Origin of the sequence: Phenylobacterium hankyongense (assembly GCF_003254505.1) — a bacterium.
GTDB lineage: Bacteria > Pseudomonadota > Alphaproteobacteria > Caulobacterales > Caulobacteraceae > Phenylobacterium > Phenylobacterium hankyongense.
Genome location: NZ_QFYP01000001.1, coordinates 2,151,632 through 2,266,722 on the forward strand (window position 1 = coordinate 2,151,632; position 115,091 = coordinate 2,266,722).

The 115,091-nt window shown below is 70.3% G+C and carries 95 protein-coding genes and 1 tRNA gene (2 of these 96 running past the window's edge); 63 read left to right on the forward strand and 33 right to left on the reverse strand.

The features are described 5' to 3' along the window. Nucleotides 1–190, forward strand: the 3' portion of a protein-coding gene (locus tag DJ021_RS10510; protein ID WP_111457495.1) for a heavy-metal-associated domain-containing protein. The gene continues 35 nt to the left of window position 1, outside the view; only the last 190 of its 225 coding nucleotides appear in the window; the start codon falls outside the window, past its left edge; the stop codon is at nt 188–190. A 16-nt stretch (nt 191–206) separates the two neighbouring features. Here the strand turns inward: DJ021_RS10510 and copD are convergent, their stop codons facing one another. Beyond that, nucleotides 207–1,127, reverse strand: a complete 921-nt coding sequence (gene copD, locus DJ021_RS10515; protein ID WP_111457496.1) for a copper homeostasis membrane protein CopD — start codon at nt 1,125–1,127, stop codon at nt 207–209. A 7-nt stretch (nt 1,128–1,134) separates the two neighbouring features. Further along, the gene (gene copC, locus DJ021_RS10520; RefSeq protein WP_243625952.1) at nt 1,135–1,491 is read right to left on the reverse strand and encodes a copper homeostasis periplasmic binding protein CopC; all 357 of its coding nucleotides are present in this window, start codon (nt 1,489–1,491) and stop codon (nt 1,135–1,137) included. A 182-nt stretch (nt 1,492–1,673) separates the two neighbouring features. Between copC and DJ021_RS10525 the strand changes: the two genes are divergently transcribed. Then, a complete protein-coding gene (locus DJ021_RS10525) occupies nt 1,674–3,521 on the forward strand; it encodes a copper resistance system multicopper oxidase (protein ID WP_111457497.1) in 1,848 nt (615 codons plus the stop codon). On the opposite strand, the gene DJ021_RS19305 is transcribed toward DJ021_RS10525, so the two are convergent. Continuing rightward, entirely contained in the window at nt 3,487–3,813 is a 327-nt protein-coding gene (locus DJ021_RS19305; RefSeq protein ID WP_341538136.1) for a hypothetical protein, read from the reverse strand. The genes DJ021_RS10525 and DJ021_RS19305 overlap by 35 nt on opposite strands. On the opposite strand from DJ021_RS19305, the gene DJ021_RS10530 reads away from it, so the two are divergent. The 3 genes from DJ021_RS10530 (at nt 3,812) to DJ021_RS10540 (ending at nt 5,981) form a co-directional block, all read left to right on the forward strand. Continuing rightward, nucleotides 3,812–4,639, forward strand: coding sequence for a copper resistance protein B (locus tag DJ021_RS10530; RefSeq protein WP_341538137.1), 828 nt, complete (start codon nt 3,812–3,814; stop codon nt 4,637–4,639). The two genes, DJ021_RS19305 and DJ021_RS10530, sit on opposite strands and share 2 nt — an antisense overlap. A 110-nt stretch (nt 4,640–4,749) precedes the next feature. Then, nucleotides 4,750–5,367, forward strand: coding sequence for a PepSY-associated TM helix domain-containing protein (locus DJ021_RS10535; protein WP_111457498.1), 618 nt, complete (start codon nt 4,750–4,752; stop codon nt 5,365–5,367). After that, a complete protein-coding gene (locus DJ021_RS10540) occupies nt 5,364–5,981 on the forward strand; it encodes a PepSY-associated TM helix domain-containing protein (protein ID WP_165837178.1) in 618 nt (205 codons plus the stop codon). The genes DJ021_RS10535 and DJ021_RS10540 overlap by 4 nt, the downstream gene beginning before the upstream one ends. Nucleotides 5,982–6,221: 240 nt before the next feature. Here DJ021_RS10540 and DJ021_RS10545 read toward each other — a convergent pair whose 3' ends face one another. From DJ021_RS10545 to DJ021_RS10560, 4 genes are read right to left on the reverse strand one after another with little or no spacing between them, the layout of a single operon-like run. Continuing rightward, nucleotides 6,222–6,638: a copper-binding protein gene (locus tag DJ021_RS10545; RefSeq protein WP_111457500.1), complete on the reverse strand. Its 417-nt coding sequence runs from the start codon at nt 6,636–6,638 to the stop codon at nt 6,222–6,224. Then, the gene (locus DJ021_RS10550) at nt 6,635–9,793 is read right to left on the reverse strand and encodes an efflux RND transporter permease subunit (RefSeq protein ID WP_111457501.1); all 3,159 of its coding nucleotides are present in this window, start codon (nt 9,791–9,793) and stop codon (nt 6,635–6,637) included. The genes DJ021_RS10545 and DJ021_RS10550 overlap by 4 nt, the downstream gene beginning before the upstream one ends. After that, nucleotides 9,790–11,247: an efflux RND transporter periplasmic adaptor subunit gene (locus DJ021_RS10555; RefSeq protein ID WP_111457502.1), complete on the reverse strand. Its 1,458-nt coding sequence runs from the start codon at nt 11,245–11,247 to the stop codon at nt 9,790–9,792. Before DJ021_RS10555 ends, DJ021_RS10550 begins: the two co-directional genes overlap by 4 nt. Beyond that, nucleotides 11,244–12,479 carry a TolC family protein gene (locus DJ021_RS10560; RefSeq protein ID WP_111457503.1) on the reverse strand — a complete coding sequence of 412 codons (1,236 nt, stop codon included), beginning with the start codon at nt 12,477–12,479 and terminating at the stop codon, nt 11,244–11,246. Before DJ021_RS10560 ends, DJ021_RS10555 begins: the two co-directional genes overlap by 4 nt. Before the next feature lie 293 nt (nt 12,480–12,772). On the opposite strand from DJ021_RS10560, the gene DJ021_RS19085 reads away from it, so the two are divergent. Together DJ021_RS19085 and DJ021_RS18895 are read left to right on the forward strand one after the other, a co-directional pair. After that, nucleotides 12,773–13,024 (forward strand): hypothetical protein, encoded by a 252-nt coding sequence (locus DJ021_RS19085; RefSeq protein WP_133254985.1) that lies wholly within the window; start codon nt 12,773–12,775, stop codon nt 13,022–13,024. Further along, nucleotides 13,009–13,167 (forward strand) — tRNA-Leu (locus tag DJ021_RS18895). The genes DJ021_RS19085 and DJ021_RS18895 overlap by 16 nt, the downstream gene beginning before the upstream one ends. Nucleotides 13,168–13,211: 44 nt before the next feature. On the opposite strand, the gene proC is transcribed toward DJ021_RS18895, so the two are convergent. Beyond that, nucleotides 13,212–14,024, reverse strand: a complete 813-nt coding sequence (gene proC / locus DJ021_RS10565; protein WP_111457504.1) for a pyrroline-5-carboxylate reductase — start codon at nt 14,022–14,024, stop codon at nt 13,212–13,214. 3 nt (nt 14,025–14,027) lie between these two features. Then, on the reverse strand, nt 14,028–15,005 hold the full coding sequence (locus DJ021_RS10570; RefSeq protein ID WP_111457505.1) for an alpha/beta hydrolase fold domain-containing protein: 978 nt from the start codon (nt 15,003–15,005) through the stop codon (nt 14,028–14,030). Between the two features lie 153 nt (nt 15,006–15,158). Here DJ021_RS10570 and DJ021_RS10575 point away from each other — a divergent pair, with 153 nt between their 5' ends. From DJ021_RS10575 to DJ021_RS10615, 9 genes are all read left to right on the forward strand, one after another. Continuing rightward, nucleotides 15,159–15,941, forward strand: a complete 783-nt coding sequence (locus DJ021_RS10575) for an AraC family transcriptional regulator (protein ID WP_207801810.1) — start codon at nt 15,159–15,161, stop codon at nt 15,939–15,941. Between the two features lie 115 nt (nt 15,942–16,056). Continuing rightward, nucleotides 16,057–17,178, forward strand: a complete 1,122-nt coding sequence (locus tag DJ021_RS10580; RefSeq protein ID WP_207801811.1) for a PepSY-associated TM helix domain-containing protein — start codon at nt 16,057–16,059, stop codon at nt 17,176–17,178. Beyond that, the gene (locus DJ021_RS10585) at nt 17,175–17,594 is read left to right on the forward strand and encodes a hypothetical protein (RefSeq protein WP_111457508.1); all 420 of its coding nucleotides are present in this window, start codon (nt 17,175–17,177) and stop codon (nt 17,592–17,594) included. Before DJ021_RS10580 ends, DJ021_RS10585 begins: the two co-directional genes overlap by 4 nt. Before the next feature lie 15 nt (nt 17,595–17,609). Then, nucleotides 17,610–19,166: an amino acid permease gene (locus tag DJ021_RS10590; protein ID WP_111457509.1), complete on the forward strand. Its 1,557-nt coding sequence runs from the start codon at nt 17,610–17,612 to the stop codon at nt 19,164–19,166. Continuing rightward, a complete protein-coding gene (locus DJ021_RS10595; RefSeq protein WP_111457510.1) occupies nt 19,163–19,795 on the forward strand; it encodes an FMN-binding negative transcriptional regulator in 633 nt (210 codons plus the stop codon). The genes DJ021_RS10590 and DJ021_RS10595 overlap by 4 nt, the downstream gene beginning before the upstream one ends. 169 nt (nt 19,796–19,964) lie before the next feature. Further along, the gene (locus tag DJ021_RS10600; protein ID WP_111457511.1) at nt 19,965–22,064 is read left to right on the forward strand and encodes a TonB-dependent siderophore receptor; all 2,100 of its coding nucleotides are present in this window, start codon (nt 19,965–19,967) and stop codon (nt 22,062–22,064) included. 74 nt (nt 22,065–22,138) lie between these two features. Beyond that, complete coding sequence (locus tag DJ021_RS10605) at nt 22,139–23,554, forward strand: amidohydrolase (protein WP_243625953.1); 1,416 nt, start codon at nt 22,139–22,141, stop codon at nt 23,552–23,554. Then, complete coding sequence (locus DJ021_RS10610) at nt 23,551–24,852, forward strand: amidohydrolase family protein (RefSeq protein ID WP_111457513.1); 1,302 nt, start codon at nt 23,551–23,553, stop codon at nt 24,850–24,852. The genes DJ021_RS10605 and DJ021_RS10610 overlap by 4 nt, the downstream gene beginning before the upstream one ends. 5 nt (nt 24,853–24,857) lie before the next feature. Next, entirely contained in the window at nt 24,858–28,166 is a 3,309-nt protein-coding gene (locus DJ021_RS10615) for an amidohydrolase family protein (protein ID WP_133254986.1), read from the forward strand. Nucleotides 28,167–28,210: 44 nt separating this feature from the next. Here the strand turns inward: DJ021_RS10615 and ilvD are convergent, their stop codons facing one another. Continuing rightward, nucleotides 28,211–30,073 carry a dihydroxy-acid dehydratase gene (ilvD, locus tag DJ021_RS10620; protein ID WP_111457515.1) on the reverse strand — a complete coding sequence of 621 codons (1,863 nt, stop codon included), beginning with the start codon at nt 30,071–30,073 and terminating at the stop codon, nt 28,211–28,213. A 96-nt stretch (nt 30,074–30,169) separates the two neighbouring features. Here ilvD and DJ021_RS10625 point away from each other — a divergent pair, with 96 nt between their 5' ends. Further along, complete coding sequence (locus DJ021_RS10625) at nt 30,170–31,081, forward strand: LysR family transcriptional regulator (RefSeq protein ID WP_111457516.1); 912 nt, start codon at nt 30,170–30,172, stop codon at nt 31,079–31,081. Here the strand turns inward: DJ021_RS10625 and DJ021_RS10630 are convergent. Both DJ021_RS10630 and mobA read right to left on the reverse strand, forming a co-directional pair. Then, nucleotides 31,046–33,382 (reverse strand): FdhF/YdeP family oxidoreductase, encoded by a 2,337-nt coding sequence (locus DJ021_RS10630; protein WP_111457517.1) that lies wholly within the window; start codon nt 33,380–33,382, stop codon nt 31,046–31,048. The two genes, DJ021_RS10625 and DJ021_RS10630, sit on opposite strands and share 36 nt — an antisense overlap. A gap of 4 nt (nt 33,383–33,386) precedes the next feature. Further along, nucleotides 33,387–34,043: a molybdenum cofactor guanylyltransferase gene (mobA, locus tag DJ021_RS10635; RefSeq protein WP_111457518.1), complete on the reverse strand. Its 657-nt coding sequence runs from the start codon at nt 34,041–34,043 to the stop codon at nt 33,387–33,389. Between the two features lie 338 nt (nt 34,044–34,381). Between mobA and fdhD the strand changes: the two genes are divergently transcribed. The 7 genes from fdhD to DJ021_RS10670 all read left to right on the forward strand — a co-directional run bounded on the left by fdhD (nt 34,382) and on the right by DJ021_RS10670 (nt 43,396). After that, nucleotides 34,382–35,203 (forward strand): formate dehydrogenase accessory sulfurtransferase FdhD, encoded by an 822-nt coding sequence (gene fdhD / locus DJ021_RS10640; RefSeq protein WP_111457519.1) that lies wholly within the window; start codon nt 34,382–34,384, stop codon nt 35,201–35,203. Nucleotides 35,204–35,421: 218 nt separating this feature from the next. Continuing rightward, a complete protein-coding gene (locus DJ021_RS19325) occupies nt 35,422–35,508 on the forward strand; it encodes a potassium-transporting ATPase subunit F (protein WP_111457520.1) in 87 nt (28 codons plus the stop codon). Continuing rightward, the gene (gene kdpA, locus DJ021_RS10650; protein WP_111457521.1) at nt 35,508–37,220 is read left to right on the forward strand and encodes a potassium-transporting ATPase subunit KdpA; all 1,713 of its coding nucleotides are present in this window, start codon (nt 35,508–35,510) and stop codon (nt 37,218–37,220) included. The genes DJ021_RS19325 and kdpA overlap by 1 nt, the downstream gene beginning before the upstream one ends. A gap of 31 nt (nt 37,221–37,251) precedes the next feature. Next, a complete protein-coding gene (kdpB, locus tag DJ021_RS10655; protein ID WP_111457522.1) occupies nt 37,252–39,315 on the forward strand; it encodes a potassium-transporting ATPase subunit KdpB in 2,064 nt (687 codons plus the stop codon). Nucleotides 39,316–39,377: 62 nt separating this feature from the next. Beyond that, entirely contained in the window at nt 39,378–39,968 is a 591-nt protein-coding gene (gene kdpC / locus DJ021_RS10660) for a potassium-transporting ATPase subunit KdpC (RefSeq protein WP_111457523.1), read from the forward strand. A gap of 21 nt (nt 39,969–39,989) precedes the next feature. After that, nucleotides 39,990–42,677, forward strand: a complete 2,688-nt coding sequence (locus tag DJ021_RS10665) for a sensor histidine kinase (protein ID WP_111457524.1) — start codon at nt 39,990–39,992, stop codon at nt 42,675–42,677. Further along, the gene (locus DJ021_RS10670; protein WP_111457525.1) at nt 42,674–43,396 is read left to right on the forward strand and encodes a response regulator; all 723 of its coding nucleotides are present in this window, start codon (nt 42,674–42,676) and stop codon (nt 43,394–43,396) included. The genes DJ021_RS10665 and DJ021_RS10670 overlap by 4 nt, the downstream gene beginning before the upstream one ends. A gap of 29 nt (nt 43,397–43,425) precedes the next feature. On the opposite strand, the gene DJ021_RS10675 is transcribed toward DJ021_RS10670, so the two are convergent. Beyond that, entirely contained in the window at nt 43,426–44,277 is an 852-nt protein-coding gene (locus DJ021_RS10675; protein WP_165837180.1) for a DUF4118 domain-containing protein, read from the reverse strand. Nucleotides 44,278–44,697: 420 nt separating this feature from the next. On the opposite strand from DJ021_RS10675, the gene DJ021_RS10685 reads away from it, so the two are divergent. The 6 genes from DJ021_RS10685 (at nt 44,698) to DJ021_RS10710 (ending at nt 53,371) form a co-directional block, all read left to right on the forward strand. Beyond that, nucleotides 44,698–44,973: a metal-sensing transcriptional repressor gene (locus tag DJ021_RS10685; RefSeq protein WP_111457528.1), complete on the forward strand. Its 276-nt coding sequence runs from the start codon at nt 44,698–44,700 to the stop codon at nt 44,971–44,973. Nucleotides 44,974–45,213: 240 nt separating this feature from the next. Further along, entirely contained in the window at nt 45,214–46,971 is a 1,758-nt protein-coding gene (locus DJ021_RS10690) for an ABC transporter permease (RefSeq protein WP_111457529.1), read from the forward strand. Between the two features lie 11 nt (nt 46,972–46,982). Then, nucleotides 46,983–48,290, forward strand: a complete 1,308-nt coding sequence (locus DJ021_RS10695; RefSeq protein ID WP_111457530.1) for an ABC transporter ATP-binding protein — start codon at nt 46,983–46,985, stop codon at nt 48,288–48,290. A 140-nt stretch (nt 48,291–48,430) separates the two neighbouring features. Next, on the forward strand, nt 48,431–49,459 hold the full coding sequence (locus tag DJ021_RS10700; protein WP_111457531.1) for a fumarylacetoacetate hydrolase family protein: 1,029 nt from the start codon (nt 48,431–48,433) through the stop codon (nt 49,457–49,459). After that, a complete protein-coding gene (maiA, locus tag DJ021_RS10705) occupies nt 49,440–50,084 on the forward strand; it encodes a maleylacetoacetate isomerase (protein ID WP_111457532.1) in 645 nt (214 codons plus the stop codon). The genes DJ021_RS10700 and maiA overlap by 20 nt, the downstream gene beginning before the upstream one ends. A 407-nt stretch (nt 50,085–50,491) precedes the next feature. Beyond that, on the forward strand, nt 50,492–53,371 hold the full coding sequence (locus DJ021_RS10710) for a TonB-dependent receptor domain-containing protein (protein ID WP_165837181.1): 2,880 nt from the start codon (nt 50,492–50,494) through the stop codon (nt 53,369–53,371). A 142-nt stretch (nt 53,372–53,513) separates the two neighbouring features. Here the strand turns inward: DJ021_RS10710 and DJ021_RS10715 are convergent, their stop codons facing one another. The 5 genes from DJ021_RS10715 to DJ021_RS10735 form a co-directional block, all read right to left on the reverse strand. Beyond that, nucleotides 53,514–54,380 carry a fumarylacetoacetate hydrolase family protein gene (locus tag DJ021_RS10715; RefSeq protein WP_111457534.1) on the reverse strand — a complete coding sequence of 289 codons (867 nt, stop codon included), beginning with the start codon at nt 54,378–54,380 and terminating at the stop codon, nt 53,514–53,516. A 62-nt stretch (nt 54,381–54,442) separates the two neighbouring features. Beyond that, the gene (locus tag DJ021_RS10720) at nt 54,443–54,883 is read right to left on the reverse strand and encodes a GlcG/HbpS family heme-binding protein (protein ID WP_111457535.1); all 441 of its coding nucleotides are present in this window, start codon (nt 54,881–54,883) and stop codon (nt 54,443–54,445) included. After that, nucleotides 54,880–55,443: an SgcJ/EcaC family oxidoreductase gene (locus DJ021_RS10725; protein WP_111457536.1), complete on the reverse strand. Its 564-nt coding sequence runs from the start codon at nt 55,441–55,443 to the stop codon at nt 54,880–54,882. Before DJ021_RS10725 ends, DJ021_RS10720 begins: the two co-directional genes overlap by 4 nt. A 127-nt stretch (nt 55,444–55,570) precedes the next feature. After that, a complete protein-coding gene (locus DJ021_RS10730) occupies nt 55,571–57,010 on the reverse strand; it encodes an ATP-binding protein (protein WP_111457537.1) in 1,440 nt (479 codons plus the stop codon). Further along, nucleotides 57,007–57,780 (reverse strand): response regulator, encoded by a 774-nt coding sequence (locus DJ021_RS10735; RefSeq protein WP_111457538.1) that lies wholly within the window; start codon nt 57,778–57,780, stop codon nt 57,007–57,009. Before DJ021_RS10735 ends, DJ021_RS10730 begins: the two co-directional genes overlap by 4 nt. A gap of 248 nt (nt 57,781–58,028) precedes the next feature. Between DJ021_RS10735 and DJ021_RS10740 the strand changes: the two genes are divergently transcribed. From DJ021_RS10740 to DJ021_RS10785, 10 genes are all read left to right on the forward strand, one after another. Continuing rightward, on the forward strand, nt 58,029–58,454 hold the full coding sequence (locus DJ021_RS10740; protein WP_133254988.1) for a DUF6152 family protein: 426 nt from the start codon (nt 58,029–58,031) through the stop codon (nt 58,452–58,454). A gap of 49 nt (nt 58,455–58,503) precedes the next feature. Further along, on the forward strand, nt 58,504–59,286 hold the full coding sequence (locus DJ021_RS10745; protein WP_111457540.1) for a hypothetical protein: 783 nt from the start codon (nt 58,504–58,506) through the stop codon (nt 59,284–59,286). Between the two features lie 23 nt (nt 59,287–59,309). Then, nucleotides 59,310–61,586 (forward strand): PHB depolymerase family esterase, encoded by a 2,277-nt coding sequence (locus tag DJ021_RS10750; RefSeq protein ID WP_111457541.1) that lies wholly within the window; start codon nt 59,310–59,312, stop codon nt 61,584–61,586. Nucleotides 61,587–61,728: 142 nt separating this feature from the next. Beyond that, nucleotides 61,729–63,093: an MFS transporter gene (locus DJ021_RS10755; protein WP_111457542.1), complete on the forward strand. Its 1,365-nt coding sequence runs from the start codon at nt 61,729–61,731 to the stop codon at nt 63,091–63,093. 47 nt (nt 63,094–63,140) lie between these two features. After that, nucleotides 63,141–63,905: an MBL fold metallo-hydrolase gene (locus DJ021_RS10760; protein WP_111457543.1), complete on the forward strand. Its 765-nt coding sequence runs from the start codon at nt 63,141–63,143 to the stop codon at nt 63,903–63,905. A gap of 58 nt (nt 63,906–63,963) precedes the next feature. Next, entirely contained in the window at nt 63,964–64,452 is a 489-nt protein-coding gene (locus tag DJ021_RS10765) for a DUF6644 family protein (protein WP_111457544.1), read from the forward strand. A 40-nt stretch (nt 64,453–64,492) separates the two neighbouring features. After that, on the forward strand, nt 64,493–64,987 hold the full coding sequence (locus DJ021_RS10770) for a DUF6644 family protein (protein ID WP_111457545.1): 495 nt from the start codon (nt 64,493–64,495) through the stop codon (nt 64,985–64,987). A 3-nt stretch (nt 64,988–64,990) separates the two neighbouring features. Next, nucleotides 64,991–65,794, forward strand: coding sequence for a c-type cytochrome (locus DJ021_RS10775; protein ID WP_207801812.1), 804 nt, complete (start codon nt 64,991–64,993; stop codon nt 65,792–65,794). Between the two features lie 3 nt (nt 65,795–65,797). Then, entirely contained in the window at nt 65,798–66,730 is a 933-nt protein-coding gene (locus DJ021_RS10780) for a peptidylprolyl isomerase (RefSeq protein WP_111457547.1), read from the forward strand. Further along, complete coding sequence (locus DJ021_RS10785) at nt 66,727–67,950, forward strand: HupE/UreJ family protein (protein WP_111457548.1); 1,224 nt, start codon at nt 66,727–66,729, stop codon at nt 67,948–67,950. The genes DJ021_RS10780 and DJ021_RS10785 overlap by 4 nt, the downstream gene beginning before the upstream one ends. Here the strand turns inward: DJ021_RS10785 and DJ021_RS10790 are convergent. Beyond that, entirely contained in the window at nt 67,941–68,600 is a 660-nt protein-coding gene (locus DJ021_RS10790) for a TetR/AcrR family transcriptional regulator (protein ID WP_165837182.1), read from the reverse strand. The genes DJ021_RS10785 and DJ021_RS10790 overlap by 10 nt on opposite strands. 200 nt (nt 68,601–68,800) lie before the next feature. On the opposite strand from DJ021_RS10790, the gene DJ021_RS10795 reads away from it, so the two are divergent. From DJ021_RS10795 to dmeF, 9 genes are all read left to right on the forward strand, one after another. Then, nucleotides 68,801–71,035 carry a TonB-dependent receptor gene (locus DJ021_RS10795; RefSeq protein ID WP_165837183.1) on the forward strand — a complete coding sequence of 745 codons (2,235 nt, stop codon included), beginning with the start codon at nt 68,801–68,803 and terminating at the stop codon, nt 71,033–71,035. A 12-nt stretch (nt 71,036–71,047) separates the two neighbouring features. Beyond that, nucleotides 71,048–71,563 (forward strand): VOC family protein, encoded by a 516-nt coding sequence (locus DJ021_RS10800; protein ID WP_111457551.1) that lies wholly within the window; start codon nt 71,048–71,050, stop codon nt 71,561–71,563. Next, entirely contained in the window at nt 71,560–72,507 is a 948-nt protein-coding gene (locus tag DJ021_RS10805) for a cyclase family protein (RefSeq protein WP_111457552.1), read from the forward strand. Before DJ021_RS10800 ends, DJ021_RS10805 begins: the two co-directional genes overlap by 4 nt. Nucleotides 72,508–72,592: 85 nt before the next feature. Continuing rightward, nucleotides 72,593–73,837, forward strand: a complete 1,245-nt coding sequence (locus DJ021_RS10810; protein ID WP_111457553.1) for an LLM class flavin-dependent oxidoreductase — start codon at nt 72,593–72,595, stop codon at nt 73,835–73,837. Nucleotides 73,838–74,025: 188 nt separating this feature from the next. Continuing rightward, complete coding sequence (locus DJ021_RS10815) at nt 74,026–74,922, forward strand: Tim44 domain-containing protein (protein ID WP_207801813.1); 897 nt, start codon at nt 74,026–74,028, stop codon at nt 74,920–74,922. Between the two features lie 99 nt (nt 74,923–75,021). Then, nucleotides 75,022–75,507 (forward strand): universal stress protein, encoded by a 486-nt coding sequence (locus DJ021_RS10820; protein ID WP_111457555.1) that lies wholly within the window; start codon nt 75,022–75,024, stop codon nt 75,505–75,507. A 101-nt stretch (nt 75,508–75,608) separates the two neighbouring features. Then, the gene (locus tag DJ021_RS10825; protein WP_111459065.1) at nt 75,609–76,949 is read left to right on the forward strand and encodes a formimidoylglutamate deiminase; all 1,341 of its coding nucleotides are present in this window, start codon (nt 75,609–75,611) and stop codon (nt 76,947–76,949) included. 56 nt (nt 76,950–77,005) lie between these two features. Further along, the gene (locus DJ021_RS10830) at nt 77,006–77,281 is read left to right on the forward strand and encodes a metal/formaldehyde-sensitive transcriptional repressor (RefSeq protein WP_111457556.1); all 276 of its coding nucleotides are present in this window, start codon (nt 77,006–77,008) and stop codon (nt 77,279–77,281) included. A gap of 10 nt (nt 77,282–77,291) precedes the next feature. Then, the gene (gene dmeF / locus DJ021_RS10835) at nt 77,292–78,539 is read left to right on the forward strand and encodes a CDF family Co(II)/Ni(II) efflux transporter DmeF (protein WP_111457557.1); all 1,248 of its coding nucleotides are present in this window, start codon (nt 77,292–77,294) and stop codon (nt 78,537–78,539) included. A gap of 24 nt (nt 78,540–78,563) precedes the next feature. Here dmeF and DJ021_RS10840 read toward each other — a convergent pair whose 3' ends face one another. The 4 genes from DJ021_RS10840 to DJ021_RS18900 form a co-directional block, all read right to left on the reverse strand. Then, nucleotides 78,564–81,608, reverse strand: a complete 3,045-nt coding sequence (locus DJ021_RS10840; protein WP_111457558.1) for an efflux RND transporter permease subunit — start codon at nt 81,606–81,608, stop codon at nt 78,564–78,566. Further along, a complete protein-coding gene (locus tag DJ021_RS10845; protein ID WP_111457559.1) occupies nt 81,605–82,651 on the reverse strand; it encodes an efflux RND transporter periplasmic adaptor subunit in 1,047 nt (348 codons plus the stop codon). Before DJ021_RS10845 ends, DJ021_RS10840 begins: the two co-directional genes overlap by 4 nt. Next, the gene (locus DJ021_RS10850; RefSeq protein ID WP_207801814.1) at nt 82,648–83,958 is read right to left on the reverse strand and encodes a TolC family protein; all 1,311 of its coding nucleotides are present in this window, start codon (nt 83,956–83,958) and stop codon (nt 82,648–82,650) included. The genes DJ021_RS10845 and DJ021_RS10850 overlap by 4 nt, the downstream gene beginning before the upstream one ends. Nucleotides 83,959–84,053: 95 nt before the next feature. Next, nucleotides 84,054–84,200, reverse strand: a complete 147-nt coding sequence (locus DJ021_RS18900) for a hypothetical protein (RefSeq protein WP_165837184.1) — start codon at nt 84,198–84,200, stop codon at nt 84,054–84,056. Between the two features lie 198 nt (nt 84,201–84,398). Between DJ021_RS18900 and DJ021_RS10855 the strand changes: the two genes are divergently transcribed. After that, the gene (locus DJ021_RS10855; RefSeq protein ID WP_165837185.1) at nt 84,399–85,751 is read left to right on the forward strand and encodes a sensor histidine kinase; all 1,353 of its coding nucleotides are present in this window, start codon (nt 84,399–84,401) and stop codon (nt 85,749–85,751) included. A gap of 10 nt (nt 85,752–85,761) precedes the next feature. Here the strand turns inward: DJ021_RS10855 and DJ021_RS10860 are convergent, their stop codons facing one another. Together DJ021_RS10860 and DJ021_RS19090 are read right to left on the reverse strand one after the other, a co-directional pair. Then, nucleotides 85,762–86,463 carry a response regulator transcription factor gene (locus tag DJ021_RS10860; protein WP_207801815.1) on the reverse strand — a complete coding sequence of 234 codons (702 nt, stop codon included), beginning with the start codon at nt 86,461–86,463 and terminating at the stop codon, nt 85,762–85,764. Then, nucleotides 86,451–87,101 carry a sensor histidine kinase gene (locus tag DJ021_RS19090; protein ID WP_111457563.1) on the reverse strand — a complete coding sequence of 217 codons (651 nt, stop codon included), beginning with the start codon at nt 87,099–87,101 and terminating at the stop codon, nt 86,451–86,453. Before DJ021_RS19090 ends, DJ021_RS10860 begins: the two co-directional genes overlap by 13 nt. Nucleotides 87,102–87,353: 252 nt before the next feature. On the opposite strand from DJ021_RS19090, the gene DJ021_RS10870 reads away from it, so the two are divergent. Then, entirely contained in the window at nt 87,354–88,037 is a 684-nt protein-coding gene (locus DJ021_RS10870) for a response regulator transcription factor (RefSeq protein WP_111457564.1), read from the forward strand. Nucleotides 88,038–88,042: 5 nt separating this feature from the next. Here the strand turns inward: DJ021_RS10870 and DJ021_RS10875 are convergent, their stop codons facing one another. The 3 genes from DJ021_RS10875 to DJ021_RS10885 all read right to left on the reverse strand — a co-directional run bounded on the left by DJ021_RS10875 (nt 88,043) and on the right by DJ021_RS10885 (nt 91,964). Beyond that, nucleotides 88,043–89,464: an amidohydrolase family protein gene (locus tag DJ021_RS10875; RefSeq protein WP_111457565.1), complete on the reverse strand. Its 1,422-nt coding sequence runs from the start codon at nt 89,462–89,464 to the stop codon at nt 88,043–88,045. Between the two features lie 13 nt (nt 89,465–89,477). Further along, on the reverse strand, nt 89,478–90,836 hold the full coding sequence (locus tag DJ021_RS10880) for an amidohydrolase family protein (protein WP_111457566.1): 1,359 nt from the start codon (nt 90,834–90,836) through the stop codon (nt 89,478–89,480). Nucleotides 90,837–90,944: 108 nt separating this feature from the next. Beyond that, nucleotides 90,945–91,964: a LacI family DNA-binding transcriptional regulator gene (locus DJ021_RS10885; protein ID WP_207801816.1), complete on the reverse strand. Its 1,020-nt coding sequence runs from the start codon at nt 91,962–91,964 to the stop codon at nt 90,945–90,947. A 147-nt stretch (nt 91,965–92,111) separates the two neighbouring features. Between DJ021_RS10885 and DJ021_RS10890 the strand changes: the two genes are divergently transcribed. The 10 genes from DJ021_RS10890 to DJ021_RS10935 all read left to right on the forward strand — a co-directional run bounded on the left by DJ021_RS10890 (nt 92,112) and on the right by DJ021_RS10935 (nt 102,116). Next, the gene (locus DJ021_RS10890; protein ID WP_111457568.1) at nt 92,112–93,002 is read left to right on the forward strand and encodes a dioxygenase family protein; all 891 of its coding nucleotides are present in this window, start codon (nt 92,112–92,114) and stop codon (nt 93,000–93,002) included. 20 nt (nt 93,003–93,022) lie between these two features. Next, nucleotides 93,023–93,775, forward strand: a complete 753-nt coding sequence (locus tag DJ021_RS10895; protein ID WP_111457569.1) for an SDR family NAD(P)-dependent oxidoreductase — start codon at nt 93,023–93,025, stop codon at nt 93,773–93,775. A gap of 10 nt (nt 93,776–93,785) precedes the next feature. Next, a complete protein-coding gene (locus DJ021_RS10900) occupies nt 93,786–94,661 on the forward strand; it encodes a beta-keto acid cleavage family enzyme (RefSeq protein WP_111457570.1) in 876 nt (291 codons plus the stop codon). Nucleotides 94,662–94,697: 36 nt separating this feature from the next. After that, the gene (locus DJ021_RS10905) at nt 94,698–95,675 is read left to right on the forward strand and encodes a quinone oxidoreductase family protein (protein WP_111457571.1); all 978 of its coding nucleotides are present in this window, start codon (nt 94,698–94,700) and stop codon (nt 95,673–95,675) included. Beyond that, nucleotides 95,672–96,007, forward strand: a complete 336-nt coding sequence (locus DJ021_RS10910) for a cupin domain-containing protein (RefSeq protein ID WP_111457572.1) — start codon at nt 95,672–95,674, stop codon at nt 96,005–96,007. Before DJ021_RS10905 ends, DJ021_RS10910 begins: the two co-directional genes overlap by 4 nt. 4 nt (nt 96,008–96,011) lie before the next feature. After that, nucleotides 96,012–96,533: a gamma carbonic anhydrase family protein gene (locus tag DJ021_RS10915; RefSeq protein ID WP_111457573.1), complete on the forward strand. Its 522-nt coding sequence runs from the start codon at nt 96,012–96,014 to the stop codon at nt 96,531–96,533. A gap of 233 nt (nt 96,534–96,766) precedes the next feature. Beyond that, nucleotides 96,767–98,425 (forward strand): ArnT family glycosyltransferase, encoded by a 1,659-nt coding sequence (locus tag DJ021_RS10920; RefSeq protein ID WP_111457574.1) that lies wholly within the window; start codon nt 96,767–96,769, stop codon nt 98,423–98,425. 182 nt (nt 98,426–98,607) lie between these two features. After that, the gene (locus DJ021_RS10925) at nt 98,608–99,732 is read left to right on the forward strand and encodes an alkene reductase (protein ID WP_111457575.1); all 1,125 of its coding nucleotides are present in this window, start codon (nt 98,608–98,610) and stop codon (nt 99,730–99,732) included. 213 nt (nt 99,733–99,945) lie between these two features. Further along, a complete protein-coding gene (locus DJ021_RS10930) occupies nt 99,946–100,602 on the forward strand; it encodes a response regulator (RefSeq protein WP_243625964.1) in 657 nt (218 codons plus the stop codon). Beyond that, entirely contained in the window at nt 100,599–102,116 is a 1,518-nt protein-coding gene (locus DJ021_RS10935; protein WP_133254989.1) for a sensor histidine kinase, read from the forward strand. Before DJ021_RS10930 ends, DJ021_RS10935 begins: the two co-directional genes overlap by 4 nt. A gap of 4 nt (nt 102,117–102,120) precedes the next feature. On the opposite strand, the gene DJ021_RS10940 is transcribed toward DJ021_RS10935, so the two are convergent. From DJ021_RS10940 to DJ021_RS10950, 3 genes are read right to left on the reverse strand one after another with little or no spacing between them, the layout of a single operon-like run. Then, nucleotides 102,121–102,531 (reverse strand): c-type cytochrome, encoded by a 411-nt coding sequence (locus DJ021_RS10940; RefSeq protein WP_111457578.1) that lies wholly within the window; start codon nt 102,529–102,531, stop codon nt 102,121–102,123. Further along, a complete protein-coding gene (locus DJ021_RS10945; protein ID WP_111457579.1) occupies nt 102,528–104,504 on the reverse strand; it encodes an outer membrane protein assembly factor BamB family protein in 1,977 nt (658 codons plus the stop codon). Before DJ021_RS10945 ends, DJ021_RS10940 begins: the two co-directional genes overlap by 4 nt. Further along, nucleotides 104,501–105,721 (reverse strand): amidohydrolase family protein, encoded by a 1,221-nt coding sequence (locus DJ021_RS10950; protein ID WP_165837186.1) that lies wholly within the window; start codon nt 105,719–105,721, stop codon nt 104,501–104,503. Before DJ021_RS10950 ends, DJ021_RS10945 begins: the two co-directional genes overlap by 4 nt. A 304-nt stretch (nt 105,722–106,025) precedes the next feature. On the opposite strand from DJ021_RS10950, the gene DJ021_RS10955 reads away from it, so the two are divergent. Together DJ021_RS10955 and DJ021_RS10960 are read left to right on the forward strand one after the other, a co-directional pair. Continuing rightward, nucleotides 106,026–108,890, forward strand: coding sequence for a TonB-dependent receptor plug domain-containing protein (locus DJ021_RS10955; protein ID WP_111457581.1), 2,865 nt, complete (start codon nt 106,026–106,028; stop codon nt 108,888–108,890). An 83-nt stretch (nt 108,891–108,973) separates the two neighbouring features. Further along, nucleotides 108,974–110,278 (forward strand): M20/M25/M40 family metallo-hydrolase, encoded by a 1,305-nt coding sequence (locus DJ021_RS10960; RefSeq protein ID WP_243625965.1) that lies wholly within the window; start codon nt 108,974–108,976, stop codon nt 110,276–110,278. 117 nt (nt 110,279–110,395) lie between these two features. Here DJ021_RS10960 and DJ021_RS10965 read toward each other — a convergent pair whose 3' ends face one another. Beyond that, a complete protein-coding gene (locus tag DJ021_RS10965) occupies nt 110,396–113,164 on the reverse strand; it encodes a M14 family metallopeptidase (RefSeq protein ID WP_111457582.1) in 2,769 nt (922 codons plus the stop codon). A 38-nt stretch (nt 113,165–113,202) separates the two neighbouring features. Next, on the reverse strand, nt 113,203–115,091 hold the 3' portion of the coding sequence (locus DJ021_RS10970; protein ID WP_111457583.1) for an outer membrane protein assembly factor BamB family protein. 70 nt of this gene lie beyond the right edge of the window; only the last 1,889 of its 1,959 coding nucleotides appear in the window; its start codon lies beyond the right edge, outside the window — the gene reads right to left on this strand; the stop codon is at nt 113,203–113,205.

Sequence of the window (115,091 nt, forward strand, 5' to 3'; positions counted from 1 at the left end):
CCACTGCGTCCAGGCGGTGACCCGCGCCATCAACGCCCTCGATCCCCAGGCGGAGGTCCACGTCGACCTGGCCGGCAAGTCGGTCGAGGCGAAGACGAGCGCCGCAGCATCGGCGGTGTCAAAGGCGGTGGAAGAGGCGGGATACACGGTGAACTCCGCCGCGTGCTCAGGAGCGGGGTGGGTCCCTTGATCGCCCGGGGTCGCGCTTACTGCGCGGCGACGGGAGCCAGCGTCCCCAGCACGCTCACCAGGATCAGGATGGCCACGCCGGCGCTGGTCTCCAGAAGGACGCTGCGGCGCAGCGCGGCGATGGCGTGGCGCGGGTCCTTCGCGGTCATGCCCCGCTCGAGGTCCGGCGTGTGACGGAACCGGTTCGCGGCGGCCAAGGCCAGCATGCCGACGAACAGAGCGACCTTGACCATCAGCAGCAGCCCATAGGGCGAGGACGCCAGGCTGCCGATGCGGGAGGGCCCTACCAGGAACCAGCTGTTGACCAAACCTGTCACCAGGATGACGGCGACGACGGCGGAGCCGATGCCTGAGAATCCGGCCAGGGCGCGGTGCAACGGCCGAAACGCATCGACGTCATCGCTGGGGCGCGAGGTGGCGAGCAGCAGGGCGAGCGCCGCCAAGGCCCCCAGCCAGACGCCGGCTGCGAGCAGGTGCAGGACATCAGCTGCGGCGTGCGCTTCGCCCGCCAGGCCCTCCTCGGCAGCGCCGTGCCCCGTCCAGGCGAAGGTGGCCAGGATGGTCGCACCGAGCGCCGCGAGCACGAGCCACAGGCGCGAGCCCTTGGGCAGCGCCAGTGCTGCGATGAGCGCCGCCGCGCCCGCGGCGAGGCGCACCAGGATCGCGGCGCCGAAGGCGCTGTCGCTCAAGACCGACGCCAGGGTCTCGCGGTCGAAAGCTGCGGCGGGGTCGCCCGCCATCGTCGCAGTCTGCGCGAGCAGCGAGACCCCGGCGCCCAGCAGGACGACGCCGGCGCACGCCGCCAGCAGGGGCCGCGCCCACGGCAGCTTCGCGGCGGCCGATCCCCGCAATCCATAGAGGAAGAACAGCGGCGTGCCGAACAGGACCACCGACGTTATGAACTGGGCGATCCGCGCGCCGACGACAGCTGCCTCCATGGCGCGATCAGCGGACGGTGAAGGTGTAGAGGCCTTCCATCCGGTGGGTGTCGGGGGTCACCGCGTGCCACTTGATCTGATAGGCGCCGGCCTTGAGCGGCTTGGCAGGCGTGCCGACCATCGTGTCCTTGGCGATCTTGGCCTTCACCGGCACCGGCGCGCCGTCCAGGGAGAGGTCGAATCCCGAGAACTTCGGGTGAAGCGTCTCGCTGAAGTGCAGCGTGATCTGCTTCGGCGCCGCGACGGTCGCGTTCTGGGCCGGGTCGGAGGCGACGAGATGGGCGTGGGCGGCCGCCTGCGAGGCGGCCAGCACAAGGGCGGCGCCCATCGCACCAGCGCTGAAACGGACCAAGGACATCGACATGTTGGAGCTCCCCTGTTCGGCCGAGGCCGGGATGATGCCGGGAATACGCGCGCGATCGTAGCTTTCCCTCAAACGTCCTGGTGGCGATTTCTCCGATCGCCGGTGAGGGCGTTGGGCGGACCCGTGCGTATTGGTGATGCGAGCGTCGGCTTCGGCCGATCTGCCATTCCTGGGACGAACACATGAGAAATCTCGACCGGCGGCGATTGCTGCGCGGGGCCGCCCTTGCCGGTGGCGGCCTGGCCCTCAGCAACCTGCTGCCCGGATGGGCGCAGGCCGCGGGTGCGGACCAGGCCATGCCCTCGGTGTCCGGCGACAACATCGCGCTGACGATCGACCATGCCGCCTGGACGGTCGATGGCCGCAGGGGCCACGCCGTGACCGTCAACGGCTCCCAGCCGGCGCCGCTGATCCGCTTGAAGGAAGGCCAGGACGTGCGCCTCTCGGTCACCAACCGCCTGTCCGAGACCGCCTCGATTCACTGGCACGGGATGCTGGTCCCGTTCCAGATGGACGGCGTGCCGGGCGTGACCTTCCCCGGCATCCCCGCGGGCCAGACCTTCGTCTACGAATTCCCGGTCAGGCAGAGCGGGACCTACTGGTACCACAGCCATTCGGGGCTGCAGGAGCAGGAGGGGCTTTACGGGCCGATCATCATCGAGCCGAAAGACGCCGATCCGGTGCAGTTCGACCGCGAGTACGTGGTCATGCTGTCCGATTTCAGCTTCCTGCATGCGCACGGGATCTTCGAGAAGCTCAAGCAGCAGGGCGGGATCTTCAACTACCGCCAGGAGACGGTGGCGGGTCTGCTGGCCGGCAAGGGCCAGAACCTGAAGGAGCGGACCCAGTGGGCCAAGATGCTCATGGATCCCACCGACATCTCCGACGTCACCGGCGCGGTCTACACCTTCCTGATCAACGCCCAGGGGCCGAAGGACAACTGGACGGCGCTCTTCAGGCCCGGTGAGCGGGTCCGGCTGCGGTTCATCAACGCCGGGGCGCAGACCGTCTTCGACGTGCGCATCCCGGGGCTGAAGATGACCGTGGTCGCGGCCGACGGTCAGAACGTGCGGCCCGTCGAGGTCGACGAGTTCCAGATCGGCAACGCCGAGACCTATGACGTCATCGTCCAGCCGACCGAGGACAAGGCCTTCACGCTCGTGGCCGAGGCGGTCGACCGCTCCGGCATGGGCCGGGCGACGCTGGCGCCCCGCGCCGGCATGACGGCCCCCGTGCCCCCGCTGCGCGCGCGCCCGATAGCCACCATGCGGGACATGGGGATGGATATGAGCGCCATGCACATGGGCGGTGGCGCGATGCCGGGCATGGACATGTCCGGCACGGCGGCGTCCGGCGGCGCGATGGCCGGCATGGGCCACGACATGTCGGCCATGAGCGCCGCTCCGCCGCCCGGCATGGCGCCGCCGAAGCCGCGCGGCTCCGACGCGATGGGCGACATGGGCGGCATGAAGATGTCGATGATGGACCCCCTGAACGCCCCCCAGGTGAAGCTCGGCCCGGGCGTGCAGATGATCGCGCCCATGCCGGTCGATCGCACCGGCGACCCGGGGCAGGGACTGGAGAGCGTCGGCCATCGGGTGCTGGTCTATCGCGACCTCGTCGCGCTCGAGCCCAACACCGACCCGCGCCCCCCGTCACGGTCGCTCGACATCCACCTGACCGGCAACATGGAGCGGTTCATGTGGGGCTTCGACGGCGAGAAGTTCAGCGAGACGACGAAACCCTACGCCTTCCGCGAGGGCGAGCGGGTGCGGGTGACGCTGATCAACGACACCATGATGGCCCACCCCATCCACCTGCATGGGCACCTCTTCGAGGTGGTCCAGGGGGCGCCCGCCGAGCATCGGCCGCGCAAGCATACAGTGACGGTGCTGCCGGGCGGCAAGGTGTCCTGGGATTTCACGCCCGTGCCCGGCGACTGGGCCTTCCACTGCCACATGCTCTACCACATGCACGCAGGCATGTTTCAGGTGTTCAGCGTCCGGCCGCTGGAAGGAGCGGGTGCGTGACCCGCTTGGCCGTGATCGCCGCGCTTCCGCTGTTGTGGGCCGCACCGGCCGCCGCGCAGCCGATGGACCCCAACATGCCCGGCATGGACATGTCGCCGGCCAAGCCCAAGCCGGCGGTGAAGGCGGCGCCCAAGACGCCGGGTGCGAAGGCCAGGAAGCCGCCCGCGAAAGCCGCGACGACGGCTCCGCCGACTGGAGCGCACGACACGTTCTCGATGCCGGGTATGGCGATGCCCGGAATGGCGATGCCTGCGAAACCGCCGGCCGGCCCCGCTGGGGCGATGCCAGGCATGGCCCAAGCTCCCGGCGCCGCGCCGTCAGCGGCGCCGAGCATGCCCGGGATGGACATGTCGAAGGGTGCGACGCCCGAAGCTGAGGCCCCGATACCGCAAACGCCGCCGCCCCCCGCTCCGACTGATCACGCCGCCGATCGCTACTACGACCCGGCCAGCATGGCCGCCGCACGGCAGGTGCTCCGGATGGAGCATGGCGGAATGGCGGTGTCGCAGGTGATGGCCGACATTGCCGAGTTCCAGGCGGGGTCCGGCGGCGGCTACCGCTGGGAGGGCCAGGCCTGGTACGGCGGAGACATCAATCGGCTGGTCGCGAAGAGCGAAGGCGAGGGGACCCGCCGGGACGGTCTGGACAGCGCCGAGCTGCAGCTCCTCTACGCCCGCGCCGTCAGCCCCTATGTGGACCTGCAGGCCGGGGTGCGGCAGGATTTTGCGCCGCATGCCCGGACCTACCTGGCTGTCGGCGCCCAGTCGCTCTTGCCCTACTGGTTCGACGTGGAAGGGGCCGTGTTCCTGTCCGACAAGGGCGAGGTCCTCGGGCGGGTCGATGGCTATTACGACCTGCGGCTCACCCAGCGCCTGGTCCTGCAACCCCGTGCGGAGTTCAACCTGGCGGTCCAGGACACCCCGGAGACCCGGACCGGATCGGGGCTCTCCGACGCAGCGCTCGACCTGCGCCTTCGCTACGAGATCCGACACGACTTCGCGCCCTACGTCGGGGTTTCGTACCAGCGCCGGTTCGGCAAGACCGCCGACTATGCGCGGCTGGCGGGCCAGGGCGCTGAGAGCACCAGCTTCGTGGTCGGTCTGCGGGCTTGGTTCTGAGGTCGGGAGCGGTCCGGGCCTCAGGGCGCTCGACCCGCGATGATCGCGATTAGAGGTCGAGCGCACGACCGGCCTAGAAATCCCGCACGAGTTGCGTGAGGGGGTGCGTGATGGCCGGACGGTCCCTGCGCGGATGGATGCGCGACCTGCACCTTTACGTCGGCATCGCCGCCAGTCCCCTGGTCATCGTCTACGCGCTGAGCACCTTCGTGCTGAACCATCCGGGCTGGGCCTGGGGCGCGCCCCGGCCCGCTGCGGATCGTAGCGTCGCTATCTCCCTCGGCGACACAACCCAGGCCAGCAGCCTGGCTCTCGGACGTGAGGTCCTGCGCCAGACGGGGGTCTCGGGCGAGATCATGTTCGTCCGCCGTGAGCCCGAGAAGAACCGGCTGGAAATCCCGGTGCAGCGTCCGGGCGACAAGATCACGATCAAGGTCGACCTCGCTGCGGGGCGGGCGATCGTCAGTCACGAGCGGACGAGCTTCTGGAGTCGGCTCGTCTTCCTGCACAAGATGCCCGGACCGCACGTGGTCGATCTGCGCGGCAACTGGTTGCCCGTGGCGCTGTGGCGCTGGTTCGCCGACGCCACGGCGCTCGGCGTGCTCTTCCTCACCGCCACCGGCCTCTACCTCTGGGCGGCGCTCGGGGCCGAGCGAAGAACCGGTGTCCTGTGCCTGGTCGCCGGGTTGGGCGTGTTCGGGCTGCTGGTCGCGGGGATCGTGCTGTGAGCCCCAAGGTCCGCATCCTCAACCGCAAGGTCCACATCTACCTCGGGCTGGCGCTGCTGCTGTTCGTGATCCTGTTCTCCGGGACCGGGCTGCTGCTGAACCACCACTGGGCCTTCGAGGACTTCTGGCCGCACCGCCGGACCACCGACTTCGAGCGCACGTTCAAGCGCCCGAAGGCAACCGGCGATATGGCCATGGCCCGGGACCTGATGGCGCAACTCGGGTTGAGGGGTGAGCTCAACCAGACAGACACGACGCCCGACGGGCGGTTCACGATCCATGCCGGCCGGCCGGGCGAGAGCGTCAAGGTTGACGCCGACCTGACGACCGGCCGCGCCACGGTGCGGCGCGTCACGGTCAACGGCTGGGGGGTGGTCCGGACGCTGCACACCTTCGTCGGCGTGTCGGCCGATGATCCGACCCAGGCTCGCGACTGGTGGATCACCCGGGTCTGGAGCCTGGCGCTCGACCTGACCGCGATTGGCCTGATCCTGCTGGTGACGGGCGGTCTCATCGAGGCCTGGGCGGCGAACCCCCGGCGCACCCTGGGCGTGCTGACGTTCGGGGTCGCAGCGGTCGCCTGCATGGCATTCGTGATCGGGCTCTTTCCCTAGGTCAGCGCCGGTTGCCGCACCGTGGCGCTCTTGCGGAATCCGTGAACGCCTAGGCGGCCCCCGGAACGCCTGGCGTTGGCGGCTGCGATCGGAGGGGCGGAGAAGCCTGGCTCCGATGGGTCATGCGGACCGGCGGCCCGGCCATGCTGCGCCAGGTGGAGCAGGCGCCCGAGGCCAGCACGCGCACCATCATCCCTGATGAGGGCGCGGCCGGCTGCGCCGCGCACAACGTGCTCGGGACTACTGCTTCTGAACGGCGGTCACTTCGCCCGCGCCGCCTTGCAGCTTCACATCGAAGGCAACCGTGTCGCCGACCTTGACGGCGCTGGTCACCGGGGGTCCGGCCTTGAAAACCATGGTCATGGCGGGCCAGCCGGCCTCGGGGATCGGACCGTGGTCGAGGGTGATAGTTCCGGCCTCGGCGTCGACCGCGGTCACCTTGCCGGTTCCTTTCGCCATCTTGGCGTCGCCGGCCATGCCCATGGCGGCCATGTCGCCGCCCTTGGAAGCCGCCGGCGCCGCCGGCGCGGGTGTAGCGACCGCTGCAGTGGCGGGCTCTGCGCCGGGCTCGGTCGCGGCGACGGGCTCCTTCTTCCCGCAGGCGGCGAGGCCGCCCGCAAGGGTGAGTGCGGCGAGGGTCAGGACGAGGCGCTTCATGGGGTTTCTCCTTGGGCTGAAGCGGTGGCTGAAACGGGGGCGGGGCGCCTGCGGCGGAGCAGCAAGTAACCCGCGGGGATGACCAGCATGGAGAGCAGCGGGGCGGTGAGCATGCCGCCGATCATCGGGGCGGCGATCCGGCTCATCACCTCGGAGCCGGCGCCGTGGCCGACCAGGATCGGGGCGAGACCGGCAAGGATCACCGCGACGGTCATGGCCTTGGGTCGAACCCGCAGCAGGGCGCCTTCGCGGACGGCTTCCGCGACGTCCTCGCGGCTCGGGTTCGGGCCGCGCTCGGCGAGTGCGTGCTTCAGGTAGATCAGCATGACCACCCCGAACTCGGCCGAGACACCAGCGAGCGCGATGAAGCCGACCCCGGTGGCGACCGACTGGTGGTAGCCCAGCAGGTAGAGCGCCCAGATGCCGCCGGTCAGGGCGAAGGGAAGGGCGCCCATGATCAGCGCCGCTTCGTCCCAGCGCCGGAAGGTGGCGTAGAGCAGCAGGAAGATGATCGCCAGCGTGGCCGGGACCACCAGCTTCAGCCGCTCGGCCGCGCGTTGCAGATATTCGAACTGGCCGGAGTAGGCGAGGGAGACGCCGGCCGGCAGCTTCACCTCCTTGGCGACGGACCGCTGCAGGTCGGTGACGACCGAGTTCAGGTCGCGGCCGCGCACGTCCACATAGACCCAGGTCGATGGCCGGGCGTTCTCGGTCTTCAGCATCGGCGGGCCGTCGACGATCTGGAGGTTGGCGACTGTCCCCAAGGTGATCTGCTGGCCGGCGGGCGTGAGGATCGGCAGCGCGCGCAGGCCCTCCAGGCTGTCGCGCAGCTCGCGGGGGTAACGAACGTTGATCGGGTAGCGGGCGACGCCCTCGACCGTTTCGCCGACGTTCTCGCCGCCCACGGCGCCGGAGACGATCTGCTGCACGTCGGCGATGTTCAGGCCGAAGCGGGCGGCGGCGGTGCGGTCGATGTCCACGTCGACGTAGCGCCCGCCGGTGAGCCGTTCGGCCAGCGCGGAGCTGACGCCCCGGGTCCTCTTCGCCGCCGCCTCGACCTGTGCGGCGACCCGGTCGAGCTGGGCGAGGTCGCTCCCCGAGACCTTGACGCCGATCGGGCTCTTGATGCCGGTGGCCAGCATGTCGATGCGGTTGCGGATCGGCGGGACCCAGACGTTGGCGAGGCCCGGGACCCTGACGACGCGGTCCAGCTCCTCGGTCAGCTTCTCGGGCGTCATGCCGGGCCGCCACTCGCTGCGCGGCCTGAGCTGGATGGTGGTTTCGAACATCTCCAGCGGGGCGGGGTCGGTGGCGGTTTCGGCGCGGCCGGCCTTGCCGAACACGCTCTTCACCTCCGGCACGGTCTTGATCAGCCGGTCGGTCTGCTGCAGCAGTTCCGAGGCCTTCGCCGCCGAGATCCCCGGGAGGGCGGAGGGCATGTAGAGGAGGTCGCCCTCGTCCATCGGCGGGATGAACTCCCCGCCCAGCCGGCTGAGCGGCCAGGCGGTGGTGGCGAAGGCGATCAGCGCCAGCAGCAGGACGGTCCTGGGCCTGCGCAGCGTCCAGTCGATGGCGGGACGGTAGATGCTGGTCAGCCAGCGATTGAGGGGGTTGGCGTCCTCCGCCGGGATGCGTCCGCGGATCAGGAATCCCATCAGCACCGGCACCAGCGTCACCGAGAGGATCGCCGCGCCGGCCATGGCGTAGCTCTTGGTGAAGGCGAGCGGCGAGAACAGCCGGCCCTCCTGCGCCTGAAGCGCGAACACCGGGACGAATGAGAGGGTGATGATTACCAAGCTAAGGAACAGCGCCGGGCCCACCTCGGCCGCGGCCTCGGTGACCACGCGCCAGCGGGTGTCCTGGTCCAGGAGTTCGTCGGCATGTTCGCGCGCCCAGCGCTCGAGGCGCTTGTGGGCGTTCTCGATCATCACCACGGCGGCGTCGACCATGGCGCCTATGGCGATGGCGATGCCGCCCAGCGACATGATGTTGGCGTTCACGCCCTGCAGCCGCATGACCATGAAGGCGAACAGCACGCCGAGTGGCAGGGTGAGGATCGCCACCAGCGCCGAGCGGCCGTGCCAGAGGAACAGGCCACAGACCAAGGCCACGATGACGAACTCTTCGACGAGCTTCTGGCTGAGGTTGGAGATCGCGCGGTCGATGAGCCGCGAACGGTCGTAGGTGGTGACGATCTCGACGCCTGGCGGCAGGCTGCGCTTCAGCTCCTCGACCTTGGCCTTCACGGCCGTGAGCGTCGTGCGCGCGTTCTTGCCGGAGCGCAGCAGCACCACGCCGCCGGCGACTTCGCCCTGGCCGTTCAGCTCGGCGATCCCCCGGCGCATCTCCGGCCCGAGCTGGATGGTCGCCACGTCGCCGAGGCGCACAGGGACGCCGCCGGCGGCGGTGCGCAGCGGAATGGCGCGGAAGTCGTCCAGCGTCGTCAGGTAGCCGGAGGCGCGGACCATGTATTCGGCCTCGCCCATCTCCAGCACCGAGCCGCCGGTCTCCTGGTTGGCCCGCTGGATGGCCTCGACGGTCTGCTGGTGGGTGACGCCGTAGCCAGCCAGCTTCACCGGATCGAGCACCACCTGGTACTGGCGCACCATGCCGCCGATGCTGGCCACCTCGGCCACACCGGGGAGGGTCTTCAGCTCGTAGCGCAGGAACCAGTCCTGCAAGCTGCGCAGCTGGGAGAGGTCGTGGCGGCCGGTGCGGTCGACCAGCGCGTATTCGTAGATCCAGCCGACGCCGGTGGCGTCGGGACCGAGCGAGGGCTTGGCGGCCGCCGGCAGGCGGCTCTGCACCTGGTTGAGATACTCCAGCACCCGCGAGCGGGCCCAGTAGAGGTCGGTTCCGTCCTCGAAGATCACGTAGACGAAGCTGTCGCCGAAGAACGAATAGCCGCGCACGGTCTTGGCGCCCGGCACCGAGAGCATGGTGGTGGTCAGCGGGTAGGTGACCTGGTTCTCGACGATCTGCGGCGCCTGGCCGGGGTAGCTGGTGCGGATCACCACCTGCACGTCGGAGAGGTCCGGCAGGGCGTCGACGGGTGTGGAGCGCACGGCGATGACGCCCGCGACCAGAAGCGCGAGCGCGGCCATCAGCACGAAGACCCGGCCGCGCACCGAGGCGCGGATGATGGCGGCGATCATCGCGCCGCCGCCTTGTCCATGCGGCGCACGGTTGGGCCGGCGGGCGGCTGGTCGAAGCTGAAGGCGACCTGGTCGCCGGCCTTCAGGCCGCGGGCCAAGGCCGGGTCGGCGAGATGGAACTGCATGGTCATGGCGGGCCAGCCGATGGCGGGAACCGGCTCGTGGGAGAGCGTCACGCTGGCCGGCGAGATTTGTTCGATCCGCCCGACGCTGTCGTAGAGCGCCGGCGCTTTCGATGCCGGCGCCGCGGCCGCCGCGATGGGTCGCGCCTGGACGCCGGACAGGCTGGCTTCGCTGTCGAGCAGGAACTGGCCCGACGCGACCACCTTCTCGCCCTCCGACAGACCGGCCAGCACTTCGGTCTGGCCGTCCGCCTCGCCCCCCACGCGGACCTCTGCGGGCTCAAAGCGACCGCCGGGGCGGGCCAGCATGACCAGCGTGCGCTTGCCGGTGCGGATCACGGCCTCGGACGGGACCAGCAGTGCGGCTTGCGATTGGCCGCCGAACTGCAAGCTGGCGAACATGCCGGGCCTTAGGCGGCCGCCCGGGTTCGGCAACTCGACACGGGCGGTGAGCGTCCGGCTCTCGGCCTGCGCCTGCGGCAGGATCGCGGCGACGCGCCCGGCGAAGGTCTGCCCCGGATAGGCGGCGAGCGTCGCCGTGACGGTCTCGCCGACGCGGACCTGACCCGCCAGGGCCTCGGGCACGGCCGCGTTGAGCCAGACGCGCCCCAGGCCATTGATCTCCGCCAGCGTCTGGCCCGCCGAGAGGGTCATGCCGTTGCGGACCATGAGCGTCTTGATCACCCCGCCGGTCGGGGCGGCGACGGTGACCGTATTGCGCACCTGCCCGCTGCGCTCCACCGCGCCGACCAGCGCCGGCGGCATGCCCAGTAGCTGGAGTCGCTGGCGGGCGGCCCGGATCAGCGCCGTGTCGCCCGTGCGACGCATCGCCAGATATTCGCCTTGGGCGCCGGCCCACTCCGGGATCAACACGTCCGCGAGGGGCGCGCCGGCGGCCACGATGTCGCCGGGCGCGCGGCCGTAGACCCGCTGCACGAAGCCTGCGGCCCTGGCCTGGACCACGGCCACGTCGCGCCCGTCGAAGTCGATGACGCCGGCGGCGGTCGCCCCGCTCGGCAAGCGGCCGCGCTCGGCGCTTGCGACCCGCACGCCCAGGTTCTGCACCCGGGCCGGATCGACCTGCACGCCGGCTTGGCCGGGCGCATCGCCGGCGTATTTGGGGACCAGTTGCATGTCCATGAACGGCGACTTACCCGGCTTGTCGAAGTGCTGCGCCGGCGTCATCGGGTCGTACCAGTAGAGCACCGGGCGGCCGGCGGCCTGGGTGGGCGCGGGGGCGGTTGCGGTCGGATGCATCCGCCCGACCCCGAAGCCGAGCGCCGCGGCGACGGCGAAGCCCGCCGCCGCCACCAGGAGGGTTTGGCGGGTCATTGGTCGCTCCCGTAGGTCAGGACGATGCGCGCCCCGTCGCGGGCGACCATCGCCTCACGCTCAAGCGCCGTGAGCTTGGCGTCGGCAAGGTCCGTGAGGGCCGCGCGGACGTCGTCGAACCCGGCGCGGGCCGCCGCATAGCTGGCGAGCTCCAGGTGCGCACGCTGCTCGGCGGTGGGCGCGAGCACCTCGACGGCGCGGCGCCACTGGTCGTGGTGCATGACATGCTCGGCGATGTCGCCGTCGAGGGCTGCAACCAGCGTCCGGCGGCGATCCTCGCGCTCGATCAGCATGCGGTTGCGGTCGGCGAGGCGCGCCGCGATCAGCGGCGCCTGACGTGTGCTCTTGAAGAGCGGCAAGCTCATGGTGACGCCGGCCGAGACCATGTCGCCGAACATCGGGTCGCGTCGGCCGTAGGAGACCTCGAAGCCCCAATCCGGCTGCGTCGCCGCGCGCGCGGCGTCGACGTCGGCCCCGGCCCGGCGTTCGGCGGCGTCCGCCGTGAGCAGGCTGGGGTGCCGGTCAAGTGCTGCGTGCAGCGCGGCCGGATCGATGTCGTAGTGCGGGGCGTCGCCGGAGGCGGTCGGCGCGGGGTCACCCGTCCAGCGGGAAAGCTCGGCTCGCGCCTTGGCCGCTGCGGCCGCCAGTTCGCTGCGCCGGTCCGCGAACACCGCCTGCAGCCGCTTTGGCTCCAGTCCGACGGCCGGACGCGAGGCGCCGGAGGCGATAGTGGCTGGCTGCGCCGCCCACAGGTCATTCAGCCCGTCCACCAGCTGGTCCAGCGCCGCCAGGCGCCGCTCGGCGTAAGCGAGGTCGATCCAGGCGAGCGCCGTCGCCACCCGGACGTTGCGCTGCTGAAGGGTGGCCTCGGCTTCGGCAACGCCGATTTCCGCAGACCCGGCGGCGACCTCCGCGCGACGCCGCGCGGCGTTCGGCACGTCCTGCACGACCCCGATCCGGGCCATGGTCATGCCGTCGGCGTTGAACCGGCCGGCCGGCGGACCGGAGACCGGGAAGTTGTCGACGCCCACGCTGAGCTTGGGATCGGGCAGGCGGCCGGCAGCGCGGCTGGCGGCGCGTGCGGCGTCCACCTTCAGGGCGCCCGCCTGCAGGCTGGGCGCGGACCGCGCGGCGAGGTCGAGCGCGCCAGCGTAGGTCAGGGGCGCGGCGGCGGCCGGGCTCGCGAGGGCGGCGGCGACCACGAGAGTCGGCAGCCATTGAACGGGAGACATGCTCCGGAACTCCAGATGACGGCGCACACGCGCCAGGGCCGGCGGCTCGACGCCGCCGGGTCAATCGGGTTCAGGGCTTTATGGGGGGTCTTAGATTTCGGTCCGGGGGCCGCGATGGCGCGGCGAGCGCGTCGGCCAAACTGTGATCGACTGTGTTGGCGCTTAGCTCGAAGGCGACCAGCGTCGCCGACGGCGCCGCCACCGCCGTCGTGGCGGCTTGGCAGACGACGCCCTGCTTGCAGGGGTTCTCGGCTTTGCCGCCCTTGGCCGGCGCTTGGCCATGATTGTCCGCCATGGCCGCCGTCGTCGGCCGCATCATCGGGCAATCCGGGGGACACGGATCGCAGGGTTGGGAAGCCGCAACAGCCGGAGCGCCCCCGATCACGAGCATGATCGCGGCGAGCAGAGCGAGAAGGCGGCTCAGCTTCAGCATCATCGCCAAGATGACGATGGCGGATGGCGAAGGCAAGACGCCGGCAGGGGCACTGTTGGACGTCGTCGCGGCGCGGACGTTCGCTAAGCGCGTTGGGCGGGAGGCGACTTGATCGGTCGAGACTTACACAGTCTCTTACACACTTTGCCTGACGTCGAAAAATAATGATGTAAATTCAATGAATTAGACAAGTCATGTGGGACTCAAAATCCGGTTCCGCAAGGAGTGTCGGTTCGAGCCCGACCGCCCGCACCATCCTATGCACGGCGGACGCCTCGGCAGGCGGCGCTCCGACCGGCCTATTGGACCTTTGGCGTCATCTCGGCGGCGCGTCGAGCGGCGGCGGTCGTGGCGCGGGCGATGAGCTCGCCGAGGCCGCCAGGACCATCGAGAACGGCCAATGCGGCGGCGGTGGTGCCGGACGGGCTCGTCACCTGCGCCCGTAACTCGGCCAGGCTGGCTTCGCCGCGGGCGGCCAGGGCGCCCGCGCCGCTCAGGGTCACCCGGGCCAGACGTGCGGCGACGTCATCCGCAAGCCCGAGGGCGACCCCGGCCTGCGCCAGCTGCTCTCCCAGGCTGAAGACATAGGCCAGGCCGCTCCCCGAGATCGCGGTCGCGGCATCGAGCAGCGGCTCGTCGGCCAGCCACACGAACTCGCCGACGCAGGTGAACAGGCTCTCGCAGAGCCCGCGACGCCCCGCGTCGAGGCCGGGTTCGGCGACGGCCGCCGTCATGGCGGCGCCCGCGGACGCGGCGATATTGGGCATGGCCCGCACGACGCCGGGCTGCGCGGCGCCCAGGGCCCGGCGCAGGGCCGCGATCGGGACGCCGGCCGCGACGGAGACCACCAGGTCGCCCGGGCCCAGCCAAGGCGCGAGCCCGGCGATCGCGGCCTGCGCGTCCGCAGGCTTCACGGCGACGAGCACACAGAGCGGCTTCGGAACGGCCGCCAGGTCGTCCAGCCGATCGATGACGACGGCGCCCAGGGCCGCCAGCGCCGCGCGATCGGCGGACGGATCGATCACGAAGGCGGTCTCGCCGCGCGCCGTCCAGCCCGCCAGGAGCGCCTGGCCCATGCGCCCGCAGCCAATCAGGACACGGGAGCCGGGCATCGGTCAGCCGGCGTTCAGCGTCTGCCGCAGCCACTCCGAGCCGTCCTGCAGGGCGCGATCGGCGAGCTCCGAGATCGATACCGCCTCGAGGAAGCTGTGCGATGCGCCGCGATAGACCTCGGCCCGCACGGGCACGCCGGCGGCGCGCAGTCGGTCCGACATCGCGTAGCTCTGGCTGGAGAGCACGTCGCATTCAGGGATGGTCAGGAAGGCGGGCGGCAAGCCGCGCACATCGGCGGTGATGCTGCGCGCCAAGGGGCTGTTCCGATCGTCCGCCGAGGCCACGTAGTTGTTCCAGAAGTACTCGACCTCGTCGCTGGTCAGCATGTACTCCGGCCCGCCGAACCGCGCGTGGTCCGCCTCGCTGCAGACGTCGTCGAAGGCGGTGTAGTTCAGCAGCATGCCCTTCAGGAGATCGCCATCTCCCTCGTCGCGCAGCACCAGGGCGACGCCGACCGACAGGTTGCCGCCGGCGGAGTCGCCCCCAATGGCGATGCGGCCCGGGTCGACTCCGAGCTCGCGGCCCGCCTTGGCCAGCCAGCGCACGGCGTCGATCGACTGCTCCAGGGCCACGGGAAATTTGGCTTCCGGAGACAGGGCGTAGTCGACGCCCACCACCACCACGTCGGCGCGGGCCGCATATTCCCGCATCAGCCGGTCGTGGGTGTCGAGGCTGAACATGGTCCAGCCGCCGCCGTGCAGGTAGACCAGGGCCGGCTTGCCGGCCGTCTCCGACGGATCGTAGACGCGCAGCCGCACCTCTCCGTGGCGGGTCGGGGCGAACACCTCGGTCGTCCGGCGCATCGCCGGACCGCCCTGGCGCCAGGGCGCGCGGACCAGTTCGCAGATCCGGCGGATCTCGACCGGGGAGGGCGCGCCGTCGCCGGCGTGGCGGCGGAATTCGGCGCCGGTGGTCTGGATGAAGCGGCGGATCGCGGGGTCCAGGTCTTCCCCATGAAGGCTGGTGACGGAATCGGACATGGTCTCTCTGACACGCTGCGGAGATGCGGATCCGCTCAGGAATTGCGCAGGCCGGGCATGCATCCGAGGCGCCCGGCCGGTTGACGGCAACCTTAGTGGGAGGCTCGTGACGCGCTATCGATCACGGATCGTCGATCGTCTAGAATGGGCCACGTGAAGCGAAGCACGCATGGCAGCGACTATCAGCACGTGCCCCGTCCGGTGGCCGTGCTGGCCGACGAATATCCGCCGAACTTCATCGACCCGCCGCACAGTCACGAGCGGGCCCAGTTGCTGTATGCGAGCGCCGGCGTGGTCTCGGTCATCACCGACGAGGTCAGCTACACCGTCCCGCCCCAACGCGCCGTGTGGATGCCCAGCGGCGTCCGCCACGAAGTCCTGTGCCGCGGCCACGTGTCGGTCCGCACGCTCTACGTGGAGCCGGACGCGGCCCCGCACCTCCCCAGCCGCTGCCAGGTGCTGGAGGTCTCCAGCCTGCTGCGCGAGCTGATCCTCGAGGCCTCGACGCTGCCCGTCGAGTACGAGGAGGTCGGTCGCGAGGGCCGGATCATGCGCCTGATCCTGGACGAGATCGTCGCCTCGGCCACCCACACCACCATGGCCCTGCAGGTTCCCATGCCGCAGACCGCGCGCCTGGTGCAGATCTGCCGCTCGGTCATGCAGGAGCCGGGGGAAGACCAGGACATCGACACCTGGGCCAACGTCGCCGGCATGGGCCGACGGACCTTCACCCGCGCCTTCCGCCGTGAGACCGGCATGAGCTTCTCGGCCTGGCGCCAGCAGGCCCGGCTGGCGGAGGCGCTGTCCCGGCTGTCGCTGGGCCAGTCGGTGACGGTGGTGGCCTTCGACGTGGGCTACAACAGCGCCAGCGCGTTCACCGCCATGTTCCAGCGGGCGTTCGGCGTCGCGCCCAGCCGGTACTTCACCGACTCCTAGACACCCGAGGCGGCGAGGTCCGATCGGCCGCGGCTTGGCCCGTGCGCGAAGGATTCGGACCCGCCTTAAGCGGCGGGCCAAGTTCAGCCTGCCTTAGCATCCTCGAATGATCCCGTTGTCGCGACAGGCCGTCCTGGCGGCTCTCCGATCGACCCACAGGCGCCTCGGCCTCCTGCTGGCGGGGCTCTGGGCGCTGCAGGCGATCACCGGCGTGATGCTGGTCTTCCACTGGGAGATCGACGACTGGACGGTTGCGGGCCCCGCCCGCGCCCTGCAGCCCGCCGCATTCGAGCGCAGCCTGGTCGCGATCGAGGCGGCTCATCCGGGACGCAGCGTCTCCGCCGTCTACGGCAGCGCCGGCCGGCCGGACCGCTATGACGTCATCCTGGACGGAGCGGGGGGCCACAACGACGTGCTGCGGCTCGATGGAGGCGGCGAGGTCCTGCGGATGCGGCCGTCCAACTACGATCCGGTCCACATGGGCGTCTTCCAGGTCGCCACCTACCTGCATCAGACCCTGTTCGCTCATCAGCGCGGGACCTGGTTCATCGGCCTGAGCGGGCTGGTGCTGCTGATCGACGTGCTGATCGGCGTGAAGCTCGCCTGGCCGGTCGGCGGGCGGTGGGCGGCCGCGCTGCTGCCACGCCCGCGCGCCGACGCGCGGGCCATCGCCTTCGCCTGGCACCGCGCCGCCGGCCTGTGGCTGGCGCTGCCCGCCACCCTGCTGTTCGCGGCCGGCGTCCTGCTGGCCTTCGAAGATCCGCTGGCCGGCTGGTTCGACGACGCGCGGCCGCCGCCGACCGCGGCTTCGGCCGCGTCCGAGCCCGCCCTCGGGCCGGTCACCTTCGCCACCGCGGCGCACGTCGCATCGGCCCGCTATCCCGGCGCCGCGCTCTGGGCCGTGGAATGGCCCAAGGCCGACGCCCCCTGGTACAAGGTCGAGCTGCGGCAGGCCGGGGAGCCCCGCCGCGCGGCCGGCGTGACCTCGGTCTACGTGTCGAGCCGCAGCGGCCGCGTCCTGGCCGACTACGACGCCTTCAGGACGCCGCTGAAGACCCGCGTCTGGGACGCCCTCTACGCGGTGCACACCGGGGAGATCGCCGGCGTCGCCGGTCGCGTCCTGGCCCTCGTGGTCGGCGCCTCGCTGTTCTGCCTGACCCTGCTCGGCGTGACCCTTTGGTGGGTGCGCCGCCGGGGCCGCCCGAAACCTAGACTCGCAATGGAGCAAGCCCGATGAAGATGAAGCTGTCGGTCATGGCCCTTGGCCTGGCGCTGTTCGCCACCGGCGCTGTGGCCGCGCCGCCGCCCGAGCCCGGCGAGGTCGCCATCGAGATCTATCGGATCGCGCCGGGCCAGCAGGAGGCTTTCCTGAAGCTCACCGCCCTCTATGACGAGGCCAACCGCCAGGCCGGCCTGCCGCCGCGCCAACTGTACGTGCACGAGGACGGCGCCTCATGGGACTTCATCTTCATCCAGCCGCAACACAATCCGCCGGGCAAGTCGAAGCTGGTCGGCGAGGCCCTGGACCGCCTCAAGGCGCCGCGCGGGGCGAACTTCTTCCTTGAGACCCGCAAGTACATCGCCGAGCACACCGACACCGCGGCGATCGGGCCGACCACAGCGGCGGACTATCTCGCCACCGTCACCCACTGATCTGGGGCCGCAACCATGACCCCGGCTCCACGCGCACGAGGCCTTACCGCCCGCAAGACCGTCGCCGGCCTGCAGGCCGATGCGATGTCCCACGGCCTGAAGCGCACGCTCGGGCCCATCCAGCTGATGCTGCTGGGAGTGGGCTGCATCCTGGGCGCCGGGATCTACGTGATGACCGGGACGGCGGCGGCCAACTTCGCCGGCCCGGCGGTGGTGCTGTCGTTCATCATCGCCGGGGTCACCTGCGGCCTGACCGCGCTCTGCTACGCCGAGCTCGCCTCGGCCATGCCGGTGGCGGGCTCCTCCTATAGCTACTGCTACGCGGCCCTGGGCGAGGTGTTCGCCTGGATCCTCGGCTGGCTGCTGATGCTGGAGTACGGCCTGGCGGCCTCGACCCTGGCGGTGGGCTTTTCCGGCTACTTCGCCAGCCTCGCCCACGGCTTCGGCGTGGCGATCCCGGCCGCGCTGATCACGCCCACCATCCACGCCGCCGCCCAGGGCGCCGCCCATGCCGGCGCTACAGCCAATGTGGTGGCGGTGGGCGCGATCCTGGCGGTGACGGTGGTCCTCGTCCTCGGCGTCTCGGAGTCGGCGAGGGTCAACGCCGTGCTGGTGGCGGTGAAGCTGCTGGTGCTGGCGGCCTTTGTGGCGATGGGTGTCGGCGCGATCCAGCCGCACAACTGGACGCCCTTCATCCCGCCCAACGAGGGCGGCTTCGTCTACGGCTGGGCGGGCGTCTTCCGCGGCGCCTCGATCCTGTTCTTCGCCTATCTCGGGTTCGAGACCGTCTCGACGGCCGGATCGGAGACCCGCGACCCGCAGAAGGCCATGCCGATCGGCATCCTCGGCGCGCTGATCATCTGCACGATCGTCTATATCGTCGTGGCGGTGGTGCTGACCGGGGTGGTGCCGTTCCGCGAGCTCGGGGTGTCCGATCCCATCGCTATCGCCGCCGACCGGATGGGCCGGCCGCAGATGGCCATGCTGATCAAGCTCGGCGCCCTGGTGGGACTGGCCTCCGTCCTGCTGGTCAACGGCTACGGCCAGTCGCGCGTGGCTTTCGCCATGGCCCGCGACGGGCTGTTGCCGGGCCTGTTCGCCCGGCTGCACCGCCGGTTCAGGACCCCGCACCTGGCCATCGTGATCCTCGGCCTGGTCTCGGCGGTGTTGGCGGCGATGTTCCCGCTCGCCCTGCTGGCCGATCTGGTCAGCCTGGGCACCGCCCTGGCGTTTTCGATCGTCTGCATCAGCCTGATGTGGCTGCGCGCCACGCAGCCGGATCTGCCCCGACCGTTCCGCGTGCCGTTCGGCGGCATGAAGGTGGGACCGATCTGGATCGGCGTGATCCCGGTCGGGGCTCTGGTGATGTGCTGGGTGATGATCGTGCCGGTCAGCGTCGATCTGATCAGCAAGGCGGGCGCCGGCAACCCCGCGCCGATGATCTTCCTGGTCGTCTATGCTGCGGCCGGCGCGGCGGTCTATCTGCTCTACGGCCGGCGCAAGTCGCGGGTGCAGGGCGATCCGCTGGCGGCGACGCACGACCTGCTGAAGGAAGCCGGAGGCGCCTCGTGACCGCCGCAAGTTTCGCCGCGCGGTCCGACGAGGACGTCCGGCGGCTGTTGCTGGACCACCCGCTCGCCTGGGTGGTCACCGCCGACGCCACGACGCCGAGCGCCACCCTGCTGCCCATACGCCCGGTCTTCGGGCCGCAGGGCGAGGTGCGCGAACTGGTCGGCCACTTCGCCCGCTCGAACCCGCAGGTCGAAAGCCTGCGGCGCACCGGGCGCGCGCTCATCCTCTTCCTTGGCCCGCATGGCTATGTCTCACCGTCCTGGATGGCCGACCGCACCCAGGCGCCCACCTGGAACTACGCCGCCGCCCAGTACCTGACGGATCTCGTCTTCAACGAGACTCCCGAGGCGATCGAAGGCCTGCTTCGCGACCTGGTCGGGGCGATGGAGGCCGGTCGGCCCGCGGCCTGGAGCCTGGAGGACATGGGACCGCGCTACAAGTCGCTGTCGCGCGGCGTCATCGGCTTCCGGGCCAACGTGCTTTCGGCCAACGCCAGGTTCAAGCTGGGGCAGGACGAGCGGCCCGACGTCTTCGACGACATCCTGGCCGGTCTCGACCGGGCCGGCGGCGAGGACCTCACCCGCTGGATGCGGGACTTCGCTGCGCCGGGCGACCGGGATCCGGGCTGAGCCAGCGCCGGCCCAGGCGCCAAACAGCGTCGGCTCGATGACAGAAGCGGGGCGTGGCCTGATTGCGATGATTTCCGACCCTTGCGCTTATGCGGGTGCACGGACGTAGGCGCACTCTCCTGATGCCGACAACACCATCGCGGTCGGCCATCTTGGACGGGGGAATGTGATGCTTACGGTTGGACAACGGGTGCTCAAGCGCAGACATCTGCTGGTGGCCACCGCCGGCGCACTGGCGATTGCGGCCCCGGCCATGGCCCAGGAGACCCGCTCGAGCGTGGTCGAGGAGCTGGTGGTCACCGCGCCGAACTACGTCGCCACCACCAACGTCGCGGCCACCAAGGTGGCGATCCCGCTGATCGAGACGCCGCAGTCGATCTCCGTGGTGACCCGCGACCAGATCGACCTGTTGAACCTGCAGAACCTGCAGCAGGTGGTCCGCTACACCTCCGGCGTGGTCGGCGAGAACTTCGGCTCCGACGAGCGCTACGACTGGCTGACGCTGCGCGGCTTCAACCCGGTGGAGTACATCGACGGCCTGCAGGCGCCGGTCGGCTCGGTCTCCAACGTCGGCCTGGACCTGTGGGGCGCCCAGTCGGTGGAGATCCTCAAGGGACCCTCCGGCGTCCTCTACGGCCAGACCCCGCCCGGCGGGCTGGTGAACATCACCATGCGGCGGCCCCAGGCGGACTTCAGCGCCGAAGCCCAGGCCCAGTACGGCAGCTACGAGGACAAGCAGGTCGCCGGCGACATCACCGGTACGCTGATGAACGGCGTCGAGGGGCGGCTGACCGGCCTGTGGCGCGACCGCCAGACCCAGACCGATTTCGTCAAGTCGAAGCGGACCTTCATCGCCCCGGCCGTCACCTTTCACATGGCGCCGGACACCGACATGACCCTGCTGGCCTACTACCAGAAGGACCGGGTGAGCGGCGACGGCGGCGGGTTCCTGCCGACGCAGGGCACCCTGCTGCCCAACCCCAACGTCCACCTGGGCTCCAGCTTCAACGCCGGCGAGCCGACCTACAACGTGTTCCGCCGCGAACAGTACGGGATCGGCTACGAGTTCAACCACACCTTCAACAGCGCCCTCAGCTTCCACCAGAACGCCAAGTACTCGACCAGCCAGAGCTACAGCCAGTCGGTCTATGGCGCGGGCATCGAGACGGACCTGCGGACGCTTGACCGCTACAACTTCGTCTTCCCGGAAAACATCAAGCAGTTCGCGGTGGACTCCCGCCTCGAAGCCCACGGCTCCACGGGCGCGATCGAGCACGTCGCCCTGCTGGGGGTGGACTACCGCAACCTCACCAACCGGTCCGACTTCGGGTTCGCCTTCGGCCCGACCCTCGACCTCGTCAACCCGGTCTATGGCGTGCCGGTGACGAGGCCGGCGCTCTTCCCCTACCTGCGCCAGCGCCAGCAGCAGACCGGCATCTACGCTCAGGACGAGATGAAGCTCGATCACTGGCGCCTGACGCTCAGCGCGCGCCAGGACTGGCTCGACACCAGGAACAGCGGCGTCAGCGTCTCCGACCAGGCGACGACCTACCGGGTCGGCGTCAACTACGTCTTCGACTCCGGCCTGGCGCCCTACGCGTCCTACTCGACCTCGTTCCTTCCGGTCTCCGGCGCCGATTTCAACGGCAACCCCTTCGTGCCCAGCACCGGCAAGCAGGTCGAGGTCGGGGTGAAGTTCGAGCCGCGCAACCTGCCGCGGGACGTGAAGATCTTCACCTCGGCGGCGGTCTACGACCTGACCCAGCAGCATGTGATCACCCAGGATCCGAACCCCAGCCACGCCTTCTTCTCGATCCAGACCGGCGAGGTGCAGGTGAAGGGGGTCGAGCTGGAGGGCATCGCCCGCATCCACGAGCGGCTCAGCCTGAACGGCGACTACAGCTACACGGACTCCGAGGTCACCAAGTCCAACGGCCCCGACCTGCACAAGCAGCTGCCCATCGTGCCCCGGCACAAGGCGTCGCTGTTCGCCGACTACACCCAGCAGACCGGCCCCCTGGCGGGCCTGGGCGGCGGCGTGGGCGTGCGCTATCAGAGCGCGTTCTATGGCGACCCCGCCAACACCCTGCAAAGCCGCTCCCAGGTGTTGGTGGACGCGCTCCTGCACTACAACATCCAGGAGTGGAAGGTTTCACTCAACGCGAGCAATCTCCTGGACAAGAACTACGTCCAGCACTGCGCCGCGGTGAGCCAATGCTTCTACGGCGCGCGGCGCATCCTGTTCGTGACCATTGGCCGGAAGTGGTGAGGATCGACCTTCGGCGGTGACGGACTAGTCGGGTCCAAGGATAGAGGCGGGGCGACCGGATGAGAGGTGCAGGCTTGGGGAGGCGCGCGCTCGTCCTGCTGGCCGCCGCCTGCCTTGCCGGCTGCGCCGCCGGGCCGCGGCCCGGCCAGGCGAAGGCCGCGCCTGCGCCCAGGCCGCCGCTGGCCTTCGCCCAGGACCCCTATCCGTCCACCTATCGGCCGTTGCCGAGGACCGACACCCTGATCCGCCACGTCACCGTGCTGGATGGAGCGGGGCGGCGGTTTGAGGACGCCGATGTCCTGCTGACGGACGGCAAGGTCGCCGCGGTGGGAGCCAACGTCACGGCGTCCGCCGGCGCGGTGGTGCTGGACGGGCATGGCCGCTGGGTGACGCCGGGCGTGATCGACATCCACACGCACAACGGCGACTTTCCGGCGCCGTTCACCTCGCTGCAGCTCGAACATTCCGACGTCAGCGAGATCAGCGATCCGAACACCGCCAACGTCTGGGCCGAGCACTCCATCCTGACCCAGGACCCGGCCTTCTCCCGCGCCCTGGCCGGCGGGGTGACCACCTTGCAGGTGCTGCCCGGGTCGGACCCCCTGTTCGGCGGCCGCAGCGTGGTGCTGAAGAACGTCCCCGCCGCCACCGTCCAGGCGATGAAGTTCCCGGGCGCCCAGCAGGGCCTGAAGATGGCCTGCGGCGAGAACCCCGAATACTATTTCGGCGACAAGGGGCGGTTCCCGTCGAGCCGGATGGGCAATTTCGCCGGCTATCGCGAGGCCTGGATCAAGGCTGCCGCCTACAAGCGCAAATGGGAGGCCTGGCAGCGGGGCGAGGCCAAGGACCCGCCGGACCGCGACCTGAAGCTCGACACCCTGGCGGCGGTGCTCAACGGCGACATCCGGGTGCAGATGCACTGCTACCGGGCCGAGGAGATGGCCTACGTCATCGATCTGTCCAAGGAGTTCGGCTACCACGTGGCGGCCTTCCACCACGCCGCCGAGGCCTACAAGATCCCCGACCTGCTGGCTAAGGAAGGCATCTGCGCCGTCGTCTGGTCGGACTGGTGGGGCTACAAGGTGGAGGCCTTCGACGGCATCCGCGAGAATGCGGCCTTCGTCGACGCGGCCGGCGCGTGCGTGACCATGCACTCGGACTCCAACATCGTCGGGCAGCGGCTGACGGTGGAAGCCGGCAAGGCGGCGGCGGCGGGCCGGCGGGCCGGGCTGACGATCACCCCGGAGCACGCCATCCAGTGGGTGACGCTCAATCCCGCCAAGGCCATGGGCCTGGACCGCCAGATCGGCTCGCTGGAGACCGGCAAGAACGCCGACCTGGTGATCTGGTCCGGAGACCCCTTCTCGATCTACAGCCACGCCGACCAGGTGTTCATCGACGGCGCCCTGGTGTTCGACCGCTTCGACCCGCGCCGCCAGCCGGTGTCCGACTTCGAGCTCGGCCGGCCCAGCTCCGGACGGCGGCCATGAGGCGGATCGCAGCGCTTTGCGCGATGGCGGCGGGCCTGCTGGCGGCGAGCGCGTCGCAGGCTCAGACGCCCGACCCCACGACCATCGCCGTGGTCGGGGCGAAGCTCTACGCCATGGACGGCCGCGGCGCGGTCGACAACGCCACCATCGTCGTCCGCGACGGCAAGATCGCCGCCGTCGGACCCGGGCTGGCCGCGCCGGCCGGCGCCCGGGTGATCGACGCCAAGGGGCGGATCGTCACGCCCGGCTTGATGAACGCCGGCACGCAGCTTGGCCTGGTGGAGATCAACTCCGTCCCCGACACCGCCGACCAGAGCGTCAGCTCCGGGCCGCTGGGGGCGGCCTTCGACGTGGAATACGCCCTCAATCCGAATTCGGTGCTGCTGCCGCGCGCCCGCGCCGACGGCCTGACGCGGGTGGGGAGCTATCCCGGCGGCTCGGCCAGCGCGCCCTTCGCAGGCGCCGCGGCGGCGCTGCGGCTCTCGGAGGGCGCGGACATCCTCGACCGCCCCAGGGCCGCCATGATGATCAACATCGGCGGCATGGCGGCGGTCCGGACCGGCGGCTCGCGCAGCGCGGCCTGGATCCTGCTGCGCAACGCCCTGACCGAGGCCCGGCGGTTTCCCCGGCTCTCCGCCCACCCGGGCCCGCGCGACCAGTTGCTCAACCATCTGGACGCCGAGGCGCTGCAGCCGGTGCTGGCCGGGCGGATGCCGCTCGGCATCGTCACCGCCCGCGAATCCGACCTGCGCCAGGCGATCCGGCTGGCTGAGGACTATCATGTGAAGGTGGTGATCTTTGGCGGGGCCGAGGCCTGGCGGGTCGCGGACCTGCTGGCGTCCCATCGCATCCCCGTGGTCATCAATCCATTCGACGACCTGCCCTGGACCTTCGACGAGATCGGGGCGCGGCTGGACAACGCCGCGATCCTGCAGCGGGCCGGGGTCACCGTGGCCTTCTCGGTGCCCGGGATCGAATTCAACCACAACGCCGGCACCGGCGTGCGCGAAGCCGCAGGCCTGGCGGTGGCCAACGGCCTGCCCTGGATCGAGGCGCTGAAGGCGCTGACGGTCAATCCCGCGGCCATCTGGGGCGTCGGCGACCACTACGGCGCACTGACTGCGGGTAAGGACGCCGACCTGGTGATCTGGGACGGCGATCCGCTGGAGCCGTCCAGCGCGCCCACGACGGTCCTCGTGCGCGGCCGACCGGTGTCGCTGATCACCCGGCAGGACGAGCTCGCCCGCCGCTATGCCCCCGCCCGGCGCGCCGACCCGTGGCCCGCCGGCTACCGCTGACGCAGATGAGGCCGGGCAAGCCTCCGAAGGCGTCACCTGCGGCGCGCGGCCTCGCCGCCGCGGTGAGCTGCGTCGCGATCTGGGGGGCCGCGGGCGTCCACGCGCAGACGCCGCCGCCGGCCCCGGTCGCCGCAGCCGCCGGCCTGCCCCTGCAGCCCGCCCGCCACATCGCCTTCGACACCGACGAGGGCGCCTGGCTCTCGCTCACGGTCTCGCCGGATGGCCACACCATCGTCTTCGACCTGTTGGGCGATCTCTACGCCCTGGATGGCCAGGGCGGGACGGCGCGGCCGCTGACCCGGGGCATGGCCTTCGACTCGCAGCCGGCCTTCTCGCCGGATGGCGCGAAGATCGCCTTCGTCAGCGACCGCTCGGGGGCCGAGAACCTGTGGGTCGCCAACGCCGACGGTTCGGACGCGCGGCAGGTGACCCGCAACGACAGCGTCCACGAATATGTCTCGCCGGCGTGGTCCGCCGACGGTCGCAGCCTGTTCGCGTCGCTCTACCGGTCCGACCTGAACGCCATCGAGCTGTGGCGCTATCCGGTTGAGGACGGCGGTCCGGGGCAGGAGTTGACCGGCGGCAAGTTCAGCGCCCTGGGCGCGGCGCCGTCCCGCGACGGTCGGTTCGTCTACTATGCGGCCCACGTCGGCAAGGTGTTCGAGGACGACGTCACCCTGCCGCTGTGGTCGATCGATCGCCTGGACCTGAGCACCGGGCAGGAGGAGACGATCGTCACCAACCAGGGCAGCGCCATGCGCCCGGTGCTGTCGCCGGACGGCCGTGCGCTGGTCTACGCCGTGCGCGCGCAGGGCCAGACGGCGCTCCGCATCCGCACCCTCGACGGCGGCGCGGACCGCGCCCTGGTCCAGCCGATCCAGCGCGACGTCCAGGAGGCGCTGCCCACCCGCGACCTCGTGCCGGGCTACGCCTTCACGCCCGACGGACAGGCGCTGTTGGCCAACATCGGCGGCCGCATCCAGCGGATCGAGGTCGCGACCGGGGCGACCTCAACGACGCCGTTCAACGCCCACGTGGCGCTCGATCTCGGCCCGCTGCTGCGGCAGGCGCTGAAGGCGGAGACCGGTCCGGTGCGGGCGCGGTTGATCCAGGGCCCCGTCCAGTCGCCGGACGGCGGCCGCATCGCCTTCTCGGCCCTCGGCCGGATCTACGTCATGGACCTGAAGGGCGGCGCGCCGCGGCCGGTGACGGGCGCGGCCGAGCGCGCCTTCCAGCCGGCCTGGTCGCCGGACGGCCGGACCCTGGCCTACGTGACCTGGGCCTCGCCGCAAGGCGGCCAGCTGTGGGTCGCGCCCGCCGACGGCCGCGGACCGGCGCGGCGGATGGACGCCGTGGACGCCTACTACACGGACCCGGCCTTCACACCAGATGGGCGCAGCCTGATGGCGCTGCGGTCCAGCGCCTATGAGCGCATGCACACCCTGCAGGAGCCGCTGTGGACGGGCCGCGCGTTCGGGCCGCTCCGGCAGGCGGACCTGATCGCCGTACCGCTCCAGGGCGGCGCGGCGAAAGTCGTCGCCACCGGCCAGATGAGCGGGACGCCGCAGTTCACCCGGGACCCCGCGCGCGTGTTCATCGTCTCCGACCAGGGCCTCGACTCCATCGGCCTGGACGGGGCGGACCGACAGACGGTGCTCTCCGCCACCGGGCCGGGATTCTATTTCCAGTCCACCGACGTTCCGGCCGACGACATCATGATCAGTCCGGACGGCCGGTGGGCGCTGATCCAGATCGCCCAGCAGCTGCAGCTGGTCGGCGTTCCCGCCCCGGGCGACGCCGCGACGCCGATCGACCTCAACCGGCCCCGCACGCCGCACCGCAAGCTGACCAGCGTCGGCGCGGACTTCTTCGGCTGGGCGGACGGCGGGCGGACGATCACCTGGGCGGTGGGCTCGACCTTCTACCGTCGGCCGCTGTCCGGCGTCGTGCTCGACCCGCCGGATACGCCGGTCGACCAGGGCGACCGGCCGATGCCGGGGAAGGGGAGCGTGGAAGCCTTCCGGGCGAGCGTCGAGGTCCCGCGGGATCGGGGTCCGGCCCCGGTCGTGCTGAGAGGCGCCACCGCCGTCACCATGAAGGGCGACGAGGTGATCGCCGACGCCGACATCGTGGTGCGCGACGGCCGCATCGCCGCCATCGGGCCGCGCGGGCAGGTGAGCCTGCCGGCGGGCGCGGCCATCGAGGATCTCGGCGGCCGCTTCGTCACGCCCGGCTTCATCGACGTGCACGACCACTTCGGCGAGATCCGGCGCGGCGTCCTGGATTTCGACGACTGGGGCTTCAAGGCGACGCTCGCCTACGGCGTCACCACCGCCCTGGACCCCTCCACCCTGTCGATCGACATGCTGGCCTACCAAGACCTGATCGAGGCGGGCCAGGTCGTGGCGCCGCGGCTCTACTCCACCGCCACGGCGGTCTTCTCCTACAACCGCTTCACCTCGCTGCAGCAGGTCGAGGACGTGGTCTCGCGCTATGTCGAGCACTACCGGACGCGCAACCTCAAGGAGTACCGGACTGGCCCGCGGCGGGTGCGCCAGTGGGTCGCCATGGCGGCGCGCGACCAGGGATCGATGCCCACCACCGAGGGCGCCCTGGACATGAAGCTCGACCTGACCCAGATCCTCGACGGCTTCTCCGGCAACGAGCACACGCTGGCCGCCGTGCCCCTCTATCGCGACGTGGTCGAGCTCCTGGCGCGCTCGGGAACGAGCTACGACGTGACGATGGAGATCTCGCACGGCGGGCCGCCGGCGGGAGAGGGCTTCATCGCCGCGACGCGGCCCTATGACGATCCCAAGGTGGCCGCCTTCTACCCTCGCTTCGTGCGGGACAAGCTGTTCACCCGCGTCCACTGGGTCGACCCGCGGGAGGAGATCTATCCGCAGGTCGCCGCCTCGGCCGGCGCGGTCCAGCGGGCGGGCGGGGTCGTGGGGATCGGCAGCCACGGCAACTACCCGGGCATCGGCTATCACTGGGAGCTGTTCGCCATGGCCTCGGGCGGCCTGACCCCTCGCGAGGTCCTGCGCGCGGCCACCGTCGGATCGGCGCAGACCATCGGACGGGCGGGCGAGCTCGGCAGCCTCGAGCCGGGAAAGTTCGCCGACCTCCTTGTCTTCGCCCGCGACCCGCTGGCCGACATCAAGAACGTCGGCTCGCTCCAGCAGGTGATGAAGAACGGTCGCCTCTACGATGCCGCCGACCTGAAGGTGATCTCGCCGGTCGCGCCGCGGCGCGCAGATGTGAGCGTCCGCGTTGGGCGGGCGAGCCATGAGCGGGAGAAGCCGACCCGCTGAAGGTCGGGCCCGGTTCCGAATGCCTAGAGGTAAAGAGCCGAAGCTTACCGGCTGGTCGGCGCCGACGGTGATTGGAGGTCCCGGACCGCGCCGCGTGCGGCGCTGGTGGTGAAGGCCGCGTAGGCGCGCAAGGCTGACGACACCTTCCTGTCGCGCCCGACCGGCTTCCAGGCTTCGGAACCTCGCGCCGACATGGCCGCGCGCCGTTCCGCCAGATCCGCCGCCGGGACCTTCAGTTCGATCGAACGGCCGGGGATATCGATCTCGATCCGATCGCCGTCTTCGATCAACCCGATCACGCCGCCCTCCGCCGCCTCGGGCGAAACGTGGCCGATCGACAGGCCGGAGGTGCCGCCGGAGAACCGGCCGTCGGTGATCAGGGCGCAGGCCTTCCCGAGGCCCTTCGATTTCAGGTAGCTGGTCGGATACAGCATCTCCTGCATGCCCGGGCCGCCGCGCGGTCCCTCGTAGCGGATCACGACGACGTCGCCCGCCGCGATCTTGCCGGTCAGGATGGCGCTGACGGCGGCGTCCTGGCTTTCGAACACCCGCGCCGGGCCGGAGAAGACGAGGATGCTGTCGTCCACGCCCGCCGTCTTCACGATGCAGCCCTCCTCGGCGAGATTGCCCTTCAGAACCGCCAGGCCGCCGTCCTTCGAGAAGGCGTGCTCGGCGCTGCGGATGACCCCGGATTCGCGGTCCAGATCGAGGTCCGCCCAGCGGCGGCTCTGGCTGAAGGCGACCTGGGTCGGCACGCCGCCGGGCGCCGCCTTGTAGAAGGTGTGGACGGTCTCGCTGGCGGTGCGGACGATATCCCAGCGGTCGAGGGCCTCTGCGAGGCTCGGGCTGTGCACCGTGGGCGTGTCGGTGTTGAGAAGGCCCGCGCGGTCCAGCTCGCCGAGGATCGCCATCACCCCGCCGGCGCGGTGGACGTCCTCCATGTGCACGTCCGACTTGGCCGGCGCGACTTTCGACAGGCACGGCACCCGACGCGACAGGCGGTCGATGTCTTCCATGGTGAAATCGACTTCCGCCTCATGCGCCGCCGCCAGGAGGTGCAGGACGGTGTTGGTGGAGCCGCCCATGGCGATGTCGAGGCTCATGGCGTTCTCGAACGCCGCGAAGTTCGCCACCGACCGCGGCAGGAGGCTCGTATCCTCCTGCTCGTAATACCTGCGGGTGATGTCGACGATCAGGTGTCCGGCTTCGAGGAACAGGCGCTCGCGGTCGGCGTGGGTCGCGAGGACCGAGCCGTTGCCGGGAAGCGACAGGCCGAGCGCTTCGGTCAGGCAGTTCATCGAATTGGCGGTGAACATGCCCGAGCACGAGCCGCAGGTCGGGCAGGCGGACCGCTCGATGGCGGCCACCTCGGCGTCGCTGACGGATTCGTCGGCCGCGGCGACCATGGCGTCCACGAGGTCGAGGGCGACCTCCTTGCCCCGGAGGACGACCTTGCCGGCTTCCATCGGGCCGCCGGAGACGAACACCGTCGGGATGTTCAGCCGCAGCGACGCCATCAGCATGCCGGGCGTGATCTTGTCGCAGTTGGAGATGCAGACCAGGGCGTCAACGCAGTGCGCATTGGCCATGTACTCGACGCTGTCGGCGATCAGTTCGCGCGACGGCAGGCTGTAGAGCATGCCGTCGTGGCCCATGGCGATGCCGTCGTCGACGGCGATCGTGTTGAACTCCTTGGCCACGCCGCCGGCGCGCTCGATCTCCCGCGCCACCAGTTGCCCGAGGTCCTTCAGATGCACGTGCCCCGGGACGAACTGGGTGAAGGAGTTCACGACCGCGATGATCGGCTTGCCGAAATCCGCGTCCTTCATCCCCGTCGCGCGCCAAAGGCCGCGGGCGCCCGCCATGTTGCGGCCGTGGGTCGAGGTGCGGGAGCGATAGGCGGGCATGACGGCGTCCTTGATGATCCGCCCCCGAATAGCTTCACCGCTCCTACGGCAGAAATATACTTTTCGAGTGGTTTTAGGTCGCTGTACATATGAGCGATGGATGTACGCCAGCTTCGACAGTTCGCCGCGGTGGCGGAGACGCTGCATTTCGGACGCGCGGCGGCGCGGCTGAACATGACCCAGCCGCCGCTCAGCCAGTCGATCATGGCGCTGGAGCGTGAGCTTGGCGCGCCGCTCTTCGTCCGCACCAAGCGCAGCGTCGCGCTGACCCCCTTCGGCGGACAGTGGCTGGTCCACGTTCGCGCGGTGCTCGGCGACGTGGCTGCGTTGCCTGACATCGCCAAACGGCTGCGTGATGGCGAGGCGGGGCAGCTGGAGCTGTCGTTCGTCAGCACCGCGGACTACAGCGTCCTGCCGAGGCTCGTACGGCGGTACGCCTCCCTCTACCCCGCCGTCCAGATCGCCCTGAGGGAGGCCACCAGCGAGGTGCAGATCGCGGCCTTGCTGGAGGGCGCGGGGCATGCCGGCATCATCATCCCGCCGGCCAGCGGCGCCCTGCCGGCGGCGCTCAGCTATCGCTGTCTCCTGTCGGAGCAGCTCGTCGCCGCCGTGCCGGAAAGCTGGCTTGAAGACGGACGCCTGCCCCTCCATTCCGGACGCCTGAACCCAGCCGCCGTGGTCCAGGCGCCGCTGATCATCTTCCCGAGGCGTGCGGCCCCCGCCTTCCACGATCTGATCACGGGCTACTTCACGACCCACGGCGGAACGGCGCGTATCGTTCAGGAGGCCCTCCAGATGCAGACGATCATCAGCCTGGTCTCCGCCGAGATGGGCGTCGCGCTTGTGCCCGCCTCGTTGCGCAACCTCGCGCGCACGGGCGTCCGATACGTTGATCTGGCCGGGGAGGTCCCGTCGCTGGAGACGGGCGTCGTCTGGCGCCAGGATGACCTGACCCCGACGTTGAACCGCTTTCTACAGGTCGCGTTCGAAGGACTCGGCGGCGTCTGATCCCATCGACCCGGCCCGACGAAGCAGGACGGCGATCGACTTGTAGGACGGCGTGCCGCTCCGCGCGTCATAGTCGGCGAGCGAGACGAGGACGTTGGCCTCCGGATAGTAGGCCGCCAGCGATCCGCGGGCGATGTCGTGGGCGACCACGATGAGCCCGCCGTAGATCCGGCTGGGCGCCGGCCGGCCGTCGTCGAAGACCGCTTCCAGCTCGACCGGATCGCCGTGCTTCAGGCCGCGCTCGGCGAGGTCCTGCGCATTGGCGAACACCACGTCGCGGCGGCCGGAGATTCCGCGATAGCGATCGTCGAGTCCGTAGATCGTGGTGTTGAACTGGTCGTGGCTGCGGATGGTGGTGAGCGTCAGGACGCCGTCGCCGGCCACCGCGGGATCCTCGTTCAGGCCTGGCGCGATCAGGAAATTCGCCTTGCCGGTCGATGTGCGCCACTCGCGCTCCGAAGCCGCGACGTGCAGGCGGAAGCCGCCGGGCGTCCTGATCCGCTCGTTGAAGTCGGCGAAATCCGGAAACACCGCCTCGATCTTGTCGCGGATGCGGGAATAGTCGGCGACCAGCCAGGCCCAGTCGACCTTGCTGTCGGGCAGCGCCGCCTGCGCGAGGCCGGCGACGATCGCGGGCTCCGAAAGCAGGTGTTCGGAGGCCGGCTTGAGGCCGCCGCGGGAGGCGTGGACCACGGACATCGAGTCCTCCACCGTCACCGACTGCCGGCCCTCCGCCTGCATGTCCATTTCGGTTCGCCCGAGGCAGGGCAGGATGAACGACTGCTTCGCCAGCAGAAGGTGGGAGCGGTTGAGCTTGGTGGCGACGTGGACCGCCAGGTCCAGCCGTCGCAGGCCGGCGAACACCACCGCCGGGTCGGACATGGCCACGGCCAGATTGCCGCCCAGGCAGACCAGCGCCTTGGCGCGGCCTTCGCAGATCGCCTGCACGGCCTCCACCGCGTTGTGTCCCTTGGCCCTGGGCGGCTCGAAGCCGAACACCGCCTGCAGGCGGTCGAGGAACGCGGGCGTGGGGATCTCGGTGATGCCGACCGTGCGGTCGCCCTGCACGTTGGAGTGGCCGCGCAAGGGGCAGATCCCGGCGCCCTCGCGACCGATGTTGCCGCGCAGGAGCAGCAGGTTGGCGATCTGCTGCACGTTGGAGACGCCGTGCCGGTGCTGGGTGACGCCCATGCCGTAGCAGACGATCACCCGGTCCGCCTTCGCATAGACGTCCGCCGCGGCCTCGATGTCCGCGCGGGATAGTCCCGACCTGGCCTCGATGGCCGGCCAGGACGTGGCGTCGAGGTCGGCGAGCAGTGGCTCGAGGCCCAGGGTGTGCTCGGCGATGAAGGCGTGGTCGAGGACCCCTTCGCGGCCGGCGGCGAGAGCGGCGGCGTCGGCCGCCGCCAGCGCCTTCATCATGCCCTTCAGGACGGCGACGTCGCCGCCGACCTTCAGCTGATAGTAGGCCGAGGCGATCGGGGTCGAGCCCAGCGTCGCCATCTCGATCGGATCCTGCGGGGCGGCGAAACGCTCGAGCCCGCGCTCCCGCAGCGGATTGAAGACGACGATCGGAACGCCCCGCTTCGAGGCGGCGCGAAGCGTGGTCAGCATCCGGGGATGGTTCGTTCCCGGGTTGTGGCCGATGCAGAAAATGGCGTCGCAGCGGTCGAAGTCCTCAAGGGTGACCGTGCCCTTGCCGACGCCGATCGACTCCGGCAGCCCGACGCTGCTCGCCTCGTGGCACATGTTGGAGCAATCGGGGAAGTTGTTGGTGCCGAACTCGCGCGCCAGCAACTGGTAGAGAAAGGCCGCCTCGTTCGAGGTGCGGCCGGAGGTGTAGAATTCCGCCAGGTTCGGGTCGGGAAGGCTGCGCAGGGCCTCGCCGATGCGGCGGAAGGCCTCGTCCCAGGCGATCGGCGCAAAGCGGTCGGTCTGTGCGTCGTAGGCCAGGGGATGGGTCAGCCGGCCCTCGCTCTCGAGCGCGAAGTCCGACCAGGTCCACAGGTCGGAGACCGGGTGCTCGGCGAAGAACTCCGGGGTGGCGCGCTTGGAGGTCGCCTCCCATGAAACGGCCTTCGCGCCGTTCTCGCAGAACTCGAACGACGAGGTGTGCTTCGGGTCCGGCCAGGCGCAGCCAGGGCAGTCGAAGCCTTGCGGCTGGTTCACCCGCAGCAGGGCGCGGGCGTCCGACGCGACGGCCATCTGGCCCCTCAGCGCCTTTGCGACGGCGTGCAAGGCGCCCCAGCCACCGGCCGGCCCGCCATAGGGACCTACGCCTGGAACATCATCTTTCGCCATCTGGTCACCCGTGATGCTGGGGTCGGATCGATCCGGCGCGCGGCTCGTGGAGACCGCCGTCCCGAGGGGATGGCGATCGGGTTCCGGAGCTTGAGGGCGCGGCGGCCTGCAATTCGCTGAGCAGATGCCGCCGCTCCTCCGGTGTGTTGGCGCCCCGCAGCCTGGGTCGCGCCTGGTCGCTGCAATGGAGCGTACTGAGCCCGGCCGCCTGCACGAGGCGTTTCAGCGCCCAGTTCGCCCGGGCCTCCGCCGGGATGGCGGCGAGCTCGATCACCATCGGCAGCGGGAGGCCGTCATAGGCGGCTCCGGGCCCGCCGGCGTCCATCAGCGGCCGGATGTCGTCGGCGGTCACGGTGGGGGCGTCGACCGCCAGGATCAGCGCGCGGCCGTAGCCTGCGGCGCTCAGCCAGGCGGCCGCCGCCAGGATGCCTCCGCAAGGGCCCTCGCCGGGCCTGGCGTCGAACACCGCCGGAAGGCCATGGTCGGCGCCCGCGGTGAGCACCATCCGAAGTCCCAGGCGTTCGGAAAGCGCCGCCAGCCGGTCGATCGCCGCCGCCCCGTTCCAATCGAGCACCGCCTTGTCGGTCCCCATGCGCGAGGACGCGCCGCCGCAAAGGATCACCGCGGCGACCCGATGGGCTCTCGGCTGACTTGGTCGCATCCCAGACGGACGTGTCGACACCGGTCAAACTCCGCAGCGAGCAGGGGCGCGCTGATAAATTGCGCCCGGCGGCCGTTGGCGTCTACGCCCGCCGGAGCGGGAAGCCCCAGTGCCGCCCCGCCGTCATTCGACGACGGGGCGGCGGCGAGGGACGTGGGAGGCCGCCTCGCCAGGGACCGCGGGGGGCGTGCGGTCAGGAGCGCAGCATCGACCCGCGATCCCCACGGCGGCCCCGCCCGCGCCATACAGTCCTGTAAGTTGCGCGCCCAAAGGACGAACCCGACCATCCTCTGTACGGTGCGTTCAGCGCCACGACCGACAGCGGGGCTGAGCCAGACATGACCACCCGACACCCTCCAAAGCCGGCCGTCCCGGCCAGCCGCTCGGTCGCCATGACCCGCTTTGGCCTGCATGGCGCGACGCAGGACCACCGACGGGTGCCGGAAGAGGTGGCGGTGGCGCTGGTGCATGACGGGTCGACCACGGCGGTGATGATGGCCACGCCGGCCGACATCGAAGACCTCGCCCTCGGCTTCAGCCTTACCGAGGGGATCGTCGCAGAGGCCTCAGAAATCGAGGGCCTCGAGGTGGTCGAAACCGGGATCGGGATCGAAGCCCGGATGTGGCTTGCAAAGCCTCGCGCCACGGCGCTCGCCGCGCGGCGGCGTTACCTGGCGGGACCGACCGGGTGCGGGCTCTGCGGCGTCGACAGCCTGGGGGAGGCCATGCGCCCGATCCCGGCCGTGCCGGACGGCCTCCGCATCTCGCCCGCCGAGATCCACGCGGCGCTCGCGGCTCTGCCGGCGGCCCAGGCGCTCGGCGCGGCCACGCGCGCGGTGCATGCGGCCGCGTGGTGGGGACGCGGCGGCGGGTTCGCCGGCGTGCGCGAGGACGTGGGCCGGCACAATGCGCTGGACAAGCTGGTGGGCGCCCTGGCCGCGGCCGGCCAGGATCGCACCGACGGCGCAGTCTTCCTGACCAGCCGGGTTTCGGTGGAGATGATCCAGAAGGCCGCGGTCATCGGGGCTCAGGTGCTTGTGGCGGTGTCGGCGCCGACGGCCTTGGCGATCCGGACCGCGGAGCAGGCGCGGATGACGCTGGTGGGAGTCGCCCGGCGCGACGGCTTCGAGGTGTTTACGCGCCCCGATCGCGTTTGCTGACTGATCGGCCTGGCGTCGAGCTTGGGACCGGCCGCCGACCCTTATGTTTCCTTGATGCGCGGGGCGGGGTTCCGAATGGAGCCCTTACGTTGAAGCTCGGTAGCTTGCGTCCCTAGCTTGAGGACGGAGCGTCGAATGCTCGACATCATCTACATTCTTGGCGGCGTGGCGATCTTCGGCGTGCTCGCCGGCTACGTCCATGGCCTGAGGCGCATCTGATGCTCGCGGACATCATCTGGGGCGTCGGCGCCCTCGTCATCGGCGGCTACATGATCGTGGCGCTGCTTCGTCCGGAGAAATTCTGATGGATCCGCGTGGCTGGGGCGAGATCGCCCTGACGCTTGCGGTCACGGTCGCCCTGGCCTGGCCGCTCGGCATCTACATGGCGCGCGTCTGGCAAGGCGAGCGGACGTGGCTGGACCCGGTGCTGAAACCGGTGGAGCGGCTGGTCTATGGCGCCTGCGGCGTGAAGCCGGACAAGGGCCAGAACTGGATCGCCTACGCCATGAGCTTCCTGGCGTTCAGCGTCGCCAGCTTCATCGTGCTCTACCTGATCCTGCGGTTCCAGAACCTGCTGCCGCTCAACCCGCAAGGCTTCCCGGGCCTGTCGCCCGACCTGTCGTTCAACACCGCGATCAGCTTCGTCACCAACACCAACTGGCAGTCCTATGTGCCGGAACAGGTGGTCTCGACCTTCTCGCAGATGGCCGGGCTGACCTCGCACAACTTCCTGTCGGCCGCGGCAGGCATCGCGGTGGCCGCCGCCCTGGCGCGGGCCTTCGCCGCCAACCGGGCGGAGAACCTCGGCGACTTCTGGGTCGATCTGACCCGCATCAGCCTCTACGTGCTGCTGCCGTTCTCGCTGGTGCTCGCCGTCGCGTTCGTGGCGCTGGGCGAGCCGCAGACCCTGCTGGCCCATGTCGCCGCCCACACGGTGGAAGGCGGCAAGCAGACCATCGCGCTCTTCCCCGTGGCCTCCCAGGAGGCGATCAAGCAGTTCGGCACCAACGGCGGCGGTCTGTTCAACGCCAACTCGGCGCACCCGTTCGAGAACCCCAACGCGATCACCAACTTGCTGGAGATCGTCGCGATGAACGTGCTGGGCTACGCCTGCGTCGTCGCCTTCGGACGCATCGTGCTCGCCAGGCGTGACGCGCGCGCCCTGGTGGTCGTCATGGCGCTGTTCGTGTTCGGCGCGGCCGCCGTGGTCTACGCCACGGAAACCCAGCCGGCGCCCGCCCTGGTCGCGGCCCACGCCGACGCCTCGGTCAACATGGAAGGCAAGGAGGTCCGCTTCGGCGCCCCCTCGACCGCCATCTGGACGGCGGCCACGACCGGCGCCTCCGACGGCGGGGTCAACGCCATGCATGACAGCCTGATGCCGCTGGGCGGCGGGGTGGCGATGTTCATGATCCAGCTGGGCGAGATCGTCCCCGGCGGCGTCGGCTCCGGCCTCTACGGCATGGTCGTCCTGGCGCTGATCGCGGTCTTCGTGGCGGGCCTGATGGTCGGTCGCACGCCGGAGTACCTCGGCAAGAAGGTCGAGGCCCGCGAGATCAAGTACGCCATGCTGGCGGTGCTGATCCTGCCGCTGTGCATCCTCGGGTTCTCCGGCGTCGCCGCCGTGCTGCCCGTGGCCCTGAAGGGCCTGGCCAACCCCGGCGCCCACGGCCTCTCCGAGATCCTCTACGCCTACTCCTCGGCGACCGGGAACAACGGCTCGGCCTTCGCCGGCCTCAGCGCCAACACCCCCTGGTGGAACACGACGCTGGGCATCTCCATGCTGCTCGGGCGCTTCGCCTACGCCATCCCGGTGCTGGCGATCGCCGGCTCCATGGCGGCCAAGCCGAAGCTCGGCGCTACGGCCGGCACCTTCCCGACCGACGGGCCGCTGTTCATCGGCCTGCTGATCGGGGTGATCCTGATCATGGGCGGCCTGCAGTTCTTCCCCGCCCTCGCCCTCGGCCCGATCGTGGAGCACTTCCAAGCGCTGCACGCCGTGGCTGCGGCTCGCTGAAATCCCCGTTGAAAGCTTTGGGGCTCATCACATGACCATCGCAACCGCACCCCTGGGCGAGCAGCGCCGCAAGGCCGCTACGCTCGTCGCCAGCTTCTCCAGCCCGATCGTGGCGCGCGCCGCCCGCGACTCCTTCGTCAAGCTCGATCCGCGCAAGCTGACCGGCAACCCGGTGATCTTCGCCACCTGGATCGTCGCGGTCCTGGCGACGGTCTCCACGGTGCTGGCCATCAAGGACGGCGCCAGCTGGGGCTTCGCCCTGCAGATCGCGCTGTGGCTCTGGGCCACCGTGCTGTTCGCCAACTTCGCGGAGAGCGTCGCCGAGGGCCGCGGCAAGGCCGCCGCCGACAGCCTGCGCGCCACCCGGGTGACCACCAAGGCCAAGCTGCTCAACGCCGCTGGCGTCGTGGTCCCCACGCCCGCCAACGAGCTGAAGGTCGGGCAGGTGGTGCTCGTCGAGGCCGGCGACGTGGTGCCCTCGGACGGCGAGATCGTCGAGGGCATCGCCTCGGTCAACGAGGCGGCGATCACCGGCGAGAGCGCCCCGGTGATCCGCGAGAGCGGCGGCGACCGCTCCGCCGTCACCGGCGGCACCACCGTGGTCTCCGACTGGCTGAAGGTGCGCATCACCTCCGAGGCCGGCTCGACCTTCCTCGACCGGATGATCGCCATGGTCGAAGGCGCCGACCGCCGCAAGACCCCCAACGAGATCGCGCTCGCCGTCCTGCTGGCCGGCCTCACCCTGATCTTCCTGATCGCGGTGGTGACCCTGCTGGGCCTGGGGACCTACTCGGGGGTGAAGATCGATCCCATGGTGCTGGGCGCGCTGTTCATCTGCCTGATCCCGACGACCATCGGGGGCTTGCTCTCCGCGGTCGGCATCGCCGGCATGGACCGGCTGCTGAAGTTCAACGTGCTCGCCACCTCCGGCCGTGCGGTCGAGGCGGCCGGCGACGTCGACACCCTGCTGCTCGACAAGACCGGCACCATCACCTTCGGCAACCGCATGGCCACCGAACTGATCCCGGCCCCGGGCGTGCGGCCCGAGATGATGCTGCGCGCGACGCTGCTGGCCTCGCTGGGCGACGAGACGCCGGAAGGCCGCTCCATCGTCGAACTGGCCCGCAACCACGGCCTGGTCCTGGAGGCTCCCAAGGGCGCGACGGTGATCCCGTTCAGCGCCACCACGCGGCAGTCCGGTCTCGACGCCGACGGCAGCAAGTGGCGCAAGGGCGCCGTCGACGCCGTGCTCAAGGACGCCGGGCTTGCCGCCAGCCAGGCGCCGGCCGAGTTCACCGCCGCGGTGGACCGGATCGCGCGGTCGGGCGGCACGCCGCTGGCGGTATCCGAGAACGGCATCCTGTTCGGGGTCATTCACCTCAAGGACGTGGTGAAGCCCGGGGTGAAGGAACGCTTCGCGGACCTGCGCCGCATGGGACTGCGCACGGTGATGATCACCGGCGACAACCCGGTGACCGCCGCGGCCATCGCCTCGGAGGCCGGCGTCGACGACTTCCTCGCCGAGGCGACGCCGGAGGACAAGCTGCGGCTGATGCGCGACGAGCAGGGCCGCGGCCGCCTGGTGGCGATGTGCGGCGACGGCGCCAACGATGCGCCGGCCCTCGCCCAGGCCGACGTCGGGGTGGCCATGCAGACCGGCGCCCAGGCCGCCCGCGAGGCCGGCAACATGGTCGATCTCGACTCCGACCCCACCAAGGTCATCGAGATCGTCGAGGTGGGGAAGCAGATGCTGATCACCCGCGGCGCGCTGACCACCTTCTCCATCGCCAACGACGTGGCCAAGTACTTCGCGATCATCCCGGCGCTGTTCGTGCTCACCCTGCCGGCGCTGGGCGCGCTCAACATCATGGGCCTGTCGAGCCCCAAGAGCGCGATCCTGTCGGCGGTGATCTTCAACGCCCTGGTGATCGTGGCCCTGATCCCGCTGGCGCTCCGCGGCGTGAAGTACCGCGCCATCGGGGCCGGCAAGCTGCTGCAGCGCAACCTGCTGATCTACGGGCTCGGCGGCATCGTCGCCCCGTTCGTGGGCATCAAGCTCATCGACATCATCGTCTCCAGCGTGGGGCTGGTGTGATCATCCCGATGCGCCTGCTCGAGCCCGCCCTTTCCCTTACGGCGACCCTTTAGGAGCCCGCCATGTTCGCCCAAATCCGTCCCGCCATCGTCGCCACGCTCTTCTTCACCCTGCTGCTGGGGGTGGGGTATCCGCTGGTCGTCACCGGCATCGCCCACCTGGCCTTTCCCAGGCAGGCCGAAGGCAGCCTGATCCGCGACGCCAAGGGCCAGGTGATCGGCTCGGCGCTGATCGTCCAGAACTTCGCCAAGCCCCAGTACCTGCATCCCCGGCCGTCGGCGGCGGGGACCGACGGCTATGACGCCTCGGGCTCCTCCGGCTCCAACCTCGGTCCGCTGAACCCGGATCTCGCCAAGCGGATCGCCAAGGACACGGCCGGTCTGCAGGGGGAGGGCGCCGGCCCCGTGCCGGCCGATGCGGTGACCACCTCGGGCTCGGGCCTCGACCCCGACATCTCGCCGGCCAACGCCCATCGCCAGGCGGCCCGCGTCGCCGCGGCGCGCGGAGTGCCGGTCGATCAGGTCGAGAAGGTGATCGCCGACTCCACCACCGGGCCGTGGCTGGGCCTCTTCGGCCAGCCGGCCGTCAACGTGCTAAAGGCCAACCTTGCGCTGGACGCGGCGTCCACCCGGCCGACGCCTCCAGCCAGCTGAGCCCGAGAGGCGGGAGCCGCGATGAACGCCGAGGAACCCCGCAGGCCCGATCCGGACGCGCTCCTCGTCGCGGCCAACAAGGCCCGGCGGGGGCGCCTCAAGGTCTTCCTCGGCATGGCGCCGGGCGTCGGCAAGACCTACGAGATGCTGCGCACGGCCCGCCGCCGCAAGGCGGACGGCGAGGACGTGGTGATCGGCGTGGTGGAGAGCCACGGTCGGCGCGAGACCGAGGCCCTACTGCGCGGCCTCGAGGTGCTGCCGCGCGAGCCCATCGAATACAAGGGTCGGGCTCTCATGGAGTTCGACCTCGACGGCGCCCTGGCCCGACGGCCGAAGCTGCTGGTGGTGGACGAGTACGCCCACTCCAACGCGCCCGGCTCGCGCCATCCCAAGCGCTGGCAGGACGTCGAGGAGCTGCTCGGCGCCGGGATCGACGTCTGGACGACGCTCAACGTCCAGCACCTGGAGAGCCTGGTCGACGTCGTGCTGCGGATCACCGGCGTGCGGCAGCGCGAAACGGTGCCGGACTCGGCGCTGTCCCGCGCCGACGACATCGAGCTCGTCGACATCACCCCGGACGAGCTTCGCGAGCGGCTGGCCGACGGCAAGGTCTATGTGCCGGAGACGGCGCGGCTGGCGGCCGACAACTTCTTCAAGCCCGAGAACCTGACGGCGCTGCGCGAACTGGCGCTGCGGCGCATGGCCCAGACGGTCGACGACCAGCTGATCGCCACCATGCGCGAGAAGGGCGTCGAGGGCCCCTGGGCGGCGGGGGAACGCATCGTCGTCCTGGTCGGCGGGGACGCCATGGCCAGCGCCCTGGTGCGCACCGGGCGCCGGCTGTCGGACATGATGATGGACGCGCCCTGGACCGTGGCGCACGTGGAGCGGCCCAACCAGAAACCCCCGTCGTCGGCCGCCCGGGCGCGCCTGCGCGAGGCGCTGAAGCTCGCCGAGCAGCTGGGCGGGTCCACCGTCGTGCTCACCGGCGACGACGTGGTGGCCTCGGTGATGGCCTATGCGCGCCGCAACAACGTCACCCAGATCGTCATCGGCAAGTCGCGCGACAGCCGCCTGCGGGAGCTGATGGGCCGCGCCCTGGCCACCGCCCTCCTGCGGCAGGCCCGCGGCGCCGCCGTTCATGTGGTCACCGAGCGGGGTGACGACGACAAGGACGCGCCGCCGGCGGCCCGGTCGGCCATGAGCGCCGCCGGATGGCGTGGCCACCTCGGCGCGCTCGCCTTCGTGGGCATAGCCGGCGCCCTGGCCGGCCTGCTCGACCGGTTGGCCAACGGGGCCGACCTGGCGATGATCTTCCTGCTCAGCGTCCTGGCGGCCGGCCTGGCCTTCGGCCTGTGGCCGGCGATCACCGCGGCGGCGGTGGCGGCGCTGGTCTACAACTTCTTCTTCCTCAGTCCGCGCCTGTCGTTCGTCATCGGTCATCCCACCGACGTGCTGACCTTCGGGGTCTTCTTCGTCGTCGCCATGACCTCCGGCTGGCTGATCGGCCGGATCCGCGACCAGGCCCGACAGACCTCGAACCGGGCGGCGGCGATCGCCTCCCTGCTGGTCTCCAGCCGCCGGCTTTCGGGATCGGCCACCCGTAAGGACACCGCCCACGCGCTCGCCGAGCAGATCTCCGCGGCGGCCCGCGCCAAGGCGATCGTGCTGGCGCCGCGCGGCGACGAGATCGAGGCGGTGGCGGGCGCCCCCGAGCTCGAAGACCTCGGCGCGGCCGCCATGGCCGCCGCCCGTTGGGCCTGGGAGAAGGGCGAGGCGGCCGGTCACGGGACGGGGACCCTGCCGCAGACCAGCTGGACGTTCTGGCCGCTCCAGGGGGTCCGCGAACGGGTTGGCGTGGCCGGCGTGGAGGCCGACGCCCTGCGGCCCGGCTCCGACGAGGAGAAGCTGGTGCTGGCCCTGCTCGACCAGGGCGCGGTCGCCCTGGAGCGCGCCGACCTGGCCCTCGCCGCCGTGGAGGCCGAGACCCTGCGGCGCTCGGACCGTTTCCGCGCCGCCCTGCTGAACTCCATCAGCCACGACCTGCGCACGCCGCTGTCGACCGTGCTCGGCTCGACCACCACCATGATCGACTACGGGGAGGGGATGCCGGCCGCGACCCGGGCCGACTTGCTGGAGAGCGTTCGCGAGGAGGCCGAGCGGCTCAACCGCTATGTCGGCAACCTGCTGGACATGACGCGGCTGGAAGGCGGGGCGCTGAACATCCGCGAGGACTGGATCGACGTGCGGGATGTCCTGATGGGCGCCGCCGAACGCGTCGCGCGCCGCCTGGGCAAGCGCCATATAGAACGCGACTTCCCCTCGGACCTGCCCCCCGTCAGGCTGGACCCGAACCTGCTTGAGCAGGCGGTGGTCAACATCCTCGAGAACGCCATCGCCTACAGCCCCGACGACACCGCGATCGAGCTCGCCGCCTACGAGGACCGCAACAATGTGGTGATCAGCATCGAAGACGAGGGCAAGGGCATCCCGACCGCGGAGCTCGAGCGGGTGTTCGAGAAGTTCCGGCGCATGGAAGAGCCCACCGACCGCACCAAGGGCGCGGGCCTGGGCCTGTCCATTTCCAAGGGCTTCATCGAGGCCATGGGAGGACGCATCGCCGCCGCCAGCCCGATCCATGGCGACCACGGCACGCGCGTGCTGATCAGCCTGCCTAAACCGCCGCCAAGGACCGAAGTCACCCCATGAGTGCGCATCACCCCCGCGTCCTGGTCATCGACGACGAGGCCCAGATCCACCGCTTCCTGCGCGCCGCGCTGGAAGCCGCCGGGTTCGAGCCGCTGCGCGCCGACACCGGCGCCGAGGGCCTGCGCGAGATCGCGCGCGCCGCGCCCGACGCCGTGGTGCTCGACCTCGGCCTGCCGGACATGGACGGACGGCAGGTGCTGATCAAGGCGCGGGAATTCTACCACGAGCCGATCATCATCCTCTCGGCGCGCGACCGGGAGACCGAGAAGATCGAGGCGCTGGACGCCGGCGCCAACGACTACGTCGAAAAGCCGTTCGGCGTCGGGGAGCTGCTCGCCCGGCTGCGCGCGGCCCTGCGCCAGCGGTCGCACGCCAGCGAGCCGCCGCCGCCGATCGTGAAATCGGGGCCGCTGACCATCGACTTCCCCAGGCGCCTGGTCACCCGCGGCGAGGAGCTCGTGCACCTGTCGCCCAAGGAGTACGACCTGCTGGCCAAGCTGGCGCAGAACGCCGGCAAGGTGGTTCAGCACCGCGACCTGCTGATCTCGATCTGGGGGCCGGCGCATGCCGAGGACACCCAGTACCTGCGGGTGTTCATCGGCCAGCTGCGCCAGAAGATCGAAGGCGACCCCGCCGAGCCGCAGATCATCATGACCGAGCCGGGCGTCGGCTACCGGTTCGTGACCGACGACATGCTGCGGATCGCGCCACAGGCGTGAGGCGCCCGCGTTGAAGACCGCGGCTCGACCTAGGGCCGCTTGCGCCCGCCGGGCTCACTGGCGGCGGCGGCCAGATAGGCGGCCACCAGCTCGACATGTCGGTCGGGGACGTCGGGCCGGCCCTCCGCGCGGCCGGTGAGCTTCACGCCCAGCACCAGGCGATGGTTCGCCGGCACCTGCACGGGCCAGAAGTCGAAGTCGGCCTGATCGAAGGGATAGGTCTCGGCGCGCGTCGGCTTGTCGTTGGCAAGCGCCCACTGGGCGGCCTCCTGGTCCGCGGCGGAGAGGTTGGCGTCGCCGCTGGCGGCGGCGGGCGCGAGCTTGCCGTCCCGCTCGGCCAGGACGACCGCCGGGGCGTCGAAGATCCGGCCCAGCGCATCGGCGGCGGTCTTGATCAGCGCCGCGTGCGGCTGGGAGTCGATGATTCCATGCGCCAGGGCGTGCAGGGCTTCGGCCTGTTGCGCGGCGCGACGCGCGGCCAGCGCCCGTCCGCGCGATTGCGCCCCGACGGTGCTCGCAATGGCGGCGACTAGGAGCAGCAGGAATAGCGCCCAGATATCCGTCGGGCTGGCGACCGCGAAGGTCATCCGCGGTTCGACGAAGAGGAAGTCGAACACGGCGACGCCGACCAGCGCCGCGACCAGCGCCGGCCCCCAGCCGAAGCTCAGGGCGGCGACGATCACCGGCAGCACGAAGACCAGCGAGAGGTTGGGCGTGGCGACGATGTGGTCGACCACGAAGGCCACGACGCTGGCGGCGGCGACCAGCAGCAGGCTCAGGGCGTAGCCGAGCGCCGGCGTGCGTCGCGCCGGGCGTCCGAGGGTCGCGTCGCGACCTTCCAGTTCGGGCGGTGAGGAAGGGAACGCAATGTCGCTGGCCATGGGACGCTCCGGTGTGGCCGAGGGGAGCCGCCCTGATACGCCCCTGCGCATAAAGGATCGATGTGGATTGCGGGCTGGCCGGCCCGGTCCTGCCGGTGGCCCTATCGCCGCCGTCTCCGCATTTCGGCCGCCCAAATGCGTCGCGCCCTGTGCCCCAGCGCTTCGGTGGTGCGGAACATGCTCCAGGCCAGCCAGCTACGGCGCCGGCCGAGCAGTCGCCTGGCGGTTTCGTTCAGGGTCTGGGCGAGTTGGAGGAGCAACGTCGCCTTCTGCGCCGCGGCCCGGCGCTGAGCCTCATCGACGCCAGCGGCGATCCTCCTCAGCATCGATGATCGTCCGCGACAGATGGGTGGCGACGTATCCCCCCAGGGGGGATGTGCGGTGCTTGACCTATCCTCCCCGGGGGATATGTCAATCGTCATGGCTCATGTCGTCCATCGGACCCACCCAGACATCGTCAAACGCCTGAAGCGCGCCGAAGGCCACCTGCGCAACGTCATCGGCATGATGGAATCCGGCCGTCCGTGCCCGGACGTGGCTCAGCAGCTGCACGCCGTCGAACGCGCCGTCGCCGCGGCCAAACGGACCCTGGTCCACGACCACATCGACCACTGCCTCGCCCATGCGATCGAGGACGAGCCGCGCGACGCGCAGCGCACGATCGACGAGTTCAAAGAGATCACCAAATACCTCTAGCTTGACCAGATCGGGCGGTTGCGCCGCCTGAGGCGACGAACGCCTTGACAGGCGGCGCCGGGAGGATCATTCCGCCGCCTGCCGCCCATCCTCCCCTGGGGGATGGTTGGCCCCACCGGAACCCCAGCCCATGCCAAGCGACAGTAGCAGTCGATCTAACGCGCCGCTGAGGGCGTCCCGCTAGGGCCTGGCTCCAGGCTCGACCCGTGACGGCCTTCGCGGCGTCTCACGAGGTGAGCCATGGTATTTCTCTCCGGCGACCGCCCTGGGGCGCGTCCGCTCGCGCGCTTCCTGCACGCCGGCGTCGCCCCGTCCTGGGCCGATCTCGTCGCCTTCCTGCTGCTGGCCGCGACCGCCGTGCTGATCGTGCACGGGGCCGGCGAGATGAGCGAGCCCCTGGCGCAGCTGCGCACCACGCCGGTCACGCTCGATCCAAGGCGCCTGCCGGAATACGCCCTGCTCACGACGCTGCGGATGTTCGCCGCGCTCGGAGCGTCGCTGCTGTTCACCTTCACGGTCGCCACCCTGGCCGCCAAGAACCGCAAGGCCGAGCTCGTGGTCGTGCCGGCGCTCGACATCCTGCAGTCGGTGCCGATCCTCGGGTTCCTGACCTTCACGGTCACCTTCTTCATGGGCCTGTTTCCCGGCCGCCAGCTGGGCGTCGAATGCGCGGCGATCTTCGCGATCTTCACCAGCCAGGCCTGGAACATGGCCTTCAGCTTCTACCAGTCGCTGCGGACCATCCCGAGCGACCTGGACGAGGTGAGCCGCCAGTTCGGGTTCTCCCCCTGGCGCCGGTTCGTGCGGCTGGAGCTGCCGTTCGCGACCCCCGGCCTGGTTTGGAACGTCATGATGTCGATGTCGGGCGGCTGGTTCTTCGTCGTGGCGTCCGAAGCCATCACGGTGGGCAAGACCACCATCGCCCTGCCGGGGATCGGATCGTGGCTGGCGCTGGCGATTGCGCGCCAGGACATGCGGGCGGTGGCGGTCGGCGTCGGGGCCATGGCGGTGGTGATCCTGCTCTACGACCAGCTGGTGTTCCGCCCGATCGTCGCCTGGGCGGACAAGTTCCGGTTCGAGCAGACCGCCTCGCAGGACCGCCCGGGCTCCTGGGTCTACGACCTCGTCCGCCGCGTGCGCTGGCTGCGGATCGCGGTGGCGCCGCTCAGCTGGCCGGCGAAGGTCCTGGCGGCCGTCGACTGGCGGCCCCCCGGATTTCGGTTGCAGCCGATCCGGCTGGGCCCGGCCGCCACGCGGGCCATCGACCGCCTGTGGCTGGGCGTCGCCGGCGCCGCAGCCCTCGCCGCGATCTGGTTCCTGTGGACCTTCGTCAGTCGGACGCTGAACTGGCATGACGTGCTCGTCGCCTTCGGCCTCGGCCTGGCGACGCTCACGCGCGTCGTGGTGCTGATCGCGCTGACCAGCCTCGTGTGGACGCCGATCGGGGTCTGGATCGGCCTGCGGCCCGCCTGGGCGCAGCGCCTGCAACCCGTCGCCCAGTTCCTCGCGGCCTTCCCGGCCAACGTGCTCTTTCCCTTCGTGGTGGTGGCGATCGTCGCCCTGCGCGCCGATCCCAACATCTGGCTGTCGCCGCTGATGGTGCTGGGGACCCAGTGGTACATCCTGTTCAACGTCATCGCCGGGGCCAGCGCCATTCCGAGCGACCTGAAGGAGGCCGCCGGCATCTTCGGCATGCGCGGCTGGCAGTGGTGGCGGCAGGTCGCCCTGCCGGGGATCTTCCCCTACTACGTGACCGGCGCCGTCACCGCCTCGGGCGGGTCCTGGAACGCCAGCATCGTCGCCGAGGCCGTGACCTGGGGCGACAAGCACCTCGAGGCCGCCGGGCTCGGCGCCTACATCGCCAAGGCCACCGCCGCCGGCGACTATGGCCGCGTGGCGCTGGGCGTCGCGGTCATGTCGATCTTCGTCATCGCCTTCAACCGCGTCCTCTGGCGACCGATGTACCGGTTCGCCGAGCGCCGCCTGCGTCTCGACTAGGGGAGGCTCCCATGGCCGCCATCGACGATCGCCACCTGCTGGACGTGAGGAACGTCCGCCACCTCTACGGCAAGCCCGGCGGCGGCGGGCAGCTGGTGCTCGACGACGTGGACCTGACGCTGTTCGACAACGAGATCGTCGGCCTGCTGGGCCGCTCGGGCTCGGGCAAGTCGACCCTGCTGCGCTCCATCGCCGGCCTGATCCAGCCGACGTCCGGGGAGATCACCTTCCCGCGCGCGAACGCGGCGTCGCCGACGCGGGTGAGCATGGTCTTCCAGAGCTTCGCCCTGTTCCCGTGGCTGACGGTGCAGCAGAACGTGGAGGTAGGCCTGGAGGCCAGGCGTGTGGCGCCGGACGTTCGCCGCCGCCGGGGGCTGGCGGCCATCGACCTGATCGGCCTCGACGGCTTCGAGAACGCCTACCCGAAAGAGCTGTCGGGCGGCATGCGCCAGCGGGTCGGCCTGGCCCGGGCGCTGGTGGTCGACCCGACCATCCTGTTGATGGACGAGCCGTTCTCCGCCCTCGACGTGCTCACCGCCGAGACCCTGCGCACCGATCTCCTCGACCTCTGGGGCGAGGGCCGCATGGGGATCCAGTCGATCCTGATGGTCACCCACAACATCGAGGAGGCGGTGCTGATGTGCGACCGCATCCTGGTGTTCTCCTCCAACCCCGGCCGCATCGTCGCCGAGATCAAGGTCGACCTGCCGCAACCGCGCAACCGCCAGAACCCGGCCTTCCGCGCGCTGGTGGACGACATCTACGCGCGGATGACGCAGCGTGGCTCGGCCGGCGAGCGGCGCGGCGACGGGGTTTTCCCCGGCATGGGCATCGGCATGGTGCTGCCGCGGGTCTCCACCAACATCCTGGCCGGGCTGATGGAGACGGTCAGCGCGCCGCCCTTCGACGGCGAGGCGCATCTGCCGGACCTGGCCGAGGCGCTTCACTACGAGGCTGACGAGCTGTTCCCGATCGCCGAGACCCTGCAGCTCCTGCGGTTCGCTGAGCTGGGAGGCGGCGACCTGAAGCTGACCGCCGAGGCGCGGCGCTACGCCGAGGCCGACGTCGACGCCCGCAAGCAGCTCTTCGCCCAACACCTGATCGCCTACGTGCCGCTGGCCCGGCACATCCGCCGCGTGCTCGACGAACGTGCGTCGCACCAGGCGCCCGCCCGCCGCTTCCGCGACGAGCTGGAGGACCTGATGTCGCCGGAAGACGCCGAACAGACCCTCAAGGGCGTCACCAACTGGGCGCGGTATGCCGAGGCCTTCGCCTACGACGAGGGCGCGGACCTGTTCACGCTCGACGATCCGAGCTGAGGCACGGTCGAGGTCCGGGGTTTCGCAAACAAGTATCTATTGACACTAGTTTGGCCCGCCAGATAGTCTCAATTGAAACTAGATAGGCGCATCAACCGTGCGGGCTGGCCAAGGCCGAGCCGCCGGGAGTGGGACGGACAATGAAGCTGGCTTCGCTGAAATCGGGTCGCGATGGCCGCCTGGTGGTGGTTTCCGACGACCTTCGACTTTGCGCCGACGCCTCGGCGATCGCCCCGACCCTGCAGGCCGCACTGGACGACTGGTCGGCCGTCGAGCCCTGGCTGCGGGAAATGTCCGCCAAGGTCGAGACTGGATATGCCGCCGTCCAGCCGTTCCAGGAGGCGGATACGGTGAGCCCCCTGCCGCGGGCGTTCCAGTGGGCGGACGGCTCGGCCTATGTGAACCATGTGGAGCTGGTGCGGCGCGCGCGCGGGGCGACCATGCCGGACAGCTTCTGGACCGATCCGCTGATGTACCAGGGGGCCTCCGACGGCTTTCTCGCGCCGCATGAGCCGATCCCGCTGGCGGACGAGGCCTGGGGGGCGGACTTCGAAGCCGAGATCGCGGTGATCGTCGATGAGGTGCCGCTGGGCGCCAGCCGCGAGGAGGCGCTGGCCGCCATCCGTCTGGTGACCCTGGTCAACGACGTCTCGCTGAGGGGGCTGATCCCCGCCGAACTGGGCAAGGGCTTCGGCTTCCTGCAGTCGAAGCCCGCCAGCGCCTTCGCGCCGGTGGCGGTGACGCCGGATGCGCTCGGCGCGGCCTGGAAAGACGGCAAGCTGCACGGCGCCCTGCGGGTGACGCTGAACGGGCGGCCCTTCGGCCAGGCGGACGCCGGAGTCGATATGACCTTCGACTTCGGGACGCTGATCGCCCACGTCGCCAAGACCCGGAGCCTGTGCGCCGGCAGCATCATCGGCTCGGGCACCGTCTCCAACCGGGACGCCGACGGCGGCCCCGGCCGCCCGGTGGCGGAAGGCGGCCTGGGCTACTCCTGCATCGCCGAAGTGCGGATGGTCGAGACCATCCTTCGCGGAGGACCGGAGACGCCCTTCCTGCAGGTCGGCGATCGGGTGGGGATCGAGATGCGCGACGCAGACGGCAAGTCGATCTTTGGCGCCATCCAGCAGACCGTGGTCGGAGAGCGCCATGCGGCTGCGGCTGCATAGCTACTGGCGATCGACCGCGTCCTATCGCGTCCGGATCGCGCTGAACCTGAAGGGTGTGGACTACGACACCCGGACGGTGGATCTGCGCACCGGGGCGCAGCGCGACCCGGCCTTCCTTGAGTTCAACCCCGAAGGGCTGGTGCCGGTGCTCGAGGCTGACGGCCGGACGCTCACCCAGAGCCTGGCGATCCTCGAATGGCTCGACGAGGAGGCGCCGCAACCGCCACTGCTGCCGCGTGATCCTTTCGCCCGCGCCCAGGTCCGGGCGGTGGCGGACATCATCTGCTGCGACATCCACCCGCTGAACAACCTGCGCGTCCAGACCTGGCTGCGCGACGTCAACGGCGCGCCGGAGGGCCAGCTCACGGCCTGGACCCATGAGTGGATCGGGCGCGGATTCGCCGCCGTCGAGCCGCGGCTGGAAGCGGGCGACTGGTGCTTCGCGGACGCGCCTGGTCTTGCCGACTGCTGCCTCGTGCCGCAGATCTATTCAGCGGTCCGTTTCGGCGTCGACCTCAGCCCGTTCCCGAAGATCCGGCGCGTCGCGGACGCCGCCGCCGGGCATCCGGCCTTCATCGCCGCCCACCCCGACCGTCAGCCCGACGCGGACCGACCCGCGCCGTAAGCGACGCATTCAGCGGCTGAAATGCGCCTGGCATGGGCCGCTGTCCGAGCCCGCTGGCGGGGGCTGAGTCGCCGGCCGCGACCCTCGCGGCCCAGACGTGAGCCGGCGCGCGATGGGACCGCGGACGCCGCGCGACGCGTTGCGCTCGGAAGATCGAATTCGTCACAATTCAAAGCTACCACTGCAACGTGCAAGTTCACGGTGGCGTGAATATAAGTATTGTCTGCATAATTCGGATTTATATGGAAACACTTTGATATAAACCGGCATAATCATAAATATATTTCCTCTGAAGTAGTGTGACGATATTGAGGCATGGCTTGATGCAGTTCGACCGGTTCGGACGCATCCAAGGGGCCGCCTCCGCGCCGCCCCATAAAAAAACACGTGACCCAAAGGGGGAGGCGATGATCACCAAATTGATGACCGCACTGTGCGGCGGCGTAAGCGTTCTGGCCCTGGCGTCGCCGGCGCTGGCGCAGCAGGTCAACGCGGCGGCCGACGCCCCCGTGAGCGCCAGCGCGGCGCCTGCGGAGCTCGAAGCGGTGGTGGTCACCGGCTCGCGCATCCGCAACGGCTTCGCGGCTCCGACCCCGGTCACCGTGGCCACGGTCGACCAGCTGCTGCAGACCACCCCGTCGAACATTCCCGAGGCCCTGAACAAGCTGCCGCAGTTCGCCGGCTCGACCACCAGCGTGGGCTCCGGCAACGGCGCCGGCAGCGGCGCGTCGAACATCTTCAGCGGCAACTTCCTGAACCTGCGCTCGTTCGGCGCCATCCGCACCCTGATCCTGATGGACGGGCGCCGCGTGCCGGCGACGACGCTCAACGGCCAGGTCGACACCAACACGCTGCCGCAGATGCTGGTGCAGCGCGTCGACGTCGTCACCGGCGGCGCCTCGGCCGTCTACGGCTCGGACGCCGTGACCGGCGTGGTGAACTTCGTACTCGACACCCACTTCACCGGCCTGAAGGCGCAGGCCCAGACCGGCGTCTCGGACCGCCAGGACGGGGGGTCTCTGAAACTTGGCGTCGCCGGCGGCGCGGACGTCTTCGACCGCGGACACGTGATCTGGAGCGCCGAGCACTACCAGAACGCCGGCATCAAATCGCACGAGGATCGCAGCTACGGCACGCAGGTCCCTGTCTACACCGGGGGCGGCACCGCCGCGAACCCGTACGTGCTGACCTATGACGCCCGCCTGTCCGGCGCATCCTATGGCGGCCTGGCGACCAGCGGCCCGTTCGCCGGCCAGCAGTTCCTCTCCGACGGGACGCTCGCGCCCTTCAACAAGGGCGTGGCCACCAAGACCAACGGCATCGCGGTCGGCGGCGACGGCGCCTACTACACCGGCCTGAACCTGGTTCCGAACCTGCGGACCGACCAGGGATTTGGCCGCTTCGAGTACGACTTCAGCGACACCACCAAGGGGTATATCCAGGTCAGCGGGACGGAATCGCGCACCTCCAACCTGCGCAACTCGAACGCGCCGCCGAACTCGCTGACGATCTACAGCGGCAATGCGTTCCTGACGCCTTCGGAGCAGGCGACGCTGACCGGCGCCCGGGCGGCCAGCTTCAACATGAGCCGCCTCAATCGCGACCTGGCGCTCGACGCGACCGTGGACCAGACCACCACGGCGATCAACGTCACCACCGGCCTGACGGGCACCCTTCGCGACAAGTACATCTGGGACGTCTACTACACGCACGGCGAAGCCCGCGTCCGGTCGGACCTTCAGAACAACATCAACTATCCGCGGCTCTACGCCGCCCTCGACGCCGTGAAGGATTCCAGCGGCGCCACCGTCTGCCGCGTCACCATCACCAACCCGGGCCTCTATCCCGGGTGCGTGCCGATCGACCTGTTCGGGAACAACAGCGCGAGCGCGGCGGCCAAGGCGTACATCTACGGCGAGACGCAGTGGCAGGCGGTCAACAAGGTCGACGATTTCAGCGCCACCATCTCAGGCGAGGTCTTCCGCAACTGGGCGGGACCCGTGTCGGCGGCCCTGAACTATGAGTACCGCTCGCAGAGCCTGGTGGAGACCACCAACGCCGCCCCAGTGGTCGCGGGGGACCCTTCGCTTACGTCGAGCTTCACTGGCATCCGCATGGGCGCCGTGCCCACCTCGATCTGGGCCTACGCGACCCAGGGGCCGATGAGCGGCGGCAACAATGTGTGGGAAATCGCCGGCGAAACCGTCTTCCCGCTGCTGAACGGCGTGCCGTTCGCCGACAAGCTCGAACTCAACGCCGCGGCCCGCTACACGGAGTACAGCTCCAGCGGCCCGGCCACGACCTGGAAGGTCGGCCTGAACTACCAGCCGTTCCACGACCTGCGCTTCCGGCTGACCGAGTCGCGCGACATCCGCGCGCCGACGCTGGCCGACCTCTATTCCGGCCGGACCATCGCGTTCCTGAACGTCAACGATCCCCACACCGGCGTTAACGGGGTGGTCGCCGTCCAGGGCGGCGGCAATCCCAACCTGGTTCCGGAAGTCGCGCGCACCTCGACGGCGGGCGTGGTCTACACGCCGGCCTTTATCCCGCGGTTCTCGATCTCGCTGGACTACTACAATATCGAGATCCGTGACGCGATCGGCACGATCAACGGCTCCAACACCGCCATCCTGCAGGAATGCGAAGCGTCCGGCGGCGCCTCGCCGCTGTGCGCGACCGTTGTCCGGCCCAACCCGTTCAGCGACCACTCGGCGGCCAACTTCCCGACGCTGGTCTACAACTACAGCCAGAACATCGCCCAGACCTACACGCACGGGATCGACGCCGAGGCGAGCTACGACTTCGAGCTCTCCTCGATCGCCGCCAGCCTGCCGGGCAAGGTGGACCTGCGGCTGCTCTACGCCTACCAGCCGGTGCTGAAGAGCCGCTCCTACCCGACCTCGCAGCTGACCAACGCGGCCGGCGTGGCAGGGCTCTCGGCGACCCGCATCACCGGCATGTTCGGCTACACCAACGGGCCGTTCTCCGTGGATTGGCAGCTGCGCTACCTGAGCAAGCAGAACCGGAGCGGCAACCCGCTGCAGATCTATGCGGATCCGGCGCTGCCGGCGATCTTCTACAGCGACGTGAACGTGGCCTACCGGTTCATCGTGGCCGGGCACGACACCCACGCCTTCTTCACGGTCACCAACCTGTTCGACCAGGCGCCGCGGATTTCGCCCTCCACCACCTTCGCCGGCATCCCGGGCTTCGGCACGCCGAGCGTGGTCGGCGACGACGTCATGGGCCGTTACTTCACGGTCGGGGTGCGGCTCCGGTACTGATCCCTCAGCGCCCTGCCGCCGGACGCCCCGGCGGCAGGGCGATCGGGCCGAACGAAACGAAGCGCCGGGGCGAGCGATCGCCCCGGCGCTTCTTTCATGTTGGAGCGGTGGCCAGTCCGACCGGCCGGAGCCGGCGCCGGCGCTAGCGGGGCTCGGGGACCACCTCGTTCTCGAGCTGGCCCAGGCCCTCCACCTCGACCCGGACCACCTGGCCTTCGGTCAGGTAGCGCGGCGGACTGAAGCCCTGGCCGACGCCGGACGGCGTTCCGGTGGTCAGGATGTCGCCCGGCTCGAGGGTGAAGACCGTGGTCAGCTCCTCGATCATGTCGCCGAAGCTGTAGATCAGGTCGCTGGTGTTCCCGTCCTGGCGCAACTCGCCGTCCACCCAGGTCCGGATGCGCAGGTCGGCCGGATCCGGGACCTCGTCGGCCGTGGTCAGCCAGGGGCCGGTGGGGCCGTGGGTGTCGAAGGACTTGCCCAGCGTGCCGGTCGGCGACCGCCGCTGCCAGTCGCGGACGCTGACGTCGTTGCAGACCATGTAGCCGGCGATGATCGCGGCGGCGTCGCGGCTGCGGACGTGGCGCGCGCGCTTGCCGATGACGATGGCGACCTCGCCTTCGTAGTCGAGCTCCCGGGATACGCCGGGCATGTGGATGGGCTCATAGGGCCCGTTCAGCGAGGTCACCTGCTTGTTGAACCACAGCTGGTGATCCGGGATCGGGCCGCCCTTGGCGCGGATCTCCTCGATGTGGGATCGGAAGCACAGGCCCAGGCCCAGGAACTTGCGCGGCCGCGTGATCGGCGGCCCGAGCCGGACGCTGGACAAAGGCAGCCGCCGGGCCGAGCCGGCGGCGCGCCGAGCCGCTTCCAGCCCCTCGGGGCCGGCGGCGAGCAGCGGGATCCAGTCGTCCGGGAACCGGTCGTCGCCGGTGGCGAGGTCGACGATCTCCTCGCCCTCCACCAGGCCGAGCCTGGTGGCGGCGCCGTCATGGAAGGTGGCGAGTTTCAAGGTCGGCCCTGTAGCTTGCGGTGGGGGACTTGCGGTTGACGAGCGGTCCGGCTGGCCGGTTGTCAGTGGGGCTGGCCGGGATCGGCGATCAGTCCGGCCTGCTCGATGCCGTACACGGCGCAGGCCTCGTCGTTGTCGGGCAGGTCGCCGCTGATGCCGACCGCGCCGACCACGTCGCCCTCGGCGTTCTTGATCAGCACGCCGCCCGGCACCGGGATCACCCGCCCGTCGGAGGCGCTGGCCAGCGCGGTGAAGAAGGCCGGGGCCATTTCGGCCCGTTGCGCCAGGGCGCGTCCGCCGAGACCCATCCCCAGGGCGCCCCAGGCCTTACCCTGGGCGATCGCCGGCCGCAGGATGCCGGTGCGGTCCTGCCGCTTGAAGGCGACCAGGTGGCCGCCGGCGTCGAGCACTGCGACGGTCAGGGGCTTCATCCCCTGGCTGGCGGCATGCTCGAGGGCCGCGTCGACGATCCGCGACGCCTTCTCCAAGTTCAAGCTGGTCATGGTTTGGGTCCCTGGGTTGAGGCTGCCGCGGCGCCCAAGGGCAGGCTCACCGCAAATATCCGCTCGTAGAGGTGCTCGGCGAACCGCCAGCGGCCGTCGGGACCGGCGACGCAGCGGCCCTCGACATTGCCGACCCGCATCTGCAGGTCGGTCTCGGACACCTCGGGTTCGAAGGCGTAGTTGGTCAGCACGGCCTTGATCCGGGCCTCGGTGTCGCTCACCGGCCTGACCTCGACATTGGCCCACAGGTGGCGGGTCGTGCGCCGCGGGTCCGACAGGCGCCCGCGATAAAAGGCTTCGATGGCGGCGCGGCCGCGGTGCTCGGCCTTTCCCGGGCGGAACAGCGCCGCCTCGGTGAAGAGCTCGGCCACGGCCTCGGGCCGGCGCTGGTCGACGGCGTCACTGAACCGGAACAGCACCAGGGCCGCGGCGGCCGGGCCGCCCACGGGCTCGCCGGCGGCGTCGGTGACGACGATCGTGGTGTCCGGCGTGTTGTTCGGCATGATCGCCTCCTCCTGGGTGGCGCCTTCAGCGCACCTGGGCGAGGTCTCGGACTTCATGCCGCAGCTGTCAAGACGTGGGTGAATAAAGGCGAGTTAAGTCCGGAGTATTTCAGTATAAATCGGAATATGTCTCTATGTATCGAGCGATCTTTTCCGGCGTATACTTGCGGAGCCGCCGCGCGGTTCAGCCCTGCGGGACTTTCCCGGCCGCCCGGCCTCGCCGGGGCTGGCGGTCGCGAAAGGGGAGGGGCGGCTTGCCGGGAGCGGACGCCGGTGGCGCGGGTCGGAGGTTCTCCGCCACGCCGCGGCGGAGGATCAGGCTGGCCTCCAGGCCGCCCTGCGGATGGTTGCGCAGCACCAGCTCGGCCTCGTTCTTGTCCGCCAGGGTCTTGGCGATGGTCAGTCCGAGGCCCACCCCGTCGATCCCCTTGGCCCCGAAGGGGTCCAGGCGCACGAAGGGCTTCAGCACCAGGTCGACCTTGTCGGGTGGGATGCCCGGCCCGTGGTCGCGGATGCGGATGTGGACCTCGCGGCCGATCCAGTCGGCGGTGACGTCCGCGGAGCCGCCGTACTTCAGCGCATTGTCCAGCAGGTTGCCCAGGCATCGCTGCAACGCCCGCGGCCGGGCCTCGACGTCGCACCCGCTGCGCCGGGCGAAGGTCACCGCCTTGCCGGCGTCGGTGGCGTCGTCGACCAGGATGTCGAGGAGGTGGTCGAGCGCGAGCGGCGCGAACGGCTCGTTCGTCTGGTTGCTTCGGGAGTAGTCGAGGCCTTCGCGGATCAGCGCCTGCATGGCGCCCAGGTCGTCGATCAGCCGGCTGCGCAGCGCCGGGTCCTGGACCTTCTCCAGCCGCAGCCGCAGCCGGGTCATCGGGGTCTGCAGGTCGTGGGTGATCGAGGCCAGCATGTGGGTCCGCTCGGTGACGTGGTCCCTCAGCCGCGCCTGCATGGCGTTGAACGCCTGGGCCGCCTCGCGCACCTCATAGGGTCCGCGTTCCGGCAGCGGCAGGGTGTCGAGATCACCGCCCAGGGCCTGGGCGGCGCGCGACAGGTTCTTCAGCGGCGCGGCGGCCATGCGGGCGGCGAAGAAGGCGAGGCCGGCGACGGCGATCGCCGAAATCAGCACGAACAGCGGATCGAGTTCCGGCAGGTCGGCCGTCGACCCATGCGGGCCGCGGACCTGCAGCTTCACAAGTTCTCCGTCAGTCAGGCGCGCGGTGACCACCCAGCAGTTGAACTGGTCGGAGAAGGCGCTGACCGGCGAGGGCCCGAAGCACGACCAGGACAGCGCCCGGTCGGCCTGGGCGACGCTCTTGGTCCGCAGGCTGAGCGCCCGGGCGAGTTCCGGATCGGCCTGGGTGATCCGCTCCGCGCCGCTGGACCGCCGGATGCCCGGCACGCCTTCGGTCAGCAGCTGCGTGCGCAGCGGCTCCGGCGCGCGGCCGGCGACGGAGAGGAAGTCGTCCAGGCGGTCCACCAGCCGCCCCAGCCGGATGCGATGCAGGTCCGAGATCCGCCGCGTGTCGGCCATGCCCAGCGCCAGGCTGGCCGAGCCGATGACCCCAATCAGCAGGAAGACGAACAGCCGCCCCGCCATCGATTGGAAGTATTGGCGGAAGTTCATTCGAAGGTGACCGCCGCGGCCAGCACGTAGCCCTGGCCCCTGACCGTCATAATCAATTCGGACGCCCGCGCATCGTCGTCGAGCTTCTGCCGCAGCCGGCTGATCTGCAGGTCGGCGATCCGCTGGGCGGAGGTGGCGGTCTGGCTCGGCTGGGACGTGAGGGTGAGCAGTTGCTCGCGGGTGAGCACCTGGTTGGCGTGTTCAACGAAGAACTTCAGCAGGCTGTATTCGCTGCCCGACAGCATGACGACCCGTCCCCGGGAATCGGCCAGGCGGCGGTTCTCGAAGTCGAGGGTCCAGCCGCGGAACACGGCGCGCTTCGGCGGCGCCGCTTCCTGGGGCTTCAGCGGCAGGTAGGCGCGCCGCATCACGCTGCGCACCCGCGCCGTGAGCTCCCGGGGGTCGAACGGCTTTGCGATGTAGTCGTCCGCGCCGACCTCCAGGCCGATGATCCGGTCGATCGGTTCGCCGCGCGCGGTCAGCATGATGATCGGGATGTTGCGGCGGCTGCGGCTCTCGCGGCAGAGGGTCAGGCCGTCGTCGCCGGGCAGGTTCAGGTCCAGGATGATCAGGTCGACCGGCTGGGCGTCCAGCACCGCATTCATCGAGGGGCCGTCGGCCGCGGTCAGGACCAGATAGCCGGCGGCGCCGAGTTGCTCGGCGACCAGGGTGCGGATCTCGACGTCGTCGTCGACCACCAGAAGCGTGTGCTGATGCGCATGCCCGGAGGCGGCGTCGGCGGGCGGTTCCTGCACAGCGTGTATCGCCATCGTCCTTCCCAGAGAACTGCGGACCTCAGGGCCTCTTTTCGGTTCGCAGAAGAGTACCGCATCGGGCCGCCCGGTGTGAAGTCCCCGTAGTATGTCGAACTGTGTCGAAGTAACTCAAAGAGGATACATTCGGATAACCACAGTAAACGTAATAAATATATTCCCGAACCTGGGGAGTTAGACTAACTGCCTTCCTATGTTGGTGGAGCAAGGCTGCCTGAAGGCGGCCGGCTTGGTTGGAGGAAATGATGGGACAGTTCGCAGTCAACTCTCGGCCCGTGACGGTCGCCTTGCGGATGGCCGTCGCCGGCCTGGCCGCCCTGGGCGTTTCGGCGGCGACGTCCGGCCCGGCGCTGGCGCACCACTCGTTCGCGATGTTCGACCAGAGCAAGAAGGTGCAGCTGCAGGGGACGGTGAAGGATTGGCAATTCACCAATCCGCACAGCTGGCTGCAGTTGTTGGTCGACGAAAACGGTCACCAGATCGAGTACAGCATCGAAGGCGCCAGCGTGAATACCCTGATCCGCCGCGGCTGGGGCGTCAACACCTTCAAGCCGGGCGATAAGATCACCATCGTCGTCTACCCGATCAAGACCGGTCAACGGGGCGGCGCCTTCCTTTCGGCCACGTTGTCGAACGGCAAGACGATCAGTTCGGGCATCACGCCGAACTAGGCGCGCCGATCGACACAGGACTGCTGAAAAACGAGTTGGAAGGGAACGCATGAAGAAGCGCATTCACCAGCCTTGGCTGGCGACCGCGGTGGTCGGCCTTGCGGCGGGGGTGAGCCTGCTGGCCGGCGGTTCGTGGGCGCAGACCGCCCACTATCCCGCCGGGAGCCCCAAGCTGCCGAGCTTCTCGAGTCTGCCGGACTGGAGCGGGATCTGGGAGCGCGACGGGGACAACGTCTGGGACAACCGCATTCCCGTCGGCGTGCCGCAGGATCCGCCTTACAACGCCGACTATCAGAAGCGGCTCGATGACGCCCGCAAGGCGGCGGGTCCGCGGGCGGGGCGCTACGGCCCGGGCGGCCCGATGCAGACCATGCCCGGCATGATGAACATGCTGTTCCCGATGGATATCCAGATCAGTCCCGTTCAGGTGACGATCATGAGCGAAAACGGCTCGCCGCGGCGGATCTACACCGACGGCCGCGCCGTCGAGGCCGACGACACCCTGCCCACCTCCACCGGCCACTCGGTCGGACGCTGGGTCGGCAAGGAGCTGCTCGTCGACACCTGCTGCATCCGCAAGGACACCCGCCTGCCCGGCGGCGGCCCGCACAGCGACGCGCTGCGGATCAAGGAGCGGTTCTACCTGCGCGACCACAAGACCCTGGTCGACGAGATCACCGTCGAGGACCCGAAGGCCTTCGCCAAGCCCTGGACGACCGAGAAGATCTGGTATCGCCGGCCGGACTGGGAATCGGTCGAATACAATCGCGACGAGAACAACCGGGAAGCCGCCGGAAACAACGGCATCGTCGAACCCGACGCGCCTAAGTAACGCTGACTCCCGGGGAAAAGATCATGGTCAATAAATACTTCAGCCACGTCGCGATCTGCGCGCTCCTCGGCCTCACGGCCTGCCAGACCGCGGGCCCGACCGCGGGTGGTCCCTCGGCGGCGCCCGGCGCGCCCAAGGTCGCCGACGCCGAGACCCTGCAGAAGGCGACCAGCCTCGCCATCGGCAATCTCGCCTGGGAGAGCGTCAAGGTCACCAACGTGCAGGTCGCGGGAAACCAGGTCAAATGGACCGGGGTCACGCGCTCGCATCAGTATCCGTGCGCCGCGGACCTCGATGGCCAGAACTCGTTCTGCGACCAGGGCGAGCCGCAGGTCGGCGCGGCCGCGGAGTCGGCCTATGGGGCCGAGGCCGCGCCGGCCCGCCGGCCCGCGGCCGAGGCCTCGCCGCTGATCCGCAACGCCGTCACGGTTGGCCCGACGGACCGCAGCTACCTCTATTACATCCCGGCCAGCTATAATCCGACCGGCTACAACTTCGTGGTCTACGCGCTGCACGACAACGGCCAGACCGCAGAGGAGTTCGCGAAGCAATCCGGCTGGATGAAGGTCGCCGACGAGAACGGCTTCGTGGTGGTCTTCCCGCAGGCGGTCAACAAGACCTGGGCCCCCAACAGCGGCGGCGAGGACCTCTACCTGAAGGCGGTCTACGACCACGCCAGCACCCATCTGATGGTGCGCGCGCCTGGCGGTCAGGGCGGCCAAGGCGGCGGTCAGGGTGGCGGCCAGCGCGGCGGCCAAGGCGGAGAAGGCGGCCAAGGCCGCGGCGGAGCGGCCGGTGCGGAAGGCGCGGAGGGTGCGGCCCCGCGAGGCGGCGGCGGCGAGGGCGCAGATCCGCGCGTGCCGCGCGCGCCTCACGCGACAACCTGGCATCCGTTCAACTATCTGACGGGCGCCGGCGCGGGCGCGATCGCAGCCCAGGAGTTCGCCGTCAGCAGTCCCGGCGTCTACGCCGCGGTCGCGACCGTGGACGGCGTCGCCTACGATGCGGCCCTCGCGAAGGGCGATCAGCCGGCGCAAGGCTATTTCGAGAACCAGCGCGGCGGGAAGAACGCCGAGCCGACCTGGAAGCAGCTCAAGAAGCAGGTGCCGGTCCCGACGTGGCTGTTCACGCACGGCGCGCCGAACCCCGTGGAGTCCAAGCTCACCGCCTACTGGAAGCGGAGCAACGGGGTCGCCCCGGCCGCCCAGACCCGCGTCGTCGACGGCTTCCAGACGACGATCTACCGCAACCCGCAGCACCAGATGCAGCAGGTCCGCACGACCGTCCTGCCGGCCGCCGCCAAGTACGACCAGGCGATGAGCTCGGCGATATGGAACGACTTCTTCAAGCACACCGCCCGCTGGACGTCGTCGCCCAACGGCGACGTCGGCTCGGTGATGACCGAGGCGGAGGTGAACAAGAGCTTCGACGTCCGTTCGACCACCGTGAACGGGGTGACCTACAAGTACTACGTCAAGACGCCCTCGACCTATCGCAAGGGCCAGTCCCTGCCGCTGGTCATCTCGGCGCACGGCGCGATGTACCCGGCCTGGCTCTATCTCAGCCAGATCCGGATGCATGAGGTCGGCGAGAAGGAAGGCTTCATCACCGTCTACATAAGCGGCCAGAAGGACCGCTGGGACTTCACCCGCGCCGACGGCACGGACGCCAAGTTCATCGAGCAGGTGATCGCCGAGACGGGCGCCAACTACGGGATCGATAAGTCCCGGGTCTACATGCAGGGCTTCTCGTTCGGCAGCGGCATGACCTACATGATGGGCGTCGCCCACCCGACCCTGTTCGCGGCGGTCTCCCCGAACAACGGCATCGGCCCGATGTCTCCGGACGTCGTGGGCCGGATGGCTGCGCTCAAGGCCAAGTCCGACGTCCGCATCCCGATGATGATCGTCTACGGCGCCGTCGACGCGGGCGGATCCACCGACGGCAAGATCCCCGGCAAAGGCATCCTGCGTGACGCGATCGACGAGATGAAGGCGTACAACCACATCGCCACGCCGGACCGGGTGGCGACGTACGACAGCCCGAACTCCGCGCCGTACGATGTGCTGGTGCTGGGCGGCAAGGCGGTGAAGGCCGGCGTCGATCCCCGCTATCCGGCCGGGCGCTTCCACATCACCGAATACTCGAGCAACGACGCCACGCCGCGCAACCTCTTCAACTTCGTCTGGGTCACCGACCTGCCGCACGGGGGCGACGCTCGCGAGGCCCAGCTGGAGTGGGACTACTTCAAGCATTGGCGGCGCAACGCCGATGGGACGCTGACCTACAGCGCCAAGTAATCCGCGGATCGGCGGGGCCCACTCTCGGGGCTCCGCCGACACCTTCGCCCGTCCGCTGGTGGCGGCGGGCGCCCGCGCACGGGTCGCTGGGCCGGTCGTTGGGCCGGGCTCGGACAACAAGAAACTTGGGTTGGGAGCGGACATGACCTCAGGCGAGAACACCGGCGTCCAGGCGGCGATCGACGCGAGCCCCATGAGCGGGTTCCAGGTCTCGATTGTCCTGCTCTGTGCGGCCATTGCGATGATCGACGGCTTCGACACCCAGGCCATCGCGCTCGCCGCGCCGCAGATCGCGGGCGCCTGGAAGGTCGCGCCGGCGGCGTTCGGCAATGTCTTCGCGGCCGGGCTGCTGGGCAGCCTGGTGGGAGCGCTGGTGTTCGGCGTCGCCGCCGACCGCGTCGGCCGCAAGCCCAGCCTGCTGGTGGCGATCCTGCTGTTCGCCCTGGTGTCCCTGTTGACGCCGTTCACCACCTCCACCGGGGCGCTGGCCGCCGTCCGGTTCCTGACCGGGATCGGGCTGGGGGGCGCGCTCCCGGCCATCATCTCCATCACCTCGGAATATTCGCCGACCCATCGCCGGGCGACCATCGTCTCGCTGATGTTCTGCGGATTCCCGCTGGGCGCGGTGGTGGGCGGGGTGTCGGCCGCCTTCCTGATCCCGGCCTTCGGCTGGCCGAGCCTGTTCTACATCGGCAGCCTCGCGCCCCTGTTGCTGCTGCCGGTGATCGCGCTGGCGGTTCCGGAATCCGTCCGCTTCCTGGCGCAGGCCGGAAACCGCCGGGCGGTGGAAACCATCCTGCGCCGCATGAAGGCGCTGGCGGCCTGGGATGGCGAGATGCGGGTCGGGGCCGACGAGCCCCGGGCGTCGATCGCCACCCTGTTCGCAGAGGGCCGGGCGCTGGGCACGGTCATCCTGACCGTCACCTTCCTGCTCAGCCTGATGCTCTCCTACTTCCTGGTGAACTGGTGGCCGCTGATCGCGCGCCAGGCCGGGATGCCGATGAAGAGCGCGGTGCTGGGCGTCGCGGCGCTCAACATCGGCGCGATCGCCGGCTGCCTGGTGATCGGCCGGCTGGCCGACCGCCGCGGTCCGGCCCTGCCGATCGGCTGGGCCTACGCCCTGGGCGCGGTGGCCATCGCCGGGATCGGCCTCAGCGCCCATTCCGCGCCGTTGATGCTGACGGTCAGCGCCGTGGCCGGCGCGCTCAGCATCGGCGCCCAGATGTGCGTCGTGGCGCTCGGCGCCACCTTCTACAAGACCGCCCTGCGCGCCACCGGGGTCGGCTGGCTGATGGGCTCCGGGCGGATCGGCGCCATCCTCGGCCCGATCTTCGGCGGCCTGCTGATCGCCGCCGGCGTCAGCGTCCCCAACCTCTTCCTGGTGGCCGGCGCGGTGTCGCTGGCCTGCGCGCTGGGCGTCTTCGCCATGGGCTGGTTCGTGCTCCGCGCCGGCGCGACCGCCGCACCCGCCATCGGCGCGGCCGCGCCGATGGCTGGCGAGCCCTAGCCCATGCCCGGCAACGCCTCGCGCCCCGCAACGACTGGGAGACCTTCATGAAACGCCGTCTGATCGGGTCCGCCGCGATCGCCGTCGCCCTGGCCCTGGGCGCCGCCCTGCCGGCGAGCCCCGCCTTCGCCCAGCCGGCGCTCTCCGGCGACCAGCTGGCCACCAAGGCCGGGCCGCTGGTCATCCACCCGGTGAACCACGCCAGCTTCGTGATGAGCTGGAACGGCAAGGTCGTCTACGTCGATCCGGTGGGCGGCGCGGACCGCTATGCGGGGCTGCCCAGGCCCGACCTGATCCTGATCACCGACATCCACGCCGACCACATGGACGCGCCGACCCTGGCCGCGCTGAAGGGGCCGAAGACCTCGATCGTCGCCCCGGCGGCCGTCCGGGCGGCGCTGCCGGCGGACCTGCAGCCGGCGGTGCACGCCCTGGCGAACGGCGAGACCACGACGGCCGAGGGGATCCGCATCGAGGCGATCGCGATGTACAACACCACCCCGGAGCGCGCGAAGTTCCACACCAAGGGCCGCGGCGACGGCTACGTCCTCACCCTGGGCGGCAAGCGCATCTACATCGCCGGCGACACCGAGCCGACGCCGGAGATGCTGGCGCTGAAGGCCATCGACGTGGCCTTCATCCCCATGAACCTGCCCTTCACGATGACGCCGCAACAGGCGGCCGAGGCGGTGCGCGCCTTCAAGCCGAAGGTCGTCTACCCCTACCACTCGCGCGGCAGCGACGTGGGCGAGTTCGCCCGCCTGGTGGGCACGGACGCCGGCGTCGAGGTCAGGTTGCGGCCATGGTACTGAGCGCCCGCCGCCACATCGCCATCCGCCGAGCCAACCCAAGTCGCGGGGCAAGAGCAGCATGACCCTTCATGACGTCAGCCACTGGCTGGGAAGCACGCCGCTGAGCAGCGTGATCCAGGAGGTGACCTGGGTCATCCCCCTGGTCCAGAGCATCCATATCCTGGCCATCGCCGCGGTGATGTCCTCGGTGCTGCTGCTCGACCTGCGGCTGGCCGGTGTGGTCGGCCGCGACGATCCGATCGGCGCCTTCAGCCACCGCTACCTGCCGTGGATCTGGTGGGGCGTGCTGGTGCTGCTGATCACCGGCTCGACCCTGGTCATCGGCGAGCCCAAGCGCGCGCTCGAGAACCCGACGTTCGGGATCAAGATGGGCCTGCTGGCCGCCGTGCTGGTGATCACCGCGGTGTTCCAGCGGCCGCTGCGGACCGACAAGCTCTACTGGGCGTCGCCGTCGCGGCGGCTGCAGGTCAAGGCCCTGGCCTGGGCCTCGCTCGGCCTGTGGGCGGCGATCGTCGTGTGCGGGCGATGGATCGCCTACAGCCTGTGACCCTGCCGTCCGACCTACACTCACCGTTTCGAGGAAGAACATGACCTTCGGTGAATTGCTGAAAGCGATCGAGGCGACGCCGGTGGCGACCGCGCTGCGCGAAAGCGGCTTCCTGTTCCCGGCGGTGGAAACCGCCCACGTCCTGGCCATCACCCTGGTGGTGGGCACGATCGCCATCGTCGACTTCCGCCTGCTCGGCGTGCCCGGCCACACCAAGGGGGTGCGGCGGCTGACCGCCGACGTGCTGCCGTTCACCTGGGGCGCCTTCGCGGTCGCGCTGATCTCGGGCGCGCTGCTGTTCGCGTCGGCGGCGACCAAGTACTGGGCCGACATTCCGTTCCGCATGAAGATGGTGCTGCTGGTCCTCGCCGGCCTGAACATGGTGTTCTTCCACCTCATCACCTGGCGCTCGGTGCACGTCTGGGACGAGGTGGTCAGGACGCCCTTCGCCGCCAAGATCGCCGGCGCGACCTCGCTGCTGCTCTGGATCGGCGTCGTGCTCTTCGGCCGGTGGATCGGTTTCACGGTGAGCTGAGCCGTGAAAGCGGATCGCGCCCGCATCAACCCGGATCCTCGCGGGCGCTCGCGCGCCACTCGGTGGGCGATGGTCATCGGCCTCGGCGTCCTTGCGGTCGCCCTGGCGCTCTTCGTGCGGAGCGCTCAGCGGGAGGCGCGGTTGCTGCGGGCCGATCCCGCCACGGCGGGGGCCGACCCGCAGCTCATGGCCTTCGCCCGGCCGGCCGGGGCCTCGATCTATCGCTCGCGATGCGCCAGCTGCCACGGCGCGGCCGGGAAGGGCGACCCGAGCCGCGGCGTTCCCAACCTCACCGACACCGACTGGCTCTACGGCGGCGGCGAGGTCGCCGAGATCGAGCGGGTGGTGGAGCATGGCGTCCGGGCGCGCGATCCCAAGACCCAGGCGCTGGCGGTGATGCCGGCCTACGCCTCGCCCGTGCCCGCGAAGTCGGAAGCGGGCCTCCAGCCGCTGTCGCCGGCGGATATCCGCGACATGACCGAATTCCTCCAATACCTGGGCCATCACGCGGAGGACCCAGCGGCGGCGGCCCGCGGCTCGGTGGTCTACCACGGCCGCGGCGGCTGCTACGATTGCCACGCCCAGGACGCGCAGGGGGACGCCGCCATCGGCGCGCCCAACCTCACCGACGACGTCTGGCTCTACGGCGGCGGAAGCCGGCCGTCGGTCTTCAACTCCATCGCCTACGGCCACGCCGGCATTTGTCCGGCCTGGGCCACCCGCCTGCGGCCCGCCGCGATCCGGCAGGTCGCGCTCTACGTCTATTCGCTCTCCCACCGCCGGTCTTCGGCGCACGCATCCAGGTGACCCATGGCGCCGGCGACTGACACAGCTGCCTCCGATCGCCCCGACTGGCGCGACATCAACCGGGTGAGCTACCGGCGCTCGCTGGTCCTGATGTCGGTCGGCGCGCTGATCGGCCTGGGCCTGGCCGGCTACGCCCTGTTCACCGCCAAGGGCACCTCGACGCTGCTGGTGCCGCCGGAGGACGTGGCGATGGTCAATCAGCAGCCCATCTCCCGCAGCGATTTCAACACCCAGATCCAGTCGCTCTACGCCGTCGACCCGGCGCACGCGACGCCCGCCCAGCGCCGGAAGGTGCTCGACGACATGATCCGTGAGGAGCTGTTCGTCCAACGGGGCCGGGAGCTCGACGTGGCCGCCGTCGACCCGGAAGTGCGCGCGGCGATGGTCAATTCGGTGGAGCAGGAGATCGCCGCCGACGCGATCACCAGCCACCCCAGCGAGGCCAAGCTCCGCGACTATTACGCGGCGCACCGGGCGAAGTACGCCAGCGAAGGCATGATGACCCTCGTCGACATGGTCTTCCCGGCCGCGTCGCCGGACCTCGTCCGACAGGCTGCGGCTGCCTTGAAGGCTGGGACGCCGGCCGCCGAGGTCGAGGGTCGCTTCCATGGCCGGGACTCCGGCCGGGTGAACGGCGAGGAGTTCTATTTCGCCGCCAGGCTCCACCTCGGCGACAAGGCCTTCGACGCAGCCCGCGCGCTGCCGGCGGGCGGCGTCTCCGCGCCGATGCAGGAGAGCGACGGCGTACACCTGCTCTACATGCTCAAGAACACGCCGCCGGTGCCGATGGACTTCGCCCAGGCGCGTGAGCGGGTGGTGGCCGACTACCTGAACGACGCGATCAAGCGGCTGCAGGGCGGCGACGAGAAATTCTTCCGCAAGCGCGCCAACATCCTGATCGCCAAGGACCTGCGCCCGAGGGATCAGCGTCGATGACGGCGCGGCTTGCGGGATGGTGGCGCGTCCTGCTGTGGGCGCTCGGCCTGTCGGCGATCCTGGCCGGCGCGGCGCACGCCCACACCCGCAGCGAGTCGCATTCGGTCTGGGAGATCAATGGCGCCAACGTCGACCTGGTGATGACCATCGGCGAGGTCGAGCTGCGCCGGCTGGCGCCAGCGGCGGGGCCGCCGCCGTCGGACGCGCAGGTGACGGGCTATCTGGCCGCGCGGGTCTATCCCTCGGCCGCCGGCCGGCGCTGCGCCCTGGTCCCGCCGGTGGAGACGCTGTCCGCCACCGCGGGCTATCGGAAGTACGACTTCACCTTCCGCTGCCCGAGCGCGACGGAGATCTCGATCACCTCCCGGGCCTTCTTCGACGTCGCCCCGACCCACACCAACTTCGCCCAGATCCAGAACGCCGCGAGCGGGGAGTTCACCGAGCAGCTGATCACCCGCGACCGGCAGACCGTGGAGGTCACCGGCGGGGAAGACAGCAAGTTGCTGACTGCCAGCTTCCTCGACTTCATCCGCATGGGCGTGATGCACATCTTCACCGGCGTCGACCACATGTCGTTCCTGCTCGGCCTGGTGCTGATCTCGCGCCGGCTGCGCGACCTGGTGTTCGTGGTCACCGGCTTCACCATCGGCCACAGCCTGACGCTGGCCCTGGCGGTGACCGGGATCATCCGGCCGCACGCCGAATACATCGACGCGCTGGTGGCGCTCACCATCGCGCTGATCGGCGCGGAGAACGTGGCGGTGCAGACCCGACGGCCGGCGGCGGTGGCGGCGGGGGTCGCGCTGCTGCTGGCGGGCATGGCCGGGCTGAAGATCTTGGGACTGGGCGGATTGCCGAGCCTGCTGCTGCTGGGGGCGGGCCTGTTCACCAGCAACTACCTGATGGTGTCGGGCCGGCTGCAGGACGCCGGCCGGCTGCGGATGGTCATCACCCTGGTGTTCGGCCTGATCCACGGCTTCGGCTTCGCCGCGGGTCTCCTGGAGATGCAGATCCCGCCGGTGCGCCTGGGCGAGCTGCTGGTCGGCTTCAACATCGGGGTCGAGATCGGCCAACTGACCTTGGTGCTGGCCGCGAGCCTGGCGGTGGTGGCCCTGACCCGGCTGAAGCTGGCGCCGCCCAGGGCGATCGTCGTCGACGTCGCCTCGGCCTTCCTGGCGGGGCTGGGGGTCTTCTGGTTCGTCAGCCGCAGCTATGCCTGACGCCGCGCCCGCGGACCTGCTTCCGTAGCCGGGACAGCCGCGACCGAGGCCGGTGAGGCGCCGGCCCTGAGCGTGTCCAGCCACAGGTCGAACATCGCCCGCTGGCGGGCCGGGGATATGCGGCCGACGCCCAGCAGCACCTGGACGCCGATGCCGTCGACCAGCGCCACCAGGCTCTCGCTGGCATGGCGGATGTTGACGTCGGCGGCCACGTCGCCTTCCTGCTGCGCGCGGGCCAGCAGCCCCGCGAGCCGGCTGCGCCATTCGCCGTAGCGCAGGCGCATGACGCGGGCGACCTCGTCGTCATAGCTGGAGCGCTCCCAGTACCCCACCCAGATCCGCCAGTACCCCCGGGTTTCGGCGGTGAGCGGCAGGGCGAAGGCGACCACGTCGCGGATCGCCTCCACGGCCGGCGTCCGCTCGGCCGCACGCTCCATCCGCTCGCGCACCAGCTTGGCGGAGTGCTCCGAGGCCTCGATCAGCAACTGGTCCTTGGAGTGGAAGTAGTGGGTGAGGGCGCCGGTGGTGAAGCCCGCCTCGCGCGCGACCTCGCGCACCGTCAGGCCGGCGATGCCGTCGCGCATGATCACCCTCAGGGCGGCGGCGGCGAAGACCTCGCGGCGTTCGTTGTGATCGACTGTTCTGGCCATTCGAGCTTCACCCCCAGTGCGACCTCTGCCTGACGGGGACCGTGGCTGGCAAGCCCAAACCATACGCTTGTTATATAACGGTGGTTACGGAATCCCTTTCGCTTCGCAGAACGTGTGTTATGTTTTGCCCCATAAGGCGGGAGGCGCGGGCCTTGGGCCCCGGACCTCCTCGCTGGACATAGGGGGAGACCATGGGCCGCTTGACCCGTGCCGCTGTGCTGTCCGCGTCCGCCCTGACCGGCTTCACCGTGGCCAATGCCGCGACCGCCGCGCCGGCCACCCCGCCCAACACGATCGAGGAGCTGATCGTCACCGCGCAGAAGCGCGAGGAGAGCGCCCAGACCGTCCCGATCGCGCTCACCGCCCTCTCGGGCGAGAGCCTCGAACGCCAGGGCGTGGTCGGCTTCCAGGACCTCGGCACGCAGGTCCCGTCCCTGCGCTTCGGCTCCGGGGTCACCGGCGGCGAGAACGTCATCACCCTGCGCGGCATCGGCAGCCAGAACACCACCAGCGGCGGCGACTCCCCGGTGGCCTACAACCTCGACGGCGTCTACCTGGCGCGCACCACCTCGGTCGATCCGGAGTTCTTCGACATCGACCGCATCGAGGTCCTGCGCGGGCCGCAGGGCACGCTCTACGGCCGCAACTCGGTGGGCGGCTCGGTGAACGTCATCACCCGCCATCCGACGCCGGAGTTCGCCGCCCACGCCGACGCCATGATCGGGAACTACGACGCGCGGATCTTCCGCGGCTGGGTGAACGTGCCGATCACCACCCAGGGCGACTTCCAGATGAGCGGCCGGCTGGCGGCGGTCTCGGCCGAGCACGACCCCTACCAGAAGAACCTGTTCGACGGTCCCGGCGCGCCGCACAACGGCGACGCCCAGGACTTCTGGATGGTCCGCGGCGAGCTGCTCTTCAAGTTCTCCCCGCGGGCGGATTTCCTGCTGATCGCCTCGACGTCGTGGAACGGGGCGCCGGCCGCCACCAAGACCCGCTGGGAGCTCGCGCCTGGGCGCTACGTCGGCGCGCTGCCCTATCTCACCGATCCGCGGCAGGTGCGGAAGAACTCCCCGGAGGACCTGGACCAGCGCAACCACTATGTCAGCGGAACCTTCACCTACGACTTCGGCCCGGCGACCTTCACCTCGGTGACCGGCTACGCCTACGGCTCGTGGCGGCAGTCCAACGATCCGGACGCCTCGGAGCTGACGCTCGCCAACAATCCCTACTGGACGCTTCGGCAGTTCCAATGGTCGGAGGAGGTCCGGCTGGCGTCCAACACTCCGGACCGTCCGCTGAAGTGGATCGTCGGCGCCTTCTACTTCAAGGAGAAGGCCTCCCAGACGTTCCAGTTCTTCGACACCGGGCTCAATTCGACGACGCCGTTCACCGACAATTTCATCTTCACCAACGGCGGCGACTTCAAGACCACGTCGTGGGCGCCCTTCGGCCAGATCGACTACGACCTGGCGAAGACCAGCGTCGGCATTCCGCTGACGGTCACCTTGGGCCTGCGCTACACGAAGGACACCAAGAAGGGCTTCGACTTCCTCAACTTCGAGCTGCCGAGGGTGCCCTTCGTCCTGCCGGCGTCGAAGAGCTTCGACCGCAGCTGGAACCAGACCACCGGCAAGTTCGGGCTGAGCTACCAGGCCAACCCGCAGTTGCTGATCTACGCCAACGCGTCGAAGGGCTATCTGTCGGGCGGCGGCCTGGTCGGCAACTTCCCGGGCATCTACCAGCCGGAGAAGGTCAAGGCCTATGAGGCCGGCTTCAAGTCGACCGTGCTGGACCGACGGCTGCTGATCAACGGCGCGATCTATCGCCAGGAGATCACCGACATGCAGGTGTTCGTCCAGGACATCACCGGCTCGCGCATCGACAACGCCGGCCGCGCCCACGTGAACGGCCTGGAGCTCGAGGCGATCGCCACCCCGGCGGACGGCCTTCGGCTGAACGCCTCGCTCACCTACACCGAGGCCAAGTACGACAGCTACGTCACCATCGACAATCGCTTCGCCACCGCCGCGCCGGGCTGCGACCCGGTGACCCGGCTGTGCGACTTCGCCGGCCACCGGCTGGTGCAGACGCCGAAGTACACCTTCGACGTCGGCGCCCAGTACACCTTCAACACCTCGTTCGGCCAGATCACCCCACGGGTCGACGTGTTCGCCTCGGGCGACCTGTTCTTCCTCTCGGCCAACTCGCCGTTCGACCGGCAGGGCGCCTACACCCTCACCAACGCCAACGTCACCTGGCGCGACCCGACCGGGCGCTATTCGGTGGAGGCGTTCGTGCGCAACGCCTTCGACAAGGACGTGATCTCCAACGACGGCCTGCAGTCCAACACCCTGGGCGGCGGCTTCGGGCTCGACAATTACACCTACTATCCGCCGCGCACCTTCGGGGTGCGCGTGGGCGTCGATTTCTAGGGGAGGCGGGCGATGGCCGAGGCGACCTGGGCGCTCACCAGCTTCTACCACACCGTGGTCAACTGCCGTGACCTCGACAGCTCGGTGGCGTTCTACAAGCTGCTCGGCTTCGAGGTGCTCAACGACCGCCGCCACGTCACCTGGCCGGACTTCGTGGCCGGGATCTTCGGCCTCAGGCGCGCCAACGGCCGCGGGGTGCTGATGGTGCTCCCGACCGACCGCGACGGGCCGATGATCGACCTGATCGAGTGGCTCGAACCCCGCGCGGCCTTTCCCGATCCGGCCCAGGCCGCGGAGACCGTGCCGCGCATCCTCGCCTTCCGCACCCGCAACGTGCTCCAGGCGCACCAGGCGCTGTCGGCCCAGGGCGTGCGCTTCACTCGCGAGGTCTACGAGCCCGCCCCGGAGCTGGGGCTGGTGGGCTCCTGCTGCTGCCACGATCCGAACGGCAATCTCATCGAACTGATCGAGCTGCAGCCGGGCGTGCGGCACTCGCGGGCCAACGAGGCCCTGGCGAGGACCCAATGAACGACCTTCGCCACCCGCATCCGCAGGCCATGAGCGGCGAGGAGCTGACGGCGCTGTTCGAGCAGGTCTCCAACTGGGGGCGGTGGGGACCGGACGACGAGCGGGGCGCGCTGAACCACATCGGCGCCGCGGAGGTCGCCCGCGCCGCGGCGCTGGTCCGCGAAGGCCGCACCGTCAGCCTGTCGCGCGACTTCCCGACCCAGCCGGGGCCGGAAAACCCCTGGCCGGCGCAGCACCACATGGTGATCGCCGGCGACGACCCTTGCGTGCCCGGCGTCGACGGCCTGGAGGTCTCCACCGACTACATCGGCATCGCCTTCCACGGCATGGCGTCGAGCCACATCGACGCGCTCTGCCACGTCTTCGCCCAGGGCCGCATGTACAACGACCATCCCGCCACCGAGGTGAAGAGCACCGGCGCGCGGCGCAACACCATCATGGCGGCCCGGGACGGGATCGTCGGCCGCGGCGTGCTGCTGGACGTGCCGCGGGCGCTTGGCGTCGCGTTCGTCGACCCCGAGCACCTGACCACCGCCGCCGAGCTGCAGGCCACCGAGGCGGCGCTGGGGGTGACGGTTGGCAAGGGGGACCTGCTGATGGTTCGGCTGGGTCGCGACGTCCGGCGGGCCGCGATGGCCGACCAGGCGGTCCCGGGCCTCGACCCCCGGGTGGTCGCCTGGCTGCACGAGCGCCAGGTGGCGGTGCTGGGCGGCGACGGGGTCCACGATCCGATCCCGTCCGGCGTCGTGCATCGGGACTGGGCCATGCCGATCCACATGCTGGGGCTGGCGGGCATGGGCCTGCACCTGATGGACAACCTCGACCTGGAGCCGCTGGCGGAGGTCTGCGCCGAGCTCGGCCGGTGGACCTTCCAGCTGGTGGCCGCGCCGCTGAGGATCGCCGGCGGCACCGGCTCGCCGCTCAATCCGATCGCCATCTTCTGAAGGACCGCGCCATGGGACCAACGACTGTGAACGCCGCCCAGATACATAACGGGCGTTATGTATCTTTCGAGATGGAGGATGGACGATGAAGTTCGACGTGTTCTGCGAGATCCAGCGCGCCTTCCCCTGGGGCGGCAAGGATGAGGCGAGCCTGTTCCGGGAGGTCCTGGCCCAGGCCAAGGCCGCCGAGGCTGCCGGGTTCGAGATCTGGTGGCAGGTCGAGCATCACGGGGCGCCGGAGTTCAGCTATTCCTCGGCGCCGGAGGTGGTGCTGACGGCCATCGCCATGACCACCGAGCGGCTGCGGGTCGGCCATGCCGGCGTGCTGGCCCCGTTCCGGATCAACACGCCGCTGCGGGTGGCGGAGCGCGGCGCCACCCTCGACGTGCTCTCCGGCGGGCGCTTCGAGCTCGGCCTGGCCAAGTCGGGCGGCAAGGAGTGGGAGACCTTCGGGGTCAATCCGGACACCGCCCGCGACCAAGTGCGCGACGCCATGCACATGATCCCGCGCATGTGGACGGAGCCGGAGTTCGCCTGGACGTCCGCCGACTACGAAGTGCCGCCGCGCAACGTGCTGCCGAAGCCCCTGCAGAAGCCGCACCCGCGGCTGTGGCAGACCTGCGGCAGCCCCGACAGCTTCTACATGGCCGGCGAGATGGGGGTGGGCGCGCTCGGCACCACCCTGCTCAGCCCGGTGGCGTTCCTCGGCCAGATGCTGCGCGAGCACGACCGCGGACTGGCCGACTGCAAGGCGCCGGCCGGCAAGCTGGTCAACGCCCAGAAGGGCGTCTTCACCTTCGTCCACCTGGCCGAAAGCCGCGCCCAGGCCATCGCCAACGGCGCCGCCTGGTCGGCGCTCTGGTACGTCAACGCCGCGCCGGTGGTGTTCAAGGTGCCGCGGCGGATCTGGTACGACATGATCAAGAAGGGACTGCACCCCCACTCGGCGCGCGACACCGCCGCGCTTGCAGGCCTCGACCCCCACGAGGTGGAGATCCAGCCGGACGACCCGGAGGTGGTGAAGATCCTGAAGCGCATGGCCCAGGGCGCGGACATCAGCTTCCAGGAAGCCCACGAGGCGCTGGAGCCGCTGGACAGCGTGGTCATCGGGGACCCCGGCCATTGCGCCGAGAAGCTCCGCGCCTACCAGGCGATCGGCGCGGACCGAATGATGTGCCTGATGCAGTTCGGCTCGATCCCCCACGAGGCGGTGGTTCGCAGCATCGACCTCACCGGCGATCACCTCGTGCCGGCGTTCGCGCCGGAGAGGTTCGAGGCGGGGACGTCGGAGGCGGGCAGGTCCGACGACCTGGCCGTCACGGCGATCTGATCGCGGGCCGGGCCCCTGAGGTCCTGGCCACGACCGGGCCGGGTCCCTACATTCCGCGTGATAGGGAGAGACTCATGGCCAGCCTGAGATCGAAGATCGGCGCAGCGTTTGGCGTGGCGTTGGCGCTGGGGGTGCTTGTCGCCGCGCCTGCGGAGGCGCGTCGGGGTGGGAGTTTCGGCAGCCGGGGGATGCGCACCTATTCGGCGCCCCGGCCGACGTCGACCGCGCCCGGCTATGTCCCGCCCGTGCAACGCTCGATGACCGCGCCGCCGGCGGCGCAGCCGGGCGGAGCCTATGCGCCGCAACCCGGCACGCCCGGCTACGCTTCGGGCGGCGCCCGTGCTGGCGGCCGGTTCGGCGGCTTCGGCGGAGGATTGCTCGGCGGCCTGGTGGCCGGCGGCCTGATCGGCGGCCTGATGGGCCATGGCTGGGGCGGCGGCTGGGGGGGCGGCGGGGGCGGTGGCTTCCTGACCATCCTCCTCCAGCTGGCGATCCTGGCCTTCGTGGTCTCGCTGGTGATGCGCTGGTTCCGGCGACCGCGCGTGGCCGCGGCCGGCTTCAACAGCCCCTTCGAAGCGCCGGCCTACGGCGGCCCCTCGGGCTTTGGCGGCGGTGGCGGATTCGGCGGCGCGGCCCCGAGCCCACAGGCCCCCTATGTGCCCGCCTCCGGCCCGGCCTGGGAGATTCCGATCGACCAGCAGGACCGCGACGCCTTCGAGCGCCTTCTGATCGAGATCCAGGACGCCTTCGGCCGCGAGGACTACGGCGCGCTTCGCGAGCGCACCACTCCAGAGATCATGTCCTACCTCGCCGAGGAGCTGAGCGAGAACGCCACCCATGGGCGGCGCAACGAAGTCAGCGGCACGCGCCTGCTGCAGGCCGACGTCGGCGAGGCCTGGCGGGAGGGCGACACCGAGTACGCCACAGCGGCCATGCGCTACGAGGGCGTCGATGTGATGCGCGACCGCAGCTCGGGCGCGGTGCTGTCAGGCGATCCGGCCAAGGCGTCGCAGACCACCGAGCTCTGGACCTTCGCGCGCCAGGCCGGCGGGCCGTGGAAGCTGTCGGCCATCCAACAGGGCTAGACGGGTCGCGACCGACTTCATCGCGCTCGACATCTACGCCGGCCGGGTTCTTTGTAGACGGTTGAACGAACGTCGTTTTGAGCGGCGGAAGGCCCGACCATGTACAAGCGCATCCTGCTGGCCAGCGACGGCTCCGGCGAAAGCCTCGTCGCCCTGCGCGAGGGCGCGCTGATCGCCAAGGCCCTGCAGGCCGAGGTGTTCCTGCTGATCATCGAGCCTGACACCCCGGGCCGGCGAATGGCCGACGGCGTCTATCCCACCCCCCACGATCCCCACACCCGCGAGCTGCTGCAGCGGGGCCTCGCGCGGCTGGCCCGCCTGGGCGTCGCGGCCAGCGGCGAGGTGATGACCGGCGAACCGGCGGTCGCCATCGCCGCCCGCGCGCGGAGGTTCACCGCCGACCTGATCGTGGTCGGACACCGCCGGCAGAGCCTGCTGGAGCGATGGTGGTCGGGGGCCTCGGGGGCCTACCTCGTCGACAACGTGACCTGCAGCGTGCTGGTCGCCCGCGACGTCATCACCGACGAAGAGTTCGAAGCCCATCTGGCGGCCGCCTCGGCGACGGACACCCTCGTCGCCATCTAGCTGAACCGCGGCTCCGATCGGGCCCCGGCGGTTGGAAGTGGCGCTCTTATTGTCTAGTCATAATGAGCGCGCCTGCGCTTTCCTCCGCCCTGGGGATGGACATGACCCGACTGTGGTTTCGCGCCGCGCTGCTGCCGGACGGATGGTCGGAGCGCGTGCGCCTGGTGACCGAAGGCGCCGAGATCCGCTCAGTGCAAACCGGCGTCGCGCCTGAAGCGGGGGACGAGATCCAGGGCTTCGGCCTGCCGGGCCTCCCCAACCTGCACAGCCATGCCTTCCAGCGCGCGATGGCCGGGCGGAGCGAGCGTCGGGGCGGCGAACGCGACAACTTCTGGAGCTGGCGCACCCAGATGTACGCCCTGGCGCAGGCGATCACCCCCGCCGACCTCGAGGCCATCGCCGCGCTGGCCTATGCGGAGATGCTGGAAAGCGGCTTCCTGCGGGTGGGTGAGTTCCACTACGTGCATCACGACCGCGACGGGACGCCCTTCGCCGATCCGGCCGAGATGGCTGCGAGCCTGGTGGCGGCCGCGGCGACAACCGGGATCGGCCTGACGCTGCTGCCGGTCTACTACGCCCACGCCGGCTTCGGCGGGCTGGCGCCGAGCCCGGCCCAGCGCCGGTTCATCCACGACCCGGACAGTTACGCGCGGCTGCTGGAGGCCTCGGAACGGGCGCTGACGGGGCTCGAAGACGCGCGGCTCGGGATCGCCCCTCACAGCCTGCGCGCCGTGACGCCCGACGCGCTCACCCGCCTGGCGCAGCTGAGGCCGGACGGTCCGATCCACATCCACGTCGCCGAGCAGACGGGCGAGGTCGAGGACTGCCTGACGTGGTCCGGTCTGCGGCCGGTGGCCTGGCTGATGCAGAACCAGCCTGTGGACGCGCGCTGGTGCCTGGTCCACGCCACCCACGCCGAGCCGGGTGAACTGGCCGCGATCGCGGCGAGCGGCGCTGTCGTGGGCCTCTGCCCGATCACCGAAGCCAACCTGGGCGACGGGGTGTTTCCGGCCGCCGAGTTCGTCGCGCTGAACGGCCGGTTCGGGATCGGCTCGGATTCGAACGTGCTGATCGACGCCGCGCAGGAACTGCGGCTGCTGGAATACGGCCAACGCCTGGTGCGCCGCGAACGCAATGTCCTGAGCTCGGCAGACCAGATCTATGCCGCGGCCTGCGCCGGCGGCGCGCAGGCGCTGGCCGCGCCGGCCGACGCCTTGAGCCCTGGCGCGGCGGCGAACCTCATCAGCCTCGACGCGGACGATCCCTCGCTGTTGAGATCCACGCCGGACGAGATCCTGGGCCGGTGGGTGTTCGCCGCGCGGCGGCCGGTGGTGGACGGCGTCTGGCGCCGCGGCCGCAAGGTGGTCTCCGGCGGCCGCCACCACGCCCGCGATGCGATCGTGGCGCGATACCGCGACGTCCTGGAGCGTCTCCGCGCCTGATCCAAGCCTCGGGGGGACCGTTGACATAGGGTGGCCCCCTATCCTAGGTCCGCCTCATGCACACCATTCGTGAGAAACAGCGACTGCTTGCGCGGGTTCGCAGAATCCGGGGCCAGGTGGAAGCGATCGAGCGGGCCCTGGAGTCCGAAGCCGGCTGCGAAACCATCATGCACCAGATCGCCGGGGTGCGAGGGGCGATCGCCGGCCTGACGGCGGAGGTCATCGACGACCATATCCAGACCCACCTGGTGGACCTGGAAAAGCATCCTGGGGCGCTGAACACCGCGGCGGCCGAAGAGCTCATGGCGGTCATCCGCACCTATCTCAAATAAGGCTTGCAGCATGACGTCCCCTCAAACCTCGGCCGTCGGCCACAGCCACGTCTTCCTCGGCGCTGCGCACGAGGCTAGCGAGCGCCGGACCTGGGCGGTGATCTGGCTGTGCGGGGCGATGATGATCGGCGAGGTCGTCGGCGGCCTGGCCTTCGGATCGATCGCCCTGGTGGCCGACGGGCTCCACATGTCCACGCATGCCGGTGCGCTGCTTCTGGCGGCGCTCGCCTACACCTACTCGCGCAAGTACGCGCAGGACCCGCGGTTCAGCTTCGGAACTGGAAAGCTCGGCGACTTGGCCGGCTTCTCCAGCGCTATCGGGCTGGCGATGATTTCGCTGCTGATCGGCTACGAGGCGCTGACCAGATTCCTGCATCCGGTCGCCATCCACTTCGGCCAGGCGATCCCGATCGCCGTGCTCGGGCTGATCGTGAACCTCGCCAGCGCATGGCTGCTCAGCCGCGGCGGACACGATCACCACCACGGTCACGGCCATTCGCACGGCTCGGACGAGCATGACCACGCCGAAGAAGCGCACACCGTCCGGGCGTCCGGGGGCGCCCTGGTGCTCAGCGTGTTCGAGGACGGCGTTCCGCCGCGGTTTCAATTGCGGCGGCCGGCCGGCGCCCTGCTGCTGGCGAAGTCCATCGCCCTGGAGACTCGACGGGCGGACGGGGCCCGGCAGGCCTTCACCTTCACGGATCGTGGCGGCTACCTGGAGTCCGTGGAGGAGATCCCCGAACCGCATGCGTTCGCCGCTCGCCTGCGGATCGACGGAGAGGGCGACCACGAGGTTGTGTTCGAGGAGCACGATCACGACCACGCCGACCACCATCGCGACAACAATCTGCGCGCCGCCGTCATCCACGTCGCGGCCGACGCCGCCGTCTCCGTGCTGGTGATCATCGGCCTCGTGTTGGCGCGCGTGTTCGGCTGGGTCTGGATGGATCCCCTGGCCGGCCTGGTCGGCGCCTGCGTCATCGCCAGCTGGTCCTACGGCCTGATCCGGGACACCGGAGCCATCCTGCTGGACATGAACCCCGATCGGCGACTGGCCGATCGGATGCGTCGGACGGTCGAAGCCTGTGGCGACGAGGTGGCCGATCTCCATCTCTGGCGGCTGGGCCCGGGACACCTTGGCGCCATCGTTTGCGTGGCGACCAGCGCGCCGCGTGACGCGGCGTTCTACCGCCAGAAGCTGAGCGCCTTCCCGGCCCTGTCCCACCTCACCATCGAGATCGCCACGCCGGCCAGCTGACCGTGCCGGCCGTAGCCTCCCCGCTCAGGTCTTCTGGCGCATGGTCAGGCCGATCAGCACAGGCATCGCCAGCAGGACCAGCGGGTACTGCAGCAGCAGGCCGGCGATGATGGCGATCGCCAGCGGCTGCTGGATCCCCGATCCCTGGCCGATGGCCAGCGCCAGCGGGGTCAGCGTCAGGATGGCGGCCAGGGTGGTCATGGTGATCGGCCGCAGGCGTTCGCGGGCCGCCTGGCGCAGCGCCTCGCGGGTCGGCATCCGCTCGGCGAACTCGGCGTATTCGGAGACGAAGAAGATCGCCATCTCCGTGCCGATCCCGATGATCATGGTCATGCCCATCAGCGCGGTGATGTTCAGCTCGACCTTGGTCAGGAACAGCGCCGTGAACACCGCGGTGGTCGACAGCAGCGAGCAGCCGATGATGATCACCGGCAGCCACAGCCGGCGGTAGATGATCAGCAGCAGGATGAACTCGGCGATCAGGGCGGCGATGAACACCTTGGCGAGGCCGGCAAAGGCGATCTGCTGTTGCTGGTAGAGGCCGCCGAGCTCGTAGCGGACGCCCGGGCCCAGCATCCCCGGCTGGGCCAGCGCCGTCTTCACGTCGCCCACCGCCGCGCCCATGCCGCGGCCCACGATGCGGCCGGTGACGGCGATCATCGGCTGCAGGTTGTCGCGCGAGATCTCCGGCTGGCCGGTCACCGGGACGATGGTCGCCACCCGGCTTAGCGGGAACACATGGCCATCCGGGGCGCGGATCGGCAGGGCCGCGAGGTCCGGCTCGCGCAGGCTGAGCGCGTCGGGGAGGCGCACGCGGACGCCGACGATCTTGGTCGGCTGCGGCAGGTTGGTGGCCACCGCGCCGGCGATGGCGGTGGACAGCGCCTGGCTGACCTGGTCCGGCGTCATGCCTTCGATGCCGGTGCGGACCGGATCGACGCGGACGTCGAGGGCGTCGCCGGCCAGCCTCACGCCGCTCTTCACTTCGGCGACGCCGGAGATCTTCGAGATGGCGGCGGCCACGCGCTCCGCCTGCGGGATCAGGCTGGCGGTGTCGGCGCCATAGAGCTTGATCTCGATCGGCTGTGGCACGGCGGTGAGGTCGCCGATCAGGTCCTCCATCAGCTGCGCCACCTCGATCTGCACGCCGGGCACCAGGGCGGTCGCCTTATCGAGGACGGCGTTCATCACCTCGGGCGTGCCGCGCTTATGGTCGGGCTTCAGGCGCACGAAGTAGTCGCCGTGGTAGCTCTGGCCGAGGTTGCCGCCGAGCCCCGTGCCCAGCCGGCGCGAGAAGGTCTCGACCTCGGGCGTGGCCTTCAGGATGGCGTCGATCTGCGCCACCTCGCGGCCGGTCTCGTCGAGTGAGGTGCCGGGCTTGGTCGTGTAGTCGATGATGAAGCCGCCCTCGTCCACCTTGGGCATGAAGCCGGTGGGGACCGCGCGAGAGGTCATGAACCCGCCGACCAGCAGCACCGCGACGACCACCGCCAGGATCCACGGCCGCTTGAACACGGCGTCGAGCAGCCTCAGGTGTTGGCGCCCCAGCCAGCTGGTCCGGCCGGCCCCGGGATCGCGCCAGCGGTCGAAGTTGATGATGCGGCGGGCCAGCACCGGCACCACCAGCGCCGTCATCAGGTAGGAGATCGCCAACGCCGCGGCCATGGTGATCGACAGCGCCTTCGAGAAGGCGCCGGTCACGCCGCCCAGGAAGCTCAGCGGCAGGAACACGATCAGGGTGGCGAGGCTCGACCCGGTCAGCGGCGTCATGAACTCCCGCGCCGCCGGCATGACCGCGTCGGCGCCCATGGTCCCCTCGCCCTCGGGCCTGGGCGCGCCGGCGCGGCGGGCGATGTGCTCGACCATGACGATCACGTCGTCGATCAGCAGGCCCACGGCCGCGGCGATGCCGCCCATGGTCATGATGTTGAAGCTCATCCCGGCGATGCTGAGCACCAGCACCGTGGCGGCCAGGGTGGCGGGCACCACCAGCACGGCGATCAGGGTCACCCGCCAGCTTCGCAGGAACATGATCAGCACGATGGCGGCCAGCACCAGGCCGATCAGCACCGCATCGCGCACGCTGGAGGCGGACTGGGTGACGAGCTCGCTCTGGTCGTACCACTTCACCAGCCGGACGCCGGGCGGCAGCTTGAAGGTGGCCAGGCTGCCCTGCACCGCCTTGGCGATCTGCACGGCGTTGCCGTCCGGCTGCTCATAGACGTTGAACAGCACCGCCGGACGGCCGTCCTCCACCACCCGCGTCCACTGCGGCATGACGCCGTTGGACACCGTGGCCACGTCGCGCACCCGCACCACGCCGGTGGGATCGGAGCGCACCACGACCTCCGCCACGTCGGCGGCGCGCAGGATGCTGCGGTTGGAGATCACCAGGAACAGCTTGCCGCGATCCTGCAGCCGCCCGACCGCCTGCAGGCTGTTGCCGGCGCTCAGCGCGTTGGAGAGGTCGGTCATCGACAGGTTGTAGGCGGCCAGCCGATGCGGATCGGCGAGCACCTGCACCTCGGAGGTCTCGCCGCCCTGGACGGCGACCCGCGCCAGCCCGGGGATCGAGGAGAGCAGCGGCTTGATCTGGTACTGGGCGAGGTCCTGCAGCGCCACCGGCGAGGCGGTGTTCGACTCCAGGGCGTAGGAGATGATCGGGAAGACCGTGGGGTCCATCCGCCGGACCTCGTAGGCGGCGCCCGCCGGCAGGGTGGGGAGCGTCTTGGCGACGGCGGCGTCGACCAGCAGCGTGGAGGCGATCATGTCGCGCCCCCAGCCGAAGTCGATGGAGATCTGGGCCGAGCCGCGGCTGGTCTCGGAGCGGACGTCGAGCACGCCCGGCACCATCCGGATCGCCTCTTCCACGGGCCGGGTGACGAGCAGGGCGGTCTGGTCGGCGGGGCGGCTGCCGGCGTCGAGATCGACCACCACCCGGGGGAAGGCGACCTGCGGGAACAGTCCCACCGGCAGGCTGACCGCCAGCGCCACGCCCGCCGCGGCGAGCGCGAAGGCGATCAGCAGGATGGCGCGCCATTGCGCATCGAGGAAGCCGACGAACTTCATCGGGCGACGGCCGCGGTGCGCACCTGCGCCCCGGTCTCCAGCTGGTACGCGCCGTCGGCCACCAGGGGCAGGCGCGGATCGAGCGGACCCTGGACGACGTCCACGTCGCCGGCGTTGCGGACCACCGAGACGTCGACCCGCTGGGCCTTGCCGCCGCTGACCTGGAACACGTAGTCGCGCTGTCCGTCGTTGAGCACGCCGACGTGCGGCGCGATCCAGCCGCTGACCTGTCCGATCGTGACCGCGGCGCGGAAGGCGTCGCCGAGGACGAGGCCGCCGCCGGCGACGCCGATGTCGGCGTCGACGAGCCGGGTCCGCGGATTGAGCGCCCCCGTCACCCGCAGCACCTGCCCTGGCACGCTCGGACCGCCCGAGAGGCTCTGCACGGTCGCCGGCTGGCCGGGCCGCAGCCGCGCCGCCGAGGCCGGGTCGAAGCCCGCTGTGACCACCAGGCCGCCATTGCGGGCGACCGTCATCAGCGCCGCGCCGGCCATCGTCTGGTCGCCCACGGCGACCGGGATCGACACCACCACGCCGTCGAACGGCGCCGTCACGCGGCCGGAGGCGACGCCGGCGCCCTGCTGGGCGAGGGCGGCGAGATTGGCCTGGGCGCTGCGCAGGCCCGCCTCGGCCTGGGCCACCTGGTCCTGGGTGGCGAGCTGTTGCGAGAACAGCTGGCTGACGTGGGCCTGCTGGGTCTCGGCGAGCTTCACCGCCGCCGCGGCCTGGCGGTAGGCGCTGACCGAGGTCGGCTGGAGGCTGTAGGCCAGCAGCGGCTGACCGGCCCGCACCAGGGCGCCCGGGGCGACGAGGATGGCGTCCACCTGCGCCGGCTGGCGCACGCTCAGCGTCTGCAGCGCGCCGGTCGCCGGCGCCGCGGCGCCGTAGACCGTCACCACGTCGGGCACGGCGCCCTGGGTCGCCGGCTGGGTGCGCACCAGCACGCTCGGCTTCGGCGCGGGCGGCGGCGGCTGGCTGCAGGCGGCCAGGGCAAGCGTGGCGCCCGCCGCCTGGAGGGCGAGAAGGATGGGGCGCGACGTCATCGCGGGGTTTCCTGTGACAACGGTTGAACGGAAGGCAGCCCGGCGCCGACGACGGTGGCGATCGCCACCTGCTGCTCGAGCAGCGTCTGCTCCAGGGTGATCGCCTGCGCGGCTCGGGTGAGGCGGGCGTTGACCAGGTCCACGTAGGTGCGCTGGTCGATATTGCGGGTGCGCATGGCGGCTTCCGCCTGGGCGGCGCGGCGCTCGGCGACGGGCAGGTCGGCGCGCGTCTGCTCCAGCTGGGCCTGGGTGACGGCGATTTCCTTCAGCCGGGCGCGGACGTCGCCCACCGCGGCGGTGAGCCGGGCGGCGTATTCCTCGTGCAGCTGGACCCGGGTGGCCCGCTCGATGGCGATGCCGCCCTGGTTGCGGTCGAAGATCGGCAGGCCGAGGCTGGCGGTCGGGCCGCCGTTGCGCACGTTGGCGTTGTCGCTGCCGCCGGAGGCGCCCATGGTCAGGTTGGGGAACTGCGACAGCAGCGCCGTGCGCAGCTTGGCGTCCTCGGCGGCGTAGCCCAGCTGCAGCGCCACCAGATCGGGCCGCCGCTGCGCCAGGTTGGGCAGGTCTCGCTCGATCGCCGCGGGATCCAGCGGCGGCAGGTCCACGGTGTCGGCGAGCGGCACGACCACCTCGGGCGCGAGGCCCAGCAACGCGTTCAGCTGGTGCCGCTCGGTGAGCAGCCGGCGTTGCAGGTCGTCGAGCTGGACCTGCGTGGCCTGCTGCGTCGCCAGATAGGGCGCGGTGTCCGTCAGGGTCAGGTTGCCGGCCGCGACGGCGGTCTCCAGCCGCTGGCCGCGCTGGGCGAGCAGGTCGCGCGCCTGGGTGAGGAGCGTGAGGCTGTGCTGGCCTTCGATCAGGTCGACGGCCAGCAGGCGGGCCTGGCCGGCGACCTGCCATTCGCGCCAGAGGATGTCGGCGTCGACCTGCTGCACGGTCTTCTGCGCCGCCTCCTTGCGGGTGCGGTAGGTGAGCAGGGCGTGGATGTCGAAGCTCAGCGCCGCGTTCCAGGCGGTGGTGGTCCCGACGCCGGCCAGCAACGGCAGGATGGCGAAGCTGAGCTGCGGATTGGGCAGCACGCCGGCCTGGATCAGCTGGGCCTGGGCGACACCGTGCTGGGCGCGGACCGCGCGCAGGTCGGGGTTGTTCTGCACCGCCAGGGCGGTGACCTGCTCCACGCTGAGGGGTCCGGCGGGCAGAGGCTGGTCGTGGGCCAGTTGGTCGACCGCAGGCGCCAGCTGCGCGGCGGCGGTAAGCGGCAGCGGCGAATAGCTCGCGCAGCCCGTCAGAAGGGCCGCCGCCAGCGCCACGCACGCCGTTGAAAGTGCGGGCCTGCGTGCAGGTGCGCCTTCGCCATCCTTGTCCATCTCGAACTCTCTCCCGCGCCCACGCGCGCCTGGCCGGCTCAGAGGAGCCGGTAGGCGAAGATCGCCACCGCCCCGAGCGCGAGCAGGATCAGGGCGAAGCCGCCGAGCCGCGGCGAGACGAGGCAAAGGCTGCCCGCCAACACCAGGGCCAGAGCGCCGCCTCCCAACCACACCTTCCGGCTCACATCGGTCTCCCAAAGGCTCCAAGCCCGGGCCTTGACGCCATCCTCGCGGATCCGTGCGGCAGCCGCCTCGCGCGCGACTTACAAGGGTGTAAGCTCCCTGCGCGGCCCCCGCGGAACCGGACGGCCGAGGAATGCCGGACAGCAAAGGACCCTCATGGCCCCTGCCACCGCGGACCGCCCTGCATGACTGGGAGACCGATGAGACGGTCAGTGCGGCTACGGCCGCTGGCCTTCACCGTCTTTGCGATGATCACCGTCCTGGGCGCGGTGGCCCTGGCCTTCTACATGGTCAACCTGTCGGCCGAGGACGTCTTCCTGGACCGCGAGCACAACGCCGCCATGGCGGAGCGGCAGATCCTCACCGAGGCGTTCGAGCTCGAAGGGGTCCCGGGGCTGGTGACGCGGATGGAGCGTCGATCGAGGCTGGCGGCGCCCGAGGCCCACTATGGGCTGTTCGACGCCGCCGGGCGGCGGATCGGCGGCGACCTGCTGGCGGCGCCGCACCGGCTGCCGAGCGGCGGCTGGGGCCAGGTCGAGTCGCGGACCCTGGCCGGACCGATCGCCCTCCATGCGACCACGGAGAGGCTGCCGGACGGCTCGCTGCTGGTCATCGGCCGGGACGCGGCCGGACAGCGGGACTACGAAAGCCGCACCGCCGATGGCCTGTTGATCGCGCTGGGGATCGTCGTCACCGCCAGCCTGGGGGTCGGGCTGCTCTTGAACGCCCTGGTGATCCAGCGGGCCAACGCGGTGGCCGGCGTCGCCGAGCGGATCGCGGCCGGAGACCTCGGCGCGCGGGCCGAGGTCTCCGAGCGCGGCGACTCCTTCGACCGGATCGGCGAGTCCCTGAACCGGATGCTGGACCGTATCGAGGAGCTGTTGACCGGCATGCGCACGGTCACCGACAGCCTCGCCCACGACCTGCGCACGCCGTTGACCCGGATGCGACGCGCCGTCGAAGTCGCCCTCGACCCGGCGACCAGCCATGGGGATTGCCGCGACGCCCTGGAATCCGTCAGCACCGAGCTGGAGCGGGTGCTCTCGGTGTTCACCGCCCTCATCGACATCGCCCGGGCGGAATCCGGCCTCTCGCGCGAGATGATGCAGCCGCTTCGGCTGGACGAGATGGTGGTCGACCTGGCGAGCCTCTTCGCACCCGTGCTGGAGGACGCCGGCCAAACGCTGGAGATCGCCCCGATGGCCCCGCTGGCGATGGACGGCCACGAGCAGCTGCTCCGCCAGGCGGTCGGCAACCTGCTGTTCAACGCGGCGCGGCACGCCGGCTCGGGCGCGACGGTCACGCTGGCGGTGCTGAGTGCTCCTGGCCGCGCGGAGATCGTCGTCGCGGACAACGGGCCCGGCATCCCGGAGGCGGACCGCGGTCGGGTGAAGGATCGGTTCGTGCGGCTGGACGCCGCCCGCGGCGGCTCCGGCTCGGGCCTCGGGCTGTCCATCGTCGCGGCGGCGGCGAAGCTGCACGGCGGCGAGCTTCGGCTGGAGGACAACAGGCCCGGGCTCCGTGCGGTCCTCACCCTGGTGCGGGGAGCCTGAGCGGCGGCGTTCAGTCGCCCTCGTCGAGCAGGCAATAGCCGATCCCCGGCACCACGTGGATGAGCTGGAGGGGAGAGCCGCCGTCCACCTCCGTGCGGATCCGGTCGATGCTGGCCCGCAGGGTGCGGGGTCCCGGGTCGCGCCCCCAGACATGCCGCAGCAGGCTGTCGCGGGTGACGGCGCGACCGTGGTTGCGGACCAGATAGGCGAGCAGGTCGAAGTCACGCCCCGGCACCCGCAGCGCGCGCCCGGCCCGCGCGGCCGAGCGGTTCTCCAGGTCGAGCTCGAGATCGGCGACCGCGAGGAGGGTCGGCGCGTCGCGCTGCGGCGGGGGCCGGGCCAGGGCGGCGACGCGGGCCAGCAGGGTTTCATCGGCGAACGGCTGGGCGAGGTGATCGTCCGCCCCCGCGCCGAGCGCCTCCCGGCGCGCCTCGGCGCCGTCGGTGGCGGAGAGCAGCAGCATCGGTGCGGTGAGGCCGCAGGCGCGGAGGATTCGCACCAGGGCGAGGCCGTCGATCTCGGGCAGGTCGCGGTGGAGCAGGATCAGGTGGTGATCGCTGCCCACCGCGCGCGACAGGCCCTCGCGCCAGGAGTAGGCGCGGCCCACCCGGTGGCCCGCGGTCGCCAGCCGGAGCGCCAGCGCCGTCGCGGCCGTGCGGTGGCCGTCCACGAGCAGGATGCGCGTGGCTGTCGCCGCCGTCAGGCGTGACATGGGGCCGTGGACGCCCGGGTCCTGTGCGCCAGGGTGGATTCGGGCAGGCTGAGGGTGACCATCATGCCCTGGCGGTCGGAGTGGATGCACAGGTCGCTGTCCAGCGCATGCGCCAGCCTGCGGACCAGCATCATCCGGTTGCTGCTGGCCCCGCCGCGGGCGCCGGAGCGGTTGTCGGCGACCGCGCACATCCATCCGTCGGGGCGGTGTCGCAGGCAGATGCTGACCCGCCCGCAGTCCCGCCCGACGAAGGCGTGTTTGGCCGCGTTGGCGACCAGGTCGGCGATGATCAGATCCAGGGTCTGGCAGATCTCACGCGGCAGGGTTCCGGGGTCGGCGCTGAGCTCGCAGTGGAGGCCGCGCGGCGCCAGCAGCGCGTCGCACAACCCGCCGCACAGCCTCGCCATGTGGGCGGGCGCATCCACCAAATCCTCTCCGGGATCCTCGCCCAGCGTTCGGTGCACGCAGGCGAAGGCCTGGACGCGGCTGGCGAAGGCGCCGACGGCCTGGCTGAAGGCGGGATCGTCCAGGTCGCCGAGGTCGGATCGCAGGAATCCGTAGAGTGAGGCGAGGGTGTTCAGGAAGCGGTGGTTCGCCTCTTGGAAGTCGAGTTCCGGCTCGGCGGTGGCGCTGTTCATGGCGGGCTCCGGGGGCGTGGCCAGAGGGCTCCGGGTCGGAACCGGACCGGGTCGCGACCCATCACATTTGACGCATCCTTTGGCGCGCGGCCTCACAGCGGCCTGCCTGCTTGCCTTACAGAAATGCAAGCCTCGCGCGGCCCCACGGGCGCGGCTTCGCAAGCGGCGTCCTTGTAAAGGCCGGCGTCCGGAGTCCTATACACACAGGGCCTCGAGGGCTGACTCGGCAGCCGGACGCCAAGGAGGTTAGGCATGCCCAGGCGCGTGCTGGTGGTCGAGGACGACTCCTCGACCGCGGACTACATCGCCAAAGGCCTGCGTGAGGAGGGCTTCACCGTCGAGCACGTCGGCGACGGCCGCGACGCCCTCTACCTGGCGACCTCGTCCGAATTCGACGCCATCGTCATGGACCGCATGATCCCCGGGCTCGACGGCCTCACGGTGGTCAAGGCGCTGCGCGCCGCGGCGGTGCCGACCCCGATCCTGATCCTCTCGGCCATGGGCCACCTCGACGAGCGCGTCAAAGGCCTCCGGGCGGGCGGAGACGACTACCTGACCAAGCCGTTCGGCTTTTCGGAGCTGCACGCCCGGCTCGAGAACCTGATCCGCCGGCGCACCGAGAAGACCGTGGAGACCGAGCTCCGCTGCGGCGGGCTGGTCATGGACCTCCTGACCCGCAAGGTCGTGCGCGACGGCCGGCCGATCGAGCTCCTGCCGCGCGAGTTCAAGCTGCTGGAGTTCCTGCTGCGCAACCAGAACCGCGTGGTCACCCGGGTGATGCTGCTGGAACGGGTCTGGGACTACCGCTTCGATCCGCACACCAGCATCATCGACACCCACATCAGCCGGCTCCGCAAAGCCCTGGAGACCGGCTTCGACAAGCCCTTGCTGCACACCGTGCGGGGCGCGGGCTACCGGCTTTCCGAGGAGCCCTAGCGCCGTCAAGCGGCCAGGCTCGCGGGCAGGATGATCCCGGCCGCGGCCATGACTCGATGGCCCATCTCCGCCGCCCGGCGGATCGAGCCGGCCTCCGCCTGCATGGCGGCGTGGGCGAACTTCCGCACCCGCCCGGCGACCATCACCGTGTGCACGTTGGCGACGCTGGCGTGGAAGACCGCCGCCTGCACGGGATTGACCAGGGGCGAGGAGCGCTCGTGCGCCCACGATAGGATGGTCAGGTCGGCGTCCTTGCCCGGGGTGATCGAGCCGATGCGGTGGTCGAGGCCGAGCGCCTTGGCGCCTTGCAGGGTGGCGGAGATCAGCGCGTCGCGGGCGCCGATCGGCAGATGGTCGAGCATGGCGCCGCCTTCGTGCGCCTTGGCGTTGGCGAGCATGCGCTGCGCCTGCACGGCGAAGCGCATCTGAGAGAACATGTCGGCGCTGACGCTGCAGACCACGTCGGTGCCGAGCGTGATACGCCCGCCCGCCGCCTGCACGCGCCCGGTGACCGGCAGGCCATGGCCCATCTGCATCTCGACCTCCGGCGTCACCGAGATGCTGGCGCCGAGGTCCAGCGCCAGGGCGATCTCGTCGTCCAGCAGGCGGTTGCAGTGGGTGAGGTTGATGTCCGGACCGAGCAGCCCCGCCTTGGCGAGCGTGCGGGTGTCGGGCGAGTAGTCGCCGTACATGCCGACGGCCAGGTGCATGCTGGCCATGATCCCGAGCGATCGCGCCAGCTCGATGTCGGCCCGGTTGACCTCCATGCCCGCGAAGTCGGGCCCGCGGATGGACATGCCCAGCGTGACCAGGGCGTCATTGGACGACAGCCGGCTCTTGCGGATGCGGACGATGTCGTCGGGATGGCGTTCGCGGCTCTGGTAGTACCAGCGCCCGACGTCGTCGCCGGGGGTGCCGTGGCCGAACACCGCGCGGACGCCCGACTGCTGCAGGCCGTCGATGGCCGCGTCGGCGTGGTCGGGCGAGTTCATGATGTGCGCCCAGTCGTAGACCGTCGTCACGCCGGCATCGACCTGCTCGATGGCCCCCAGCTGGGTGGCCACGCGCACGTCCTCGGGCTCGTAGTACTTGCCGACCGCGCCCAGGATGTAATGCAGGTAGTCGCCGAAGGAGTAGTCGCCGGCGCAGCCCTTGATCAGCGTCTGCCACAGGTGGACGTGGCTGTTGACGAAGCCGGGGATGACGACCTTGTCGGTCCCGTCGATCACCACCGCGCCGTCGCAGGCGAGCTCGCGGCCGACCGCGGCGATCCTGCCGTCCTTGACCAGCACGTCGCCCTCCAGGTCGCCGAGGGTGTCGTCCAGGGTGACCAGGTGGGCCTGCCGGACGAGGATCGGGCGCGAGGGGTCGAGCAGCGCCGCCTTCTGGGCGGCGGCGTTCGGATCCTGGGGGACGGCGTCGGTCATGGGGAGGGTTTCCTTAGTGTAGGTCGGCGGGCTGCAGGCCCACCTCGCGGCTGATGCGGCGGCCGGACTCGCCGAGCTCTTCGACCAGGGCGGCGAGGTCGTCGCGCAGCAGGCGCCCGTGGCGCTTGCGCCAGGCGCCGGCGACCATCACCGAGTCGATGTTCGAGGGATTGGACTGCATCACCACGCTGGAGATCGGGTCGTGGATCGGCTGCAGGTTCAGGGCGTCGGCGCGGATCAGCACCAGGTCGGCCTGCTTGCCGACGGCGATCGAGCCGATGCGGTCCTCCTGGCCGAGCATGCGCGCGCCTTCCACGGTGATCCAGGCGAGGGCGTCGCGGGCGCTGAGCCGGGCCTTGCCGCCGAAGGTCCCCCGCGCGCGGGCCTCGATGTTGTCCAGGGCGCGCTGGTGGGTGAGGGCCGTGCGCGCGGCGGTGAGCATGTCGCCGGAGTGGGCGCTCTCGATGTCGGCCCCGATGGAGGCGCGCGCGCCCAGGTCGCGCAGCCGGCCGATGATGGGATGGCCGTGGCCGGAGATCAGCTCCGACTCCGGCGTCACGGTGAAGCGCACGTCCAGCGCCACGAACCGCTCGATCTGGGCGTCGCTGAGGTCGTTGCCGTGGACGATGTTGACCAGGCGGTTGAGCAGGCCCTCGGCCTCCAGCCGCGCCCAGCCCTCCGGATTGCGCGGCGGCCCGCCGCCCTGGTGCATGGAGGCGATCAGACCGAACTCCTGCGCCAGCCGGAAGTCCTGCAGCGTCACCTCGAGCGTGGCGTAGTGCGGCCCGAGCACCGCCAGGCCCAGGGAGATCATGCCGGCGTCGGGCTGGAGCTCGACCCGCAGGCGCTCGATCTCCCGGCGCGGGTGGGGCGTCTCCCAGTAGGGCGGCTCGCCCGGCCGCGGGTCGGGCTTGGGCGTGCCATGCAGGAAGGCGGCGCGGATGCCCGAGGCGCGCAGGGCGGCGATCGCCGCGTCGGTGTGGTCGGGGGTCGGATTGTTGTGGCACCAGTCGACCAGGGTCGTGGCGCCGCAGTCCAGCTGGTTCAGGGCCCCGACCAGGGTGGCGATGTGGATGTCGCGGGGGCGGAAACGGGTGGCGAGGCCGGCGTGCATCCAGCGGGCGTATTCGGGGAACGTCCAGTTGGACGAGATCGAGCGCAGGGCGGTCTGCCAGGTGTGCATGTGGGCGTTGACCAGCCCGGGCATGACGATCATCCGGCGGCCGTCGACCACCTCTGCGTCGGCGTCGGACAGGCCTGCGCCGACCGCGGCGATGCGGTCGCCCTCGACCAGGATGTCGCCGCGGATCACGTCGTCCGCGCCGCCGCGCATGGTGAGGACCGTCGCGTCCCTAATCAGCACCGGGCTCATCGGCTCGTTCCTCCTGGAGGCGGAGGCGCTGGGGGCGGCCGGGCCGCGCGCCTGGCCGTCCTGCGCCGGCGTTCTTGCGGTCCGGCTTGGTGATGATGGGGTTCGACGTCATCGCGGCGCCGCGGTCGAGGCGCGGACCACCAGATCCGGCTTCAGCACCACGTCCACGCCGCCCTGCGCCTCGCCGCGCACCAGCCTCAGCAGCAGCTGCGCGGCCTGCTCGCCCATCTCCCGGTGGCGGATGCGCACGGTGGTGAGGGGCGGGGAGACCATGTCCACGAACGGCATGTCGTTGTGGCCGACCACGGACAGGTGGCCCGGGCAGGAGAGGCCGCGGGCGGCGAGCACGTCGTAGAGCCCCAGCGCCAGCAGATCGTTGGCCACCACCACCCCGGTCAGGTCCGGCGCGTGCTCCAGCAGCCGGAAGGCCGCCTCGCGCCCGGCCTCGCGGGAGAAACCGGAGGCCAGCTCCAGGTCGCTCGAGGCGGGGTCCAGCCCATGGTCGCGCGCCGCGCTCAGGAAGCCCTCCAGCCGGCCCTTGCCGGTCGACAGGTTCTGCGGCCCGCCGAGGTGGCCGATGCGGCGGTGACCGAGGCCGTAGAGGTGGTCGACCGCCAGGCGCATGCCGCGCAGGTCGTCGCTGACCACCGATGAGACCCGATGGTCCGCCTCGCTGCGGTTGACCACCACCAGGGGCACGCCGGCCTTCAGGCACTGATCGACGATGGCGTCGTGGCGGGTGACGGTGGCGAGCACCAGGCCGTCGACCTGGCGCGCGAGCAGGCGTTCGATGACCAGGCGCTGGCGGTCGTTGTCGGACCCCGCGTTGGCCACCATCGCCACATAGCGCTCCTCCGCCAGCACGGCCTCCAGACCCTGCAGGATCGGCGGGAAGACGGGGTTGGTGATGTCGGGCAGGACCACGCCGATGGTCTCGGAGCGGCGGGTGCGGAGGCTGGCGGCCAGGCCGTTCGGCACATAGCCCAGCTCGGCCGCGGCGGCGATCACCCGGGCGGCGACCTCTTCGGACAGGCGATGGCGGGTGGCGGGGTTCAGCGCACGCGACACCGTCGAGGCGTGAACCCCGGCGCGCTTGGCGACGTCCTGCACCGTATATCGCTCGTTCACGGCCTTATTCGTGCAACCGATTTCCAATTCCTTCACCCTCTACACCCGCGGTTTTGCCTGTCAAACGGGAAAATTTCCGTGACGTGCCCTTGACTCAAAGGCGTCGCAGGAGAACTTTCTGTGCAATCGAATGCACGGAAACGCACGATGGTGATCGAACACGAATCCGAGATCACAGGCGCGGTCGAAGCGGCCATGGCGCAGACGCCCGACGCGCGTCTGCGCGAGGTGATGGCGGCCTTCGTGCGCCATTCGCACGCCTTCCTGCGGGAGGTGCGGCCCACCGAGGACGAGTTCGAGGCGGGCATGCGGTTCCTGGTCGGGATCGGCCAGGCGACCAGCGAGGTGAAGAACGAGGTGGTGCTGGCCGCCGACGTGCTTGGCATCTCCACCCTGGTGGGCCTGCTCAACAATCCGATCGGCTGCGGCCAGACCGCTGCGGCCCTGCTCGGCCCGTTCTGGCGGGGGAGCGCGCCGCGCTACCCGCTCGGCGCCAATCTGGTGCAGTCGCCGACGCCGGGGCTGCCGCTGTTCGTCTCCGGCGCCGTGCGCGACATCGACGGCCGGCCGCTGGCCGGCGCGGACGTCGACGTCTGGCACGCCTCGCCGGTGGGCCTCTACGACAATCAGGACCCGGAGCAGGCGGACATGAACCTGCGCGGCCTCTTCACCACCGACGCCGAGGGCCGCTTCCGTTTCCGCTCGGTGCGGCCGGCCGGCTATCCGGTGCCCACCGACGGCCCGGTCGGCGACCTGCTGCGGGCGCAGCGGCGCCATCCGTACCGGCCGGCGCACATCCACTTCATGATCACCAGGCCCGGCTTCAAGACGCTGATCACCCAGATCTTCGCCGACGACGCCGACCACCTGGAGACCGACGTCACCTTCAGCGTGATCCGCTCCATTGTCGGCCACTACACCCTGCACGAGGACGGCCCCGCGCCGGCCCCGGACGTCGAGGGGGCGTTCTACACGCTGCAGTACGACTTCGTGCTGGAGCCGGGCGAGATGCGCATCCCCATTCCCCCGATCGCCTGATCCAGACCCGCGAGCATCCCATGACCACTTCCGAACTCCTGGCCGGCAAGGTCGCCGTCGTCCTGGGCGGCTCAGGCGGCATCGGCGCCGCCTGCGCCCTGCTGTTGGCGCAAGCCGGGGCCCGCGTGGCGGTAGTGGCGAGCCGTGATCCGGCCAAGGCCGAGGCGGTCCGCCACACCCTGCCGGGCTCCGGCCACGGCGCCTATGCCGCCGCGGTCGAGGACAGCGCCTCCCTCGCGCGGCTGGCCGAGGCGGTCAGGGCCGAGCTCGGCGGCGCGGACATCCTGGTCAACTCCGCCGGCATGACCCGCCCCGTCGCCCACGGCGACCTCGACGCCCTGACCGACGAGATCTTCGACCAGGTGCTGACCGTGAACTGCCGCGGGGCCTTCGCCGCCGTGCGCGCCTTCGCCCCGCAGCTGGGCGCCGGCGGCGAGGGACTGGTGGTCAACATCTCCTCGATCGCCGCGACCACCGCCGTGGGGTCGAGCATCGCCTACTGCGCCTCCAAGGCCGGCATGGACGTGATGGGCGCGGCCCTGGCGCGGGCGCTGGCCCCGTCGATCCGCGTGCTGACCGTCTCGCCCGGCGTGGTGGACACCGATTTCGTGCCCGGCCGCGACCGCAGCTGGAGCGAGAAGCAGGCCTCGGCCACCCCGCTCCGACGCCTCACCTCGCCGCACGACGTGGCGCAGGCGGTGCTGGCCTGCGCCACGAGCCTCGCCTTCTCGACCGGGTCGGTGATCCAGGTCGACGGCGGGCGTCACCTCTAAGGAGCCGGCCATGCTGCCCAAGCCGATCATCACCTGCGCCGTCACCGGCAACATCACCACCATCGAGCAGAACTCCCACCTGCCGGTCACGCCCGAACAGATCGCCGACGCGGTGCTGGAGGCGGCCGAGGAGGGGGCGGCGGCGGCCCACATCCACGTGCGCGACCCGAAGACCGGCCGACCGTCCATGGAGCTCGACCACTACCGCGACGTGATGGACCGGGTGCGCCGCAAGAACCGCGACGTGGTGATCAACCTCACCACCGGCCCGGGCGGCCGGTTCGTGCCGAGCGACGAGGATCCCCGCGTCGCCGGCCCCGGCACCACCCTGCTCGCGCCCGAGAAGCGGATCGAGCACATCACGATCCTGAAGCCGGACATCGCCACCCTCGACCTCAACACCATGAACTCGGGCGAGCAGGTGGTGATCAACACCCGCCGCAACACCGCGATCATGGCCCGCGCGATCCGCGACGCCGGCGCCGTGCCGGAAATCGAGCTGTTCGATTCCGGCGACATCCACCTGGCGCACCGGCTGCTGGCCGACGGCGACCTCGACGGGCCGGGTCTCTATTCCATCGTCATGGGCGTGCGCTACGGCTTCGACGCCTCGCCCGAGACCCTGCTCTACGCCCGTAACCTGCTGCCCAAGGGCGCCGCCTGGACCGGCTTCGGCATCGGCCGCAGCGCCCTGCCGATGGTCGCCCAGGCCTGGCTGCTGGGCGGCAACGTCCGGGTCGGGATGGAGGACACGGTCTACATCTCGAAGGGCGAGCTCGTACGCTCCAACGGCCAGCTCGTCCGCGCCGCCCGCGAGGTGCTGCGCTCGCTGGGCGTCGAGCCCGCCACGCCGGCCGAGGCCCGCACCGCCCTCGGCCTCGCCTGACCCCGCAGTCCTGGCCCACATTCGCAAGGAAGACCCATGTCGCGCTTGAGAGTCTATGAGAAGGCGGCCGACATCGCCGCCCTGAACCTGGTGCTGGAGCCGAGCGAGCCGCCGGCGGCCGGCCCCGACCAGGCGGTGGTCGAGATCCGTTCGGCCGGGGTCAATCCGTCGGACGTCAAGGCGACGCTGGGGGCCATGCCCCACGCGGTCTGGCCGCGCACGCCCGGCCGCGACTGGGCCGGCGTGGTGGTCGACGGTCCCGCCGACCTCAAGGGCCAGGAGGTATGGGGGTCGGGCGGCGAGCTCGGCATCCGCCGCGACGGCACCCACGCCACCCACCTGCTGGTCGAGCGCGCCCAGGTGCGGCGCAAGCCCGGGCCGGTCAGCCTGCTGGAAGCCGGCGCTGTTGGCGTGCCCTTCATCACCGCCTACGAGGGCCTGCGGCGCGCCGGCCTGCCCAAGTCCGGCGACGTGGTCCTGGTGCTGGGCGCCAACGGCAAGGTCGGCCAGGCGACCACCCAGATCGCCACCATGCTCGGCGCCCAGGTGTTCGGCGTCGAGCGCACGAGGGAGGCCTACGCCGGCCACGCCTCCGGCCCGGTGCGGATGATCGGGGCGGCCGAGGAGGACCTCGCCAAGGTCGTGCGCGAGGAGAGCGGCGGCCACGGCGCCGACATTGTCTTCAACACCGTCGGCAGCCCCTATTTCGACAAGGCCAACGAGGCCATGGCGCTGAAGGGCCGGCAGATCTTCATCTCCACCCTCGACCGCTCCGTGCCGTTCGACATCATGGCCTTCTATCGCGGCCAGCGGACCTACGTCGGGGTCGACACCCTGGGGCTGGACGGCCGGGAATGCGCCGAGATCCTCGACGCCCTGGCGCCCGGTTTCGAGCGGCGGGACCTGCGCCCGTTCCCGGTGCTGGACCACGCGGTCTACAGCCTGGAGCACGCCAAGGACGCCTATGCCGCGGTGCTGTCGGGCGCCCGCGACCGCACGGTGCTGAAGCCATGAACGTGACCCGGCTGGCTGCGGCGCCCGGCTACGAGCCGCCCAACCACACCGACATGCGCTGCCTGCGCCTGCAGGGGCATGAGGCCGGCCCGAGCGAGGCCCTGTGGCTCGGGCTGTCGCACCTGCTGCCCGGCGGCCATACCTCGCTGGACGCCTCGGGCGTGGAAAAGCACTACGTGGTGCTGGAGGGCGCGGTCACCGTGGTCACCGAGCACGGCGCGGTCACCCTGGAGGCGTGGGATTCCTGCCGCCTGGCCCCCGGCGAGAAGCGCCGCCTGGAGAACCGCACCAACCGGCCCGCCAGCATCCTGCTGGCCATGCCTCTGGCCTAGGGCCATGCGCGTCGAGCTGGAGGGGCTGAAGCCCCAGGTCGCCGAGGACGCCTATGTCGCGCCCACCGCCTGCCTGATCGGCGACGTGCGGCTGGGACCGCGGTCCAGCGTCTGGTTCGGCGCGGTGCTGCGCGGCGACAACGAGCCGATCACCATCGGCGCGGGCGGCAATGTGCAGGACAACAGCGTCCTGCATGCCGACCCCGGCTTCCCGCTGGTGCTGGAAGACAACGTCAGCGTCGGCCACCTGGCCATGCTGCACGGCTGCCACGTGGGCGCGGGCTCGCTGATCGGCATCGGCGCGGTGGTGCTGAACGGCGCGCGGATCGGCCGCAACTGCCTCGTGTCGGCCAAGGCGCTCGTGCCCGAAGGCTTCGAGGTTCCCGACAATTCCATCGTCCGCGGCGTGCCGGGGCGCATCGCCGGCGAGGTCTCAGAGAGGCATCTGGCGATGATGGCGCGGGCGGCGCAGTCCTATCAGGTCCGCATCCGGCGCTACCTCGGCGCGGCGATCCGTCAGGACTAGGCTCGCCGCCGCGACGGTCAGGTTTTGGCGCTCAGCTATTGGGCAGTTGAAGGACGGCGCAACGCCCGAAGGTCGGAAGCTGGGCGCCGGCGGCTTGCGCGCGGGCCATGGCCTCGAAAAAGCCACCGAGATCGAGCGGATCGGAGCAAGCGCAACCATGCGGGATGCGCTGCACCCTGGACCTCGGCCCTTCGATCTCCGGGCGGTGATTCAAGCCCGCTCGGAGCTATGCCTTGAACGCGATACCCCCGGCCTCCCGCGCAGGCCGCGAGACGACCACTCGCCCGGTCGTGGCCGCCCCGTACGCGCCCGACGCCGGGCTCCCGTGGCCGGGCCTCGCCCGCCTCCCGGCCTGGCTGCGGCTCGCGGATCCGCAGGTGGCCGCCGCGGTCGCGATAATCTCGGCGTTCACCGTGTTGCGGCTGCTCGCCGCGGCCTGGGTCGGCCTGGGGGTCGATGAGGCCTACACCCTCGCCATCAGCCGCCGCCTGGCGCTCTCCTATTACGACCACCCGCCGCTGCATCAGTGGATCGTCCATCTGTTCGGCGATGTCCTGGGTTATGGGCGCGCGGCCCGCCTGCCGTTCGTCCTCCTGTTCGCCGGGTCGTCGTGGATGCTCTTCCGGCTCACCCGCCACCTGTTCGGGGCGCGAGCCGGCGTCTGGGCGGTGGTCGCCCTCAACCTGTCGGCCTTTTTCAGCGTCATCGCCGGCGGCTGGGTGCTGCCGGACGGTCCGCTGATCTTCTGCCTGCTGGCCGCCGCCGATCAGCTCGCGAGGATCCTGTTCCCAGCGCCCGCCGCGCTGGGGGCAAGGGCAAGCGGATCGATGCGCGCCTGGGCGCTCGCGGGGATCTGGATCGGCCTCGCCGGCCTGTCCAAATACCAGGCCATCCTCTACGCCGCGGGACTGGTGATCTTGCTGGCGGCGTCGCGTGCCGACCGCGGGCAGTTGAAGCGCCCCGGGCCCTATGTGGCGGCGCTGATCGCCGCGGTGATCGTCTCGCCGGTCATCGTGTGGAACGCCCAGCATCATTGGGTGTCGTTCCTGTTCCAGGGAGGGCGCGGGCTTCCTGGCCATGGGCTGCGGCCGGGCGGCCCCGTCGTGGCCTTCCTCGGCCAGGCCGCGGTGATGCTCCCCTGGGTGATGGCGCCCCTGGTGATGGCCCTGTGGCGCCCCGGCCCGGCCGGTTGGGGCAGCCGTCGGCGATGGTTCTGCCTGGCCCTGAGCGGGCCGGCGATCCTGCTGTTCACCCTCACGCCCATCTGGGGCCAGGCCTCGCTGCCGCACTGGGCCATGCCCGGCTGGCTCTTCGTCATGCCGCTGGCCGGCGAGTTCATGGCGCGGGAGTCCGCCGTCAAGCCCTGGCCGCGGACCTGGGCGGCGCTGTCGTTCTGCGCCTTCCTGGCGCTCTGGTCGTTCGTGGTGGTGGAAGCGGCGACGGGCTGGCTCGGGCGCGCCTGGCCGGCGGTCTTCACGCACGGCGACCCCACGCTGGAATCGGTCGAATGGACGTCGGCGCAGGTCCTGGACCACTCGGCCGTCATGGCCGACCCCGGCCTCTTCCTCATCGCCGCGAAGTGGAACGAGGCCGGGCGACTGGTCGAGGCCTTCGGCGCGCGGCGTCCGATCGTCGTCGCCTCCTCCGATCCGCGGGGCTTCGCCTATGACGGCGCACCGGGGTCGCTGGTCGGTCGCGACGGGCTTCTGGTGGTCGAGCGCCCGGACGCCGAGACCACCCTCGCACGATTGCGACCGTGCTTCGCCACCGTGCAGCCGGCCGGAAGCGTCCAGTTCGGGCGGCAAGGATCCCCGGAGGTGCGCCTCGAGACCTTCGTCGGCCGGCGATTGTCCGCGCATTGCGCCGGGCTGGGGACGCTGCCGCCGCGATGAGGGTTGCATAGCCATAGCGCCACCCGCTTGGCGTGGCGGCGATCAGCTTACCTATCAGCCTGCCTTGAAATCCTCGCCCATGGAGGTCCGCTTCAGGCCGCGCGGTCCCTTGCGATCCGCGCCCGAAGCCACACCTTTGCGGCCAGCGCAGCGGCGCGCCCGGACAATCTCGGAGATCCTGCATGGCGAAGTCCCACCCGGCCCGTTCGGCCGACGCCCTATTCGAGCCGGCGACGGCGGGCGCCCTGCAGCTCACCAACCGCATCGTGATGGCGCCGCTGACCCGCAACCGCGCGGGGCCGGACCTGGTCCCCAGCGACCTCGCCGCCGAATACTATTCGCAGCGCGCCACCGCCGGCCTGATCATCGCCGAGGCCACGCAGATCTCCGCCCAGGCCCAGGGCTACGCCGACACGCCCGGGGTCTACTCCGACGCCCAGGTGGCGGGCTGGCGGGCGGTGACCGATGCGGTGCACGCCAAGGGCGGCAAGATCGTCCTGCAGGTCTGGCACACCGGCCGGGTCTCCCACACCCTGTTCCAGAAGGACGGCCAGGCGCCGGTCGGCCCCTCAGGCATCCGCGCCGCCACCAAGACCTTCGTCGCCGGCCAGGGCTTCGTCGACGTGTCGGAGCCGCGCGCCCTGCGCCTGGACGAGATCCCGGGGATCGTCGACGACTTCCGCCACGCCGCGCGCCGCGCCATCGAGGCGGGCTTCGACGGGGTGGAACTGCATGGCGCCCACGGCTACCTGCTCGACGCCTTCCTGCGCGACGGGACCAACGACCGGACCGACGCCTATGGCGGCTCGATCGCCAACCGCGCCCGGCTGATCCTCGAGGCGGCCAAGGCGGTCGCCGACGAGATCGGCGCCGACCGCGTCGGCGTGCGCCTGTCGCCCGTGTCGCCGGCCGGCGACTCCAAGGACAGCGATCCGCAGGCGCTGTTCAACCACGTGGCGGACGGCCTCAATCCGCTGGGCCTCGCCTACCTCCATGTCGTGGAGGGTGCGACCGGCGGGGCGCGCGACAACGAGCCGTTCGACTATGCGGCCCTGCGCGACCGCTTCAACGGGGTCTGGATGGTCAACAACGGCTACGACAGGGCCATGGCCCTGGCCGCCATCGCCAGCGGTCGGGCCGACCTGGTGTCGTTCGGGCGCGCCTTCATCGCCAATCCCGACCTCGTGCGGCGGCTGCGCGAAGACGCCCCGCTCAACGAGCTTCTGGGGCGCGACACCCTCTATGGCGGCGGCGCGCACGGCTACACCGACTATCCCACCCTGGACGCGATCGCCGCCGTCGCCTGAGCCGTGACCTGAGCGCGCAGGGTCTGGTGGGGCGGCGCTGACGCGCCGGTCGGCCAGGCTTCTGCCGCCCAAGAGTGCACGAATCCCGCGCGAATCGCCCACTTACTAAGCGACCGCAGGTCGTTGTACGCTCTGGAAGTGTCTTTTGATGCGCCGGGCGTCGCGAACGCTAAGCCTGCGCGCGGGGGCGTAGGGGTCGGTACCGTGAGAATAATGGTGGTTGAGGATGATCCGCGGCTGGCCCGCGGGATCGTCGGTTCACTGAAGGCGGAAGGCTATGCCGTCGACCATTTCGGCGAGGGCGAGGAAGCCATAGAGCAGTCCGGCTGCGAGCCCTACAGCACCATCGTGCTGGACCTCGGTCTGCCGGACGTGGACGGGCTGGAGGTCCTGCGCCGGATGCGGCGCGGCGGTTGCCGCACCCCGGTGCTGATCCTGACCGCGCGCGACACCCTGAACGACCGGGTCAGCGGCCTGGACCAGGGCGCCGACGACTACATGTCGAAGCCCTTCGAGCCGGCGGAATTCCAGGCCCGGGTCCGCGCCCTGGTGCGGCGGGGCCAGAACGCCCCCGACCCGATCCTGCAGTTCGGCGGCCTGCTGCTCGACCGGTCGAGCCGGGTGGCCACGCTGAACGGCCGTCCGCTGGCGCTGCGCCGGCGCGAGATGGCGGTGCTGGAGGCGCTGATGGCGCGGGCCGGCAAGCTGATGTCGCGCAACCGGCTGGCGGCCCAGGTGTTCGACCACGACGCCGAGGTCTCCCCCAATGCGCTGGAGGTCCACGTCGGGCGCCTGCGCCGCAAGCTCCAGCCCGACGGGCCGGAGATCAACACCGTCCGCGGCCTCGGCTACATCCTCGAAAACGCATGAGGCTCCCCGGCCTCGGCTCGCTTCGGGGGCGGATGCTGCTGGCCTTCATCGGCCTGCTGATCGTGTTGGAAGTCGCCGTGGCGCTCAGCGCGCACGCGATCCTGCACCAGAACTACGACAGCGGCGGCAACCGCATCCTGCTGGGCTCCCTGAAGACCATATCGGTCGCCTACGCCGCCCCCGAGCCCCTGCGGTCGAAGGTCGTGCCCATGGCGCTGAAGCTTCTGAGGCGGCGCGCCCGGCCGATCACCTATTACTCGGTCTACAGCGGCGGCCGGTTCGTCGAGGGCCTGCCGGAGATCCGGCCCCCGAGCGGCAACGAGCCACACATCGACGTCCGCTCGATCTTCGGCGCCCGACTGCCGCACATGAGCGAATACGTTGACGCCGAGGATGGCGTCGACGTCCTCGTTCCGGCCTACATCCGCCCGGGGACCTTCCGCGGCGTGCCCGCGCGGATCGGCACCGAGGTGCGGCGGGCCCCCGGTTTCGCCGAGCCGGTGGTCGTCCAGATCGCCATCGAGGAATCGGTGCTGATGCAGGGCGAGAAGGAGTCGATCGGCTATATCGTGATCGTCTTCGGCCTGACCCTGTTGACCGGTGTCTTGGCCTATTGGCAGGCGACCAAGTGGGCGATCCGGCCGTTCGTCGACCTGCAGGCGCAACTGGAATCGCGGGCCGCCTCGGCCGATTTCCGCTTCAATCCGCTGACCGCCGCACCGCAGGAGGCGGCGACCTTCATCTTCGCCTTCAACGCCCTGCTCGGCGAGTTGAAGGAGTCCGCCGTCGCCGTGAGCCGGTTCACCTCGGAGGCGTCGCACCAGATGCGCACGCCGCTGGCGGTGCTGCGCACCCATCTGGACCTCGTCCGCCGCTATGGCGTGGCCAGCAACTTCGGGCAGGAGGGCCTGCATGACATGGACGGCGCCATCGGCACGCTGGAGCGCCTGCTGCTGCAGTTGATCTCCCTGGCGCGGGCCGAGGAGATGTCCGGACCGGCCGAATTCCGGGAGCCCTTCGACCTGGTGAGCGCCGCCTCCGCCGCGGCGGCCGACCGGTTCGAGCAGGCCCGTGGGCACAAGGTGGAGCTGAGCTTCGAGGGGACCTACGACAACGCACCGCTGATGGCGGTGGGCCAGCCGTTCCTGGCGCGCGAGCTGGTGGGCAACCTGATCGACAACGCCATCCGATACAACACCGCCGGCGGTTCGGTGGTGGTGCGCGTGGAGCGCCAGGGCGGCGCCTGCCGGCTGGCGGTGATCGACGACGGCCCCGGCATTCCGGCCGAGTCGCGCGAGCTGGTGTTCGACCGCTTCTACCGCCTGCCGCGCGACACGGAGCGTAACGGCAGCGGCCTCGGCCTGCCCATCGTCCGCGCGCTGGCCGAGCGGATGTCGGCGACCCTGGTGCTGGAGGACGGCCCGAACGGGCGGGGACTGGCCGTGGTGGTCGACTTCGCGGCGGCGGAGCCGGGCTCTGCGGAGGCCTCGCGCCTCAAGGACGTCGCCGCCTAGGTCGCTACGGCCGCCGGACGATGGGAATGGTCTTCAGCGCCTCGACGTCGGCCGGCAGCTCGGCCTTGCCAGCCGGATAGTGGTTCACGCTCAGCATGTAGGCCAGGATGTCGGCGTAGGCCTGGTTGCTCAGGCCGCCGGGCCCGTCGGCCGGCATCGAGGCCTTGGTGAAGTGGTACAGCTCGCCCAGCGTGCGGCCCTCCCACTGCGCCCAGAACGGACCCGAGATCGCCGGGCTTCCGCCGCCGCCGCCCAGCGTCGGCCCATGGCAGCGGGCGCACTCGGCGTCGTACTGGCCCTGGCCGCGCTTCGCCTGGTCGGCGGAATAGACGCCGTCGTTGACGCTGGCGGCATGGGCCACGCCTGCGCCCGCGAGGATCGCCACGGAGGCCAGGAGCGTTGCGATACGGGTCATGGCAGGCTCAGCGCGACGAACTCGGGCGCGTGGGTGCGCGAGCCGATGGTGACCAGGAGATACTGCTTGCCCTTGTACATGTAGGTCATCGGCGAGGCCGTCGATCCGGCCGGCAGCTTCATCTCCCAGACCACCGCGCCGGTCGCCTTGTCGTAGGCCCGCAGCTTGTTGTCGAAATAGGGCTCGAGCGGGAGATCGCCGTCGCGGGTGCGGCCATTCAGGCTCACCGGGTCGGCCTGCACCACGAACAGCAGGGTCTTGGTGGCGACCGGCATGTCGTGGCTGGGCATGCCCAGCGGCGGCAGGGTCAGGCCCTTCAGCGCCGGATGGCTGCGCGGACCGTCGGCGTTGGCCACCGTCCACAGGGTCTCGCCCCGGTTCAGGTCGATGGCGACGATGCTGCCGTAGGGCGGCTTGACCAGCGGCAGGCCCTGAGGCCCGTCGGCGAGGGCGCGCGGCCCCTTGGTGTAGCGCAGGTTGGTCTGCGCCGGGTCGCCGGGCAGCACTTCCAGCAGCAGCGGCCGCGTGAAGGTGGGCACGAACAGGACGTTGGTGTCGGGATCGAGGCTGGCGCCGTACCAGCCCGCGCCGCCGGCGGGGACCTGCAGCACGGCCTGTTTCTCGCCGGGACCGCCGCGGACCACGGCAGGGGTGAAGATCGGGCCCAGCACGTAGTCCTTGGCCATCTTCAGGCCCTCGGCGCGCAGCTCCGGCGTGAAGTCGATGAGGTCGTCGGTGGTGACGCCCTGCCGCTCATAGGCCGGCGGCTTGGTGGGCATGGGCTGGGTCGGCGAGGTGACCTCGCCCGGCGTCGTCGAGGTCGGCACGGGCCGCTCGACGATCGGCCAGACCGGCTTGCCGGTGGTGCGGTCGAGCACGAAGGTCGAGCCGAACTTGGTCAGCTGGACCACCGCCTTGATCGACTTCCCGCCCACCTTGAGGTCGGCGAGGATCGGGCCGTTGTTGAGGTCGTAGTCCCACAGGTCGTGGTGGACGGCCTGGAAGTGCCAGGCGTGCGCGCCGGTCTCGCAGTTCAGCGCCACCAGGGAGTCGGTGAACAGGTTGTCGCCCAGCCGGTGGCCGCCGTAGTTGTCGTTGGTCGGCGAGCCGGTCGGCAGGTAGACCAGCCCCAGCTGGCTGTCCGAGCTCAGCGGCGCCCAGACATTGCCTTCGCCGGTATAGCGCCAGGAGTCGTTCTTCCAGGTCTCGTTGCCCGGCTGGCCGGCCTGCGGGATCGGGTTGAAGGTCCACAGGCGCTTGCCGGTGCGGACGTCGAACGCCTGGACGACGCCGGGCGGCTCTTCCTTGTTCGAGGGGGCGTCGGTCATCGCCGCGCCGACGATGGCGACGTTGCGGCAGATCGTCGGCCAGCCGCGCCAGGTGAAGGTCGGGGCCAGCTTGCCGAAGGCGGAATGCAGCTCCGCCCGCCCGCCGTCGCCGAAGCTTTTGACCAGCCGCCCGGTCTTCGCGTCGATGGCGTAGAGGTGCTCGCCGCGGATGGTCAGGATGCGCTCGTCGGCGCCCTCCCGCCAATAGGAGACGCCGCGTCCGGACGCGCCGCGCACCGGGTCGCCGGGGAAGCGCTCCTGGCGCCACAGCGTCTTGCCGGTCGCCGGGTCGAAGGCGTCCACCAGGCCCATGGCGTTCTGCGCGAACAGCCGGCCGCCAACCATCAGCGGCGTGGACTGGAAATTGGCGCCGGCGCGCAGGCCCGGCTCTTCCGCTTTCAGCTCGTCGGTGAGGGCCGCGCGCCGCCAGGCGATCGCCAGCTTGCCGACGTTGGCCTTGTTGATCTGGGTGAGCGGCGAATAGCGGTGGAAGTCGGCGTCGCCGCCGTGCTCAGGCCACTCGCCGTTCGCTGTTCCCGCCGAGGCGGCCAGGGCGGCGCCCGCCAGGCCGGACGCCATGGCGAGGGCCGCCGCGCCGACGGCGAGCCGTCGGCGCAGGGAAGCTGCGGTGACTGCCGCGGTCATTGCGGGACCTGGCTCGGATCCGTGACGTTCTTGAACACCTTGCCGCCCTTCATCACGAACAGCACACGCTTCAGGCTGGTGATGTCCTTCAGCGGATCGCCCTCGACGGCGATGATGTCGGCCTCCATGCCCGGCTTGATCGAGCCGGTCACATCGCCGAGTCGCAGCGAGGTGGCGTCGAGCGAGGTGACCGAGACGATGGCGTCCATGGCCGGCTGGCCGTTCTGCACGCGCCAGATGACCTCGTTGGCGTTGTGGCCTTCGGCCCCGGCGTTGGTGTCGCCGCCGGTCAGGATCTTCAGGCCCTTGGTGTGGAACATCATCTGCCAGACGGGCGGGGTGGTCTTCTGGTACTCGACCATGTTGTCGAAGGCGGCCTGGGTGTAGTTGCCGATGCCGCGGTAGTTGTCCTGGTGGGCCAGGTAGTTCTGTTGCACCACGCCCCAGCTGGGTTCGATGTAGACGCCGCGCTCGGCCGCCAGGGTCATGTCGGCCTGGGTGGCGAAGCGGGCGTGGGTGACCGCGTAGCAGCCGGCCATGATCGCCTGGTGGACGGCGGCCGAGGCGTGGGCGTGCACCCAGGTGCGCAGGCCGAGCTTCTTGGCCTCGCCGCAGGCGGCGCCGATCTGGGCGTCGGTGAGGGTCGGGCCGCCGCCGTCGCGGCTGCTCTTGGACGCGAAGATCTTGATCAGGTCGACGCCCTTGGCGGCGTTCTGTCGGACAAAGTCACGCATGTCCTCCGGGGACATGCTGCTGTCCGAGATCGGTTGGCCCGAGGTCAGCAGGCGCGGGCCGGGCAGGCGGCCGTCGGCGATCGCGGCGCGCAGCGGCAGGTCGTCATCGGAACCGATGCTCTGGATCGTGGTGTAGCCGGCCAGCAGGGTGACGTAGACGTTCTCCGCCCACTTCAGAGCCTCTTCCGCCCGGGTCTCGCCCTGGGTGGTCGCCCGGCCCTTGGCGTTGAAGTGGGTGGTGATGTGCACGTGGGTGTCGATCAGGCCCGGCATGACGGTCAGCTTGCCGAACTCGTAGTCGGCCTTGCCGCCGCCCTTGGCGACGCCGACGATCTTCGAGCCGTCGACGGTCACCGTCATGTCGCGCTGCACGCCGCCGAGACCGTCAAGGAGCTCGCCCGCATGGATGCGGATCGGCGCCGCCTGGGCGGCCGCCGCACACGTCATCAGCGCTGCGGTCGCGCACGCCAGTCGAAACGCCATCTTCGCCATCTTCTCACCCCGAGCCCCAAAACCTGGAAAAAACGCTAGGCCCCGCTAGCTGGCGCCAACCTGTCACGCGGCCGCCTCGCAGGCGCGAGCTTGTTGTCAGCTTGATGACAGCAACGAGACCTAGTGTCCCAACGTGGACCTAAGGGCGGCGACCTCGGGGCGACAGACACACCAGGCCGCCAGCAGACAAGACGTCGGGGCGCCTTGCCCCCCGTCATCTGACTAATCCCAGGACCCAAACGGGGGTGATGAGCACCGCGAGGGCCATCACGTATTGGATGCATACGGGGATACTATGCACAAGCAACGCGCGGCGGGCAGCAGAGGTTCGCAATCTAGACGAGGCCAGTATTTCGGGAGCGCCAGCTTTGCGGCGGCCCTGCTTCTAGCCCAGGTCGCCGGGGTGGGCGTGGCCCATGCCGCCGACGCGGCGGACGCCAGCACCCAGCTTGATGAGGTGATCGTCACCGCCTCGCGCGTCGACCGCGCCGGATTCACCGCGCCGACGCCGACCACCACGGTGGGGCTGCAGGAGCTCCAGAAGTCCGGCACCACCAACGTCGCGGACTTCCTGAACACCATCCCGGCCTTCGGCGCCGCGACCACGCCGGCTTCCACGGCGCACAACTCGGTCGGCTCCGGCCTCAACCTGGTGAACCTGCGCAGCCTGGGCGCCAACCGCACCCTGGTGCTGGTGGACCGCGAGCGCTTCACCCCGTCGACCGCCACGGGCCGCGTCGACCTGAACGTCATCCCCACCGTCATGATCGAGCGGGTGGAAGTGGTCACCGGCGGCGCCTCCGCCGCCTGGGGCTCCGACGCCGTGGCCGGCGTGGTGAACCTGATCTTCAAGAAGAACCTGGACGGCTTCGCCGGCGAGGTGACCGGCGGGCTCAGCCAGCAGGGCGACAACCAGGACATCAAGACCGCCCTGTCCTGGGGCGGCACGGCCCTGGACGGTCGGGCGCGGCTCTCGATCGCCGGCGAATATGAGGACAACAGGGGGATCGGCCGAAACTCCGGCCGCGACATCCTGGCGCAGAACTATAACGTCATCGCCAACCCGACCTACAAGCTCGGCAACGGCCAGCCGCAGAACTACGTCACCAGCAACGTCAACGTCTCGACCGCCACCCTGGGCGGGGTTGTCACCACCGGGCCGTTCGCCGGCCAGCAGTTCGCGCCGGGCGGCGCCCTCGTGCCGTTCACCTACGGCACGATGCGCGGCAGCCAGTACATGATCGGCGGCAGCGGCATCAGCGTCGACAACTCGATCAACGCGGCGCAGCTGAGCCAGTTCGCGAACCCGGTTCGCCGCGGCAACCTCTACCTGCGCACCTCGTGGGATGTCACCGACAACGTCGAAGCAACCGTCGATGCGAGCTACGCCCAGTCGACTTCCGAGGGCTACCTGAGCATCCCCTACGACCTGGGCACCATCACCATCCAGCGTGACAACGCCTACCTGACGGCGGCGGAGCGGGCCGCGCTGACGGCGGCCAACGTCACCAGCTTCAAGATGGGCCGGATCAACCAGGACGTCAGCTACAACTACCCGGTCAACGAAACCGAAACCCAGCGGTTCAGCTTCGGGCTGAAGGGCAAGTTCGACGCGCTCGGCACCACCTGGAAGTGGGACGGCTACGTCGCCACCGGCCTCACCCACTTCACGCAGAAGATCCAGGGCAACCGGATCACCGCCAACTGGACCCAGGCCATCGACGCCGTGGTCAATCCGGCCAACGGCCAGATCGTCTGCCGCTCGACCCTGACCAATCCCACCAACGGCTGCGTGCCGATCAACCTGTTCGGCCAGGGCTCTCCGTCAGCGGCGGCCTCGCGGTATGTGACCGGCACCTCGATGCTGGCGGCGGACTTCCGGCAGGACGCCGGAGCGGTGAACATCTCGGGCGAGCCGTTCAGCGTCCCCGCCGGCCCGGTCTCGATCGCCGCCGGCCTCGAGTTCCGCCGGGAGTCGGTCCACCAGGTCGCCGACGCGATCTCCAACGCCAACGGGTTCAACATCGGCAACCCGCACGACATCAACGGCTCGGAAGGCGTCAAGGAAGCCTTCGTCGAGACGGTCGTGCCGCTGCTCAAGGACATGACGCTCGTCAAGTCCCTGGACTTCAACGGCGCCATCCGGGAAACCGAATACCAGACCAGCGGCGCGGTCACGACGTGGAAGGCCGGCCTCAGCTGGTCCGTCACCGACGACCTGCGGGTGCGGGCGGCCCGGTCGAAGGACATCCGCGCCCCGGCCCTGGGCGAACTCTACGCCTCCTACATCCTGTCCAAGGGCACGCTGACCGACCCGGCCAAGAACAACCAGCAGTTCCAGGTCGACACGCCGCAACAGGGCAACGTCAACCTGGTGCCGGAGACCGCCGACACCACCACCTTCGGCGTGGTCTACCAGCCGTCGTTCATCAGCGGCCTCAACATCTCGGTGGACTACTACAACATCGACCTCCACGACGCGATCTCGGCCCTGGGGTCGCAGGACATCGTCAACCGCTGCTACGCGGGCGTGGCGGAAATGTGCCAGTACGTGGAGCGCAACGCGGCCGGCGAGCTCACCCGGGTGACCCGGGCGAACATCAACCTGTCGGAGCTGAAGACCGCCGGCGTCGACTTCGAAGTCGCCTACAACACCCCGCTGTCGCGGCTCTATGAGCCGCTGCCGGGCGACCTCAGCCTGCGCTTCCTAGGCACCTACACCGACTACCTGACCTCGGTGGACACCAACATCGTCCAGCAACTGGTCAACGCCGTGGGCTTCGGCGCCAACGGCATCCCGCAGTGGAAGTGGAGCGCCAGCGCCACCTGGCGCAACGGCCCGCTGACCCTCTACAGCCAGCTGCGCTATACGGAAGGCGGTCGCTACGACAACCTCAAGGACGCCGCCGGCGTCTACACGACCCAGGTGCTGGGCGGGAAGAACTGGTTCGACGGCCAGTACATCACCGACCTGTCCGTGCAGTACGAGCTTCAGCCGAGCGCGGGCCGCAGCGTCACCCTGTTCGGCAGCGTCAAGAACGTGTTCGACACCATCGGTCCGCCGGTGGGCATCGGCTACATCCTGCCGGGCCCGACGAACTTCTCGTTCTACGACGACATCGGCCGGCAGTTCCAGATCGGCGCCCGCTTCCACTACTAGCGGCTGATTGAGAGACGGTGTCCCGGCGAGGCTGCCCAGCCTCGCCGGGCTTCTTCAATTCCCACCCACGAAGGGCCTTGAATATGAAACTCATCACCGGTGCGCTGATGTCGGCGCTCCTGGCCGGCGTGGCGCTGCCTGCGGCCGCGGCCGACCTTGCGCCGTCGAAGATCGCGCCCGCCACCTTGAGCAAGCTGAAGGCCCTGCAGGCGAGCGCCCAGTACAAGGTCGCCGCCGCCAAGCTGGACGCCGACTGGGACCGCACGATCCAGGACGTGGTCACGCTGACCGAGATTGAGGCCCCGCCGTTCAAGGAAGAGACCCGCGGCAAGGCCTATATGGAAATGCTCAAGGCCCACGGCCTGACCGACGTGCAGATGGACAAGGTCGGCAACGTCTACGGCTTCCGCAAAGGCGCCGGCGGCGGTCCGCTGCTGGTGATCACCGGCCACCTGGACACGGTCTTCCCGGCCGGCACCAACGTGAAGGTCAAGCACGACGGCGACAAGCTGTCTGCCCCCGGCATCGCCGACGACACCGCCAGCCTGGCGATGCTGCTGGCCTTCGCCCGGGCGATGGACGCGGCCAAGATCAAGACCAAGTCCGACATCATCTTCATGGGGGACGTCGGCGAAGAGGGGCAGGGCGACCTGCGCGGCATGCGCTACCTGTTCAGCGACAGCCCTCTGGCCAACCAGATCAAGTACTTCATCTCGTTCGAGCCGGGCCTCGACAGGGTGACCAACGGCGGCGTCGGCTCCAAGCGCTACCTCGCCACCTTCAAGGGTCCGGGCGGCCACAGCCTGGGCGCCTTCGGCATCGTCAACCCCTCCTATGCGCTGGGCAACTTCCTGGTGGAATTCGGCAAGACCAAGGTGCCGACCACCGCCCGCACGGTGTTCAACGTCGGCGTCATCAAGGGCGGCACGTCCGTCAACTCGATCCCGTTCGCCATGTCGGCCGAGATCGACATGCGCTCCGACGGCAAGGCCGAGCTGAAGGAAGTGGAGGACCGCTACCTGTCGATCCTGCCGGAAGCGGTCGCCAAGGAGAACGCCGATCGCTCCACCAAGAGCGGCCCGATCGTGCTCGAAAACAAGCTGATCGGCGACCGTCCGGTGGGCCAGACCGATCCGCAGTCGACCATCGTCCAGACCGCCGGCGCCTCGATGCTGGCCGGCGGCGTGCCGCCGAAGTTCACCTTCGGCTCGACCGACGCCAACATCCCGATGAGCCTGGGCAAGGAGGCGATCACTCTCGGCTCCGGCTTCAACGGCGCGCGCGGGCACTCGCTCGACGAGTACCTGGTCGTGAACCGCGAGACCCTCAAGTACATGAAGATCAACCTCGCCACCGTGCTCGCTCTCGCCGGTGCGGAGGTGCGCTGAACTCCCCTCTTCGGCGCATATGGAAAGGGCCCCGGGGGAAACCCCGGGGCCCTTTTTCGTGGCCGGATCCCATGACGATCGGCGCGCCCCACGGAGAGGGCGCGCCGTATGCCAGGCTCAGCCGCCGGCCGCCGCCGGGCCGTAGTAGATGGCGTTGAACAGGAACTTGTAGGTGCCGGCCGGCTGGGCCCGCTGGGTGACCTCCGGCCCCATCAGGAACACGTGGCCGCGGCCCACCGAGACGTCGAGGATGGCGTTCATGCCGTTCAGGTGCTCCTGGCCGAACGCCCAGCCGGACTTCAGCACCTTGTCGCCCTGGAACCAGGCCACCTTCGAGACGCCGGCGCCGACCGCCGGGCGGAAGATCGGGCTGTTGTCGTAGAAGACGCTGACGCTGGTCGGCATGCCGTAGGCCAGCGGCTGGCGGTTATCGACCGTGGCGGTCAGCAGGGCGCCCGGCGAATAGAAGGTGGTGCGCAGCATCGACTTGCCGGTCTTCGGGTCGATCATCCCGTCCTCCACCGGCAGCTTCAGCGGGGCGGCCAGGTAGTTCGAGCTGCCGATGGTCACCACGCTGCCGCCGGCCTTGGCGAAGGCGTCGACCTGGGCGGCGGTCTTCTCCGTCACCGAGCCCAGCCACGCGCGGTATTCCTTCGGGATCGACTGCGGATCGAATCCCTGCCGCTCGGTCTGGCTGGAGCGGACCACGCCCTGCGGCGGCCGGTAGGCGCCGTCGGTGAAGATCAGCACGTCGTACTTCGCCTTCAGCTTGCCGGCGTCCAGCTCCTGCGGATGCACCACGGTGTAGGGGAACTCGAACTGGTCGAAGATGAACCGCGTCCAGCCGGTGGGCATCAGCCCGCCGTAGAGGTCGACCAGGCCGATGCGCGGCGCCTTCAGCGCCAGGGCCTCGCCGGCCGGGGCCTTGTCCAGGGCGTGGGCGTTTAGGCCGAGCGTCTTCACGGCCGCCTCGACCACCCTGCGGGAGGTCGGCGTGGCCGGGACCCACAGCGTGCCGGGCGCCAGCGTCGCGCCGTCGATCGTCACCGGAGTCTTCAGCCAGGAGACCTTCGCGCCGGCCTTCATCAGCCGGTTGGTGAGGGTGAAGGCGTTGTTCGGCGCGTGGCTGATCAGCCAGCCGGCCTGGCCGGCGCCGTCGATCCGGCCCGACGGCGGGGCGATCTCGTCGGGCAGGGTCTGGAAGGGACCGGAGAAGCCGTCCAGCACGCGGTCGAAGCGCAGGCCGTTCTGGAAGGCCAGGGTGTAGCCGGTGATGTCGTGCGGCTGCTGCGGCGGGCCGCCGGGGTACTCGAAGTCGTTCGGGTGGTCCTGCGGCTCGAACATGTCGACGATGTGCGGCCGGTAGGCCTGGGCGGTCATCACCACGAACGAGCCGGCCGGATACGACTTGCCGGCCACGGTGAAGGGGGCGGTCGCCCGCTGCACCTCGACGCCGGCGCGGATCAGGGCGTTGACGAACTCCACGGCGCTCGGCAGGTCGGGCTGGTCGGCGGAGATCACGTAGCCGCGGGCGTCGCGCCGGGCGGGGTCCTGCAGCACGGTCTTGTAGAGGCTCGGATCCAGCTCCTTGCCGAGCACCGGGTGGCCGCCGCCGCGGCGGGTGATCGTCCCGTCGTCGCCGCCGGCCTTGCGCAGGGCGTCGATCCGGCTGGCGCTGACCGTCCAGTTGTCGCGGCTGCCGCGCTCGATGGAGTTCTTGCCCATGCGGTAGATGTTGAACAGCAGCCGGTCGCGGTTGCGGGAGGCGTAGTCCAGCACCGCGTTGTTCATGCTGAGCTCGTAGTCGATCGACTGGCTCATGTGCCAGAGCTGCGGCGGCACGGGCATCGGCTCGTCGGAGCGCGGCAGCTGCGCGCCGGCGATCAGCGGCAGCTCCTCGGGCGTCGGCCCGCCGATGATCTCCGTCAGGATGCCGACGGTGTTGTGGAAGTAGGAGCTGGTGCGCTCGTTGCCGTTGTACCAGGTCGAGTAGTTGGCGGCGCTGCGCATCGCCGAGCCGGGCTTGCCCTCGGTGATCAGCCGGCTGTGGATGGCCGTCCCGGTCTCCTCCAGGGCGGTCATGATCAGCGGGTCGTAGTTGTAGTTGAAGGGGTCGCGGAACGGCGGAATGAACACCACCATCCCCGGCGGCCCCGGCTGGTGGTGGTTGTAGATGATCTGGGGGTGCCACTGGCGGTAGAACACCCGCGTCAGGTTGGTGGTCTCGACCTGGGCGATGCGGAAGTAGTCGCGGTTGTTATCGTGGCCGATGTAGCGGTTGTAGAGGTAGGGCAGGGACTCGAACTCGCGGGCCTTGGGGTCCGGGTTGCGCATGTACCAGTTGGCGATCTGCTCCTGGCCGTCGGGGTTGGCCTCGCCGAACAGGATGATGACGTCGTCCAGGAAGCGCATGGCCTCCGGGTCGGTCCGGCTGACCATGCTGTAGATGCCCTGCAGCAGGGCCTGGGCGTGGATGCTCTCCGAGGCGTGCATGCCGCCGTCGATCCAGATGACCGCCTTGCCTTCCTTGGCCAGCGCCCGGGCCTGGTCGTCGGTGAGGTCCTTGGCCTGCGCCAGCCGTTCGGCGATCGACCGGTACTTCTCGAGGTTCCTGATGTTCTCCGGCGAGGAGACGATCATCATGTACTGGCTGCGGCCGAACCCGGACTTGCCGATCTCCACCAGCTTGGTGCGGTCGGACTCCTTGGCGAGGGTCTTCAGATAGGCCTCGGCCTGGGTGTAGTTGGCCAGGAAGTAGTCCTCGCCGATGGCGTGGCCGAACGCCTGCTGCGGGGTGGTGATGTTCGGCAGGTTCTGGCCGGCGGCCGGCGCGGCCAGGGACAGCAGCGCGCAGGCTGCGGCCGCGGCCATCAGGGAAGTACGCATCTTCGATCTCACTTTCTGGAACGCGGCGGGCGGACGGCTCAGGTCTGGCCGGCGGGCTTGGGATCTTGGGGCAGCGGCGGCGCGCCGAGGCGGAAGGCCACCAGGCCCGCGTCGACGCCGGCCCCGTTGGCGATGACGATGACCTGCGCGCCGTCGCGGGCGCGGAAGGTCATCGGGTTGGAGACGTTCTTGAACGGCAGCGGCGTGCGCCAGACCTCCGCCCCGGTCTTCTTGTCGAAGGCGTAGAACCAGCTGTCGCCGCCGCCGGCGAACAGCAGGGTGCGGGTCACCAGCACCCCGCCGCCGTTGATCGCCGTGCCGAGCCGGGCCGGCAGGGCGACGCCCTTCAGCAGCGGATGCTTGCGGATCGCCGTCGCGCCCTCGCCGATCGGGACCTGCCAGGCGATGTCGCCAGTGTTCAGGTCATAGGCGGTGATGGTCGAATAGGGCGGCTTGATCAGCGGCAGGCCGCCCGGCAGCGTGGTCGACCGCGGACGGCCGAAGGCCGCGTGCCAGGGCGCGCTCACATACTTGTCGCCGCCGGTGTTGGCCCCGACCGCGGTGACGCTGATGGTGTTGGTGCCGCGGACGTAGAGATAGCCGCTCTCCGGATCGACCGAGGCGCCGCTCCAGTTGCCGCCGCCCACGTTCGAGGGCCGCTGCAGCGACCCGCCGAGGCTCTGCGGGTTGAACACCGGCCCCATGCGGAAGGTCTGCAGTTGGGCCTGGGCCAGCGCCTTGATCTGCGGCGTCAGGTCGTTGGCGTCCTCCAGCGTGACGCCCTGCGGCACGAACGGCGGCGGGCGGCTGGGGAAGGGCTGCGTCGGGCTGAGGTGCTCGCCGGGGATGTCGGTGTCGGTGGGCACCGGCCGCTCGACGATCGGCCACACCGGCGCGCCGGTGACCCGGTCGAAGACGTAGGTGAAGCCCTGCTTGGTGACCTGCGCCACCGCGTCGATCCGCCGGCCGCCGACCTTGATGGTCAGCAGGTTCGGCTGGGCCGGGGTGTCGTAGTCCCAGACCCCGTGGTGGACGAACTGGAACCACCAGCGGAGCTTGCCGGTCGCGGCCTCCAGGCAGACCAGGGACTCCCCGAACAGGCCGGCGCCGGGGCGGCCGCCGCCGTAGAAGTCGTTGGTGGGGGTGCTGACCGGCAGGTAGATCAGCCCGCGGGCCTCGTCCGCCGACATCGGCGCCCAGACGTTGGCGTGGCCGGTCCCGGCCCAGGAGCCGTTCTCCCAGGTCTCGGCGCCGGCGGCGTCGGCCGCCTGCGGGATGGTCTGGAACACCCAGAGCGGCTTGCCGGTGCGCGCGTCGAAGGCCTGCACGGCGCCGACGTTCGGCTTGTCCAGGGACTCGTGGTCGAAGATCGAGCCGCCGACGATGACGATGTCCCCGACCACCAGCGGCGGCGAGCTGCGGTACTCGTATGTGGGATTGGCGAGCGCCTTGGCGAGGCTCGTGCCGTCGTCCAGCGCCACCCGGCCGCCGATCCCGAAGCCGGGCGTCGGCTGGCCGGTGCGGGCGTCCAGGCTGAAGAGGCCCGAGCGGCTGGCGGCGAAGATCCGCAGCTTGCCGCCGTCGCGCCAGGCGGCCAGGCCGCGGTGCTTGTAGCCGCTGGCGACCACCAGCTCGCCGAGCTTGTTGGCGCCGGTCTCGAAGCGCCACAGCTCCTTGCCGGTGACCGCGTCGAGGGCGGCGACGTTGGCGTAGGCGGTGCTGGTGAACAGCAGGCCGTCGATCACCAGCGGCACGGATTCGAACAGCGTCGGCTGCGACTTGTACTCCGCCGACGGCTGGTCGAACTGCGTCCACCGCCAGGCGACGCCCAGCTTGGAGACGTTGCGGGCGTCGATCTGGTCGAGGGCCGAATACTTCGAGCCGCCCTGGTCGCCGGCGTAGTAGCGCCACTCGACCTCGCGGCCGG

Bases quoted from the DNA above. Each gene is read 5' to 3' on its own strand.
- copD (WP_111457496.1), bottom strand. From the start codon at position 1,127: ATGGAGGCAGCTGTCGTCGGCGCGCGGATCGCCCAGTTCATAACGTCG.
- copC (WP_243625952.1), bottom strand. From the start codon at position 1,491: ATGTCGATGTCCTTGGTCCGTTTCAGCGCTGGTGCGATGGGCGCCGCC.
- DJ021_RS10525 (WP_111457497.1), top strand. From the start codon at position 1,674: ATGAGAAATCTCGACCGGCGGCGATTGCTGCGCGGGGCCGCCCTTGCC.
- DJ021_RS10530 (WP_341538137.1), top strand. From the start codon at position 3,812: ATGGCCCAAGCTCCCGGCGCCGCGCCGTCAGCGGCGCCGAGCATGCCC.
- DJ021_RS19305 (WP_341538136.1), bottom strand. From the start codon at position 3,813: ATGCCTGGCATCGCCCCAGCGGGGCCGGCCGGCGGTTTCGCAGGCATC.
- DJ021_RS10535 (WP_111457498.1), top strand. From the start codon at position 4,750: ATGGCCGGACGGTCCCTGCGCGGATGGATGCGCGACCTGCACCTTTAC.
- DJ021_RS10545 (WP_111457500.1), bottom strand. From the start codon at position 6,638: ATGAAGCGCCTCGTCCTGACCCTCGCCGCACTCACCCTTGCGGGCGGC.
- DJ021_RS10550 (WP_111457501.1), bottom strand. From the start codon at position 9,793: ATGATCGCCGCCATCATCCGCGCCTCGGTGCGCGGCCGGGTCTTCGTG.
- DJ021_RS10555 (WP_111457502.1), bottom strand. From the start codon at position 11,247: ATGACCCGCCAAACCCTCCTGGTGGCGGCGGCGGGCTTCGCCGTCGCC.
- DJ021_RS10560 (WP_111457503.1), bottom strand. From the start codon at position 12,479: ATGTCTCCCGTTCAATGGCTGCCGACTCTCGTGGTCGCCGCCGCCCTC.
- DJ021_RS19085 (WP_133254985.1), top strand. From the start codon at position 12,773: ATGGCCGCCGTCGTCGGCCGCATCATCGGGCAATCCGGGGGACACGGA.
- proC (WP_111457504.1), bottom strand. From the start codon at position 14,024: ATGCCCGGCTCCCGTGTCCTGATTGGCTGCGGGCGCATGGGCCAGGCG.
- DJ021_RS10570 (WP_111457505.1), bottom strand. From the start codon at position 15,005: ATGTCCGATTCCGTCACCAGCCTTCATGGGGAAGACCTGGACCCCGCG.
- DJ021_RS10585 (WP_111457508.1), top strand. From the start codon at position 17,175: ATGAAGATGAAGCTGTCGGTCATGGCCCTTGGCCTGGCGCTGTTCGCC.
- DJ021_RS10590 (WP_111457509.1), top strand. From the start codon at position 17,610: ATGACCCCGGCTCCACGCGCACGAGGCCTTACCGCCCGCAAGACCGTC.
- DJ021_RS10600 (WP_111457511.1), top strand. From the start codon at position 19,965: ATGCTTACGGTTGGACAACGGGTGCTCAAGCGCAGACATCTGCTGGTG.
- DJ021_RS10610 (WP_111457513.1), top strand. From the start codon at position 23,551: ATGAGGCGGATCGCAGCGCTTTGCGCGATGGCGGCGGGCCTGCTGGCG.
- DJ021_RS10615 (WP_133254986.1), top strand. From the start codon at position 24,858: ATGAGGCCGGGCAAGCCTCCGAAGGCGTCACCTGCGGCGCGCGGCCTC.
- ilvD (WP_111457515.1), bottom strand. From the start codon at position 30,073: ATGCCCGCCTATCGCTCCCGCACCTCGACCCACGGCCGCAACATGGCG.
- DJ021_RS10625 (WP_111457516.1), top strand. From the start codon at position 30,170: ATGGATGTACGCCAGCTTCGACAGTTCGCCGCGGTGGCGGAGACGCTG.
- DJ021_RS10630 (WP_111457517.1), bottom strand. From the start codon at position 33,382: ATGGCGAAAGATGATGTTCCAGGCGTAGGTCCCTATGGCGGGCCGGCC.
- mobA (WP_111457518.1), bottom strand. From the start codon at position 34,043: ATGCGACCAAGTCAGCCGAGAGCCCATCGGGTCGCCGCGGTGATCCTT.
- fdhD (WP_111457519.1), top strand. From the start codon at position 34,382: ATGACCACCCGACACCCTCCAAAGCCGGCCGTCCCGGCCAGCCGCTCG.
- DJ021_RS19325 (WP_111457520.1), top strand. From the start codon at position 35,422: ATGCTCGCGGACATCATCTGGGGCGTCGGCGCCCTCGTCATCGGCGGC.
- kdpA (WP_111457521.1), top strand. From the start codon at position 35,508: ATGGATCCGCGTGGCTGGGGCGAGATCGCCCTGACGCTTGCGGTCACG.
- kdpB (WP_111457522.1), top strand. From the start codon at position 37,252: ATGACCATCGCAACCGCACCCCTGGGCGAGCAGCGCCGCAAGGCCGCT.
- kdpC (WP_111457523.1), top strand. From the start codon at position 39,378: ATGTTCGCCCAAATCCGTCCCGCCATCGTCGCCACGCTCTTCTTCACC.
- DJ021_RS10665 (WP_111457524.1), top strand. From the start codon at position 39,990: ATGAACGCCGAGGAACCCCGCAGGCCCGATCCGGACGCGCTCCTCGTC.
- DJ021_RS10670 (WP_111457525.1), top strand. From the start codon at position 42,674: ATGAGTGCGCATCACCCCCGCGTCCTGGTCATCGACGACGAGGCCCAG.
- DJ021_RS10675 (WP_165837180.1), bottom strand. From the start codon at position 44,277: ATGGCCAGCGACATTGCGTTCCCTTCCTCACCGCCCGAACTGGAAGGT.
- DJ021_RS10685 (WP_111457528.1), top strand. From the start codon at position 44,698: ATGGCTCATGTCGTCCATCGGACCCACCCAGACATCGTCAAACGCCTG.
- DJ021_RS10690 (WP_111457529.1), top strand. From the start codon at position 45,214: ATGGTATTTCTCTCCGGCGACCGCCCTGGGGCGCGTCCGCTCGCGCGC.
- DJ021_RS10695 (WP_111457530.1), top strand. From the start codon at position 46,983: ATGGCCGCCATCGACGATCGCCACCTGCTGGACGTGAGGAACGTCCGC.
- DJ021_RS10700 (WP_111457531.1), top strand. From the start codon at position 48,431: ATGAAGCTGGCTTCGCTGAAATCGGGTCGCGATGGCCGCCTGGTGGTG.
- maiA (WP_111457532.1), top strand. From the start codon at position 49,440: ATGCGGCTGCGGCTGCATAGCTACTGGCGATCGACCGCGTCCTATCGC.
- DJ021_RS10710 (WP_165837181.1), top strand. From the start codon at position 50,492: ATGATCACCAAATTGATGACCGCACTGTGCGGCGGCGTAAGCGTTCTG.
- DJ021_RS10720 (WP_111457535.1), bottom strand. From the start codon at position 54,883: ATGACCAGCTTGAACTTGGAGAAGGCGTCGCGGATCGTCGACGCGGCC.
- DJ021_RS10725 (WP_111457536.1), bottom strand. From the start codon at position 55,443: ATGAAGTCCGAGACCTCGCCCAGGTGCGCTGAAGGCGCCACCCAGGAG.
- DJ021_RS10730 (WP_111457537.1), bottom strand. From the start codon at position 57,010: ATGAACTTCCGCCAATACTTCCAATCGATGGCGGGGCGGCTGTTCGTC.
- DJ021_RS10735 (WP_111457538.1), bottom strand. From the start codon at position 57,780: ATGGCGATACACGCTGTGCAGGAACCGCCCGCCGACGCCGCCTCCGGG.
- DJ021_RS10740 (WP_133254988.1), top strand. From the start codon at position 58,029: ATGGGACAGTTCGCAGTCAACTCTCGGCCCGTGACGGTCGCCTTGCGG.
- DJ021_RS10745 (WP_111457540.1), top strand. From the start codon at position 58,504: ATGAAGAAGCGCATTCACCAGCCTTGGCTGGCGACCGCGGTGGTCGGC.
- DJ021_RS10750 (WP_111457541.1), top strand. From the start codon at position 59,310: ATGGTCAATAAATACTTCAGCCACGTCGCGATCTGCGCGCTCCTCGGC.
- DJ021_RS10755 (WP_111457542.1), top strand. From the start codon at position 61,729: ATGACCTCAGGCGAGAACACCGGCGTCCAGGCGGCGATCGACGCGAGC.
- DJ021_RS10760 (WP_111457543.1), top strand. From the start codon at position 63,141: ATGAAACGCCGTCTGATCGGGTCCGCCGCGATCGCCGTCGCCCTGGCC.
- DJ021_RS10765 (WP_111457544.1), top strand. From the start codon at position 63,964: ATGACCCTTCATGACGTCAGCCACTGGCTGGGAAGCACGCCGCTGAGC.
- DJ021_RS10770 (WP_111457545.1), top strand. From the start codon at position 64,493: ATGACCTTCGGTGAATTGCTGAAAGCGATCGAGGCGACGCCGGTGGCG.
- DJ021_RS10780 (WP_111457547.1), top strand. From the start codon at position 65,798: ATGGCGCCGGCGACTGACACAGCTGCCTCCGATCGCCCCGACTGGCGC.
- DJ021_RS10785 (WP_111457548.1), top strand. From the start codon at position 66,727: ATGACGGCGCGGCTTGCGGGATGGTGGCGCGTCCTGCTGTGGGCGCTC.
- DJ021_RS10790 (WP_165837182.1), bottom strand. From the start codon at position 68,600: ATGGCCAGAACAGTCGATCACAACGAACGCCGCGAGGTCTTCGCCGCC.
- DJ021_RS10800 (WP_111457551.1), top strand. From the start codon at position 71,048: ATGGCCGAGGCGACCTGGGCGCTCACCAGCTTCTACCACACCGTGGTC.
- DJ021_RS10805 (WP_111457552.1), top strand. From the start codon at position 71,560: ATGAACGACCTTCGCCACCCGCATCCGCAGGCCATGAGCGGCGAGGAG.
- DJ021_RS10810 (WP_111457553.1), top strand. From the start codon at position 72,593: ATGAAGTTCGACGTGTTCTGCGAGATCCAGCGCGCCTTCCCCTGGGGC.
- DJ021_RS10815 (WP_207801813.1), top strand. From the start codon at position 74,026: ATGCGCACCTATTCGGCGCCCCGGCCGACGTCGACCGCGCCCGGCTAT.
- DJ021_RS10820 (WP_111457555.1), top strand. From the start codon at position 75,022: ATGTACAAGCGCATCCTGCTGGCCAGCGACGGCTCCGGCGAAAGCCTC.
- DJ021_RS10825 (WP_111459065.1), top strand. From the start codon at position 75,609: ATGACCCGACTGTGGTTTCGCGCCGCGCTGCTGCCGGACGGATGGTCG.
- DJ021_RS10830 (WP_111457556.1), top strand. From the start codon at position 77,006: ATGCACACCATTCGTGAGAAACAGCGACTGCTTGCGCGGGTTCGCAGA.
- dmeF (WP_111457557.1), top strand. From the start codon at position 77,292: ATGACGTCCCCTCAAACCTCGGCCGTCGGCCACAGCCACGTCTTCCTC.
- DJ021_RS10840 (WP_111457558.1), bottom strand. From the start codon at position 81,608: ATGAAGTTCGTCGGCTTCCTCGATGCGCAATGGCGCGCCATCCTGCTG.
- DJ021_RS10845 (WP_111457559.1), bottom strand. From the start codon at position 82,651: ATGACGTCGCGCCCCATCCTTCTCGCCCTCCAGGCGGCGGGCGCCACG.
- DJ021_RS10855 (WP_165837185.1), top strand. From the start codon at position 84,399: ATGAGACGGTCAGTGCGGCTACGGCCGCTGGCCTTCACCGTCTTTGCG.
- DJ021_RS10860 (WP_207801815.1), bottom strand. From the start codon at position 86,463: ATGTCACGCCTGACGGCGGCGACAGCCACGCGCATCCTGCTCGTGGAC.
- DJ021_RS19090 (WP_111457563.1), bottom strand. From the start codon at position 87,101: ATGAACAGCGCCACCGCCGAGCCGGAACTCGACTTCCAAGAGGCGAAC.
- DJ021_RS10870 (WP_111457564.1), top strand. From the start codon at position 87,354: ATGCCCAGGCGCGTGCTGGTGGTCGAGGACGACTCCTCGACCGCGGAC.
- DJ021_RS10875 (WP_111457565.1), bottom strand. From the start codon at position 89,464: ATGACCGACGCCGTCCCCCAGGATCCGAACGCCGCCGCCCAGAAGGCG.
- DJ021_RS10880 (WP_111457566.1), bottom strand. From the start codon at position 90,836: ATGAGCCCGGTGCTGATTAGGGACGCGACGGTCCTCACCATGCGCGGC.
- DJ021_RS10890 (WP_111457568.1), top strand. From the start codon at position 92,112: ATGGTGATCGAACACGAATCCGAGATCACAGGCGCGGTCGAAGCGGCC.
- DJ021_RS10895 (WP_111457569.1), top strand. From the start codon at position 93,023: ATGACCACTTCCGAACTCCTGGCCGGCAAGGTCGCCGTCGTCCTGGGC.
- DJ021_RS10900 (WP_111457570.1), top strand. From the start codon at position 93,786: ATGCTGCCCAAGCCGATCATCACCTGCGCCGTCACCGGCAACATCACC.
- DJ021_RS10905 (WP_111457571.1), top strand. From the start codon at position 94,698: ATGTCGCGCTTGAGAGTCTATGAGAAGGCGGCCGACATCGCCGCCCTG.
- DJ021_RS10910 (WP_111457572.1), top strand. From the start codon at position 95,672: ATGAACGTGACCCGGCTGGCTGCGGCGCCCGGCTACGAGCCGCCCAAC.
- DJ021_RS10915 (WP_111457573.1), top strand. From the start codon at position 96,012: ATGCGCGTCGAGCTGGAGGGGCTGAAGCCCCAGGTCGCCGAGGACGCC.
- DJ021_RS10925 (WP_111457575.1), top strand. From the start codon at position 98,608: ATGGCGAAGTCCCACCCGGCCCGTTCGGCCGACGCCCTATTCGAGCCG.
- DJ021_RS10930 (WP_243625964.1), top strand. From the start codon at position 99,946: ATGGTGGTTGAGGATGATCCGCGGCTGGCCCGCGGGATCGTCGGTTCA.
- DJ021_RS10935 (WP_133254989.1), top strand. From the start codon at position 100,599: ATGAGGCTCCCCGGCCTCGGCTCGCTTCGGGGGCGGATGCTGCTGGCC.
- DJ021_RS10940 (WP_111457578.1), bottom strand. From the start codon at position 102,531: ATGACCCGTATCGCAACGCTCCTGGCCTCCGTGGCGATCCTCGCGGGC.
- DJ021_RS10945 (WP_111457579.1), bottom strand. From the start codon at position 104,504: ATGACCGCGGCAGTCACCGCAGCTTCCCTGCGCCGACGGCTCGCCGTC.
- DJ021_RS10950 (WP_165837186.1), bottom strand. From the start codon at position 105,721: ATGGCGTTTCGACTGGCGTGCGCGACCGCAGCGCTGATGACGTGTGCG.
- DJ021_RS10955 (WP_111457581.1), top strand. From the start codon at position 106,026: ATGCACAAGCAACGCGCGGCGGGCAGCAGAGGTTCGCAATCTAGACGA.
- DJ021_RS10960 (WP_243625965.1), top strand. From the start codon at position 108,974: ATGAAACTCATCACCGGTGCGCTGATGTCGGCGCTCCTGGCCGGCGTG.
- DJ021_RS10965 (WP_111457582.1), bottom strand. From the start codon at position 113,164: ATGCGTACTTCCCTGATGGCCGCGGCCGCAGCCTGCGCGCTGCTGTCC.